This is a genomic window from Halomonas sp. A11-A (genome assembly GCF_003182195.1).
In the GTDB taxonomy this organism is placed as follows: domain Bacteria; phylum Pseudomonadota; class Gammaproteobacteria; order Pseudomonadales; family Halomonadaceae; genus Halomonas; species Halomonas alkalicola.
Genome location: NZ_QGTM01000008.1, coordinates 1 through 111244, shown reverse-complemented (window position 1 = coordinate 111244; position 111244 = coordinate 1). Strand labels below are relative to the sequence as shown.

Annotated in this window: 113 protein-coding genes and 1 tRNA gene (1 of these 114 cut by a window edge); 52 read left to right on the top strand and 62 right to left on the bottom strand. The window is 68.3% G+C overall.

Annotated elements, in window-relative coordinates:
* From DER72_RS08215 to DER72_RS08160, 12 genes are all read right to left on the bottom strand, one after another.
* On the bottom strand, positions 1–266 hold the start of the coding sequence (locus DER72_RS08215) for a cbb3-type cytochrome c oxidase subunit I (protein ID WP_110069507.1). It extends 1081 nt beyond the left edge of the window; the window shows 266 of its 1347 coding nt (coding positions 1–266); it begins with the start codon at positions 264–266; its stop codon lies off the left edge, out of view.
* Positions 267–296: 30 nt separating this feature from the next.
* On the bottom strand, positions 297–743 hold the full coding sequence (locus tag DER72_RS08210) for a c-type cytochrome (RefSeq protein ID WP_086510550.1): 447 nt from the start codon (positions 741–743) through the stop codon (positions 297–299).
* A gap of 231 nt (positions 744–974) precedes the next feature.
* On the bottom strand, positions 975–1298 hold the full coding sequence (locus DER72_RS08205) for a carboxymuconolactone decarboxylase family protein (protein WP_110069506.1): 324 nt from the start codon (positions 1296–1298) through the stop codon (positions 975–977).
* Positions 1299–1376: 78 nt separating this feature from the next.
* On the bottom strand, positions 1377–1769 hold the full coding sequence (locus DER72_RS08200; protein ID WP_181395626.1) for a SirB2 family protein: 393 nt from the start codon (positions 1767–1769) through the stop codon (positions 1377–1379).
* Positions 1770–1813: 44 nt separating this feature from the next.
* On the bottom strand, positions 1814–3016 hold the full coding sequence (locus tag DER72_RS08195; RefSeq protein ID WP_086510552.1) for an NnrS family protein: 1203 nt from the start codon (positions 3014–3016) through the stop codon (positions 1814–1816).
* 246 nt (positions 3017–3262) lie between these two features.
* Positions 3263–4798, bottom strand: coding sequence for a nitrite reductase (locus DER72_RS08190; RefSeq protein ID WP_110069505.1), 1536 nt, complete (start codon positions 4796–4798; stop codon positions 3263–3265).
* Positions 4795–5661, bottom strand: coding sequence for a uroporphyrinogen-III C-methyltransferase (gene cobA / locus DER72_RS08185; protein WP_110069504.1), 867 nt, complete (start codon positions 5659–5661; stop codon positions 4795–4797). Before cobA ends, DER72_RS08190 begins: the two co-directional genes overlap by 4 nt.
* 43 nt (positions 5662–5704) lie before the next feature.
* A complete protein-coding gene (nirJ, locus tag DER72_RS08180; RefSeq protein WP_110069503.1) occupies positions 5705–6907 on the bottom strand; it encodes a heme d1 biosynthesis radical SAM protein NirJ in 1203 nt (400 codons plus the stop codon).
* A 3-nt stretch (positions 6908–6910) separates the two neighbouring features.
* Entirely contained in the window at positions 6911–7465 is a 555-nt protein-coding gene (locus tag DER72_RS08175) for an Lrp/AsnC family transcriptional regulator (protein ID WP_110069502.1), read from the bottom strand.
* Entirely contained in the window at positions 7440–7964 is a 525-nt protein-coding gene (locus tag DER72_RS08170; protein WP_258306244.1) for an AsnC family transcriptional regulator, read from the bottom strand. Before DER72_RS08170 ends, DER72_RS08175 begins: the two co-directional genes overlap by 26 nt.
* The gene (locus DER72_RS08165) at positions 7961–8479 is read right to left on the bottom strand and encodes an Lrp/AsnC family transcriptional regulator (protein ID WP_110069501.1); all 519 of its coding nucleotides are present in this window, start codon (positions 8477–8479) and stop codon (positions 7961–7963) included. The genes DER72_RS08170 and DER72_RS08165 overlap by 4 nt, the downstream gene beginning before the upstream one ends.
* Entirely contained in the window at positions 8476–8949 is a 474-nt protein-coding gene (locus DER72_RS08160) for an Lrp/AsnC family transcriptional regulator (protein ID WP_110069500.1), read from the bottom strand. The genes DER72_RS08165 and DER72_RS08160 overlap by 4 nt, the downstream gene beginning before the upstream one ends.
* A 235-nt stretch (positions 8950–9184) precedes the next feature.
* On the opposite strand from DER72_RS08160, the gene DER72_RS08155 reads away from it, so the two are divergent.
* Positions 9185–9535 (top strand): cytochrome c, encoded by a 351-nt coding sequence (locus tag DER72_RS08155; RefSeq protein WP_110069499.1) that lies wholly within the window; start codon positions 9185–9187, stop codon positions 9533–9535.
* A gap of 18 nt (positions 9536–9553) precedes the next feature.
* A complete protein-coding gene (locus tag DER72_RS08150) occupies positions 9554–10762 on the top strand; it encodes a cytochrome D1 domain-containing protein (RefSeq protein WP_110069498.1) in 1209 nt (402 codons plus the stop codon).
* Positions 10763–10802: 40 nt separating this feature from the next.
* On the opposite strand, the gene DER72_RS08145 is transcribed toward DER72_RS08150, so the two are convergent.
* Positions 10803–11219 (bottom strand): MarR family winged helix-turn-helix transcriptional regulator, encoded by a 417-nt coding sequence (locus DER72_RS08145; protein ID WP_110069497.1) that lies wholly within the window; start codon positions 11217–11219, stop codon positions 10803–10805.
* Positions 11220–11382: 163 nt separating this feature from the next.
* Here DER72_RS08145 and DER72_RS08140 point away from each other — a divergent pair, with 163 nt between their 5' ends.
* Positions 11383–11949 carry a YIP1 family protein gene (locus DER72_RS08140; protein WP_110069496.1) on the top strand — a complete coding sequence of 189 codons (567 nt, stop codon included), beginning with the start codon at positions 11383–11385 and terminating at the stop codon, positions 11947–11949.
* 113 nt (positions 11950–12062) lie between these two features.
* Complete coding sequence (hmpA, locus tag DER72_RS08135) at positions 12063–13232, top strand: NO-inducible flavohemoprotein (protein ID WP_110069495.1); 1170 nt, start codon at positions 12063–12065, stop codon at positions 13230–13232.
* Between the two features lie 86 nt (positions 13233–13318).
* On the opposite strand, the gene DER72_RS08130 is transcribed toward hmpA, so the two are convergent.
* The 3 genes from DER72_RS08130 to DER72_RS16390 are packed head-to-tail and all read right to left on the bottom strand — an operon-like array spanning position 13319 to position 17144.
* Positions 13319–15766 (bottom strand): efflux RND transporter permease subunit, encoded by a 2448-nt coding sequence (locus tag DER72_RS08130; RefSeq protein WP_110069494.1) that lies wholly within the window; start codon positions 15764–15766, stop codon positions 13319–13321.
* Positions 15763–16671: an efflux RND transporter periplasmic adaptor subunit gene (locus tag DER72_RS08125; RefSeq protein ID WP_258306246.1), complete on the bottom strand. Its 909-nt coding sequence runs from the start codon at positions 16669–16671 to the stop codon at positions 15763–15765. Before DER72_RS08125 ends, DER72_RS08130 begins: the two co-directional genes overlap by 4 nt.
* Positions 16584–17144 carry a hypothetical protein gene (locus tag DER72_RS16390; protein WP_258306247.1) on the bottom strand — a complete coding sequence of 187 codons (561 nt, stop codon included), beginning with the start codon at positions 17142–17144 and terminating at the stop codon, positions 16584–16586. Before DER72_RS16390 ends, DER72_RS08125 begins: the two co-directional genes overlap by 88 nt.
* A gap of 364 nt (positions 17145–17508) precedes the next feature.
* On the opposite strand from DER72_RS16390, the gene ytfE reads away from it, so the two are divergent.
* The 6 genes from ytfE to DER72_RS08095 all read left to right on the top strand — a co-directional run bounded on the left by ytfE (position 17509) and on the right by DER72_RS08095 (position 21874).
* Entirely contained in the window at positions 17509–18165 is a 657-nt protein-coding gene (gene ytfE, locus DER72_RS08120) for an iron-sulfur cluster repair protein YtfE (RefSeq protein WP_110069493.1), read from the top strand.
* A gap of 196 nt (positions 18166–18361) precedes the next feature.
* Positions 18362–19357, top strand: a complete 996-nt coding sequence (locus DER72_RS08115) for a peptidase U32 family protein (protein WP_110069492.1) — start codon at positions 18362–18364, stop codon at positions 19355–19357.
* A gap of 11 nt (positions 19358–19368) precedes the next feature.
* Positions 19369–20289 (top strand): U32 family peptidase, encoded by a 921-nt coding sequence (locus DER72_RS08110; protein WP_110069491.1) that lies wholly within the window; start codon positions 19369–19371, stop codon positions 20287–20289.
* Positions 20290–20296: 7 nt separating this feature from the next.
* Entirely contained in the window at positions 20297–21034 is a 738-nt protein-coding gene (locus DER72_RS08105; protein WP_110069490.1) for an anaerobic ribonucleoside-triphosphate reductase activating protein, read from the top strand.
* A 52-nt stretch (positions 21035–21086) separates the two neighbouring features.
* On the top strand, positions 21087–21392 hold the full coding sequence (locus tag DER72_RS08100; RefSeq protein WP_110069489.1) for a nucleotidyltransferase domain-containing protein: 306 nt from the start codon (positions 21087–21089) through the stop codon (positions 21390–21392).
* Positions 21389–21874, top strand: coding sequence for a hypothetical protein (locus tag DER72_RS08095; protein WP_219983238.1), 486 nt, complete (start codon positions 21389–21391; stop codon positions 21872–21874). Before DER72_RS08100 ends, DER72_RS08095 begins: the two co-directional genes overlap by 4 nt.
* Positions 21875–21961: 87 nt before the next feature.
* On the opposite strand, the gene DER72_RS08090 is transcribed toward DER72_RS08095, so the two are convergent.
* The 4 genes from DER72_RS08090 to hemN all read right to left on the bottom strand — a co-directional run bounded on the left by DER72_RS08090 (position 21962) and on the right by hemN (position 27074).
* Complete coding sequence (locus DER72_RS08090) at positions 21962–22714, bottom strand: ribonucleoside-diphosphate reductase (RefSeq protein ID WP_110069488.1); 753 nt, start codon at positions 22712–22714, stop codon at positions 21962–21964.
* A gap of 54 nt (positions 22715–22768) precedes the next feature.
* Positions 22769–24880: an adenosylcobalamin-dependent ribonucleoside-diphosphate reductase gene (locus DER72_RS08085; RefSeq protein WP_110069487.1), complete on the bottom strand. Its 2112-nt coding sequence runs from the start codon at positions 24878–24880 to the stop codon at positions 22769–22771.
* Positions 24881–24918: 38 nt separating this feature from the next.
* The gene (locus tag DER72_RS08080) at positions 24919–25413 is read right to left on the bottom strand and encodes an SCP2 domain-containing protein (RefSeq protein ID WP_110069486.1); all 495 of its coding nucleotides are present in this window, start codon (positions 25411–25413) and stop codon (positions 24919–24921) included.
* Between the two features lie 275 nt (positions 25414–25688).
* The gene (gene hemN / locus DER72_RS08075) at positions 25689–27074 is read right to left on the bottom strand and encodes an oxygen-independent coproporphyrinogen III oxidase (protein ID WP_110069485.1); all 1386 of its coding nucleotides are present in this window, start codon (positions 27072–27074) and stop codon (positions 25689–25691) included.
* A gap of 273 nt (positions 27075–27347) precedes the next feature.
* On the opposite strand from hemN, the gene DER72_RS08070 reads away from it, so the two are divergent.
* The 11 genes from DER72_RS08070 to DER72_RS08020 all read left to right on the top strand — a co-directional run bounded on the left by DER72_RS08070 (position 27348) and on the right by DER72_RS08020 (position 37865).
* Positions 27348–27761: a YbaN family protein gene (locus tag DER72_RS08070; RefSeq protein ID WP_110069484.1), complete on the top strand. Its 414-nt coding sequence runs from the start codon at positions 27348–27350 to the stop codon at positions 27759–27761.
* Between the two features lie 57 nt (positions 27762–27818).
* Positions 27819–28298: an Rrf2 family transcriptional regulator gene (locus DER72_RS08065; protein WP_110069483.1), complete on the top strand. Its 480-nt coding sequence runs from the start codon at positions 27819–27821 to the stop codon at positions 28296–28298.
* 172 nt (positions 28299–28470) lie between these two features.
* The gene (locus DER72_RS08060) at positions 28471–28782 is read left to right on the top strand and encodes a cytochrome c5 family protein (protein WP_110069482.1); all 312 of its coding nucleotides are present in this window, start codon (positions 28471–28473) and stop codon (positions 28780–28782) included.
* A 284-nt stretch (positions 28783–29066) separates the two neighbouring features.
* A complete protein-coding gene (gene nosR, locus DER72_RS08055) occupies positions 29067–31211 on the top strand; it encodes a transcriptional regulator NosR (RefSeq protein WP_110069481.1) in 2145 nt (714 codons plus the stop codon).
* A 3-nt stretch (positions 31212–31214) separates the two neighbouring features.
* Complete coding sequence (gene nosZ / locus DER72_RS08050; protein ID WP_110069480.1) at positions 31215–33110, top strand: TAT-dependent nitrous-oxide reductase; 1896 nt, start codon at positions 31215–31217, stop codon at positions 33108–33110.
* A 53-nt stretch (positions 33111–33163) separates the two neighbouring features.
* Positions 33164–34474: a nitrous oxide reductase family maturation protein NosD gene (locus DER72_RS08045; protein ID WP_258306243.1), complete on the top strand. Its 1311-nt coding sequence runs from the start codon at positions 33164–33166 to the stop codon at positions 34472–34474.
* The gene (locus tag DER72_RS08040) at positions 34471–35403 is read left to right on the top strand and encodes an ABC transporter ATP-binding protein (RefSeq protein WP_110069479.1); all 933 of its coding nucleotides are present in this window, start codon (positions 34471–34473) and stop codon (positions 35401–35403) included. Before DER72_RS08045 ends, DER72_RS08040 begins: the two co-directional genes overlap by 4 nt.
* A complete protein-coding gene (locus DER72_RS08035) occupies positions 35400–36224 on the top strand; it encodes an ABC transporter permease (RefSeq protein WP_110069478.1) in 825 nt (274 codons plus the stop codon). Before DER72_RS08040 ends, DER72_RS08035 begins: the two co-directional genes overlap by 4 nt.
* Positions 36225–36253: 29 nt before the next feature.
* Positions 36254–36829: a nitrous oxide reductase accessory protein NosL gene (locus DER72_RS08030; RefSeq protein ID WP_110069477.1), complete on the top strand. Its 576-nt coding sequence runs from the start codon at positions 36254–36256 to the stop codon at positions 36827–36829.
* Positions 36830–36853: 24 nt separating this feature from the next.
* Complete coding sequence (locus DER72_RS08025) at positions 36854–37222, top strand: c-type cytochrome (protein ID WP_110069476.1); 369 nt, start codon at positions 36854–36856, stop codon at positions 37220–37222.
* A gap of 91 nt (positions 37223–37313) precedes the next feature.
* Positions 37314–37865 carry a hypothetical protein gene (locus DER72_RS08020; RefSeq protein ID WP_258306242.1) on the top strand — a complete coding sequence of 184 codons (552 nt, stop codon included), beginning with the start codon at positions 37314–37316 and terminating at the stop codon, positions 37863–37865.
* 94 nt (positions 37866–37959) lie between these two features.
* Here the strand turns inward: DER72_RS08020 and DER72_RS08015 are convergent, their stop codons facing one another.
* The 8 genes from DER72_RS08015 to DER72_RS07980 form a co-directional block, all read right to left on the bottom strand.
* The gene (locus tag DER72_RS08015; protein WP_110069475.1) at positions 37960–38511 is read right to left on the bottom strand and encodes a hypothetical protein; all 552 of its coding nucleotides are present in this window, start codon (positions 38509–38511) and stop codon (positions 37960–37962) included.
* A 14-nt stretch (positions 38512–38525) separates the two neighbouring features.
* Positions 38526–40193, bottom strand: coding sequence for a NapC/NirT family cytochrome c (locus tag DER72_RS08010; protein WP_258306241.1), 1668 nt, complete (start codon positions 40191–40193; stop codon positions 38526–38528).
* Positions 40194–40368: 175 nt separating this feature from the next.
* Entirely contained in the window at positions 40369–41988 is a 1620-nt protein-coding gene (locus DER72_RS08005; protein WP_181395625.1) for a cytochrome D1 domain-containing protein, read from the bottom strand.
* A gap of 169 nt (positions 41989–42157) precedes the next feature.
* A complete protein-coding gene (locus DER72_RS08000; RefSeq protein WP_110069474.1) occupies positions 42158–42925 on the bottom strand; it encodes a Crp/Fnr family transcriptional regulator in 768 nt (255 codons plus the stop codon).
* Positions 42926–42951: 26 nt separating this feature from the next.
* A complete protein-coding gene (ccmI, locus tag DER72_RS07995) occupies positions 42952–43833 on the bottom strand; it encodes a c-type cytochrome biogenesis protein CcmI (RefSeq protein ID WP_110069473.1) in 882 nt (293 codons plus the stop codon).
* A gap of 18 nt (positions 43834–43851) precedes the next feature.
* A complete protein-coding gene (locus tag DER72_RS07990) occupies positions 43852–44325 on the bottom strand; it encodes a cytochrome c-type biogenesis protein (RefSeq protein ID WP_110069472.1) in 474 nt (157 codons plus the stop codon).
* Positions 44322–44912, bottom strand: coding sequence for a DsbE family thiol:disulfide interchange protein (locus DER72_RS07985; RefSeq protein WP_110069471.1), 591 nt, complete (start codon positions 44910–44912; stop codon positions 44322–44324). Before DER72_RS07985 ends, DER72_RS07990 begins: the two co-directional genes overlap by 4 nt.
* On the bottom strand, positions 44909–46903 hold the full coding sequence (locus DER72_RS07980) for a heme lyase CcmF/NrfE family subunit (RefSeq protein WP_110069470.1): 1995 nt from the start codon (positions 46901–46903) through the stop codon (positions 44909–44911). Before DER72_RS07980 ends, DER72_RS07985 begins: the two co-directional genes overlap by 4 nt.
* A gap of 308 nt (positions 46904–47211) precedes the next feature.
* Between DER72_RS07980 and DER72_RS07975 the strand changes: the two genes are divergently transcribed.
* Positions 47212–47787: a peptidylprolyl isomerase gene (locus DER72_RS07975; protein ID WP_375153269.1), complete on the top strand. Its 576-nt coding sequence runs from the start codon at positions 47212–47214 to the stop codon at positions 47785–47787.
* Positions 47788–47809: 22 nt separating this feature from the next.
* Entirely contained in the window at positions 47810–48178 is a 369-nt protein-coding gene (locus tag DER72_RS07970) for a DUF6164 family protein (protein WP_110069468.1), read from the top strand.
* A 117-nt stretch (positions 48179–48295) separates the two neighbouring features.
* On the opposite strand, the gene ahpF is transcribed toward DER72_RS07970, so the two are convergent.
* The 4 genes from ahpF to DER72_RS07950 all read right to left on the bottom strand — a co-directional run bounded on the left by ahpF (position 48296) and on the right by DER72_RS07950 (position 53328).
* Positions 48296–49852 (bottom strand): alkyl hydroperoxide reductase subunit F, encoded by a 1557-nt coding sequence (gene ahpF / locus DER72_RS07965; RefSeq protein WP_110069467.1) that lies wholly within the window; start codon positions 49850–49852, stop codon positions 48296–48298.
* A gap of 308 nt (positions 49853–50160) precedes the next feature.
* Complete coding sequence (ahpC, locus tag DER72_RS07960; protein ID WP_110069466.1) at positions 50161–50724, bottom strand: alkyl hydroperoxide reductase subunit C; 564 nt, start codon at positions 50722–50724, stop codon at positions 50161–50163.
* 373 nt (positions 50725–51097) lie between these two features.
* Complete coding sequence (locus tag DER72_RS07955) at positions 51098–52138, bottom strand: proline racemase family protein (RefSeq protein ID WP_110069465.1); 1041 nt, start codon at positions 52136–52138, stop codon at positions 51098–51100.
* Complete coding sequence (locus DER72_RS07950; protein ID WP_258306239.1) at positions 52135–53328, bottom strand: zinc-binding dehydrogenase; 1194 nt, start codon at positions 53326–53328, stop codon at positions 52135–52137. Before DER72_RS07950 ends, DER72_RS07955 begins: the two co-directional genes overlap by 4 nt.
* 366 nt (positions 53329–53694) lie before the next feature.
* Between DER72_RS07950 and DER72_RS07945 the strand changes: the two genes are divergently transcribed.
* The gene (locus tag DER72_RS07945) at positions 53695–54036 is read left to right on the top strand and encodes an alpha/beta fold hydrolase (RefSeq protein WP_110069464.1); all 342 of its coding nucleotides are present in this window, start codon (positions 53695–53697) and stop codon (positions 54034–54036) included.
* A 177-nt stretch (positions 54037–54213) separates the two neighbouring features.
* On the opposite strand, the gene DER72_RS07940 is transcribed toward DER72_RS07945, so the two are convergent.
* Positions 54214–54945: a FadR/GntR family transcriptional regulator gene (locus DER72_RS07940; protein ID WP_110069463.1), complete on the bottom strand. Its 732-nt coding sequence runs from the start codon at positions 54943–54945 to the stop codon at positions 54214–54216.
* A gap of 230 nt (positions 54946–55175) precedes the next feature.
* On the opposite strand from DER72_RS07940, the gene DER72_RS07935 reads away from it, so the two are divergent.
* The 9 genes from DER72_RS07935 to DER72_RS07895 all read left to right on the top strand — a co-directional run bounded on the left by DER72_RS07935 (position 55176) and on the right by DER72_RS07895 (position 64619).
* Positions 55176–56153: an asparaginase gene (locus DER72_RS07935; RefSeq protein ID WP_258306238.1), complete on the top strand. Its 978-nt coding sequence runs from the start codon at positions 55176–55178 to the stop codon at positions 56151–56153.
* A gap of 133 nt (positions 56154–56286) precedes the next feature.
* Positions 56287–57288, top strand: a complete 1002-nt coding sequence (locus DER72_RS07930; protein WP_110069461.1) for a TRAP transporter substrate-binding protein — start codon at positions 56287–56289, stop codon at positions 57286–57288.
* 44 nt (positions 57289–57332) lie between these two features.
* On the top strand, positions 57333–57854 hold the full coding sequence (locus tag DER72_RS07925; RefSeq protein ID WP_110069460.1) for a TRAP transporter small permease: 522 nt from the start codon (positions 57333–57335) through the stop codon (positions 57852–57854).
* Positions 57855–57869: 15 nt separating this feature from the next.
* On the top strand, positions 57870–59144 hold the full coding sequence (locus DER72_RS07920; RefSeq protein ID WP_110069459.1) for a TRAP transporter large permease: 1275 nt from the start codon (positions 57870–57872) through the stop codon (positions 59142–59144).
* 11 nt (positions 59145–59155) lie between these two features.
* Positions 59156–60421, top strand: coding sequence for a M20 family metallo-hydrolase (locus DER72_RS07915; protein ID WP_110069458.1), 1266 nt, complete (start codon positions 59156–59158; stop codon positions 60419–60421).
* Position 60422: 1 nt separating this feature from the next.
* Complete coding sequence (locus DER72_RS07910; RefSeq protein WP_110069457.1) at positions 60423–60893, top strand: RidA family protein; 471 nt, start codon at positions 60423–60425, stop codon at positions 60891–60893.
* A 17-nt stretch (positions 60894–60910) separates the two neighbouring features.
* Complete coding sequence (locus tag DER72_RS07905) at positions 60911–62311, top strand: amidase (protein ID WP_110069456.1); 1401 nt, start codon at positions 60911–60913, stop codon at positions 62309–62311.
* 66 nt (positions 62312–62377) lie between these two features.
* Positions 62378–63643, top strand: a complete 1266-nt coding sequence (locus DER72_RS07900) for an amidase (RefSeq protein ID WP_110069455.1) — start codon at positions 62378–62380, stop codon at positions 63641–63643.
* 28 nt (positions 63644–63671) lie between these two features.
* Positions 63672–64619, top strand: a complete 948-nt coding sequence (locus DER72_RS07895; RefSeq protein ID WP_110069454.1) for an acetamidase/formamidase family protein — start codon at positions 63672–63674, stop codon at positions 64617–64619.
* A gap of 71 nt (positions 64620–64690) precedes the next feature.
* Here the strand turns inward: DER72_RS07895 and DER72_RS07890 are convergent.
* Positions 64691–64767: transfer RNA gene (locus tag DER72_RS07890), tRNA-Arg, on the bottom strand.
* A gap of 244 nt (positions 64768–65011) precedes the next feature.
* Here DER72_RS07890 and DER72_RS07885 point away from each other — a divergent pair.
* A complete protein-coding gene (locus DER72_RS07885) occupies positions 65012–65809 on the top strand; it encodes a cytochrome c5 family protein (protein WP_110069453.1) in 798 nt (265 codons plus the stop codon).
* A 170-nt stretch (positions 65810–65979) separates the two neighbouring features.
* Here the strand turns inward: DER72_RS07885 and rep are convergent, their stop codons facing one another.
* From rep to pyrE, 4 genes are all read right to left on the bottom strand, one after another.
* Complete coding sequence (gene rep, locus DER72_RS07880; protein ID WP_110069452.1) at positions 65980–68043, bottom strand: DNA helicase Rep; 2064 nt, start codon at positions 68041–68043, stop codon at positions 65980–65982.
* Entirely contained in the window at positions 68040–68531 is a 492-nt protein-coding gene (gene trmL, locus DER72_RS07875) for a tRNA (uridine(34)/cytosine(34)/5-carboxymethylaminomethyluridine(34)-2'-O)-methyltransferase TrmL (RefSeq protein WP_110069451.1), read from the bottom strand. Before trmL ends, rep begins: the two co-directional genes overlap by 4 nt.
* Positions 68532–68618: 87 nt before the next feature.
* Positions 68619–69173 (bottom strand): YfaZ family outer membrane protein, encoded by a 555-nt coding sequence (locus DER72_RS07870; protein ID WP_110069450.1) that lies wholly within the window; start codon positions 69171–69173, stop codon positions 68619–68621.
* A 66-nt stretch (positions 69174–69239) separates the two neighbouring features.
* Complete coding sequence (gene pyrE / locus DER72_RS07865; protein WP_258306237.1) at positions 69240–69920, bottom strand: orotate phosphoribosyltransferase; 681 nt, start codon at positions 69918–69920, stop codon at positions 69240–69242.
* A 92-nt stretch (positions 69921–70012) separates the two neighbouring features.
* On the opposite strand from pyrE, the gene DER72_RS07860 reads away from it, so the two are divergent.
* Complete coding sequence (locus tag DER72_RS07860) at positions 70013–70780, top strand: exodeoxyribonuclease III (protein WP_110069449.1); 768 nt, start codon at positions 70013–70015, stop codon at positions 70778–70780.
* A gap of 104 nt (positions 70781–70884) precedes the next feature.
* Here the strand turns inward: DER72_RS07860 and rph are convergent, their stop codons facing one another.
* A complete protein-coding gene (gene rph / locus DER72_RS07855; RefSeq protein ID WP_110069448.1) occupies positions 70885–71622 on the bottom strand; it encodes a ribonuclease PH in 738 nt (245 codons plus the stop codon).
* Positions 71623–71769: 147 nt separating this feature from the next.
* Between rph and DER72_RS07850 the strand changes: the two genes are divergently transcribed.
* Positions 71770–72633, top strand: coding sequence for a YicC/YloC family endoribonuclease (locus tag DER72_RS07850; RefSeq protein WP_110069447.1), 864 nt, complete (start codon positions 71770–71772; stop codon positions 72631–72633).
* Positions 72634–72681: 48 nt separating this feature from the next.
* On the opposite strand, the gene DER72_RS07845 is transcribed toward DER72_RS07850, so the two are convergent.
* The 6 genes from DER72_RS07845 to DER72_RS07820 form a co-directional block, all read right to left on the bottom strand.
* On the bottom strand, positions 72682–74289 hold the full coding sequence (locus tag DER72_RS07845; protein ID WP_110069446.1) for a gamma-glutamyltransferase family protein: 1608 nt from the start codon (positions 74287–74289) through the stop codon (positions 72682–72684).
* Between the two features lie 20 nt (positions 74290–74309).
* Positions 74310–75827, bottom strand: a complete 1518-nt coding sequence (locus tag DER72_RS07840) for a tripartite tricarboxylate transporter permease (RefSeq protein ID WP_110069445.1) — start codon at positions 75825–75827, stop codon at positions 74310–74312.
* A 17-nt stretch (positions 75828–75844) separates the two neighbouring features.
* Positions 75845–76315 (bottom strand): tripartite tricarboxylate transporter TctB family protein, encoded by a 471-nt coding sequence (locus DER72_RS07835; RefSeq protein WP_110069444.1) that lies wholly within the window; start codon positions 76313–76315, stop codon positions 75845–75847.
* Positions 76316–76361: 46 nt separating this feature from the next.
* Positions 76362–77249, bottom strand: a complete 888-nt coding sequence (locus tag DER72_RS07830; protein WP_110069443.1) for a tripartite tricarboxylate transporter substrate binding protein — start codon at positions 77247–77249, stop codon at positions 76362–76364.
* 134 nt (positions 77250–77383) lie between these two features.
* Positions 77384–77914: a chromate transporter gene (locus DER72_RS07825; RefSeq protein WP_110069442.1), complete on the bottom strand. Its 531-nt coding sequence runs from the start codon at positions 77912–77914 to the stop codon at positions 77384–77386.
* Positions 77911–78483 carry a chromate transporter gene (locus DER72_RS07820; protein ID WP_110069441.1) on the bottom strand — a complete coding sequence of 191 codons (573 nt, stop codon included), beginning with the start codon at positions 78481–78483 and terminating at the stop codon, positions 77911–77913. The genes DER72_RS07825 and DER72_RS07820 overlap by 4 nt, the downstream gene beginning before the upstream one ends.
* 166 nt (positions 78484–78649) lie before the next feature.
* Between DER72_RS07820 and DER72_RS07815 the strand changes: the two genes are divergently transcribed.
* Complete coding sequence (locus DER72_RS07815) at positions 78650–79309, top strand: GntR family transcriptional regulator (RefSeq protein ID WP_110069440.1); 660 nt, start codon at positions 78650–78652, stop codon at positions 79307–79309.
* A gap of 137 nt (positions 79310–79446) precedes the next feature.
* On the opposite strand, the gene DER72_RS07810 is transcribed toward DER72_RS07815, so the two are convergent.
* Positions 79447–80790, bottom strand: a complete 1344-nt coding sequence (locus DER72_RS07810; RefSeq protein ID WP_110069439.1) for an aspartate aminotransferase family protein — start codon at positions 80788–80790, stop codon at positions 79447–79449.
* A 154-nt stretch (positions 80791–80944) separates the two neighbouring features.
* On the opposite strand from DER72_RS07810, the gene DER72_RS07805 reads away from it, so the two are divergent.
* The 7 genes from DER72_RS07805 (at position 80945) to DER72_RS07780 (ending at position 86380) form a co-directional block, all read left to right on the top strand.
* Positions 80945–81874 (top strand): LysR family transcriptional regulator, encoded by a 930-nt coding sequence (locus DER72_RS07805; RefSeq protein WP_110069438.1) that lies wholly within the window; start codon positions 80945–80947, stop codon positions 81872–81874.
* Between the two features lie 89 nt (positions 81875–81963).
* Complete coding sequence (gmk, locus tag DER72_RS07800) at positions 81964–82578, top strand: guanylate kinase (protein ID WP_110069437.1); 615 nt, start codon at positions 81964–81966, stop codon at positions 82576–82578.
* A 169-nt stretch (positions 82579–82747) separates the two neighbouring features.
* Positions 82748–83008, top strand: a complete 261-nt coding sequence (rpoZ, locus tag DER72_RS07795) for a DNA-directed RNA polymerase subunit omega (protein ID WP_110069436.1) — start codon at positions 82748–82750, stop codon at positions 83006–83008.
* Between the two features lie 66 nt (positions 83009–83074).
* On the top strand, positions 83075–85207 hold the full coding sequence (locus DER72_RS07790) for a bifunctional (p)ppGpp synthetase/guanosine-3',5'-bis(diphosphate) 3'-pyrophosphohydrolase (protein ID WP_110069435.1): 2133 nt from the start codon (positions 83075–83077) through the stop codon (positions 85205–85207).
* Between the two features lie 70 nt (positions 85208–85277).
* Positions 85278–85667 carry a RidA family protein gene (locus tag DER72_RS07785; RefSeq protein ID WP_110069434.1) on the top strand — a complete coding sequence of 130 codons (390 nt, stop codon included), beginning with the start codon at positions 85278–85280 and terminating at the stop codon, positions 85665–85667.
* Between the two features lie 7 nt (positions 85668–85674).
* Positions 85675–85848: a hypothetical protein gene (locus DER72_RS16150; RefSeq protein WP_181395624.1), complete on the top strand. Its 174-nt coding sequence runs from the start codon at positions 85675–85677 to the stop codon at positions 85846–85848.
* Positions 85849–85876: 28 nt separating this feature from the next.
* A complete protein-coding gene (locus DER72_RS07780) occupies positions 85877–86380 on the top strand; it encodes an acyloxyacyl hydrolase (protein WP_110069433.1) in 504 nt (167 codons plus the stop codon).
* Between the two features lie 44 nt (positions 86381–86424).
* On the opposite strand, the gene DER72_RS07775 is transcribed toward DER72_RS07780, so the two are convergent.
* Positions 86425–87297 (bottom strand): SDR family oxidoreductase, encoded by an 873-nt coding sequence (locus DER72_RS07775; RefSeq protein WP_110069432.1) that lies wholly within the window; start codon positions 87295–87297, stop codon positions 86425–86427.
* 67 nt (positions 87298–87364) lie between these two features.
* On the opposite strand from DER72_RS07775, the gene DER72_RS07770 reads away from it, so the two are divergent.
* Entirely contained in the window at positions 87365–88285 is a 921-nt protein-coding gene (locus tag DER72_RS07770; RefSeq protein WP_110069431.1) for a hydrogen peroxide-inducible genes activator, read from the top strand.
* A complete protein-coding gene (recG, locus tag DER72_RS07765) occupies positions 88282–90363 on the top strand; it encodes an ATP-dependent DNA helicase RecG (RefSeq protein WP_110069430.1) in 2082 nt (693 codons plus the stop codon). Before DER72_RS07770 ends, recG begins: the two co-directional genes overlap by 4 nt.
* Before the next feature lie 54 nt (positions 90364–90417).
* Here the strand turns inward: recG and DER72_RS07760 are convergent, their stop codons facing one another.
* From DER72_RS07760 to DER72_RS07750, 3 genes are all read right to left on the bottom strand, one after another.
* The gene (locus DER72_RS07760; RefSeq protein WP_110069429.1) at positions 90418–90774 is read right to left on the bottom strand and encodes a hypothetical protein; all 357 of its coding nucleotides are present in this window, start codon (positions 90772–90774) and stop codon (positions 90418–90420) included.
* An 85-nt stretch (positions 90775–90859) separates the two neighbouring features.
* Entirely contained in the window at positions 90860–91135 is a 276-nt protein-coding gene (locus tag DER72_RS07755; RefSeq protein WP_110069428.1) for an HU family DNA-binding protein, read from the bottom strand.
* Positions 91136–91200: 65 nt separating this feature from the next.
* The gene (locus DER72_RS07750) at positions 91201–92361 is read right to left on the bottom strand and encodes an FAD-dependent oxidoreductase (RefSeq protein ID WP_110069427.1); all 1161 of its coding nucleotides are present in this window, start codon (positions 92359–92361) and stop codon (positions 91201–91203) included.
* A gap of 84 nt (positions 92362–92445) precedes the next feature.
* Here DER72_RS07750 and DER72_RS07745 point away from each other — a divergent pair, with 84 nt between their 5' ends.
* From DER72_RS07745 to phoR, 4 genes are all read left to right on the top strand, one after another.
* Positions 92446–92985: a chorismate--pyruvate lyase family protein gene (locus DER72_RS07745; RefSeq protein WP_375153268.1), complete on the top strand. Its 540-nt coding sequence runs from the start codon at positions 92446–92448 to the stop codon at positions 92983–92985.
* 187 nt (positions 92986–93172) lie between these two features.
* Positions 93173–94066 (top strand): 4-hydroxybenzoate octaprenyltransferase, encoded by an 894-nt coding sequence (ubiA, locus tag DER72_RS07740; protein WP_110069426.1) that lies wholly within the window; start codon positions 93173–93175, stop codon positions 94064–94066.
* A gap of 81 nt (positions 94067–94147) precedes the next feature.
* Positions 94148–94837 (top strand): phosphate regulon transcriptional regulator PhoB, encoded by a 690-nt coding sequence (gene phoB / locus DER72_RS07735; protein WP_110069425.1) that lies wholly within the window; start codon positions 94148–94150, stop codon positions 94835–94837.
* Position 94838: 1 nt separating this feature from the next.
* On the top strand, positions 94839–96155 hold the full coding sequence (gene phoR / locus DER72_RS07730; protein ID WP_110069424.1) for a phosphate regulon sensor histidine kinase PhoR: 1317 nt from the start codon (positions 94839–94841) through the stop codon (positions 96153–96155).
* Here the strand turns inward: phoR and cysZ are convergent.
* From cysZ to DER72_RS07700, 6 genes are all read right to left on the bottom strand, one after another.
* Complete coding sequence (gene cysZ / locus DER72_RS07725; RefSeq protein WP_110069423.1) at positions 96141–96872, bottom strand: sulfate transporter CysZ; 732 nt, start codon at positions 96870–96872, stop codon at positions 96141–96143. The genes phoR and cysZ overlap by 15 nt on opposite strands.
* Positions 96873–97079: 207 nt before the next feature.
* On the bottom strand, positions 97080–97808 hold the full coding sequence (gene phoU, locus DER72_RS07720; RefSeq protein WP_110069422.1) for a phosphate signaling complex protein PhoU: 729 nt from the start codon (positions 97806–97808) through the stop codon (positions 97080–97082).
* A 23-nt stretch (positions 97809–97831) separates the two neighbouring features.
* Positions 97832–98647: a phosphate ABC transporter ATP-binding protein PstB gene (pstB, locus tag DER72_RS07715; protein ID WP_110069421.1), complete on the bottom strand. Its 816-nt coding sequence runs from the start codon at positions 98645–98647 to the stop codon at positions 97832–97834.
* Between the two features lie 28 nt (positions 98648–98675).
* Positions 98676–100214 carry a phosphate ABC transporter permease PstA gene (gene pstA / locus DER72_RS07710; protein ID WP_110069420.1) on the bottom strand — a complete coding sequence of 513 codons (1539 nt, stop codon included), beginning with the start codon at positions 100212–100214 and terminating at the stop codon, positions 98676–98678.
* The gene (locus tag DER72_RS07705; RefSeq protein WP_110069419.1) at positions 100211–101398 is read right to left on the bottom strand and encodes an ABC transporter permease subunit; all 1188 of its coding nucleotides are present in this window, start codon (positions 101396–101398) and stop codon (positions 100211–100213) included. Before DER72_RS07705 ends, pstA begins: the two co-directional genes overlap by 4 nt.
* 75 nt (positions 101399–101473) lie before the next feature.
* Complete coding sequence (locus DER72_RS07700) at positions 101474–102424, bottom strand: PstS family phosphate ABC transporter substrate-binding protein (RefSeq protein WP_258306236.1); 951 nt, start codon at positions 102422–102424, stop codon at positions 101474–101476.
* A 152-nt stretch (positions 102425–102576) separates the two neighbouring features.
* Here DER72_RS07700 and DER72_RS07695 point away from each other — a divergent pair, with 152 nt between their 5' ends.
* Positions 102577–102978 carry an acyl-CoA thioesterase gene (locus DER72_RS07695; protein WP_110069418.1) on the top strand — a complete coding sequence of 134 codons (402 nt, stop codon included), beginning with the start codon at positions 102577–102579 and terminating at the stop codon, positions 102976–102978.
* A gap of 79 nt (positions 102979–103057) precedes the next feature.
* Here the strand turns inward: DER72_RS07695 and DER72_RS07690 are convergent, their stop codons facing one another.
* From DER72_RS07690 to hexR, 3 genes are all read right to left on the bottom strand, one after another.
* Positions 103058–104149, bottom strand: coding sequence for a TRAP transporter substrate-binding protein (locus tag DER72_RS07690; protein ID WP_110069417.1), 1092 nt, complete (start codon positions 104147–104149; stop codon positions 103058–103060).
* 134 nt (positions 104150–104283) lie between these two features.
* Positions 104284–106485, bottom strand: coding sequence for a DNA helicase II (gene uvrD, locus DER72_RS07685; RefSeq protein ID WP_110069416.1), 2202 nt, complete (start codon positions 106483–106485; stop codon positions 104284–104286).
* A 92-nt stretch (positions 106486–106577) separates the two neighbouring features.
* A complete protein-coding gene (hexR, locus tag DER72_RS07680; RefSeq protein WP_110069415.1) occupies positions 106578–107435 on the bottom strand; it encodes a transcriptional regulator HexR in 858 nt (285 codons plus the stop codon).
* Positions 107436–107683: 248 nt separating this feature from the next.
* On the opposite strand from hexR, the gene DER72_RS07675 reads away from it, so the two are divergent.
* Complete coding sequence (locus DER72_RS07675) at positions 107684–107893, top strand: PA3496 family putative envelope integrity protein (RefSeq protein ID WP_110069414.1); 210 nt, start codon at positions 107684–107686, stop codon at positions 107891–107893.
* A gap of 92 nt (positions 107894–107985) precedes the next feature.
* On the opposite strand, the gene DER72_RS07670 is transcribed toward DER72_RS07675, so the two are convergent.
* The 3 genes from DER72_RS07670 to DER72_RS07660 all read right to left on the bottom strand — a co-directional run.
* On the bottom strand, positions 107986–109329 hold the full coding sequence (locus DER72_RS07670; RefSeq protein WP_110069413.1) for a sodium-dependent transporter: 1344 nt from the start codon (positions 109327–109329) through the stop codon (positions 107986–107988).
* 338 nt (positions 109330–109667) lie between these two features.
* Positions 109668–110495: a DUF72 domain-containing protein gene (locus DER72_RS07665; RefSeq protein ID WP_110069412.1), complete on the bottom strand. Its 828-nt coding sequence runs from the start codon at positions 110493–110495 to the stop codon at positions 109668–109670.
* A 191-nt stretch (positions 110496–110686) separates the two neighbouring features.
* On the bottom strand, positions 110687–111244 hold a 558-nt coding region (locus DER72_RS07660), incomplete at its 5' end, for a transposase (RefSeq protein WP_146209041.1).

The window sequence follows — 111244 nt, the reverse complement described above, 5'->3', positions numbered from 1 at the left end:
AGGTAGGCCAGGTTGGGGCTGTAGATCTCGTGCTCTGCCTCTTCAGGCATCAGGTAGTAGGTGCAGCCCATGAAGCCGATCAGCAACCAGACGATCAGCAGGTTGGTGTGGCTGGTCCGGGTAATGTTGAAGGGCATGGCCTCGGACATGAAGTGCGGCCACACGTAGGCTGCCGCTGCCGCCAGTCCGAAGACGATCTGTAGAGCGAATAGTGCCATTGCCAGCATGAAGAACGGCAAGGCCACCTTCTGCGTTTCGTATTTCATGGTGCGACTCCTTGGTTCCTGGAAGGGGGATCAGCCCGCCGGGTGCGGCGGCCAGCCCTGGGTGTCGATGGAATCGGTCCACTCCAGGAAATCGATCAACGCCCGCATCTCTTCGTCGTTGATGTCGTGAGCCGGCATCTGGCGACGTCCCGGGGCACCGGTGGGCTGGGCGTTCATCCATGCCGTCAGCGCCATGCGAGCCCCTTCGGGGTTGTCGCGTCCGCCGAAGCGGGTCCAGACGTTGCCGATCTCAGGCGCGAAATAGGAGCCTTCGCCGAGAATGGTGTGGCAGTTGATGCAGTTGTGCTCTTCCCAAACGTGCTTGCCCAGGCGCACGGAGTCCGACATGGGCTGGGTCGAGGTGTTGACGATGTAGAAATGGCTGTGAGCCGTCAGTGCGGCGAACAGCAGGAAAAAGAATAGCGAGCCGCCGTAGAAGATATTACGGGCCGCCGCCTTGGTGAGGCCTTCGGTCATGGGCCTTTCCCCCTCGCTGGTGACACTTCAGGGACCTGCGACCGAAGTCGGCGAGCCCCACCCCTTAAACAAGCATTTATAATGCATCTTAAGAGTAACGCCACGAGTCAGAGGCAGCATTGACCTTCGTCAAATCGGCGGTGATGAACGGCAGCGGCAGAGAGAGAACGGGGCTTTCAGAGAGCGGTGGAATGTCGCACGGCGGGCCGCTGGGGCCCGCCCGTCAGTCGTTTACCGCCGGTTATCGGTGATGTCCTCGATCCAGGTCAATGCCGCCACCCCCGCCGGCAGCCCCAGAGTGGGAATGGCCAGCATGGCCACCTGCTTCAGGGCCTCTGGCTCGATGCCTTCTTCCATGGCACGCCGCATATGCGAATGCACGGCCCCTTCCGAGCCGCCGCCCACCGCCAGCGCCAGCTTGACCAGGCGCCGCGTGCGGTCGTCCAGCGGCCCCGCCTCGGCACATGCCTTGCCCAGCGAAGCGAAGGCGCGCCACACCTCGGGATAGTCGTCGGCCACCTTGCCGGCACCGGAAGGAAGATCTTGATTGGCCATGTGGTTTTCCTCGTCTTGTCGTGAATGTCTCGGCAGGCTTCAGTATAGAAGCCTGCTCCGTCCGGGAAAGCGCCCGTCTCAGAGAGGGAGGAAGAACCAGGGATCCTTGGTCATGGCCGTGCCCATGATGTAAACGAACACCACGATCGCGGCCAGCGCTGCCAGTCCCCGCGTCATCGGCGTACGCCCGCGCTTGATCGCCACGGTGCCGAGCAGGATGTAGCCGAGCAGCCCCAGCAGCTTGGCGGCCAGCCACGGATGCTGGTGTGGCCACATCGAGAGCATAGTCATCAGCGTGATCCCCAGCAGCAGCAGCAGGGTGTCGTTGACGTGGGGCAGTATCCTCACCCAGCGCCGCTGCAGCAGGGAAACCTCGCGCACCGACCACCAGGCGCGCACGATGAAGAAGGTGATACTGAGCACTGCGGTAGTCATGTGCAGATGCTTGATCAGCGAGTAGTACTCGATCATCGACTGGCTCCGTCCCTAGCTGTTGCCCGTCCGCCTCGGACCGCCTAGCCCGCCTGGCCGTCTGCCCGGGCGCTCAATAGTGGCAGCGTATAGTGAAACAGGAAGATGAGGTAGGCGATACACCAGAAGATGATGCTCAGGTTGTAGGTCCAGTGGGTGATCTGCGGGAACATGGCGAGTATCGGCGAGCGCAGCAGGGCACCGGCGAAGATCAGCGCCAGGCCCACGCCGATACCGGGCAGGGTGCGGATCTCGCGCCCGGTGTGGCCCAGCGACACGCGGGCCATCATTGCCAGCATCATGGCGCCGATGCCGCCGATGGCCAGGGCATGCAGGGCCAGCTCGACGCGGAAGACGCCCAGCAGTGCCATGGCCCACATCGTCAGACCGACCGGCACGAAGGCATAGCTCAGGTGCAGACCCCACAGCAGCGGCTCACGCAGGGTCAGGTGGCCCTCCCAGCGCACCAGACGCACCAGACTGGCTGCTGCCGCCACCAGCATCACGCTGGCCAGCAGCGCAGGCGGCACGGCGGCACCGAGCAGCACCGCGAGTTGCAGCAGCACGATCGCCAGCAGCGAGCCCAGGGTCAGCCTCTCCAGCGCCGGAATCGCCGCCGGCTGCGGCCGCCCCAGCTTGCGCGAGGTGAAGAAGGGAATCACCCGGCCGCCCAGCAGTACCATCAGCACCGCGATCAACAGCACGCCGAGATAGCCGCCTTCGCGAATCAGCGCGAACTTGCCCTGGGCCACCCCCAGGTGCATGGCCAGATTGGCCGTAGCCAATAGCAGCAGTACCGGCACGAACATCAGATTGCGCCACAACCTGGCCGCCACCACCAGACGCCCCATGACCAGCGCCGCCAGCGGCAGAAAGGCCACGTCGAGGGCGATCAACAGCCACACCGGCAACCCCATGGGAAACGCCAGGGTGATCCTCGCCGCCAGCCACAGCGCCACCAGGCCCAGCAGCGGTGCACCGCTAAGGCTCGGCCGGCCGGTCCAGTTCTGCACCGCGGTGAGCAGGAAACCCACCACCACGGCGGCGCCGAAGCCGAAGATCATCTCGTGCTGGTGCCACCACATCAGCCCGCCGTGAGGGCGCAGCAGGATGTCGCCGTGCCAGAAGGCGAACCAGACCACCATGGCCAGCACGCTGAATAGCGACGCCAGCAGGAAGAAGGGGCGAAACGCCAACCGCGCCAAGGGCAGGCGCGGCTGGTGGGGAGCGGGGGAAGCGGTGTTCATGGCGGCATATCCGACTTGAATGCTTGGATGAATCCATTATGGCGATTCGCGTCGGGTGGCTTCATGACGAGTATCAAGAATGCTTCTTTTTAATCGCCACGCAACCAATCATTGAGCGAGCGGGATGAAGCGCGAGGCGCACGATGCACAAGAACCGGAGCATATGGGGTATATGTGAGGATTCTGACCGGGCTGGCGCACCAGCAATCGTGCAACAAAGCGAATCGCCCGCGCAGCCAATGATTACTAATGGCTGGTGCCTTCTTCGTATTGGGTCTTGTTCCACACGTTATACTTGCCTGAAGGCCGCTTCATCGGCATGCGTCCCAGCTCCTCCAGGGTGTTGGCGTCGAGCCACAGCAGGTAGCCGTCGTCGTCCCACACGCTCAGCAGCAGGGTCTCGCCGCGGCGGTCGAACTCGACGTGGGCGGCGGTCTTACCCGGTTCGGGAATCAGCGTCTCGACGATCTCCAGGCTCTGCTTGTCGATCACGTGGATGCGGTCGTGGTTGGGACCGAAGAAGACGTCCACCCAGGCGTAGGGCGAGTTCTCGTGGCTGCGCATGAAGAAGCCGGGACCGTCGGTCTCGATATGGGTGATCAGCGACCAGTCGGTCATGTCGAACACCGAGACCTGCCCCTTGTCGATGTGCGGCATCGCCATCACCCGGCGCCCATCGAGTTCCCAGGTGATGCCGGCGCCCAGGTGCGGCATGCCCTCCAGCGGCAGGTCGGCGACCTTGACCTCCTCGTCCATGTCGAACACCTGGCCGCCCTTGCCGCCGCGGGCGGCGCCGACCAGGTAGCGGTACTCCATGTCGAAGAAGAAGTCGTCGAGGTAGTCCGGCGCTTCCATGCGATGCAGGGCGAAGTCGCCGACCAGCGCCTCGTCCCCTTCGGCCCGCTCCTCGGGCCAGCGGATCTCCCACACCTCGGGAATATCGCGCAGGGCCGCCACAAAGCTGTTGCGCGGTGGCGCGGTATAGACGGCACTGACCCGGGAGGTCTCGCCGTCGAGCCCCTCCACCGGGATCACCGCGATCAGGTCCAGGTCCCGAGCATCCAGCAGCACCAGGCTGTGGGGCAGGTAGTTGCCCGCCAGCACGTAGCGGCCGTCGGCGGAGACGGCGATATTGCGCATGTTGATGCCAGCGCGCACCTCGGCGGTGACCTCCAGGTTGTAGATGTCGTACTTGGTTACCCAGCCGTCCCGGGAGCCGAAGTAGACGTAGCGTCCGTCCGGACTGTACTTGGGCCCGCCGTGCAGGGCATAGCGGCTGGGGAAGCGCGCGATCCGCTCGAAGCGGTCGCCGTCCAGCAGGCTGACGTGGTGGTCGCCGATCTCCACCACCAGAAAGAGGTTCTTGAGATCCTCGACCTCGAACACCGGGGCGTCGGGCAGGCTACCGTAGGGGTGGGAGAGCTCGTGGCTGGCGAGGATATCGGCCTCCTCCCAGCGGGGCTCGTGGTCCGGCGGCGTGAAGATCCACTCGGCCAGGGCCGCGACCTCCTCCTCCGAGAGCAGCTCACGGTAGGCCGGCATCTGGGTGGCCGGGCGGCCGTCCCGGATCACCGAGACCGCCTCGTCGGCCTTGAGCCGCGAGAGGTTGTCGGGCAGCAGCGCCGGCCCGATGCCGCCCAGCCGGCTGACGCCGTGGCAGATCGCGCAGTGATGGTTGTAGAGCACGTTGGCATCGGGCTCCGCGGCCATCAGCGGCAGGGCGGGGGCGGCCAGCAGGCCGCCCAGCAGCAGGGTGCGCAGGGTCGTCACGGCGTGTCTCACAGCGCCACCCTCCCCATCCCGTGCGCCAGGGCGTCGATGGCGTCTTCCGGCGTCCGGGCCAGGCGGGTCATGGCCGGCGCCAGGGTCTCGGCCAGGCTGACCACCTCGCCCACCACGATCAGGGTCGGGGGCCGGAACGCCTCGCGCTCGATCACCTCCACCAGGTCGCCCAGGGTGGCCAGCACGTGGCGCTGCTCCGGCGTGGTGCCGCGCTCCACCAGGGCCACCGGGGTCTTGGCGGGCATGCCGTGGCGCTGCAGCTCACTGCGGATCAGCTCGGCATTGGTCAGCCCCATGTAGAACACCGTGGTGTGGTGGGGCACCGCCAGCGCCGCCCAGTTGAGCGCCAGGTCACCATCGCCCTTGCAGTGGCCGGTGACGAAGGTGACGCTCTGGGCGTGGTCGCGGTGGGTCAGCGGGAAGCCGGCGTAGCTGGAACAACCCGAGGCCGAGGTGATGCCCGGCACCACCCGGAAACCGACGCCGTGCTCGATCAGGTACTCGGCCTCCTCGCCGCCGCGGCCGAAGATGAAGGGGTCGCCGCCCTTGAGGCGCAGCACCCGCTTGCCCTCGCCGGCCAGCCGCACCAGCAGGGCATTGGTCTCCTCCTGGGTCAGGGCATGGCAACGCGAGGCCTTGCCTACGTAGTAGCGGCGGGCATCGGGGCGGCCCATGGCCAGGATCTCCTGGGAGACCAGGCGATCGAACACCAGGCAGTCGGCCTGCTGCAGCATGGAAAGCGCGCGCAGGGTCAGGAGGCCGGGGTCGCCGGGGCCCGCGCCGACGATGGCGACCTCACCCGGCGCCAACGGCGCCTCGTCGAGGCCGAAGTTGAGGGTCTGGGTCTGTCGGAATGCTGTCATGGCTCGCTCTCCCGGAGCATCACGGCCTGAATTCTGGCTCGGCTCAGAGCTCGATGGCCTGGATGGCCTCGTAGGGCGCCGCCACGCGCCGCTCGCCGTCGACACTGGCGCCGATCTCCTCGTTGGTGAGGTAGCAGCCGGGATCCTCTTCCCAGGGGTCCCCGGTCACCTTCCAGGCCCGTACCCGGGTGTTGCCGTTGCAGATGTCGAGGAAGCGACACTCGGCGCAGCGCCCCTTCAGCGGCCGCGGCCGCTGGCGGAAGCCCGCCATCAGGGGGTCTGTGGTGTCGTCGCGCCAGATCGCGGAGAAGGGCCGCTCCCGGACGTTGCCGAGGTCGTGGTCCCACCAGAAGGTATCGGGGTGAACGTTGCCGAGGTTGTCGATGTTGGCGATATGCTCGCCGGAGGCGTTGCCCCCCCAGTGGCGCAGGCGCCGCTCCAGGGCCTCGGCCTGGTCGGGGAAGTGCTCCCGAGCCCACATCAGCAGGAAGGGGCCGTCGGCGTCGTTGTTGCCGGTGACGTACTCGCGCTCCACGCCGCGCTCGAGCTCGGCGCGGCAGTGGTCGAAGAGCCGGGCCATGGCATCGCGGGTCATGCGGTACCAGGCGTCCTGCTTGCTGTGGCGCCGGCCGCGGCCGCCGTAGTTGAGGTGCGAGAGGTAGAACTTATCGACGTCGTGCGCCTCGATCAGCGCCAGGATGTCGCCGAGCTGCTGGTAGTTCTCCCGGGTCAGGGTGAAGCGCAGCCCCACCTTGATGCCGCGCTCCTTGCACAGCTTCACCGCGTGCATGGACTCGCGGAAGGCCCCCTGGCGCTGGCGGATGACGTCGTGGGTGGCCTCCAGGCCGTCGATGCTGATGCCCACGTAGTCGTAGCCGATGGCGGCGATCGCGTCGATGTTGGACTCGTCGATCAGGGTGCCGTTGGTGGAGAGACCGGTATAGATGCCCAGCTCACGGGCGCGCCGCGACAGCTCGAAGATGTCCGGGCGCATCAGCGGCTCGCCGCCGGAGAGGATCAGCGCCGGCACCCGGAAGCCCTTGAGGTCGTCGAGCACGGCGTGGGCCTCGGCGGTGGAGAGCTCGCCGGCGAAGTCGATGTCGGCCGAGGTGGTGTAGCAGTGCTTGCAGGTGAGGTTGCAGCGGCGGATCAGGTTCCAGATCACCACCGGCCCCGGCGGCTTGCGGGCAGTCGGGATCGGGGTCGGCTCCATCAGGCTCTTGATATAGCGGGTGACGCGAAACATGGCTTACCTCCTGGGCTCGGGCTTTCGCCCGGCACCGGGTCGGCCGGCCAGTCGCAGGCCGGTCTTCTTGAGAATGCGGGAGCTGTAGAGGATGCGGTGGTCGCGGCAGGCCTCGCCGAGCAGCGCGCGCAGCGCCTCGGCCTGGCGTTCGACCTCCTCCCGGGTGTGGCCATGCAGCATGGCGAAGAGGTTGTAGGGCCAGTCGGGGAGGTGGCGCGGGCGCCGGTAGCAGTGGCTGACGCCGGGCAGGCGGCCCACCTCGCGCCCCAGGCGCTCGATCCGGGCGTCGTCCACGTCCCACACCGTCATGCCGTTGGCCACATAGCCGAGCCGATAATGGTTGGGTACCGCTGCCACCCGGCGAATGGCACCGCTGGCCTGCATGGCCTGCACCCGGGCCAGCACCTCGGCGCCGCTCATCCCCAGCTGGCGACCCACTGCCGCCCAGGGGTCGGGCACCAGCGGCAGACCCGCCTGGGTGGCCAGCACGATGGCGCGATCCCGCTCATCGGGCGTGGAGACGGCGGGCGACTCAGACGGGCAGGTGGAGACGGACATGGAATTCCTCCTGCTTGGGCATGTTGAAGACGGGCAGGCCGGTGGCGGCCTCGATCTCGGCGATCACCTGGCCGATGCGCTCGGGCGTCTCGGTGGCCAGCACGAACCACATGTTGAGGCGGTGCTCGCGGCGGTAGTTGTGGGCCACCTCGGGGAAGGCGTTGACCGCCTCCACGACCGCCTCGAAGTCCGGCTCCGGGACCGCCAGGGCGGCCAGGGTCAGGCCGCCGCCGAGCCGCTCGGCGTGGTACATGGGGCCGAAGCGGCTGAGCACCCCCGCCTCCAGCAGCCGCTCCAGGCGGTAGAGCAGCTCGCCCTCGGAGAGGTCGAGCTCCGCGGCCACGGCGGCATAGGGCGCCGCCACCAGCGGCAGGCCATCCTGCAGGCGGTTGATCAGGCGCCGATCGGCGGCGTCCAGCTCGGCGGCTGGCCCAGCGGCGGCGGGCTGGCGTGCAGCAGCGGCGGGCGAGCGTGGGGTGGTAGCGGGCATGGCGGTCATGGGCGCTCCTCGGCGGTATAGCGGCCGCCGTGCTGACGGTAGGCCTTGAGGCTGAACAGCACGCGGTGGGGAATGGCCTGCAGCGCCTGGCGCTCGACGATCTCGTCGAGGGCGCTAAGCACGCGCTCACGGCGCGTGCCGTGGATCATGCAGAACAGGTTGTAGGGCCAGTCGGGCAGGCGCCGCGGCCGGCGGTAGCAGAGGGTCACGACGGGCTCGTCGGCCAGGCGTCGGCCCAGGTCGGCCACCTCGGCGTCGGGCACGTCCCACACCACCATGGCGTTGGCGGTGATGCCAAGGGCGCGATGGCGCACCACCAGGCCGAGGCGCTTGACCAGCCCCTCGGACTGCCAGCGCCGCATGCAGGCCATCACCTCCGCCTCCGCCATCCCGCACTGCTTGGCCAGAGCCTCCCAGGGGCGCGGCACCAGCGGCAGCCCCTGCTCCACCAGGGCGCGCAGGCGCCGCTCGGCGAGGGGCTCGGAGCTGACAGGAGCGGGCTGTCTGGCGTTCATGGCGCCTCCAGTTCATGCCAGGGGATCGGGAAGCCGAGGTCGATGTGGAACCCCTCGAGCATGGGCAGGCGCAGGATCTCGCGCTCGAGCTCGGCCTCCAGGGCATCGAGGCGAGCCTCGAGGACGGCCTCGTCGGGCGCGGTCATCACGAACCAGAGGTTGAAGTCGTGCTCGCGCAGGTAGTTGTGGTTGACGCCGGGGGCGCGGTTGATCACCTCCGCCACGGCATCGCGCGCAGGCTCGGGCGCCGCCACCGCGGCCAGCAGGCTGGCGCCGGCACGGGCGTGGTCGAAGACCGGCCCTACCCGGCTGAGCACCTCGAGATCCGCCAGGCGCGCCAGGCGCTCGAGCACCTCCGCCTCGCTGCTGCCCAGGTGCGCCGCCATGGCGGCGAAGGGCCGCTCGCAGACCGGCAGGCCGCGCTGGTAGGCGTCGATCAGTTGGCGGTCCAAGGGGTCGAGTGTGACCATGGGACGCTCCTTGTGGCGCTTTAAGATGCCTTTCTCGAGCATCTTACCTGCAGCCCGAACCCCGCAAGCGGAGAACTCCGCGGTGGTTGACGCAAGTCAAAAGAGGCATGCGGAATGCCCTTTTATGATCCAATCCCCTTCGCAACTGCCCCGCGGCTTGATATTCATCAACGCAGAGCGACGCCCTGACGGCGAGACTCGGGTATCCGTCACCCCACCTCCTGCGAGCCCCGACATGCCCAAGAGAGCCCTTCCCCTGCTGTTAGTCGGCCTGGTCTGGCTGCTGCCTCAGGTGGCCCAGGCGGAGAGCCGGGACACCGGCGCCCCGAACCCCGAGCGCCTGGAGACCCTGCTCTACCAGGACTGCGGCTCCTGTCACGGCATGACCCTGCGCGGCGGCCTGGGCCCCGCCCTGCCCCGCGACCGCATGCAGACCCTGAGCCCCGAGGCGCTGACGCATATCATCCGCCACGGCATCCCCGGCACCGCCATGCCCGGCTGGGAGGCGCTGCTCAGCGAGGAGGAGGCGCGCTGGATCGCCGACCACCTGCAGACCGACAACCGCCTGAAGACCCTGGACGACTGATCCCCCGAGGAGAACGCCATGCCGTTGAACCGCCCCATCAAGACCCTGCTCGCCGCCGGCGCCCTCTCGCTGCTGGCGGCCGGCCCCGCCCTGGCCGAGCCCGCCGTGGAGATTCGCGGCACCGGCGACCTGGGCGTGGTGATCGAGCGCGCCACCGGCAGCGTGGCGCTGGTCGACACCACCCACAAGCGGGTACTCAGGCACATCGAGGGCTTCGGCGACCTCTCCCACGCCTCGGTGAAGTTCACCCGCGATGCCCGCCACGCCTTCGTCTTCGGCCGCGACGGCGGCCTGACCCGGCTCGACCTGCTCACCGGCGAGATCGACGGGCGCATCATCCAGGGCGGCAACAGCATCGGCGGCGCCATCTCCCAGGACGGCCGCTATGTGGCGGTGGGCAACTACGAGCCGGGCGGCGTGAAGGTGTTCGACGTCGAGACCATGGAGCTGGTCGTCGACGTGCCGGCCACCTACGAGAAAGCCGACGGCACCACCGACCAGGCCAAGGTGGTGGGCGTGGTGGACGTGCCGGGCAACATGTTCGTGTTCAGCCTGTTCGAGGCCGGCGAGATCTGGACCCTGGACATGTCCACGCCGGAGCCCGAGGTGACCCGCTATCGCGACGTGGGCAGCATGCCCTACGACGCCCTGATCACCGCCAACGGGCGCTACTACATCGCCGGGCTGTTCGGCGAGGATGGCATGGCGCTGCTCGACCTGTGGCACCCGGAGAAGGGCGTGCAGCGCATCCTGCCCGACTACGGCCGCGGCGAGGAGCGCCTGCCGGTCTACAAGATGCCCCACCTGGAGGGCTGGGCCATGGCCGGCGACCAGGCCTTCTTCCCCGCCGTAGGCCGCAACGAGGTGCTGGTGGCCGACACCCGCGACTGGTCGCTGACCGATCGCATCGAGGTGCACGGCCAGCCGATCTTCGTGATGAGCCGCCCCGACGAGCAGCAGGTGTGGGTCACCTTCGCCCACCCCGACAACGACCGGGTCCAGGTGATCGACACCCGCACCCGGGAGGTGATCGAGACGCTCTCCCCCGGCGAGTCGATCCTGCACAAGGAGTTCACCCCCCGCGGCGAGCACATCTGGATCTCCGCCCGGGACAGCGGCCACGTGGTGGTCTACGACACCCGCACCTTCGAGGAGCTGGCCCGCCTGCCGGCGGAGTCGCCCAGCGGCATCTTCTTCACCCACCGGGCCCACCGCATCGGCCTGTAGCGGCAGCCACCCCGGGGGCGAGCGCCCCCGGTCCAGACGGTCAGGGCAGCCGGGGCCACCCCGGCAGCTGAAACTCCTCCTGAAGATGACGAAGCTCCGGCTGGTGCCTCTCGGCGATCCGTTCGGCCAGCTCGGCGCCTTTCCCCAGCAGGTGGACCTCGATGCGACGCCGGTCGTCGCGTCCCGGGCGCCTCACCACCAGGCCGGACTCCTCGCAGCGGTCGACCAGCGCCACCGTGCCGTGATGCTTGGCCTGGAGCCGCTCCGCCAGTTCGCCCACAGTCGCCCACTGTCGCTGCTCGAAGCCCTTGAGGTGCAGCAGCAGCTGATACTGCAGCGGCGTTACGCCGTGCTCACGGCAGATGTCATCGCTCTGACGCAGGAAGCAGCGCAGTTGATAGCGAAAATGTGATAGCCGCTGGAAATCCTGCTTGGTCAACCGCTCACCCTCGGTCATGAAAGCCCCTTCTCCTGCTTCACGCGCCTTGACAGGTCCCGCGTCGAGCACTAACTGTTAAAGCATAAATATCACAATGTGATATTAAATGCCCCGATGCGGCCCCGCAATCTTCGGCTCGCCACACCGGGGGACCGGCCCGAACCAACAGGGGGAAAGCGCCATGAACCTGATCACCGTCGTCCGCCTGCCCTTCACCCGCAGCGTCGGCTGGAAGGAGCTGCAGCAGCGCCGCCCCTCCATTCCGCTGCTGGCCTGGGCCATCGTCTTCCCGATGTCGCTGCTGCCCCCGCTGATGCTCTACTACGCCGGTACCCACTACGGGGACGCCTTCGTCGCCGGCTTCGCCGACCGGGAGTGGCGCTTCATCACCACCATCCTGTTCCTGGCGGAGCTGCTGACCTTCTTCGTGATGGGCTGGCTGATCCACGCCGTGGTCAATGGCACCCGCGAGCTCTCGATCGACTACCACGACGCCTACCTGCTGGCCGCCCTGGCCCCGCTGCCGCTGTGGTCCTCAGCGATCGTGCTGCTGATCCCCAGCCTGCTGCTCAACGCCCTGGCGGTGCTGGTGGCACTGGGCATCTCCTGCAGCCTGATCTATCACGGCCTTCAGGCCCTCTGCCGCCGAACGGACGAGGACATCGTGGCCATGTCGGCGACCTACACCATCATGGCCGCCGGGGTGCTGGCCTGGGGCCTCTTGATGGCCATCGTCTGGGCCTACTGACCCGGTGCGACATCCTGTACCAGGGCAGGGGGGTAGCGATCGCCACTTTTAAGATGTATTTTATATGCATCTTAAAAAACACACCCCCCGACGAACCCGAAGAGGAGCCAGCCATGCTGACCCCTGCCCAGGAAGCCCTGATCGCAGCCACCGCCCCCACCGTCGCCGAGCATCTCGACGCCATCACCCAACGCTTCTATCCGCTGATGTTCGACCGCTACCCCGAAGTGAAGCCGCTATTCAACGAGGCCCACCAGGCCGACGGCGGGCAGCCGAGGGCCCTGGCCGGTGCCGTGCTGGCCTATGTGCAGCTACGCCATGATCGCGAGAAGGTGCGCGAGACCCTGGCCACGGTGGTCAGCAAGCACGTCTCCCTGGACATCCGCCCCGAGCACTACCCCATCGTCGGCGAGTGCCTGATGACCGCCATCGGCGAGGTGCTCGGTGACGCCGTGACACCGGAGATCGCCGCCGCCTGGAGCGGTGTCTACGAGGAGCTGGCCGGCCTGCTGATCGAGCTGGAGGCCCACCGTTATCGGACGTTCGAGCAGCGACCCGGCGGCTGGCGCGGTACCCGCACCTTCCGCATCGCCGAGACCCGCCAGGAGAGCGCGGTGATCCGCTCCTTCGTGCTGGCGCCCGTGGACGGCGACCCGGTGGCCGAGCATGCCCCGGGCCAGTACATCGGGGTCAGGCTGACCCTCGACGGCGAGCCGCTCTATCGCCACTACAGCCTCTCGGCGCTGCCCAACGGCCGCACCTACCGGATCTCCGTCAAGCGCGAGCCGGAAGGGCGCGCCAGCCGCCACCTGCATGACGCCATGGCGGTGGACGATACCCTGGAGCTGCTGCCACCGGCCGGCGACCTGACCCTGGCCGAGGGTAGCGAGCCGCTGCTGCTGGCCTCCGGCGGGGTCGGCCAGACGCCGATGCTGCCTCTGGCCCGCCAGGCGCTGGCACAGGGCCGCCGCGTGGTCTACCTGCACGCCGCCCTGGATGCCGACCATCACGCCTTCCGCGACGAGGTCGCGGCCCTGGCCGAGGCGCACCCGGAACAGCTGCACACGGTGACCGTCCACGAGCGCGGCGAGGCGGCCGACCATACCGGCCGCATCGACCGCGCACTGCTGGCGCGGCTGCTGCCGAAGGACGCACGCTGCTACACCGTGGGCCCCCAAGGCTTCATGAGCGCCGTCGATCGGGCCCTGGCCGAGCTGGGAGTGCCGGCCGAGCGCCGCCACCACGAGCACTTCGGCCCGTCGCGTCCCCTCGACGCCGCCTGAGGCGGCTCGGCTCCACCACCGACACGAAGCGCCCCGGCACATGCCGGGGCGCTGTCGTACGAGAAGGGTGGATGGGCTATCGGGCGTCAGGAAGCCGTGGCCGGCCTCTCTCCCGCAACGACCCACCCCCAGTCGTCCAGCAGCACATAGAGCGCCGGGATCACCAGCAGCACCAGCACGGTGGCGCTGAGCAGGCCGAAGACCACCGAGATCACCAGCGGCTTGATGGCCGCCGCCTGGGTGCTGGTCTCGGCCAGCAGCGGCAGCAGCCCGGCGATGGTGGTGATGGACGAGATCAGGATGGCGCGCAGCCGGTCGCGGCTGGCCTGGCCGGCGGCCGTCACCGCATCCAGGCCCCGCTCGCGGTGCGTCTTGATGAAATGGATCAGCAGGATGGCGTTGTTGACCACGATGCCGGCCAGGGAGGCCGCGCCGATCAGCGAGGGCATAGAGAGGTAGTAGCCCATCAGCACATGCCCCCAGATGGCGCCGATGAAGGCCAGCGGGATGGAGAGCATGACGATCAGCGGCTCCACGTAGCTGCGGAACTGGAAGGAGAGGATCACGAAGATGCCCACCAGGCCGATCAGCAGGCCGCGGCCGATGGAGCCCCCGGTCTCGGCGGAGCTGGCCACCTGGCCCTCGAAGGAGACCGCCACCTCGGGGTGGCGGGCACCGAAATCCTCCAGCCAGCCGCTGCCGACGAGGTCATCGACGATGGCCTGGCCGCTGGCCCGGCGCGCATCCACGTTGGCCTCCACGGTGACGGTGCGTCGGCCGTCGATGCGGGTGATGCGCGCCCATTCGCGCCGCTCCTCGGCATTGGCCACCACCTCAAGCGGCACCCGGCGCCGCTCGGCGGTGAGCAGGTCGACGATGACGGTAGCCACATGGGGGCCGGCCTCCCGGGCGCTGAGGTTGTGGTTGAAGCGCACCTGGATCGCCTCGACCAGGGCGGCGCCTCCCGGCTGCTGCGGCGAGAGGCGGGCATCGAGCTCGCGCATCGCCGTCTCGATGCGCTCGGCCACCGCCTCGGTGCGCTCGAGCGGTGTACCCTGGGGCATCAGGATGCGTGCCTCCAGCACGTCGCCCTCGATATCCGGCATCGCCTCGCTGCCCAGGTGCCCCCCGGCCATGAAACCGGCCGACCCCAGGATGATGGCGAGCACGAGCCCCAGCACCGCCCCCAGCTCACCGGCCAGGAAGGAGAGCGGCGCAAACACCGCCACCGTGGTCAGGAAGGACGAGAGCACCCCGGGCAGCACCTGGCGGGTGCCCGAGACCACCGCCTCCAGGGGCGTGGCCTCCTCGCCGGCGTGGGCGGCGATGTTGTCGGTGATCACGATGGCATCGTCCATGACGATGCCAATGGCCATCAGCAGCGCCACCAGGGTGATCATGTTCAGCGACAGCCCGGTCAGGGCCATGACGATGAAGGCCCCCATGAAGGCCGCCGGCAGGCCCAGCACCGCCCACAGGGCCAGCCGCGGGCGGAAGAAGAGGCTCATCACCAGCACCACCAGCACCAGGCCCATCAGGCCGTTGCCCACCAGCATCTGCAGGCGGTCGCGGACGATGCTGGTGGCATCCTGGGTCAGCGTCAGCGAGACGCCGCCGTCGAAGCGACGACGCTCGGCCTCGAGCAGCGACTCGAGCCGCTCCTTGACGGTCAGCGCATCGTCCCGCAGCGCCTTGCTCACCTCCAGCACCAGCGCCGGCTCGCCGTTGAAGCGGACCTGCTCCTCGGCACGCTCACCGGCCTCGGTGATGGTGGCCAGCTCGCCCAGGGTCAGCTCACCGCCGCCGGCGTCGGAGACCACCACCAGCTCGGCCAGCTCGGCGGGCGAGCGGCGCTGGTCGGTGAAGCGCAGCAGGAGGTCGCGGTCGGCGGTCTCCAGCGTGCCCAGCGGCAGGTCGAGGCTCTGGCCGGCCACCCGCCGCGCCAGCTCCCAGGCCGAGAGGCCGTGCTGCCCCAGCACCTCGCGGGGTACCTCCACCTGCCACTGGCGCCGGGACATGCCGTGGATCGCCACCCGAGCGACGCCGGGCAGGGTCATGATGCGTTCCTCCAGGCGCAGGGCGTAGTCTTCCAGCTGGCGCCTCGGCATCTCGCCGGACACCGCCACCGCCGCCACCAGGTCGCTGCGGTGTAACTCGCGCACCACCGGGGGGTCGGCGCGGGCCGGCAGCTCGGTGATGGCGCTCACCTCGGTGTCGATCTCGCTGAGGAAGCGGATGGCGTCGCCCCCGGCGGCCATGGTCGCCGTGGCGCTGGCCAGGTTGTCCTGGGCCACGCAGCCGAACTCGTCGAGAAATTCCACGCCCTTGACGGCATCGAACAGGCGTCGGCAGATCGCATCCTCGACGTCGGCGGCGCTGGCCCCGCGGTAGACCACCTCCACGGACACCTCCACCGGACGATAGTCGGGGAAGGTCTCACGCTTGAGGTGGGGGGCGGCGAAGAGTCCGGCGGCCAGCAGCAGGATCAGCAGCAGGTTGGCGGCGGTGGGGTGGGCGGCAAACCAGCGGATCATGGCCGCTCTCCCGTCGACGCTTCGCCCCGGGCCCGGGCGGCCAGGCGCGCCTCGGCGGCCTCGTCCCGACGCACGGCGAGCGCCATGCCCTCGATGGCCGGCTGCAGGTCGTCGAGCACCACGCGCTCCCCCGGGGCCAGGCCCGCCTCGATCACCGCCAGCTCCCCCTGCGCGAAGGCCACGGAGACCGGGCGTCGCACCAGGCGATCCTCCCCATCGGCCAGATAGAGCTCGCCCTGATGGAGCGCCGACGCCGGCACCACCATCCAGGTCTCGGGGCCGGGCGCCGAGAGCCGCACCCGGGTATACATGTCGCGCTGCAGCGGCGGATGATCGGGAGGGCGCGCATCGCGCCAGGGATGGTCGACCCGCACCACCACCCGCACGGCGCGGGTGGCCGGGTCGAGGCCGCTGGCAACCCTGACGACCCTGCCCTCCCAGCCCACGCCGGGCGCCCCGACCAGCGCCAGCTCGGCCTCGATGGCGCCGAGGTCGAGGCGCTCGCCGAGATCCAGGGCGCCGGGTGGCAGCTCGGCCGGCGCCACGCTGCCCAGCAGGCAGCGCATCGCCGTGAACGGGATATGCGCCTCCACCTCGGCGGCGGCCAGGCTGTCCGCCTCGAACAGCCGCTGCCCAGCGCTCACGAACTGGTGGAGTTCCACCGCCACCTCGTCCAGGCGCAGGTCGTAGGGCGCCGTGATGCGCGTATCCGCCAGGTCCCGGCGGGCCTGGGCCAGGCGCACCGCGGCACGTTCGCGCTGGGCCTCGAGCACCTGGCGCCGCGCCGGCAGCAGCGCCAGGTTGTTCTCCAGCGACGTCAGCGCCTGGCGCTGCCCCAGGGTGCTGCGCCGCTGGGCATCGCGCTGGGAGGTCGACACCGAGCCGCTGGCCGCCAGGCGCTCGATGCGCGACAGCTCCTGCTCGGCGAGGGCCAGGGCCTGGCGCTCCAGTGCCAGCAGGCGGCCGGTGTTCTCCTCCTCGGCGGCAAGCTGAGCCAGCTCGCCGGCCAGGCTGGCCAGCTCCGCCTCGGCCTCGGCGATGGCCAGCTCATAGCGGTCGGGTCCAGCGCCAGCAGCAGGGTGCCCTCGCGCAGCAGGGAGCCGCTCTCCAGCCCCGGATGGCGCTCCACCACCCGGCCCGAGACATTGGCCACGGCCTGCCAGGTCTCGGCGGGGCGCGCCACGCCGTGGCCGCGGGCCTCCAGGCGAACCGCCAGGGGACGGGCCTCGATCACCCTCACCGCGACCGGGGTCGGCGGCGTGTCGCTGCGCTCCGGGACCTGGCGATTGACCACGAAGAGCACCAGCAGCGCCACGCCCACCGCCACCCCAGCCAGCACCATGAGCCCCCGGCCCAGCCGATTGATCACAGGCCTCATATGTCACCTCCCTCCGCCGCGCGGTTGACCTGTCAGCAGAGCGTTGGGCCGGGTGTCGCACCGGGTTCGAAGAGCGCCCTGGTACTGAAGCGTTGTCCTTCCACCATGCTTGAGTCTCGCAGGTATCATCGTTCCATCTTGTGTGGGCGCGAAGCCGGCCGCCAGGCGACCTCATGCGACGCTGACCTCGGTCAAGTTAATGGCACCGAATACCGCCCGGCAGCGGCCCCTGGGCCTTGGGCGATGAGGGGCAAGCCCGGGAGCGACAATTCGCCTCATGTTGGCCCCGCCTAAAAGATGTATTAAATATACATCTTAAGGCGCCACCTGCCTGAGCAGCCCATCACCCCAAGAGGACGTCACCATGAGCCTGATCGAACAGACCGTCGGCCGTACCGCCCTGACCCTGCCCGGCGCCACCCGGGTATTCCGCGACCACAACATCGACTTCTGCTGCGGCGGACGCATCAGCCTGCGCGAGGCCGCCGAGCGCATCGGCCTCGCGCCCGAGGCTCTGGTCGCCGAGCTCGAGGCACTGCCCGCCGGCGCGAGCGACGAGCGCGACTGGCAGTCGGCCAGCAACGACGAGCTGATCGACCATATCCTGACCCGCTACCACGACGTCCACCGCCAGCAGCTTCCGGAGCTTGTGCGCATGGCGCGGCGCGTCGAGCAGGTCCACGGCGAGCGCGACACCTGCCCCAACGGCCTGGCCGACCTGCTCACCACCATCCATCAGGAGATGGAGAGCCATATGCAGAAGGAGGAGCAGATCCTCTTCCCGATGCTGCGCCAGGGCATGGGCGCCCAGGCCCAGGGGCCCATCGCGGTGATGCGCCACGAGCATGACGACCACGGCGAGAACCTCGAGCAGGTGCTGGCGCTGACCGACAACATCACCCCGCCCAAGGGCGCCTGCACCACCTGGCGCGCCCTCTACACCGGGCTGCGCGAGTTCCGCGACGACCTGATGCAGCACATCCACCTGGAGAACAACCTGCTCTTCGAACGCGCCGGCTGAACGATGCCACGCTGGCCCGCCCGCCACGGCCCCCGATACCGGGGGCCGTTTGCGTTCAGGAGCGCCTGGTTTCAGGAAAAAGTGCCGACGCCTGGCGCGCCCGCACCCCCAACCCGGGGTCGCCATGACCCGCGTCAAAAGACCACCGGGGATAGTCGACTAGCATGGTCGGGATTCCCACCACAGGAGGCTCACCATGGAGCTCGTCTGCCCCGCCGGCAACCTGCCTGCCTTGAAGCGCGCCGTGGATGAAGGGGCCGATGCCGTCTATTTCGGCTTCCAGAACACCACCAACGCCCGCCAGTTCGCCGGGCTCAACTTCACCGACAAGCGCGCCAGGGAAGGGATCGACTACGCCCACGCCCGCGGCAAGAAGGTGTTCTGCGCCATCAACACCTACCCGCAGCCCGACGGCTGGGCGCTGTGGACCCGCGCCGTGGACCAGGCCGCGGAGCTTGGCGTCGATGCCCTGATCATGGCCGACATGGGGCTGCTCGACTACGCCGCCCGCCGCCACCCCGACCTCGCCCGCCATCTCTCGGTACAGGGCTCGGCCACCAGCCACGAGGCGCTGCGCTTCTATCACGACCAGTTCGGCATCAAGCGCGCCGTGCTGCCCCGGGTGCTCTCCATCACCCAGGTGCGCGACCTGGCCAAGCAGAGCCCCGTGGAGCTGGAGGTATTCGCCTTCGGCAGCCTCTGCATCATGGCCGAGGGGCGCTGCTACCTGTCGTCGTATCTCACCGGTGAATCGCCCAACACCCGCGGCGTCTGCTCGCCGGCGGCCCATGTGCGCTGGGAGGAGACCCCGGAGGGCCTGGAGTCACGCTTGAACGGTGTGCTAATCGACCGCTACGGCGAGGGCGAGAACGCCGGCTACCCCACCCTTTGCAAGGGGCGCTTCGAGGTGGGCGGCGAGACCTACCACGCCATCGAGGAGCCCACCAGCCTCAACACCCTGGAGCTGCTGCCGGAGCTCAAGGAACTGGGCATCGCGGCCGTCAAGATCGAGGGTCGCCAGCGCAGCCCGGCCTATGTATCAAAGGTCGCCGGCATCTGGCGCCAGGCCCTGGATCGCCTCGCGCGGGCCCCCGGCCGCTTCCATGCCGAGCCCGCCTGGATGAGCGGCCTCGGCGAGGTCTCTGAAGGCAGCACCACCACCCTGGGCGCCTACGAGCGCCGCTGGAAATAGGAGAGAGCCCCATGTCCGAGACCCCCACGCTCCAACTGTCGCTGGGCCCGGTGCTCTTCTACTGGACCCGCGAGCGCTACACCGACTTCTACCGCGAGGCCGCCGACTGGCCGGTCGAGATCGTCCACCTGGGCGAGTCGGTCTGCTCGCGACGCCGGGACATGAAGCTCGACGACTGGCTGGGGCTTGGCCGCGAGCTTGCCCAGAGCGGCAAGCAGGTGGTGCTCGCAAGCCAGACGCTGATCGAGTCCGAGGCCGACCTGCGCGACCTGCGCAAGCTGTGCGACAACGGCGAATTCCTGGTGGAAGCCAACGACCAGAGCGCCCTGCAGCGCCTCTCCTCGGCCGGCCTGCCCTTCGTCGCCGGTGCCGCCCTGAACCTCTACAACCCGGCCACGCTTTCCGTGCTGGCCCGGGCCGGCATGCGGCGCTGGCAGGCCCCGGTGGAGATGTCGAGGGACGACCTGACCCGGCTGCTCGCCGACTGTCGCGACGAGGGCCTCGAGGCCCCCTGCGAGGTGTTCGCCTATGGCCACCTGCCGCTCGCCTGGTCATCGCGCTGCTTCACCGCTCGCCGCTACCAGAAGCCCAAGGATCGCTGCCAGTTCGTCTGCCAGAAGCACCCGGAGGGCCTGGCCCTGCGCACCCAGGAGGCCGCCCAGGTCTTCACCCTGAACGGCATCCAGACCCTCTCGGGGGCCTGCCAGGACCTGCGCCAGGAGGTACCCGCCATGGCCGAGATGGGCGTCGGCATCGCCCGCCTCAGCCCGCGCCCCGAGGGCATGGCCGAGGTAGTCGCCGCCTTCGACGCCGCCCGCCGCGGCGAGCTGGCCGCGCCGGACCCGCTCAGCCTGGTGGATGCCGAGATCTGCGACGGCTACTGGCACGGTCGACCCGGCATGGACCACAGCCGGGCTGCCGCCCTCGGGTAAGCGACCCATGATCCCGCTACAGGACGCGCTCGCCGGCGAGATCCGCCTGCCCATCGCCGGCTTCGACGCCCGCCATGACCAGGCCCTGCCAGGCCATCGCGCGGCGGTTGTCTATCTGCAGGGCTGCCCGCTGGCGTGCGGCTACTGCGAGACGGCGGGCAGCATGGGGCCAGCCCGCCGGGCGGCCCCGGGCGAATGGCAGGCCATCGAGACGCTGCTGGCCACTTGGCTGGGCGAGATCGATGCCGTGGTCTTCAGCGGCGGCGAGCCTACCCTGCACCCCGACCTGCCGGCCGCCGCTGACGCCTGCCGGGCCCTGGGCCTGGCGGTGGGGCTGCATACTGCCGGCCCCTACCCGGAGCGGCTCGAGGCGCTGCTGCCGCGGCTCGACTGGGTCGCCCTGGATACCAAGGGGCGCGGCGCCGACTTCGACCGCATCAGCGGCCGACCCGGCATCTGGCGGCGCCACGCGCGCAGCCTCTCGCTGCTGCTGGAGAGCGACACCCCCTTCGAGTGCCGCACCACGGTGCACTGGCGCGACTTCACCCTGGAGGCGCTCGAGCGGCTGGCCATGACCCTGGCCGACTGCGGCGTGCGCCGCTATGCCATCCAGCTGGCGCGGCGGGAGCGCTGCCTCGACCCCGGCTACTGCGAGCCCCTGGCCGAGGCCCCGCCAAGGGAGGCCCTGGAGACCCTGGTGCGTCGTCTCAGGCGCCACTTCGCGTCCGTAGATCTGCGCGGCTGAAGGCCGCGACTGTGCTAAGCTGCTGTAATCAAACAGCGATCAGGAGAGCACGATGCGTCTGTCACCGCATCAGCGGAACGTCATTCGCCGGCTCGCTCGGGAGTGCTTCGGCCCCGCCACGCGCGTGACCCTGTTCGGCTCCCGCGCCGACGACGAGGCACGGGGAGGCGATATCGATCTGCTGATCGAGACCCAAATCTGCGATGTCGAGGAGATCGTTCGGGCCGAGATCGACTTCCAGCTGAGGGTCCAGCAGGCTATCGGTGAGCAGAAGATCGATCTGCTGATCGACTACCCGGGCCGTGGAGAACACCCGCCGATCTTCGAGATCGCCGAGCGCACCGGGGTCAGGTTATGAGCGATGTCACCCAGCATCAGCTGTCCGATGCCTGGCGACAGTGCCAGCGCCACTTTCACCACCTGCAGCATGCGCTGGATTCCATAGCGGACCAGCTGCCCCTGACTGGCCGGCGGCTTGCCTCTCTCGACGACGACGCCATCCAGGCACTCGACCAGTTCGTATTGCGCTTCGGGCGACTACAGGATGCCATGGGGGCTCGACTGCTGCCGGCGACCCTCGCCGTCCTCCAGGAGCCCTACGAGGACAGGCCGATGATCGACAAGCTGAACCGCCTGGAGAAACTGGGGTTCCTCGAGAGCAGCGATCAGTGGCAACAGCTGAGAATCATCCGAAACCGCTTCTCGCATGACTATCCCGATGATCCCGAGAAGAATGCCGCCCTGCTCAACCTGGCCATTCAATCGGTGGACGACGTCGTTGTCATTCTGAAACGCATCGAGGAAAAGCTCTCCCTCCCGTCGCTCCTGCAGAGGCAGTAGCCCCAAACGCCACCGCCCCGGGCCACTCTCGTGACTCGGGGCGGTGGCGTTCGTCGGCTTCTGATCAGCCTGTCAGCCGCACTGCTGTTAACCGCACTTGGACCAGCCGCAGCCGGAGTAGCAGGTGGGGCAGCCGTCCATCATGATCAGCTCGCCGTTGCACTCGGGACAGTGGCCCACCACGGTGGGGCCGTCGGCCTTGGCGTGGGCGGCCTCCTCGGCTTTGCGTTCGGCCTGCTCGATCTCCTCCGGGGTCGGCGGCTGCCACAGGTGGCCGCTGGCCTGGCGCTGGGCGTAGCGGGCCACCAGCTCCTCCACCGGCACCTGGTTGCCGTCCTGGTCGAGGAAGCCGCGGCGGAAGAGGATCTGCTGGATCGACCAGGCGATGGCCGCCACCTCGGAGTCGTGGAACATCGGCTTGCCCCAGCGGTTCATGCCGCAGCGCACCAGGCCCTTGTCCCAGGCCACCTTGCGCAGGTCCGCCACCGCCTGGGTGACGTAGCCGCCGCGGGCGGCCAGCGACAGGCTGCGCATGGTGGCGGTGATCCACTGGTGCTCGCTGGAGAGCTGGCCGGAGGGGAAGAAGAACTCCACCGGGCGCTCGATCACCACCCGCTTGCCGCCCAGCACGCCCTCCACGGGCATGAAGGAGACCAGCAGGTAGACCTTCTTGCGCCCCTCGGCGCCGACGTAGGAGATCTTCTCCGACACGGCCTCCAGGGTACCTTCCGGGCGCGAGGGAATGCGCACCGTGAGCGGGTTCTCCTCGGGCAGCGGCGGTTCTTCCACCGCCTTCTTGACGCTGTAGGAAACGATCTTGGACGTGATCTCGACGGCCATCAGGAGGCTCCTCCGGTAATTGGTTGATTGACGCTCGGCATCAGGCGGTGCGCTTTACCATTTGCCATAGGTGCCTTCCTTCAGCGCATCATAGAGGTTGGCCGCGTTGTGCTCCTCGCCGTCGTAGATGATCTTCTCGTCCCCGGCAAGCTCGATGGTCTCGCCGTTCTCCAGCTCGAACACGTAGGTGGTGTTCTTGAGATCGTCCTCGCGCACCAGCACGCCCTGGAAGGCCTCCGGGTTGAAGCGGAAGGTGGTGCAGCCCTTGAGCTTGCTGGCGTAGGCGTCCAGGTAGAGGTCCTTGAACTCCTCGAAGGGGAACTCGGTGGGCACGTTCACCGTCTTGGAGATCGCCGAGTCGACCCAGGCCTGGGCGGCGGCCTGCACCGCCACGTGCTGCTTGGGGCTCACCGCGTCGGCGGTGATGAAGTAGTCCGGCAGGTCGCTCTCCACGGCATCGGCGGCGATGAAGTGGCGATAGGCCGCCAACTCGAAGGAGACCACCTCCACCTGCTCCTTGGTCTTCTTGCCCGACTGGATCACGTTGCGGAAGTAGCGGTGCGAGAACGACGGCTCGATGCCGTTGGAGGCGTTGTTGCCCAGCGACAGCGAGATGGTGCCGGTCGGGGCGATGGAGCTGTGGTGGGTGAAGCGCGCGCCGTGCTCGGCGAGCTGGGCGACCAGCTCCGGCTCCACCTCGGCGACCTTCTGCATGTAGCGGCTGTAGCGCGCATGCAGGATGCGGCCCGGCACCTTGTCGCCGATCTCGTAGCCGTCCTTCTTGAGCTCCGGGCGCTCGCGCAGCATCTTCGGGGTGATCTCGTAGTCCTCGGCCAGCGCCGGGGCCATGCCCTTCTCCCGGGAGAGCTCCAGCGCCTGCTTCCAGCCCTCGATGGCCAGGTTGCGGCTGACCTCCTCGGTGAAGGCCAGCGACTCGGGCGAGCCGTAGGGGATCTTGAGCATGGTCAGGGTGGAGCCCAGGCCCAAGAAGCCCATGCCGTGGCGGCGCTTGGCCTCGATCTCGCGACGCTGGCCCTCCAGGGGCAGGCCGCTGATCTCCACCACGTTGTCGAGCATGCGGGTGAAGATCGCCACCACCTGGCGGTAGCGCTCCCAGTCGAAGCGCGGCTTCTTGCCGAAGGGGTCGATGACGAAGCGGGTCAGGTTCACCGAGCCCAACAGGCAGGCGCCCTCGGGGGGCAGCGGCTGCTCACCGCAGGGGTTGGTAGCGCGGATCTCCTCGCAGAACCAGTTGTTGTTCATCCGGTTGACCTGGTCGATCAGGATGAAGCCCGGCTCGGCGTAGTCGTAGGTGGAGCGCATGATGGTGTCCCACAGCTCGCGGGCCTTGATCACCTCGACGATGCGGCAGGCCACGCGGCCCTCGGCATCGACGGTGTAGCCCTCCTCGATCACCGGCCAGTCGCGGTAGAGCAGCTCGCTCTCGTCGACGTCGTCCTTCTCGCCGGGGTGCAGCGGGAAGGCCAGCGGCCAGTCGGTGTCGTTCTTGACCGCCTCCATGAACTCGTCGGTGATCAGCAGGCTGAGGTTGAACTGGCGCAGGCGGCCCGCCTCGCGCTTGGCCTCGATGAACTGGCGCACGTCGGGGTGGCCGACGTCGAAGGTGCCCATCTGGGCGCCGCGGCGGCCGCCGGCGGAGGCCACCGTGAAGCACATCTTGTCGTAGATATCCATGAACGCCAGGGGGCCGTTGGTGCCGGCCCCGGCGCCGAACACGAAGGCGCCCTTGTGGCGCAGGGTGGAGAAGTCGTAGCCGATGCCGCAGCCCGCCTTGAGGGTCATGCCGGCATCCACCACGGAGTCGAGAATGTCGTGCATGGAGTCGCGGATGGTGCGCGACACCGTGCAGTTGATCAGGCTCACCGCCGGCTTGTAGGCCTCGGCGCCGGCGTTGGACATGATCCGCCCGGCGGGGATGGCACCGTTCTCCAGCGCCCAGCGGAACTTCGGCAGCCACTCGTCGGCACGCTCACCCTCCACCGCGGCCAGGGCCCGGGCCACCCGCTCCCAGGTGGCGGCCACGTCCTTGTCCACGGGCTTACCGTGGCGATCCTTGAGGCGGTACTTGGAGTCCCAGATGTCGCGGGACGGCCCCTGCAGGGGGACCTCGCTGGATGACTTCACGGCCTTGGTGGAAGTGCTCATGCGGATGGCTCCGGAAGAAGTGCGTTAATCGAAAAAAGTCAGCTCGTACGTCTCGCCAGCCGCTCCAGGCGGACCAGCAGTTCACCGAAGGGCCCCTGGGCCAGCCCCTCCTCGCGACCGTCGAGGAGGTTCTTGACCATCAGGCCGAGCTCGGTGTCGCCCTCGATCAGCAGCCGGCGCTGGAAGAACAGGGCGTCGGGGTCCTCGCGGCGGGTGGCCAGGCAGAGGAACTCGCGCCAGCCGCCGCGGATAGAGGCCTCGCCGGGCTCGGTACAGACCCTGAGGCGCTCGTTCTCGAGGGTCAGGGTCAACGCCACGCCGAGATCCTCGATGGCCAGGGTGATGCGGCGCCCCTCGAGGGCGTCGAACTCCCCCTCGGCCAGGGGCTCGGCGAAGGTGCGGTTGAGCAGCGGTTCCACCAGGCGGCGCTTGACGCCGACCGGCACGCGCGGATCGACGGCGCGAATCAGGCGGGCGGGTGCGGGAAGGCGCGGCAGGGCCTGTAACGGTAAGGGCAACAACGGCAGGGACATGACAGCTCTCCTGAGGATAACCACGCGGCCGAGGCCGCCGAACCGTTCATCCTAGGCCGGTGTTCCCCGGGCTGCACTGACATGCATCATGTCGCCGGACAGCCCTCGATCACCCGCGGCCCGCCTACCATATATAGACCATATCGCCTCGGCAAGCCCCATATCTGGTGCAGGAGAGGCGACATCATGACCCATTTTCATTTGACAGCGGGAGAGCCGCGGCGTGGCGCGGCCAGGGGCGGGAGACGGCGCGCCGGCCGGCTGCGCCGACTCGCTCAGACGGTGCGCGAGTAGCGGTTCTCTTCGGGCTTGAGATAGGCGTCGAAGGCCATGGCGGCATTGCGCATCATCAGCCGTCCGGCGGGCAGCACCTCGATCTCGCCCTCGCGGATCGCCAGCAGGCCGTCGTCGGCCATCTCCTGCAGCTGCGCCAGGGCGTCGGCGAAGTAGTCGCGGAAGACGATGCCGTGGGCGGCCTCGATGGTGGCGAAGTCGATGCGGTTGTGGCACATCAGGGCGTTGATCACGTCGCGGCGCAGGCGGTCATCGGCGTTGAGGCGGTAGCCGCGGAACACCGGCAGGCGCCCTTCCTCCAGGCGATGCTGATACTGGGCGGTCTCCTTGACGTTCTGGCTGTAGGTGTCGCCCACCTTGCCGATGGAGGTGATGCCCAGGGCGATCATGTCGCAGTCGGCATGGGTGGAGTAGCCCTGGAAGTTGCGCTGCAGGGTGCCGTTCTCGCGGGCCAGGGAGAGCTCGTCGTCGGGCAGGGCGAAGTGATCCATGCCGATATAGACGTAGCCGGCGGCGGTGAGGCGGCGGATGGTCAGCTCGAGCAGCTCCAGCTTGCGCTCCGGCGGCGGCATGTCCTCGGGGCGGATCAGGCGCTGGGCCTTGAACAGCTGGGGCAGGTGGGCATAGCTGTAGCTGGCGATGCGGTCCGGCTGCAGGGCGATGATCTTGGTCAGGGTGGCATCGAAGCTGGCCACGGTCTGGCGCGGCAGGCCGTAGATCAGGTCGACGCTCACCGACTGGAAGCCGGCGTCGCGGGCCGCCTGGACCAGTTCCACCACCTGCTCCTCGCTCTGCAGGCGGTTCACCGCCTCCTGGACGTCACGATCGAAGTCCTGCACCCCGAAGCTCAGCCGGTTGAAGCCCAGGTCGTGGAGCTCGTGGATCTGCTCGGGCGTCACGGTGCGCGGGTCCACCTCCAGGGAGAACTCGCGCTCGGCGGGCGGGGCGAAGTGGAAGGCCTCGTCCAGCGCCGCCATCAGCTCGCCGAGCTGGGCGTTGCTCAGGTAGGTCGGGGTGCCACCGCCCAGGTGCAGCTGGGTCATGCGCCGCGACTCGTCGAACAGCGCACCCTGCACGCGGATCTCCTGCTTGAGCCACTCGAGGTACTCGGCGGCCCGCTCGGTGTTGTGGGTGATGATCTTGTTGCAGGCGCAGTAGTAGCAGAGGCTCTTGCAGAACGGGATATGCACGTAGACCGACAGCGACTTGGGCGTCTCGGCCCGGTTGCTGCGCTCGGCGGCGGCGCGGTAGTCGTCCTCGGCGAAGGCCGCATGGAACTGGGGCGCCGTGGGGTAGGAGGTATAGCGCGGCCCCGGGCGGTCATACTTCTCCACCAGGGGGCGATCGAACAGCAGGTCGTCTTGCATCGTGAAACAGCCTCTTCAACCGGGGGCGGCACCGCGGCGCCGCCGTATGGGGCAGAGTATGCCATTCAGGGCCCGGCGCGTCGGTACCCTTCTCGAGGTAGCTGACCTGGATCAAGTACCCTCGCCTGGAGGTCGACGCGAGGCCGATCCCTCGGCAGGCAGGAACGGTGGAAACGGTTCCCCCGGGGCGACTCGAGGAAGGCTTTGCGCCACTCATTAACATGCATGTAAAATACTATTTATTGAGCATCGCCGCCACGGGGGAGGTTCTCCATGACACACCCGGTCTCGCGCCTCGCCTGGAGCGGGCTGGCCTATGGCTGCATCGGCCTGGGCACCGCCGGCCTGGTGGTGCCGCTGCTGCCCACCACGCCCTTCCTGCTGCTGGCGGCCTGGGCCGCCCCCAAGGGCTCGCCGAGGCTGGCCCGGTGGCTGCACGCCCATCCGCGCCTGGGGCCCACCCTGCACGCCTGGCGTGAGCAGCGCGCTGTGCCGCGCCGGGCCAAGCGGCTGGCGCTGGTTCTACTGCTGATCAGCTGGGGGGTGCTGTGGATCGGAGGTGCGGCCACGACCGTGCTGGTAACGACCGGGATGCTGTTCTGCGGCGTGGCAGGCTTCCTGCTGACGCGACCCGATGCCGCAGGCGATGACGCCTTAACGGCAGCGAGCAGAAAAATGATAGAATAGAATGCTCTTATCTAACCATGTTTGACTAATATCAAGCTGAGAGGTGGCAGCCCTCCTATGCACCTGACCCGCTTTACCGACTACTCCATTCGCGTGCTGATCTACCTGGCGGCGAAGGGAGAGGAGCGCTCCACGATCCATGAGATCGCCACCAGCTTCGATGTCTCCCGCAACCACCTGATGAAGGTGGTCCAGGACCTGAGCCACAAGGGCTACATCACCGCCATTCGCGGCAAGAACGGCGGCCTGCTGCTCAAGAAGGCCCCCGAGGAGATTCGCCTGGGCAGGCTGGTGCGCGATACCGAGAACGACCTGGAGCTGGTGGAGTGCTTCGGCGACAGCAACGAGTGCCGCATCACGCCGGCCTGCCAGCTCAAGCCGATCCTGGCCGAGGCGCTGCGCGCCTTTCTCGCCGTCCTCGACAAGTACACCCTGGCCGACATGCTGGGCCCCCAGCAGTCGCAGCTGGTCAAGCTGCTGAGGATCGAGCCGCTGACCGGCAGCAAGGCCGGCTCCGCCCCGCCGCCGGCCCCCTGACGGCCGCCGGCTTGCGCTGCCGGGCGGCGTCGGCGATGCTGGCTAGTGCGTTGTGCCATGACATGGGTCATGGCTACCCATGGGGCCCTGCGCCATCATGGGTCCAGACATCGGAGGCGTCGGCGCCATCCGATTTTTTCACCGCCTTAAGATGCATTCTGGAGACATGTTCATGAAGCGACTGGCTACCCTCACCCTGACCGGCGTCGCCGCCCTGGCCCTCTCGGCCGCCGTCCAGGCCGAGCCCGACGGCGAGGCCATCTACAACCAGGCCTGCATGGCCTGCCACATGACCGGTGCCGCCGGCGCCCCCATCAAGGGCGACGCGGCCGCCTGGGCCCCGCGCCTGGAGCAGGGCATGGAGACCCTCTACGACCACTCCATCAACGGCTTCCAGGCCATGCCGGCCCGCGGCGGCTTCACCAACCTCAGCGACGAGGAGGTGAAGGCCGCGGTGGACTTCATGCTCGAACCGGTGCTCTGAGCCCCCTTCTCCAGCGGCAAGAGCCCTGACCAACGCGAACACAGCGCCCCCGGCAGCCAGGCTGCCGGGGGCGCTTCGCATGGGGGCCCGCCTGGGCCGCTTCCCTACGGTCGGAATCGAACCTGACCCACGTCAAGTCACATGACCGCGCCAGCTGCCATGATGAGCCCATCAGCCCGACCACATCCCTGGTGTCGGGTTTTTCAAAGCAACAAAAGATGCATTTTTAATACCTGTTGATGATCTCGTCCCAGAACGAGCTCCCGGCTTCCAAGGACTGCCCCATGTCGAAACGGCGCTCCCCCCCTGCATCCCACACCCTTAGCTGGCTCCTCGGCCTGCTTCTGCTGCTGGGCTCCCTGTCGGCCCAGGCCATCGAGCTCGAGCAGGTCACTCCCGGCTTCCCGGACGCCACCCGCCTGTCCGAGGTCAAGGGGGAGCATCCCGCCAGGGCGGTCCATGCCGGCGACACCCTGCTGGGCTTCGTCTTCGAGACGGACGATATCGCACCGATCCCGGCCTATTCCGGCAAGCCGATCAACATGCTGGTAGGCATCGACCTGGAGGGCCGGCTCACCCAGGCCACCCTCCTCGGTCACGAGGAGCCGATCATGCTGGTGGGGATTCCCGAGCAGCGCCTCATCGACTACGCCGATGCCCACATCCCCCATCACGTCAGCGAGCGCCTGCGGGTCGGCGAGAACCTCGACGCCATCTCGGGCGCCACCGTCACCGTGATCGTGCTGACCGAGACGATCATGCGCGCCGCACGCCGGGTCGCCGCCGAGCAGGGCCTGATCGACGACCCCCTGGCGACTCCGCCAGCCAGGGTACGCCAGGAGGTGTTCGAGCCGGCCGACTGGGAGACCCTGGTGGGTGACGGCACCCTTCGCCGGCTTCACCTGACCCATGGCCAGGTCAACGAGGCCTTCGCCGGCACGCCCGCCGAGGCATACGCAAGCACTGCGGCGCCCGAGAGCACCTTCATCGATCTCTACCTGACCTACCTGAATGCCCCGACGGCCGGCCGCAACCTGCTCGGCGACGTGGTCTACGACCAGCTCATGGAACGCCTCGACGAGGGCGAGCACGCCATCGGCGTGATGGCCCGGGGCGACTACTCCTTCAAGGGCTCAGGCTATGTGCGCGGCGGCATCTTCGATCGCATCGAGGCGGGCCAGGGCAATACCGCCATCACCTTCCACGACAGCGACCACCGCCGCATCGTGCGACTCGGCATCGAGGGTGCCCCGACGCTGACCGAGCGCGATATCTTCATCATTCGCGAGGAGGCCCAGTTCGATCCCGGCGAGCCCTGGGAGCTAGGCCTGCTGGTACGCCGGGCCACCGGCGCCCTGGATACCGAGTTCGTCCGCTTCAATACCCACTACAGCATTCCGGAAGCCTATGTCGAACGCTTCGCACCGCCCGTCGAGGAGGCTCTGTGGGTACAGGTGTGGCGCGACCGCACCTTCCAGATCGTGATCCTTGGCCTCGGCCTGACCGTTCTCACCGCCATCATGCTGTTCCAGGACGTGCTGGCACGCCATCCGCGCATTCTCGAGCCGCTGCGCATCGGCTTCCTGGTCTATACCGTGACCTTCATCGGCTGGTACTCCCTGGCCCAGCTCTCGGTGGTCAATATCCTGACCTTCGTCCACTCGCTGATGGGCAGCTTCAGCTGGGAGTCGTTCCTGATCGACCCGATGATGTTCATCCTCTGGTCGTTCGTGGCGGTGACGCTGCTGCTGTGGGGGCGCGGCGTCTTCTGCGGCTGGCTGTGTCCCTTCGGCGCCATGCAGGACCTGATCAACAAGGCCGCCCGCAGGCTCAGGGTGCCCCAGTTCGAGGTCCCCTTCGCCCTGCACGAGCGGCTGTGGGCCATCAAGTACATCGTCCTGCTGGGCCTGTTCGCCGTCTCGCTGCACTCCCTGGGGCAGGCCGAGCGCTATGCCGAGGTGGAGCCCTTCAAGACCGCCGTCACCATGCGCTTCCAGCGCGAGTGGGCCTTCCTGCTCTATGCCCTGGGCCTGCTCGCCGTCTCCGCCTTCACCCACAAGGCCTACTGCCGCTATCTCTGCCCACTGGGGGCGGGGCTGGCGATTCCCGCCCGGCTGCGCCTGTTCGACTGGCTCAAGCGCCATCGCGGCAGCTGCGGCACCCCCTGCCAGATCTGCGCCAACGAGTGTGAAGTGGCCGCCATCCACCCCGATGGCCGCATCAATGCCAACGAATGCCACTACTGCCTGGACTGCCAGGTGACCTATCACGACGACCGCCACTGTCCGCCGATGGTCAAGCGCCGCAAGCGCTTCGAGAAGGCCACCAGGGCCTCGTCAAAGGCGGGTGGCGTCGACATCTTCCCGGCCGATGCTGCGCAGGGCAGCGGGGCCAAATTGCAGCGCATTCCCACTCTTCAGGAGGAGTGAACCATGAGCGACAAGAACGACCACATCAAGGACCTCGGCCGCCGGCACTTCCTGCGCAACAGCGCGATCACCGGCGTGGCCGGTGCCAGTCTCGCCGGGGGCTTCGGCGCCGGCGCCATGATGGGCAGCCGACCGGCCGAGGCGGCAGCCAACAACGAGCACCACGTCGGTCCGGGTGAGCTCGATGAGTACTACGGCTTCTGGAGCGGCGGCCATTCCGGTGAGGTGCGTATTCTCGGTATTCCCTCCATGCGGGAGCTGCTGCGTATCCCGGTCTTCAACGTCGACAGCGCCACCGGCTGGGGGATCACCAACGAGTCCAAGCGTGTGCTGGGCGAGAATGCCCCGCGCAACGGCGATACCCACCACCCCAAGGTGAGCTACACCGACGCCCGCTACGATGGCCGCTACTGCTTCATCAACGACAAGCTGAACACCCGGGTGGCGCGGATCCGCCTCGACATCATGCGCGCCGACAAGATCGTCACCATTCCCAACGTTCAGTCCATCCACGGCCTGACCCTGCAGCGGGTGCCCAGGACTGAGCGGGTCTACGCCGCCGGCGAGATGATCATCCCGCTGGGCAACAACGTTCAGCACATGGACGATCCGTCCGAATACTGGACCATGATGACCTGTCTCGACGCCGACACCATGGAGATCAAGTGGCAGGCCATCGTCGACGGCAACCTCGACAACTGCGACACCGACTACTCAGAGAAGTACGTGGCCGCCTCCTGCTACAACTCCAGCCGCGGCATGACCCTGCCGGAGATGATGGGCCCGGAGCGCGACTGGACGGTGATCTTCAACGTGCCGGCCATCGAGCAAGCGATCGCCAACGGCGAGTCCACCACCGTCGGCGACTCCGCCGTCCCGGTGGTCGATGCCCGCGAGCAGGCACACAGCGGCCGCAACCCCTTCGCCCTCTATGTACCGACCCCGCGCAGCCCACACGGCGTCAACACCATGCCTCCGGAAGGCAAGTACTGCGTGGTCAGCGGCAAGCTGTCGCCGACCTGCACCGTGATCGAGTGGTCACGGGTCGACGCCTGGTTCGATGGCAGCCTGGACGATCCGCGTGACACCGTGGTGGCCGAGCCGGAAGTGGGCCTGGGTCCGCTGCACACCACCTTCGACAACCGCGGCAACGCCTACACCTCGCTGTTCCTCGACAGCCAGGTGGTGAAGTGGAACGTGGAGGATGCCATCCGCGCCTATAACGGCGACGAGGTCAACTACATCCGTGACCGTATCGATGTGCACTACAACATTGGCCACATCAAGGCCTCGCTGGCCTGCAGCCGCGACGTCGACGGCAAGTACCTGGCCGCGCTGAGCAAGTTCTCCAAGGACCGCTTCCTGCCGGTAGGCCCGATGCACGCCGAGAACGACCAGCTGATCGACATCTCCGGCCAGCAGATGACGCTGATCCACGACGGTCCGACCTATGCCGAGCCCCACGACGCCCTGATGATCCGCGCCGATCAGCTCAATCCGTCGCAGACCTACACCAGGGACGACCCCTACTTCGCCGAGACCGTGGCCATGGCCCGCGCCGATGGCGTCGATCTGGAGACCGCCAACACGGTGATTCGCGACGGCAACAAGGTGCGGGTCTACATGACCTCGGTGGCCCCCAACTTCGGCCTCACCGAGTTCCGGGTCAAGCAGGGCGACGAGGTCACGGTGGTGGTCACCAACCTCGACAACATCGCCGACGTGAGCCACGGCTTCGCCATGGTCAACCACGGCATCAACTTCGAGATCCACCCGCAGCAGACCTCGTCGGCCACCTTCATCGCCGACAGGCCCGGCGTGCACTGGTACTACTGCAGCTGGTTCTGCCACGCCCTCCACATGGAGATGTCGGGGCGGATGCTGGTGGAGCCTGCGTAAACTCACGGCCGGCCCTTCGGGGCCGGCCTCTGCCACCACCAGAGGTGACCATCTTGCTGCGCATACTTCCTGCCTGGGTGGCTGGCTTCGCCCTGCTGGTGATGACGTCTCTCGCCTTCGGCGAGGTACGCATCGACCCTGGCGATGCCTCGCTCCAGTCCCAGATCGACGCCGCCGCGCCGGGGAGCACCGTGTGGCTGAACCCAGGCGTCCATCGCGGCGGCATCCTGATCGACAAGCCGCTTACCCTGCGCGGTGACGCCGGCGCCATCCTCGACGCCGAGGGCGAAGGCGACGTGATTCGCGTCACCGCCCCCGATGTGCGCATTGAGGGGCTGACCCTGCGCAACTCGGGTGTCAACCTGACCGACATGAACGCGGGCGTTCACGGCGAACGCGGCGCACATCGAATTCATATCCAGGACACCGCAATGGAGAACGTGGCCTTCGGTGTCTGGCTCTGGCACCTGGAAGCCCCGACCCTCGTCGGCAACCGTATCCGCGGCCGCAGCGAGATCCGCTCCCAGGACCGCGGCGATGCCATTCGCCTCTACAACATCGACGGCGGCCTGATTGCCGACAACGACATCCGCGACGCCCGCGATGCGATCTACGTGGATACCAGTCGAGACCTGGAGTTTCGCGGCAACCGCCTGCGCGACTCACGCTTCGGGATCCACTACATGTTCACCCATGGCGCAAGGATCATCGACAACCACACCAGCGGCACCCGGGCCGGCTACGCCCTGATGATGTCTCGCGACCTCGAGGTGCGCGGCAACCACTCCGAGAACGACCACAACTACGGCATCCTGATGAACTACGTGAACTACAGCGTGGTGGCCGGCAACGACATCCGCGGCATCACCGCCTGGCACGGCGCCGCCGGCGGTGACGAACACGGCGTCACCCTCGGGGCCGAAGGCAAGGCGCTGTTCATCTACAACTCCCAGGCCAACGAGATCCACCACAACCGCCTGGCAGACAGCGAACTCGGCATCCACCTCACCGCTGGCTCCGAGAACAACCGCCTCTATCACAACGCCTTCGTCAACAACCGCCAGCAGGTGATGTACGTCTCGACGCGCAGCCAGGAGTGGTCGGTGGACGGCCAAGGCAACTACTGGAGCGACTACCTGGGCTGGGACCTCGCCGGTGACGGCATCGGCGATACTGCCTATGAGCCCAACGACGCCATCGACCGGCTGCTGTGGCGTTACCCCGACGCCCGTCTGCTGATGAGCAGCCCCGCGGTGGTGGCCCTGCGCTGGGTCCAGCGCCAGTTCCCCATCTTCCGCGCCCAGGGCGTGCGCGACAGCGCGCCGCTGATGCGCGAGCCCGACACAGGAGGCCTGCTGCCATGAACCCGGTGATCGAATGCCACGGCCTGACCAAGCGCCACGGCACACTCACGCGCCTCGCCGAGCTCGACCTGCAGGTGCAGGAGGGCGAGGTGCTCGCCCTGCTCGGCCACAACGGCGCCGGCAAGACCACCACCATGAAGCTGATCCTGGGGCTGATCTCGCCCAGCGAGGGCACCCTGTCGGTGCTGGGTGGCGCCCCGGACGGCCCCCACGCGGAGACCCTGCGCCGGCGCCTGGGCTACCTGCCGGAGAACGTCAGCTTCTACGAACAGCTCACCGGCCGCGAGGTGCTGGCCTACTTCGCCCGCCTCAAGCGCATCGAGTCCCGCCAGGTAGGCGAGCTGCTCGAGCGGGTCGGCCTCGCCGAAGCGGCCGACCGGCGGGTCAAGACCTACTCCAAGGGCATGCGCCAGCGCCTCGGCCTGGCCCAGGCCCTGCTCGGCGAGCCGCAGCTGCTGCTGCTCGACGAGCCCACCACCGGGCTCGACCCCGCGGCCACCCGCGACTTCTACGAGACGGTGCGGGAGCTGCGCGAGCGTGGCTGCACGGTGCTGCTCTCTTCCCATGTGCTGCCCGGCGTGGAGCCCTATATCGACCGCGCCCTGATCCTCGGCGGTGGCCGGCGCCTGGCGCTGGGCAGCCTCGACGAGCTGCGGCGGGAAGCGGCACTGCCGCTGACGGTGCGCGCCCGCGGCAGCTGGCCCGGCACCGACTGGTCGCATGGCTGGGAAGCGGACCGCGTGACACCCCGCCACCTCAACGGCCATGCCCTCGAGCTCCAGGTCCACCCCGACGCCAAGATGGCGGTGCTCCGGCGCCTGGCCGACGCCCCGGGGGTCGAGGACATCGAGCTGCTGCCGCCGACCCTCGAGCACCTCTATGCGCATTTCTCCGCCCCACCCCCCCATGCCACCGGAGGCCCCCGATGAACGCGACCCTGACCGTGGCCCACAAGGAGTTCCGCGACGGCCTGCGCAATCGCTGGGTACTGGCCATCGCCCTGATCCTGGCCGCCCTCGCGGTGGGCATCGCCTGGTTCGGCGCCGCCGCCAGCGGCGGCATGGGCTTTACCACGCTGTCGACCACCGTGGTCAGCCTCTCGACCCTCGCCGTCTTCCTGATCCCGCTCATCGCCCTGCTGCTGGCCTATGACGCCATCGTCGGCGAACAGGAGGCCGGCACCCTGCTGCTGCTGCTGACCTATCCGCTGAGCCGCACTTCCCTGCTGCTCGGCAAGTTCCTCGGTCACGGCCTGATCCTGGGCGCCGCCACCGCGCTGGGCTTCGGGGTCGCCGGCGTGGTGATCGCGCTGTTCGCCGATGGCGTCGACCTCGTGCAGCTGACCATCAGCATGGGCGTGCTGATCGCCAGCAGCGTGCTGCTGGGCTGGGTATTCATCGCCTTCGCCTACCTGATCAGCGTCTGGGTAACCGAGAAAGCACGAGCCGCCGGGCTGGCCCTGGGCGTCTGGTTCCTGTTCGTGCTGGTCTTCGACCTGGGCCTGCTCGCCCTGCTGGTAAGCGTGCAGGGCGGCGGCGACTGGCTGCCCTGGCTGCTGCTGCTCAATCCCACCGATGGCTTCCGCCTGATCAACATGGTCGGCTTCGACTCCGCCCAGGCCTTCACCGGCGTGACCGCCATCGCCAGCGAGAGCGCCTTCCAGCGCGGCTGGCTGGCCCTGGTGCTGGTCGGCTGGACCCTGGTGCCGCTGGGACTTGCCATCCTGCGCTTCCGCCACCACTCGGCCTGACCCATCTCCCCCTTACCGGAACCCTTGCCATGACACCTGCTAGCCTCGCCGGATACACCCTGCCCCTGGCCCTGTCGCTGCTGCTGACCGCCTGCGGCGGCAGCGGCGATACCGAGCTGGCGGCTCCCCAGCCCATCACCGATGGCGACAGCTGCCACGTCTGCGGCATGCTGATCCAGGAGCTGCCGGGCCCCAAGGGACAGGCCTACCTGAATCGCGATGCGTCCGCCCGCAAGTTCTGCTCCACCACCGACCTCTTCGCCTTCCTGCTGCAGCCCGAGAACGAGACCCGCCTGAGCCATGCCTGGGTGCATGACGTGGGCGTGACACCCTGGACCACCCCGTCGGATGATGCCTTTATCCTGGCAAGCGAAGCCTACTATGTGGTGGAACACGAGCGCCGCGGCGCCATGGGCCACACCCTGGCGCCCTTCGCCGAGGCCCGCCTGGCCGAGGCCTTCCAGGAGACCTACGGCGGTCGCATCCTCACCTTCGAGGAGATCGACCTGGAGCTGCTGACCGAGCTGGGCCGCCGCGACGCCGTGATGCAGCCCGGCGGCCACCACGGCGAGACTGGGGCCGGAGGCCACATGCACGGGCACTGACCCCCACCACAGGAGGATCCCACCATGTCTGCGACCCCCGCCCCCCATCGCGTCGCCGTCATGTTCCTTGTCCTGATCGCCATCGCCCTCGCCGGCCACCCGGCGATCCTCCTGGCCGGAGGCAAGCCCGCCGACCCGGAGGCCGCCGCGGCGGATGGCGCTGCCAGCCGCGGCGCCGAACTGGCAGCGCTTTGCACCAGCTGCCACGGCCGCGATGGCCGCAGCAACATCTCCCGCTTTCCCAGCATCGCCGGCCTCGAGCCCGAGGTATTCACGGCCCGCATGCAGGCGCTCAAGGCCGGCGAGCGCGGCCACCTGCTGAAGCGCATGACCCGTGACCTGAGCGAACAGGATATCGCCGACCTGGCCGCCCACTTCGCCGAACGGAAGTGACGCGACCTCGGGCCCCGCGGCAGGGCGGATGTCGGTCGGCAGGCAATGGGCGGGGTGCTACCATCGGCAGCTGGTCCCCAGGAGTGCGTCCATGCCCAAGCTGCCCCTTCTCGCCCCCGCCACCCTGCTGGTCACCGGCCTCATGGCCCAGGGCGCCGCGGCCGCCATCTATAACACCGCCGATGCCGAGGCCCACCGCCACTGGCAATCGCTGATCCTGACGCTGGGCGAGGAGCGCCACTATCGCGCCCTGGAGGTCGGCAGCTACAGCGACTCCCTGTTCAGCGTCAACCTCACCCCCGGGGCCTGCGACAGGCCCTGGCTTGAGCTGCGCGTGGACCTGGGCGAGCGTCAGCCGGAGAGCCGGGTGGTCAACCGCGTGCCCGCCGACCTGCGGGTGGACCACGAGACGATCCACGGCGGCGAGGCGGAGTTCATCACCGAGCGCGGCGACAGCGGCTTCTACGTGCAGTTCCTGCTCGAGGAGCAGCCACTGCTGCTGGAGGAGATGCGCCGTGGCGAGACCCTGCGCCTGCGTCTGATGCGCGCCGAGGATGATCCCTGGTTCATGGTGTTCTCCCTGGAGGGCGCAGCCGAGGCCATGGAACGGACCCGGCAGCAGTGCCGAACGGATACCGATTGACGCGAGGATGACCTGACCCGCACCGCACACGGCCATCCACGCCAAGGGCCGCCCCGCAGGGCGGCCCAGGGTCGAACGGAATCACGGCCGGGGACTACTGGCGGCCGGAGAGCAGCCGGGTATCCAGATACTCCACGGTGAGGTACTCCTCGAAGGTCCAGAGACGCACGAAGCGGTTACGCTGCTGCTCGTCGCCGCCCCAGGCGGAGAAGCCCAGCGGGGTGGCCGGCATGCCCTCGGCCAGCTGCTCCAGCCACCACTCGGCCATCTCCTCCTCCCAGGGCTGGCCATACTCGGCCGTCAGCTGTTCCTTCACCGCGGCCTGGTCAGCCACCTCGGGATGGAAGGCCACCACCAGCGCCAGCCGGTCGCTGCCCGCCGGGAAGACATAGCGCAGGTCGGTCTCCACCGCCGGGGCGCCGCCCAGGCGCCCATCGATCAGCAGGTCGCCGTCGGCGGTCTGCTCCTCGGTCACCTCGGTGACACCGTCCGCGGCAAGGCGTTCGCGCACCTCGTCGGGGGACATTCCAAGCTCGACGCTGCCGTAGCCGGTGATGGCCGGGGCGGCCAGGGCCGCCCCGGCGACCAGCAGCAGGGCCGGCGCCAGGGCGCCGATCCAGCCGCGGAGTTGCTTCACTTGTGTCATGCCGTCTCCTTCTGTCAGCGCTCGATACGCGTGGCGTTGATCTCGACCATCTCCTCGTCCACCTCGTCGGCGCCGAACATCAGGCCGTGCTGCCAGGAGACGTGGTGGAAGCGGGATGAGGCATGGTCATCGTGGAGGGCGAAGTTGATGTTGTACTTGCCGTCAAGAGTCAGCGGCTTGTCACCCTGCTGACCGGTGCGCAGGGCGCGGGTCATGTAGGCAGTCCAGACGCCGTCTTCCTTGCTGGCGCTGAAGACCACCGCCTCGCTCTCGTCAAAGTGGCGCTGCTCGAGGATATAGCCGGACTCGGTGCGCTCGCTGCCGCTCTTGTAGCGCGCCATGTCCAGGTAGACCCCGCCGCTGAACAGCTCCTCGATCTCCTCGCTCTCCTTGAGCTTGTCCCAGCCGCCGCGAGCGGCGCCGCGACGACCGCGCACCTCGATCTCGGTCCGGCTCTCGGAGAGATACTTGGTCACGCCGTTCATCAGCGCCAGGCGCTCGCCGAGCTCGCTCTCCTCCAGGGCCTCCTGCTCCGGGGCGTCCGGCATGTAGGTGGAGTCATGGTGGCAGCTGGCCCAGCAGCCGCCGCGGTCGGCCATGTCGACGCGGTCGTCGGCGAAGCTGACGGTCAGCTTGATCTCGTTCTCCGGGTCCATCATGCCGCCATCGACGAAGGGCAGCGGCGCATGCGCGGCGTCCTCCCACTGGAAGCGCATGTAGAGGTAGTCGTCGTCGAAGGCGGTCTGTACGGCCATCGGAATATGGCCGCGCTTGTCGCCCAGGTCATAAGTCTCGATCTTCTCGGCGCTGGTGGCCAGGGCACCGATATCCGCTTCCTCGCCGGCGTGGCACCAGATGCAGCGGTCGCCGAAGCTGAAGGCGCGGCCGCCGCCGTGCTCGCTGCCATCCTGGATCCACTCGATGGAGGCCTGACCGGGCAGGAACAGAGTCACGTCCAGCGCCGGCACGTCGGACCAGTCCAGGGTCGCGGCGATGTCACCCTCGGCTGCCACGGCTTCACCCAGCTCTTCGGCTTCCAGCGGCATGGCCGGCTCGCCGCGCTCCGGCAGATCGGTGACGGGCTCGTCGTGCTCGAAGCGGTAGGCCCACACCGGCGACTCGTCCCAGTCTTCGGGAAGCTCATGGGCGATACCCTGGTGGCATTCGATGCAGGTCTGGCCCTGCTCGAAGGCGCGCGCATGCTCGCGGGCGGCGCGCGGCGCCTGCTGTTCGAGGTCCATGGCCGACCAGTCGTGGCAGTTGCGGCACTCACGCGAGTCGGTGCGCAGCATGGAGCGCCACACATTCTCGGCCAGCTGCAGCCGCTTGCCTTCGAACTTCTCCTTGGTATTGATGGTGCCCAGCATCCAGTGCCACACCTCGCGGCTGGCCTCGATCTTGCGGACCATCTTCGGCCCCCAGGCGTCGGGCACGTGGCAGTCCGCGCAGGTGGCCCCCACCCCGGTGGCGTTCTGGTGGTGAGGCCGCTCCTTGTACTCCTCGTAGACCCAGTTCATCTCGTGACAGGCCGTGCTGCAGAACTTCATGCTGTTGGTGGCCTCCATCACGGTGTTGAAGCCACCCCAGAAGATGATCCCGGCCACGAAGAAGAGCGCGGCGGCCCCCAGCGAGGCTCCCATGATCGTGATCTTGCGCCAGTTGCGCAGTCGCTCCCTCAGCATCGCTACTCTCCCCAAGTCTCATGCCCCTAGTCATGCGTGCCCCGCCCGGCCTCGCGGCCTCGGGGCCGCGAGGGTGTCCGGCCCCTTGCCCCGCCACTCCGGCAGCCCGTTGCCGGAACGGCAGAAACGGCGGGGAAAGGAGCCGGAGCGCCCGCGGGCGCTCCGGCGGGGCGGCCTAGCTGCGCTGCCACTTCGCCTTGCGGTTGTAGACGTTGAACTTGCCGGTCGGCGTGTTCAGGTTCTCGATGACTGCCTTGACCTCGAGGGTCGCGTCGTCGTAGACCACGATGGCGCCGTCATCCTGATGGCCGCGACCGCGGGCCCAGATGGAGACCCACACCTCGCTGCCGGACTGGTCGTACTCGAAGTGCAGGGCCACGGCGTCATGCTCGGCTGGACGATCGGCCACATGGATCGGAGTCAGCTCGCGGGTCTCCTTGTCCATGACCATGACCCACTGGTTGACATCGGCCTCCGGGTGCATCGACTGGTCGATCCAGACGTGGGGAGAGTCCGGGTGGCTACGCAGGAAGAGTCCCGGGCCGTCGGTCTCCACGGTGCCGCAGATCGCCCAGGCATGCTCCGGATGGTTCTCCGGGTCGGTGCCCCAGAAGGTCACCAGGCCCTCGCCCAGGTGGGTGGTGCCGGCCACCGGGCCGCACTCCGGATCGATCCAGTTGGCTCCCGGCCCCGGGTGCGGAATCTGCCCGGTATTGAGCAGGCCGACGAGCTTCCGCTCCACGGTGTCGACGAAGGCCATCTTGTTGCTGAAGTTGGCCGCGATCATGAAGTAGCGGCCGGTGGAATCGAAGAAGCCATCGTGGAGGTACTCCGCCGACTGGATGTGATCGATGCGCAGGTTGTCGATGTCGCTGTAGTCCACCTGCCAGATCTGCCCGGTCTCCTTGACGTTGACCAGGAAGGTGGGCGCATGGGGGGTGTCGTAGAGGGCCGCGACGCGGGCCTCGTGGACGTAATTGCCCTCGGTGTCGTAGCCCCGGGTGGAGACCACCTTGAGGGGTTCCATGGTCTCGGCGTCGGCGATCACGAAGTGCGGAGGCCAGTAGGCGCCGCCGATGACGTACTTGTCCTTCCACTCGCCGTACTTGGAAACCGCCACGTCGCGGGCATCGATGCCGATGAACACCTCGGCGGTCACCTGGGGCGGGTCCATCCACAGGTCGATCTTCGACAGGCGACCGTCACGGCCCTGGACGTACCAGAAGCGGCCGTCGGAGCTCGACTTGGCCACATGCACCGCATAGCCGGTCTCGGCCTCGGTGATGAGCTCCTTGGTGTCGCCATCGATGATCCCCATGGCGCCCCGGTCACGCAGGATGGTGACCATGAAGTTCTGCCAGTTGCGATCGTGCTGGGGGGCGTCCGGCCACTGATCCTGGGGCACCACGATGGTCCAGGTGTCGCGGATATCGGCCAGGGACATCTCCGGCGGCTCCTGGGGGGTCTGCTGGATGTACTTGGCGATCAGCTCGATCTCCTCCTCGTCGAGGATCCCGTCGAAGTTGTTCATCCCGCCTTCGGTGCCGTAGGCGATGATGCTCTCCAGGCGGCGCTGGCCCATGCCGATGGTCGTCTCGGGCAGCAGGTTGGGGCCGGTGGCGCCCTTGCGCAGGGTGCCGTGGCAGCCGGCACAGCGGGAGAAGTAGATATCCCCGGCGCGGTCCATCTCCTCGGCGGTCATCTCCGGTGCGTCAGCCTGCACGCCGCCCGCCAGCATGGCGGCCAGCGGGAAGCTGAGGGCGAAGATTCCCTTGCTCAGTGCTTTCTTGTGCATAACGTGCCTCGCTCTGTTTCCCCGTGGGGTAGGGTCTGGAGAGAGCCTCGCGTGGCCCGGGTCAGCGATCCAACTGCCCGGGGAGACACTCTCCACCTGCGTATAAGTAGTAGCAGCTTTACTTCTTTGCTCACTTGACAGTGGTCAAGTGGCACACCGCAGCGTTGACTTATGTCATGGGTCGCGGCGAAAGGACCCTGGAGGTCCCCGTGCCATTGAGGCCGGGGCAGGCCGACAGGGGGCGCGCCTCGCCGCCGCGGGCAAACAGGCGCAGCGCGGAAAGGTCCTCGAGATGCACACAGTTACGCTCGCAGCGCACGCCGAATGCTCGCAGGCGTGCCATGGCCCGGGAGAAGCTCTCCGGTTTCATGCCCAGGCGCCCGGCGATCAGCATCTTGTCGCAGGGCAGGCTGACGGTGGCACGGCGGGCATCGTTCGGACACAGCGAGAGCAGGAAGGCCGCCAGCCGCTGGTGGGTCGACTGGTTGGTGAGCTGGTCGAGCTGCAGCACCAGCGCCCGCAGCATGCCGGTCAGGTTGGCCAGCAGGTTGAGCGTCAGGCCGTGGTGCTCGTGCAGCGTCGCCAGGAAGGGCTCGGCCGGAAAGACCAGCAGTCGAGCGTCCTCGGCCACGCCGGCGTTCACCGGGAAGCCCTGGCGGTCGAACATCGCCGCCTCGGCGAAGGAGTCGCCGCGGGTGAAGAGCCCCACCATGCATTCGCTGCCATCGGGGCTGTCGCGGTAGAGCTTCACCCAGCCGTCGAGCACCACGAAGAAGCGATCGGCGGGCTCGCCCTGGGCGAACAGCCGGGTGCCGCGGGGGCAGCAGCGCTCATGGGCACCCCGCGCCAGCAGCGCCAGGGTCTCCTCGGTGAGGCCGGTGAACAGCGGCACCTGATGCAGGATGCGCAGGGTCTCCCGGGTGAAGCGGACTGTCATCTTGGCCTCCTTGACCCTTTCCCGGGCTAGCGCAGCGTCATTTCCGCCAGGTTGCCGCGGATCACCTCGGCCTCGGCCGACTCCGCGGGCAGCACCGCCAGCAGGCGCTCCCAGTAGGCGCGGGCCTCGTCGAAGGCCTCGTCCTGGTAGGCGCGGGTGCCGGCAAGCCACAGCCCCTGGGCGTGCTCGGGGTCGATGGCCAGCGCCTGCTCGATCAGCGCCGCCGGCTCACCCGCAAGCCCCCCCTCGAGCTCGGCCAGCACATCGGCGTAGCGCACCAGCACCTCGGGGTCACGGTCGCCACCGTGGCGCAGCGCCTCGCCGAAGGCGCGGCCGGCGGCCTCGAACTCGTCGAGGAAGGTCAGCGTCCGGCCCAGCAGCACCCAGCCCTGGAGGTCGGCCGGGTCCTGGGCCAGGCGCACCTGCAGCCCCTCCACCAGCCGGGTGAACTCGCGGGTCATCTCCTCGTCGCTGGGCTCGACCTGCTCGGGCGGCATCGTCACCTGGCCGGCCGGAGCGCGGGCGGCGAACACCTCCTCGCTGTAGCCCACCGAGAGGTAGGTGCCGATGGCCAGGAAGGGCAGCAGCGCCATGCTGGCCACGGCGGCGACCTGGGCCAGGCGGCGCTGGCCGCGGCCCTCACTGCCGGCGCCGGCATCGGCCTCCAGCACACCGCTGTCGAGCAGCTCGCGCTCCAGGTCGGCCAGGGCGCGGGCGTGGCGCTCGGCGGTCAGGGTGCCGGCCGCCAGGTCCTGGTCGAGCTCGGCGACGCGGTCGCGGTGCACCGCCAGCAGCACCTCGCGGCGATCGGGGCCGGCCGCGCGGGGTTCACGCAGCAGCGGTATCAGCACGAAGGCCAGGGCCAGCAGGCAGAGGCCCAGGGCCAGCAGCAGGAAGACGCCATTCATCTCGTCGTACCTCCGGGGTCAGTCGCCACGGCGCAGGCGCTCCAGCGCCGCACGCTCCTGGTCGGTGAAGTGGGGCTCGTCATCGGGCCGGGCGCGCCGGCGCATCACCTGCCACCAGACCAGCAGGCCGCCGCCGAAGAGCAGGAAGGGGCTGGCCCACAGCAGGGCAGTGTTGGCCTGCAGCGGCGGCCGGTAGCGGACGTAGTCGCCGTAGCGGGCCACCATGAAGTCGACGATGGCGTCGGCGGACATGCCGTCCCGGGTCATCTGGTAGACCCGCCGGCGCATGTCGGCGGCGAGCTCGGCGTTGGACTCGTGGATCGTCTCGCTCTGGCACACCGTGCAGCGCAGCTCCCGGGTCAGCGCTTCGTACTGCTGGCGCTGGGCCTCGCTGTCGAAGGCAAGCGGCTCGCCGATGGCCGTGGCCAGGGCGATGCCGGGCGAGAGCGCCAGCGCCAGCAGCATGAGCAGGCCTGCCAGCCAGCGGTTCATGACGCCCTCCCCGCCGACTCGGCGCCCAGTTTCTCCGTCGTCCGCTGTTCGGCTCTCAGCTTCTCGGCTCTCAGTTTTTCAATCAGGGGCAGCACCTCGTCGAGGAGCAGCTGGCGGCTGAGCGGGCCGATGCGCTTGTAGCGGATGATGCCCTCGGCATCGAGCACATAGGTCTCGGGGGTGGCGTAGACGCCCCAGTCGATGCCGGCATCCCCCGCGGGGTCATAGGCGATGGTGCGGTAGGGGCTGTCGGTCATCTCCAGGTAGCGCAGCGCGGCATCGCGCTCGTCCCGGTAGTTGAAGGCGTGGATGGGGATGCCGCCGCGGGCAAGCTCCATCAGCAGCGGCTTCTCAGCGCGGCAGGTGCTGCACCAGGTGGCCCAGACGTTGACCAGCGCCACCTCGCCGATGAAGTCCTGCTCCGTCAGCAGCACCTCGGGATCCTCCAGGGCCTCCAGGGTGAAGGCCGGCGCCGGCTTGCCCACCAGGGGCGAGGGCAGGTCCCGGGAGTTGAGCCCCAGGCCGAGCAGCAGCAGGCCGAGCAGCGCCATCACCGCTACCAGCGGAATCAGCAGCTTGAGCTTCATGAGGCGGTCACCTCCCGACCGACGCCCGGCGTGGCCGCTGGCTCGCGCTCGCGGCGCCGGGCCAGCCGATAGCGCTTGTCACAGGCCGCCAGCAGGCCGCCCAGGGAGAGCAGGATGGCACCGCTCCACATCCAGGCCATGTAGGGCTTGTAGTAGAGACGGAAGCTCCAGGCATCCCCCACCAGCCGCTCGCCCAGGGAGACATAGACGTCCCGGGTCGCCGCGCGATGCAGCGAGGCCTGGTGCATGGGGTTCTGGGGCTGGGTGTCGTAGTAGCGGCGCTGGGGCAGCAGGGTGGCCACCGGGCGGCCGTCGCGGGTCACCGCGACCACCGCCTGGTCGGCGTCGTAGTTGGGCCCGCGCACCTCCTCCATGCGCAGCAGGGTGAAGTCGAAGCCCGCCGCCGAGGTGGTCTGGCCGGGCTCCATGCGCACGTCGCGCTCCACCTCGTAGGTGTTGACCATGGCGATGGCGACCACCACCAGCGCCAGGCCCACGTGGGCCAGATGCATGCCCACGAAGCTCGGGCGCATGACCCGGCGCAGGCGCCTTGTCAGCGGCTGGCGGGAGCTGCCCAGGCGCTTGTGGATATCGAGCAGCGCGGTAAGGATGATCCAGCTGCCCAGCATCAGCGAGAGCGCGGTCAGCGGGCGCCAGGCGCCCATGGTCAGCGGCCAGAGGCCACCGGCCACGACGCTGGCCAGCAGCACCCAGCGCAGCTGGCGCACCACCTCGGCGGGGCTGGACTGCTTCCACATCACCGTAGGGCCGAGGCCCACCAGCAGCAGCAGCGGCAGCATCAGCGGCGCAAACACCGCATCGAAGTAGGGGGGGCCCACCGAGATCTTGCCCAGGCCGAAGGCGTCGAGCACCAGGGGGTAGAGGGTGCCGATAAAGACCGCTACGCAGGCCACGGTAAGCAGCACGTTGTTGGCCAGCAGCAGCGACTCCCTGGAGAACCAGTGGAAGCCGCCGCCGAGGCCGACCCGGGGCGCCCGCCAGGCGTAGAGGGTCAGCGAGCCCAGCAGGGTGGCCGCCAGCATGGCCAGCAGGAAGACGCCGCGATCCGGGTCGGTGGCGAAGGCGTGCACCGAGGTGATCACCCCGGAGCGCACGATGAAGGCCGCCAGCACCACCAGCGCGAAGGTGATGATGGCCAGCATCAGGGTCCACACCTTGAAGCCGCCGCGCTTCTCGGTCACCGCCAGGGAGTGGAGCAGCGCCGTGGCGGTGAGCCAGGGCAGGAAGGAGGCGTTCTCCACCGGATCCCAGAACCACCAGCCGCCCCAGCCCAGCTCGTAGTAGGCCCACCAGGAGCCCATGGCGATCCCCAGGGTGAGAAAGACCCAGGCGACGATGGTCCAGGGGCGCGACCAGCGCGCCCAGGCGGCGTCCAGCCGCCCCCCCATCAGCGCCGCCATGGCCAGGGCGAAGACCACCGCAGTGCCCACGTAGCCCATGTAGAGCAGCGGCGGGTGCAGGATCATGCCCGGGTCCTGAAGCAGCGGGTTCATGCCGCGGCCATCCAGGGGACCGGGCACGATGCGGTCGAAGGGATTGGAGGTGAAGACCGTGAAGGCGATGAAGGCCACCGAGATCATGCCCATCACCGCCAGCACCCGTGCCAGCATCTCGCGGGGCAGCGCGCGGCTGAAGCGCGCCACCGCCACGCCCCAGAGGCCGAGGATCAGCACCCACAGCAGCAGCGATCCCTCGTGGCCTCCCCACACCGCGGTGATCTTGTACATCAGCGGCTGGCTCAGCGCCGAGTGGCTGGCCACGTAGCGCACACTGAAGTCATTGGCCAGGAAGGCCCAGGTCAGCACGCCGTAGGCGATCGCCAGGAAGACGAACTGGCCGCTGGCCAGGAAGGCCCCCGTGCGCATCAGCCGCAGGCTGCCGGTCTGGGCACCCACCAGCGGCAGCACGCTCTGGATCAGCGCCAGGCAGAGCGCCAGGATCAGCGCAAAGTTACCGAGTTCCGCCACCATCTGCTGTTCCCTCCCGCCACCGCTGAGGCCCGGCCGACCGGGCTGGATTCACCGGGCCGGCGGCTGGCGCCGACCCCCATGCAGGGAATGGTCGGGGAATCCCCCCTTAAGATCCATACTCGATACCTCTTTTCGGGCGGGGCCGTGACCCATGTCAAACATTGCCGAACGCTGCCTCAACGCAGGTGAAAGACGGACGCTGACAGGGCCTCGGCGGGGCCTTATGCTGGGAACCCTGTTTTCCTGACCCTCGATTTTCACAACCCTCGATCTTCAACAACATGGTGACCCGCCCCGTGAAACGTCCGCTGATTCCCGCCCTGCTGCTCGCCGCCGCCCTGCCCCTCGGCCTCGCCGTCACCACGGCCCAGGCCGAACAGGCCGCACCCGATGTCATCCTGCACACCAGCCACGGTGCCATCGGCATCGCGCTGTTCCAGGCCGAGGCCCCGGAGAGCGTCAACAACTTCCTCACCTATGTGCAGGAGGGCCACTATGACGGCACCATCTTCCACCGGGTGATCGACGGCTTCATGATCCAGGGCGGCGGCTTCGACGAGGAGATGCGCCAGAAGGCGACCCGCGACCCGATCACCAACGAGGCCGACAACGGCCTGAAGAACCGCCGCGGCACCCTGGCCATGGCGCGCACCGGTGACCCCCACTCCGCCACCGCCCAGTTCTTCATCAACGTCGCCGACAACGGCTTCCTCGACCACGCCAGCCCGCAGTCGGGCCAGACCTGGGGCTATGCGGTATTCGGCCAGGTGGTGGAGGGCATGGAGGTGGTCGACGCCATCCGCCGCGTGCCCACCGGCAGCCGCGGCCCCTTCCAGGACGTGCCCCGCGAGCCCGTGGTGATCGAGCGCGCCGAGCTGCCCTGAGCCGGCCCGACAGGAGAGCATCGTGGCAAGACTGCTGTTCCGGCTGGGCAACGTGCCCGACGCCGAGGCCGAGGAGGTGCGGGCGCTGCTCGAGGCGCACGGCTTCGACACCTACGAGACCCGGGCCGGCTTCTGGGGCCTCGGCGTGGCGGCCATCTGGCTGCGCGACGAGGGCCAGTTCGAAGCGGCCCGGGAGGCCCTCGACGCCTACCAGCAGGGCCTCACCGAGCGGGTTCGCCAGGAGCGCGACGACCTGGCCGAGCGCGGCGAGGCGCCGACCCTGTGGACGCGCCTGCGCCATCACCCCATCCGCATGCTGCTGGTGGCCATGGCGGTGGCGGGGATCCTGGCCCTCACCCTGCTGCCCTTCCTCTGGCTGATCTCTCGCTGATCGGCCAACACCTGGCAACACGCCAAACCATGCAAACGACGACGCCCCCGCAGGCCAGGCCTGCGGGGGCGTCGCTGTGACGGGCGGGGGCCGGGAAGAAGAGCCCGGCCCCGCCGATCAGCTGCGGATCAGGTGGTCGAAGGCGCCCAGCGCCGCCTTGGACCCCTCGCCCATGGCGATGATGATCTGCTTGTAGGGCACGGTGGTCACGTCGCCGGCGGCGAAGATGCCGGGCACGCTGGTGGTGCCGTGGGCGTCGGTGATGATCTCGCCGCGCTCGGAGAGCTCCACCGGGGAACCCTTGAGCCACTCGGTGTTGGGCACCAGGCCGATCTGCACGAAGATGCCTTCCAGGTCGAGGCGCTTGATCTCGCCGCTGGCGCGCTCCTCATAGGTGAGGCCGTTGACGCGGGCACCGTCGCCGTTCACCTCGGTGGTGCGGGCGCCGAGGATGATGTCGACGTTGGGCAGGCTCTTGAGCTTCTTCTGGAGCACGGCATCGGCGCGCATCTCGTCCATGAACTCGATCAGGGTCACATGGCCGACGATGCCGGCCAGGTCGATGGCCGCCTCGACGCCGGAGTTACCGCCGCCGATCACCGCCACGCGCTTGCCCTTGAACAGCGGGCCGTCGCAGTGGGGGCAGTAGGCCACGCCCTTGTTGCGGTAGTCGGCCTCGCCGGGCACGTTCATCTCGCGCCAGCGGGCGCCGGTGGCCAGGATCAGGGTCTTGCTCTTGAGGCTCGCCCCGGACTCGAACTGCACCTCGTGCTCGCCGCCCGGCTGGGCCGCCGGCACCAGCTTGACTGCACGCTGCAGGTTCATGATGTCGACCTCATACTCCTTGACGTGCTCCTCCAGCGCCGCGGCCAGCTTGGGGCCCTCGGTGTGGGAGACGGAGATGAAGTTCTCGATGGCCATGGTGTCGAGCACCTGGCCGCCGAAGCGCTCGGCGGCAACGCCGGTGCGGATACCCTTGCGCGCGGCATAGACCGCCGCCGCGGCGCCGGCCGGGCCACCGCCCACCACCAGCACGTCGAAGGCGGCCTTGTCGTTGAGCTTGGCGGCCTCGCGCTTGGCGGCGCCGGTATCCACCTTGGCCAGGATCTGCTCCAGGCTCATGCGCCCCTGATCGAAGGGCTCGCCGTTGAGGTAGATGCTGGGCACCGACATCACCTGGCGCTGCTCCACCTCGTCCTGGAACAGGGCGCCGTCGATGGCCACGTGGCTGACGCCCGGGTTGAGCACCGCCATGAGGTTCAGCGCCTGGACCACGTCCGGGCAGTTCTGGCAGGAGAGCGAGTAGTAGGTCTCGAAGTGAAGCGGACCCTCGAGTCCCTTGATCTGCTCGATCACATCAAAGCTGACCTTGGGCGGATGGCCGCCCACCTGCAGCAGCGCCAGCACCAGGGAGGTGAACTCGTGGCCCATGGGGATGCCGGCGAAGACCACACCGGTCGCCTCCCCGCCACGGTTGAGCGCGAAGGAAGGACGGCGCGCGTCCTGGCCATCGAGCTCGAGGGAAATCTTGTCGCTCAGGCCGGCAATATCGGTCAGCAGACCGTGCAGCTCCTGAGACTTGGCGCCGTCATCGAGGGAAGCGACGATCTCGAACGGCTGGGTGACCTTCTCCAGATAGGCTTTGAGCTGGCTTTTCAGATTGTCGTCCAACATGACAGCGGTTTCCTTCATGTTCGCGAAACAGGGTCACAAGGGGGCCGTACGAGCGCCGCGGGGCGTCGCGAGGGCGATCTTGTGAGGGAGTAGGAACACCCGGGCAGGACTGCCCGGGTGGGGAGCAGCGAGGCCCGGGGCAGGGCCTTGGGACAACACCGCTCAGGAAACAGGGGATTCATGTCGCGAGCGAAGAGAGGTTGGCCACCGCCGGAGCACAGAAACCGGAGCCTATGCGTTACTAGGTGAGGATTTCGAGCACCGCCGGTGGTCAAGATATCGAGCGCAGCAATGAATCAGCGTTTCCTTTAGATCTTGCCGACCAGGTCCAGGGAAGGAGCCAGGGTCGCTTCGCCTTCCTTCCACTTGGCCGGGCAGACTTCGTTCGGGTTGTTGCGAACGTACTGGGCGGCCTTCAGCTTGCGCAGGCTCTCGGTGACGTCGCGGGCGATGGCGTTGTCGTGGACCTCCATGGTCTTGATCACGCCGTCCGGGTCGATCACGAAGGTGCCGCGCAGGGCCAGGCCGGCTTCTTCGATGTGCACACCGAAGGCGCGGGTCAGCTGGTGGGTCGGGTCGCCGACCAGCGGGAACTTGGCCTTGCCCACCGCCGGGGAGGTCTCGTGCCACACCTTGTGGGAGAAGTGGGTGTCGGTGGTGACGATGTAGACCTCGGCACCGGCCTTCTGGAACTCCTCGTAGTGGTCGGCAGCGTCCTCGACCTCGGTCGGGCAGTTGAAGGTGAAGGCGGCCGGCATGAAGATCACGACGGACCACTTGCCCTTCATGTTCTCTTCGGAGATCTCGACGAACTCACCGTTGTGGAAGGCGGTGGCATTGAACGGCTTGACTTCGGTGTTGATCAGGGACATTCGAGAATGATCCTTTCGACTTTGGTATGAGGGGTGATCGGAATACGGGAGAGATGGTAGCCCGCATCCGCCGATAGCGTAAATTGAATGGTGGCATCGAGCTGATAATTCAACCCTATGGGTGATGACACCCCGATGTCAGCCGATCTGGACGGCCTCGGGCTGCAGGCGAGCCTCGCCGAGCAGATCGGCAAAGTTGGTGATGGCCATGGAAGCCTCCGGGGCGAAAGCGTGAGGGATGAGCGCCAGCCTGCCCCCTTTCGCGCGGGGGCTCAAGGGGCTGGCGGGCCTACCGACCGAGTCTAGGTGGCGGGGTCAAGGATTGCTCGGGGCTTGTCCCCGGCACCCCCTGGCTTGGCGGCTTGCGTGCGCCTCAGCCGTGGCGGGCAGTCAGGATATGGTGAAGGCCGTCGCAGGCCACCAGGGGGTCGTCGCAGTTGACCACCACCTCGGTATGGCCCAGCACAAAAGCCTTCCCGGTGATGGTGTTCTCCACCACGGTGTGCGCCCCCTCCTGGTGAGTGCCGGTGAAGGTGCCGATGAAGCCGGTCTCGCGCAGGGAGACGGTCTCCAGGCGGTCGCCGGGGCGGATGCGCCCCTCGTGGTGCATCAGCGCCAGGCGCGCCGAGGTGCCGGTGCCGGTGGTACTGCGGCAGATCACCCCCGGGTGCACATAGGTGGTGGAGCGGGAGCGGTAGTAACCCTCCGCCACCTGCTCCACCGGCCCCATGAAGTGCAGGAAGGGCAGGGGCCCCACGTCGCCCAGGGTGTAGTGGGAGAAGCCTCGCTCGGCCTGGATCGCCTCGACGATCTTGTGGGCGCACTCGGCCAGGGCGCGCTCCTCCTCCCGCACCAGCGAGAAGCCGAGCTCGGTGGCGTCCACCAGGGCGTAGAAGCCGCCGCTGTAGGCCACGCTGTAGGTGACCTCGCCCAGCCCCGGCACCTGGAGAGAGGCGCGGTAGGTGTCGATGTAGCTGGGCAGCCCCTCGCAGGTGATCGCCTCCACCACGCCGTTCTCCACCCGGGCCTCGATCTGGACCCGGCCCGCCGGGGCCTCGAGGGTGAAGTGCTGCACTCCCTCCCGCTTGGGCACGATGCCGGCCTCCAGCACCGCGGTAGCGGTGCAGATGGTGTTGGAGCCCGAATAGATGGGGTAGCCCATCACCTCCATGATGATGTAGCCGGCGGCGGCCTCGGGGTCGGTGGCCGGCACGATCAGGTCCACCGACATCTCGGGGATGCCGTAGGGCTCGAAGAGCAGCAGCTTGCGCAGGCCGTCGGCATCGTCACGCAGGTAGTGCATCTGGTCGCGCACGGTATCGCCGGGCAGCGGTGCGATGCCGCCGAGGACGATGCGGCTGACGTCGCCGCCGGCGTGGGTGTCCATCATCTGGAAGGTCAGCGGGCGGCTCATGGGCGCGGCTCCTGGCGGGCGGAGGGGGAAGCCAGGGCGAAGGGAGCACCGTGCTCCTCCCACTGGCTGTCGGGGACGATGACGATCTTGCCCAGGAAGTTGCTGCCGCGGTTGACGAAGTAGCGTTCGGCCTCGTGCAGCGCGGAAAGCGGGAAGGCGGCATGCAGCACCGGCCTGAGCTCGCCGGAGCGGATCCAGGCGATCAACTGCTCGGCCTCCTCCCGGGTGCCGTGGGAGACGCCGAAGATCTGCACCTGGTAGAGGTAGATGCGTGTCCACATGATCTCGGAGAGGTTGCCGCCGCTGGCCCCGGCAATGGAGAGCCGCGGGTAGCTGGTCCGGGTCTTCATGTCGTGGATCATGGTGTCGATGAACAGATCGGTCATCTCGCCGCCGACGAGGTCCATCACCGCATCGATGGGGGCGCCGCCGGTAGCGGCGAGTACCCGCTCGACGAAGCTCTCCAGGTCGCCGCGGTCGATCACCGCCTCGGCACCCAGCGCCTTGAGCGCCTCGGCCTTCTCCGGCTGGCTCACCGCATAGGGAATCGCCCCGACGATGCGGCAGAGCTGGATCAGCGCCGTGCCCACCCCGCCGCTGGCGCCGGTCACCAGCACCCGCTCGCCGGCGGCGACCTTCGCCGAGGTCATCATATGGTAGGCGGTCTGGTAGGAGCACATGCCCATGGCGGCGAGCTCGGCGTCACGCAGTTCCGGGTTGGGCACGTGGTGGAACTGGTCCGCGGGCACCGCCACATACTCGGCGAAGCCGCCGTCGGCGCCGTGGCCGTAGTAGTCCGGGGTCAAGTTGATGTCGCGGCGGGCGTCGGCATAGAGGTTGAAGTCGAGCAGGCCGCGCTCGCCGATCCGGGCCGGATCGACCCCCTCACCCACCGCCGCCACGCGCCCGGCGATATCGGCGCCCTGGATACGCGGGAAGGTCAGGGTCGGCTCGCCGCCCATGGCGAACGACGTCACCTGACCCTTCTTCACCGGGTAGAGTCCCTCCCGGGCCTTGCGGTCGGTGTTGTTCTTGGCGGTGGCGGTGACCCGCACCAGCACCTCGCCCGGCCCCGGCCGGGGCACCGGCACATCATCGCGGTAGACCAGCCGGTCGACGTCGCCGTGTCCGGTCAGCAGCATGGCCGACATGGTGGCGGGAAGGGATGCATCGGGGGTGTTGCCTGCCATCTGCGGCCTCCTCGTGTTGGGGTCACTTGCAGGGCTTCCGGCCGGATGCCGGAAGCGTCGATATGCAACGAGACGATAACAGAGGCGCCCCGGGCTGACCGAGGGGGCCACCCGGCATTTCGGCCACCCATTCTTTCTGTTCTTGCCGCCCGGAAGTTGCAATTCTTTCGGCGCGCCACGGCTGGCGCCGGGCCGAGGAGAAGTCAACGCTGCCGATGCGCTACCCTGAGAGCGAGAGCCACGCCACCAGACCCGAGCATGACCTGCAACCTGACCCAGCGACTCAATGTGACCCGGCATGGGCGCGGTGCCATCCCGGTGGTGATGCTCCACGGCTTCGGCTGTGACCAGACGGTGTAGAGCCGCCTGCTGCCGCGCCTGGAGCCCGACTACCAGCTGATCCTGCTCGACCTGCCCGGCTTCGGCGCCGCCGACCCCGCCGCCTTCGATCCTCACCGCCACGGCACCCCCGCGGGCCATGCCGAGGACGTGCCCGCCCTGTGCGAGGAGCTCCAGCTCGAGAGGGCGATGATGGTGGGGCACTCCATCGGCGGCACCATCAGCTTGATGGCTTCCTTGCTGCGCCCCGGCACCTTCGACAAGCTGTGCCTGATCTGCAGCTCGGCTCGCTACCTGGATGAGCCACCCCACTATCGCGGCGGCCCGCAGCGCCATGCAGCGGCTGCTCGAGGCAATCCGGACCCATGACTGGGTGGGGCTGAGGGTCACCGCCAGCAGCGGACTGACCGACTTCCGGCCCGGTGCCCCCCTCAGGCGATGCTGGAACGCGCCGACCGGGCGCTCTATGCGGCCAAGACCGCGGGACGGGATCGCATCGCCGACGGTTAGCCGGGCGGGCGTGGCGCGGGGCAGCCGGCTCTCAGATCAGTCGACGTAGGTCAGGTTGGTCTCCCAGCTCTCGCTGCTGACAGTGATGGCCGCCTTCACCGCCTCTTCGTCGCCCGCCTGGAAGGCGGCGTAGATCGCTCGGTGATCCTTAAGGGCGACCTCGGGCAGGGTTTGCATGGAGGTTTCCAAGGCCGCCTCCGTCAGCTGAATCAGAGTCTCACCCACACGGATAGTCATGGGGTTGTGGGTCGCATGGAGGATGGCCCTGTGGAAGGCGGCATCGTGGCGCGCCGTCTGCTCCCCGTTGGCAATTGCCGAGGCCATGTCCTCGATGGTCCGCTGGATGCGGGCATGGTCCTCTGGACGCGCATTATGCATGGCCTGCAGGGTATAAGCGGGCTCGAACATCTTGCGAAACTCGAGCACGTCGCGCGTCATGCCCCGCGCCAGGATCATCCCAAAGGCCATCGGGTCCACCAGGGGGGCGCCCGGCTCGCGGCAGATCATGGTGCCCTGCCCCCGCTTGACCTCCACGATGCCGATGGCCTGGAGCATCTTGATGGCCTCGCGGACGCTCGACTTGCCGATCCCCAGGGTCTGGGTCAGCTCGGTCTCCGACGGCAGGTAATCGCCCGGCTGGAGTTCACCGCGGATCAGAGCCTCCTTGATACGCTCCAGTAGCTGCAGGGCGACGGAGCTGCGGTCGATGGAGCTGCCGAAGCTCTCCATGGACGTGAGCGGCAGTGTGGGCTGGCGTTTCAGGCTCATGCTGGCGTCTCGTGTTGGCGTGGCGTGCCGCATCGAAGCGAAATATTCTTTGTCGATGCCGAAAAATTTGGACGTCCTGTCATTTCCCGCTTGCAGGCGGCTCGAAATCGAGTCTAGCATGGGTTCAGACAACAGACATCTGATGCCTGACCACTGAAACGGCATCACGGGCCCAAGCCCCCATGCCCGACACGGTGACAACAATGACAAGAGTCAGGACAAGCACTCGGGTGGTGGTTATCACCACCGGCGGCACCATCGCCAGCAGCCTGGATGATTCCGGCCGGAATCGGTCGGGTGCACTGCAGGGTGACGTGCTGATGAGCCAGGTTTCGCTGCCGGAGGGCGCGGCCATCGACGTCGAGGTCCGCTCCCTGCTCCAGAAGCCCAGTAATGCCATTACCCGCGACGACCTGATGAGCCTGCGCCGGGAGTGCCTGACCCTGGCCGAGTGCTCCGACGTGGCGGGCGTCGTCATCACCCATGGCACCGACACCCTCGAGGAGACCGCCTACTTCCTCGACATCACCCTGTCGGCCTCCCCCGCTGTCGTGCTGACCGGCTCGCAGCGCGCCCCCCATGAACCCGGGACGGATGCCTTTCGCAATATCGCCGACGCCGTGATGGTCGCCGCGAGCGACAAGGCCCGCGGCCTCGGCCCTCTGGTGGTGTTCAACCAGTCGATCTTCTCTGCCCGGCAGGTGCGCAAGGTCAGCAGCTTTCAGGTGAACGGCTTTGCCGCGCCCGAGGCCGGTCCGCTCGGCTATGTCGACGGGGCGAGAGTGACCATCGCGATGCATCCCACTCGCTCCGTGGGCCTGGAGCTTCCCGCCGACGCCACGCTGCCGAGGGTCGACATCCTGCCTGCTTATCTGGATGCCTCGCCCACCCTGCTGGAGGCTGCCGTTGCCGGGGGCGCCGCCGGCCTGGTGATCGACGGCCTGGGGCGCGGCCACGTTCCTCCAGACTGGCTGGACGTCATCACGCGCATTACCGCGCAAGGCACCCCGGTGGCGATCGTCAGCAGCTGCCCCAGCGGGCCGGTCCACGCCAGCTACGAGTTCGTGGGCAGCCTGGCGAGCCTGGAGGAGACCGGCGTCATCGCCGTACACGACCTGAGCGCCCGCAAGGCCAGGCTTGCCCTGTCGGCCCTCCTCGCCTCAGCGAACGGCGAGGTCGGCGCGCAACTACGAACCCTGACGGCCTGAGCATGGCCGGCAACATGCTCCGCCTGTCCGCGTCAGGCTGAAAGGGCCCGTACCGAGTGCGGGTGACGCCGGGCTCCCCCGGTGTCGATCGTCACGCGAAGATGCACACCAACAACCCAACAAGGTGCTGACAATGAAGAGCAAACTGACCAAGGTGTCACTGGTGGCGGCGATTGCCGCCGCGTCCTTCGGCATGAGCCAGGCCCAGGCCGCCGAGTACACCTTCAGCTTCGCCCACGTCCTGATCGAGGATACGCCCAACGGACAGGCAGCACTTCGCTTCAAGGAGGAGGTCGAGGAGAAGTCCGAGGGACGCATCCAGATCAACGTGCTGCCCGCGGCCCAGGTCGGCGGCGACGTGGAGATCATCGAGCAGATCCAGATGGGCCTGGTCGATATCGGCATCCCGCCCACCGCAACACTCGGCAACTTCGAGCCGCGCATGCAGATCCTCGACCTGCCCTTCCTGATCGCCGACTACGACACCATGGTGTCGACCCTGGATGGCGACGTGGGGCGCGAGATTCTGGACACCCTCAGCGGACATAACATGTATGGCGTGAACTTCTGGGGCGCCGGCTTCCGCCACATGACCAACAACATCAGGCCCATCCATGGCCCCGAGGACCTCGATGGCATTCGCATGCGCACCATGCAGGCACCGATCATCATTTCCACCTATCAGAACTTCGGCGCCAACGCCACCCCCATGGCCTTCTCCGAGGTCTACAACGGCCTGCAGCAGGGCGTCGTCGACGGCCAGGAGAACCCGCTGGCCAATATCTACACCATGCGCTTCCACGAAGTGCAGGACTACCTGTCGCTGACCAACCACGCCTACCACGCCTACGCGGCGGTGATCAATCAGGACTCCTGGGACTCCCTGCCCGAGGATCTGCAGGCGGTAATGCTGGAAGCCTTCGACAACGGGCGCACCGCCTCACGCGAGCTGACCCTGCAGGACGAAGAGACGATCTTGGCCGCCATCCAGGACGAGATTGCGATCAACGAGATCACCCCCGAGGCGCGCGAGGCCTTCATCGAGGCCAGCATGCCGGTGCATGAGGAGTACGAGAGCGTGGTCACCACCGAGCTCCTGCACAAGGTCTATGACGCGGTGGGTATCGAGTACTGATCCTGCCACCCTCTTCGATGTCACTCTAACCCGGTGCACTCACCATGTTTGAAGCACTCAACAAGGTGATTGATTTCCTGGAGAGTGTGGCGATGGTCGCGTTCATGTCGATCGCGACCATCATCACCACCATCCAGGTCGTCTATCGCTACGGCTTCAATGGCTCGCTGTTCTGGGCCGAGGAAGTCGTCATCTACTCCATCATCTGCATGAGCTTCGTGGGGGCCAGCATGGGGGTCAGGCACGGCGTGCATATCTCCGTCGACGTGCTGAACGCCTTTGTGCCCCCCGCCATCAACCGCTGGCTGCATATCATCGCCGCCGTGCTGGGCATCGCCTTCGCCGGCTTCCTGGCCTACTACGGTTTCCAGCTCTACTTCAACACGCTGGGGCGCGGACAGCTTACGGCCGCCCTGCGTCTGCCCATGGCCTGGTTCTACCTGCCAATCGGTGTGTCGGGCATATTGCTGATCCTGCGTTACCTGTGGGTCATCCATGAGGCCTGGACCAAGCCGCCGGTCACTCTCGCCGAAGAGCTCGCCGCCGAGAAAGACAAGCTCGTCTAACGACTGGAGACCCTCATGATCACGGCACTTCTTCCCATCTTCTTCGCGGTGCTGCTGCTGGGGCTGCCGATCTTCGCGGCGCTGGCCTTCTCCGTCATCCTGGCCATCGAGTTCTTCGGCACCACCAACCCGGTGATCGTGCCGATGCGCATGTTCACCGGGATGAACAACTTCTCTCTGATGGCCATCCCCTTCTTCATCCTGGCCGCCGAGCTGATGCGCATCGGCGGACTGTCGGACCGGCTCATCAACCTGGCCAAGGCGCTGGTGGGCTGGGTACCGGGAGGCTTGGCGGCGGCCACCGTGCTCTCCTGCCTGTTCTTCGGGGCAATTTCCGGATCCAGCCCCGCCACGGTAGTGGCCATCGGCACGATCATGTTCCCTGCCCTGGTGGCGGCCGGCTACGACAAGCGCTTCGCCATCGGCCTGATTGCCACCGCGGGCACCCTGGGGCCCATCGTGCCGCCCAGCATCGCACTGATCATCTATGGGTCGGTGACCGGCACCTCGGTCGGCCGGCTGTTCGCAGCCGGCCTGCTGCCGGCCATCCTGATCGGCTCGCTGCTGATCGCCTACTGCATTGTCTACGCCTCGTTCAAGGGCTATCAGCGTTCGCCATTCCCGTCCCACCGCGAAATCGGCACGGCATTCAAGTCAGCCGCCTGGGGCCTGGGCCTGCCGTTCATCCTCCTTGGCGGGATCTACAGCGGCATCTTCACCCCGACCGAATCGGCGGCGGTGGCCTGCATGTACGGGCTGTTCGTCGGCATGGTGGTCTATCGCAGCATCGATTTCCGGGACCTGCTCGGCACCCTGCGCAGCTCCGGCCTGATCTCGGCCACGCTGCTGCTGATCACCGCCGGGGCCTCGGCCTTCTCATGGCTGCTGGCCATTACCGGCACCCCAACCCAGCTGGCGGGGCAGGTGTTCTCTCTTACCGACGACCCCTTATTGGTGATGGCGCTGTTCAACGTGGTGATGATCGTTGCCGGCTTCTTCCTCGACAGCGCCTCGGCCATCATCGTCCTGTCGCCGCTGCTGCAGCCGATTGCCGCCCAGGTCGGCGTGGATCCCGTCCACTTCGGCGTCATCACCCTGGTCAACTTCTCCGTCGGCATGATCACCCCGCCCGTCGGCCTGAACCTGTTCGTGGCCATGGCGATCTCGAAGATGTCGCTGCAGGAGGTCTTCAAGGCCTGCCTGCCGCTGATCCTGATCATGCTGATCGCCCTGATGGTCATCACCTACGTGCCCTGGATCAGCACCTGGCTACCATCGCTGCTCTACTGAGGAGACCGACCATGCAAGCGAGTGCATTCCTGGCCAGCGCGGTCGATGGCGACCGCTTCTGGAAGGATGTCGAGGCCCAGGCCCGGATCGGCGCCCTCTCCCCTCGCGGCATCCGCCGCCTGGCACTGGGCGATCAGGACAACCACGCCCGGCGGTGGCTGATGGCGCAAGGCGAGGCGCTGGGGTGCAGCGCCCACTACGACGCCATGGGCAATGTCTTCCTGCGCCGAGAGGGGCAGGATCCGACCCTCGCCCCGCTGCTGATCGGCAGCCATCTCGATAGCCAGCCCAACGCCGGGGCCTATGACGGCACCCTGGGCGTGGTGGCCGGCCTTGCCATACTGCGCGCCCTAGCCGAGCAAGAGGTCACCCATGCTCGACCGGTCGAGGTGGTCTCCTGGACCAACGAGGAGGGGGCACGCTTCACCCCTGGCGCCTCCGGCTCATCCTGGTTCGCCGGCCGGCGCGACGCCGAGACGATCCTCGCCGCACAGGACGATGAGGGGGTCACCTTCCAGGCGGCGCTGGCCGACTGCCTGGCGCTGCTGGAGGCCCGCGGCGCTCACTTTCGCTCCGCGCCGGTCGTGCCCCATGCCTTCCTTGAGCTGCATATCGAGCAGGGCCCCGTGCTGGAGGAACAGGGCGCGCCGGTGTGTGTCGTCACCGGCATCCAGGGCGTCCACTGGTACGAAGTCGAGGTCGACGGTCAGGCCAACCATGCGGGCACCACGCCGGAGGCGTCGCGTCGCGATGCCTTCATGGGCGCCCACGCCCTGGTCGGCGCCCTGAAGGCAGCCGTGGCGGCCCACGACGATCAGGTGCGCTTCACCATCGGCAAGTTCGCGCTGTCGCCCAACTCGGTGAACACCATCCCCCAGCGGGCCCGCTTCACCATCGACCTTCGCCACCCCGACCCGAAGGTGCTGGAGGCGCTGGACACGGCCTTCCGACAGCTGGCGCAGCGGCAGTGGTCCGGCTGCATAGCCAGCCTGCAGGCCACCTCGCGGGTGGCCCCGGTAGCCTTCGATGACGCTCTGGTCGCCGTGCTTGACGAGGCCGTCGAGGCGCACTGGCCAAAGGCCCCGCGACTGGTGTCCGGAGCCTTTCACGACGCCATCCATCTCGCCCACCTCTGCCCCACGGCAATGCTCTTCACTCCCTGCCGCGCGGGCATCAGCCACCACCCCGATGAACAGATCGAGCGCGCCGACGCCGTGGTTGCCGTCCGCACCCTGGCTCATGCCGTCGAGCAGCTGCTCAAGACAAGGAATGATTGATATGACCCAGACCATTGAAGCGGCCGTGGCCGCACAAGGCCTCACCCTGCCCGCCATCCCGCGCCCCCGAGGCGCCTTCCTGCCCTGGTCACGGCTGGGCAACCAGCTGTTCCTTGCTGGCCAGATCTGCGAGCAGGGCGGCGAGGTCCTCTACCCCGGCAAGGTGGGTGCCGAGTTCGACCTCGAGACCGGCAAGCTGGCCGCGCAGGCCTGTGCCCTCAACCTGCTGGCCTCGCTCAGCGATGCGGTGGGCGGCGACATGAGCCGGGTCGTGCGCTGCGTGCGCATGAACGGCTTCGTCAACGTGGCACCCGGGTTCCACGACGTGCCGCTGGTGATCAACGGCGCCTCGGAGCTGTTCATCACGCTGTTCGGCGAGAACGGGCGCCATGCCCGCACCGCCATCGGGGTTGCCACCCTGCCCGGCAACGCCGCCGTCGAAGTCGAAGCGATCTTCGAGATCCGCGACTGATCAAAAGGAAGTCAGCCATGACCGACTCCCCCCTGAAGCGTCCGCTCCGCGAACTTTACGCCGGACTGCGCAGCGGCTCGCTCACTGCCACCCGCCTGGCCGAGGCCTCCTTGGCGGCCCACCAGGCCCGCGGCGAACATGACCATGCCTACCTGACCTGGACCGGCAAGGCCGCGCTGGCCTTCGCCCGGGCCACCGATGCGGTGATCCACCAGGGCGGGGATACCGGTGCCCTGATGGGCATTCCCGTCTCCATCAAGGACATCTATGCGGTACCGGGACTGCCGACCTACGCCGGCTCGTCGCGGCGGCTGCCCCGGGCGTGGGAACAGCCCGGCCCCATGGTCGCAACTCTGCTTGCCCAGCTGCCGAGCGTGATGGGCAAGACCCACACGGTGGAGTTCGCCTTCGGCGGTCTCGGCACTAATGCCCATTGGGGCGCGCCTCGCAACCCCTGGGACCGCCAGCACCACCGGACGCCGGGTGGCTCCAGCGCCGGCGCCGGGGTGTCACTGGTGGGAGGCACCGCCAGTCTTGCCCTCGGCACCGATACCGCCGGTTCGGTGCGTATTCCCGCCTCCATGACCGGGGTCGCGGGACTCAAGACCACCGCCGGCCGCTGGTCGACGCAGCAGATCGTGCCCCTTTCCAGCACCCTGGACACCCCGGGGCTGCTGGCTCACCGAGTGGACGACCTGGCTTTCACCTTCGATGCGCTAGACGGCGCCCTGACGGGCCGGGCCACCCGCGTTCCGGCGCCGCCCGCGCTGGCCGATCTGACCTTCGGCGTGCCCAGCACCTTCTTCTGGGAAGACTGCAGCCCGGGGATTGCCGAAGCCGTCGAGGCGGCCATCCGCCGGCTCGAGGCGGCCGGAGCCCGCGTGGTAACCCTCGACCTGCCCCATACCGACGAGGCGTACACCCTGTTCCAGCAAGGGGGGCTGGCCGCAGCCGAACTGGCGGCCTTCCTCAAGACCGAGCTGCCCGAGATGATCGAGACCCTGGACCCCAATGTCGCTGCACGAGTCAAGGCCGCGGACGACATGCCGGCCTGGGAGTACGTCCGCCGCCGCGCCATCATCGACAAGCTGACTGTCGCCGCCGCGACGCGCCTGGCCGACGTGGACGCCCTGCTCACTCCCACCGTAGCGATCACGCCCCCCACCCTGGAGAGTCTGCTCCCCGAGGGCGCCTACGCCCGTGCCAACATGCAGGCGCTGCGCAACACGGTGATCGCCAACTTCATGGGGCTCTGCGGATTGACCCTGCCGGTCGGCAAGGACAGTGCCGGCATGCCGGTCGGACTGCAGGTGCTGGCCGGCCCCTGGCAGGACGCCCGGCTGCTGGCCATCGGCCAGGCCATCGAGGAGCAGCTGGGGACCGGCCTCGACCTTCTCGGGGAACCGCCGGCCCCCTGATCCCACTTCGGGCCAGCACGCTCACGTCCCCCCTCACGCAGCAGGTCAGTCAGGAGTGGAAGGCACATGACCGATTGGACCCGGATGACCCTGGCAGGCTTTCAGCGCGGACTCGCCCGCGGCGAGTTCTCGCCTCTCGACTGGTGGCGGGCCTGCCGGGAGCGCATCGAAGCCCAGGATCCCACCATCCAGGCCTGGGAGTGCCTGGCCTCCGAGCCCGCCATAGCCGTGCATGATGGCGGCCCCCCTCACGCGCCCCTTGGCGGCGTCCCGGTGGGCATCAAGGACATCATCAACACAACCCAACTGCCCACCACATGGGGGACCCGAGACTATCACCGGGTCGACCGCGCTGATATGGACGCGGCCATCGTCACCCAGCTGACGCGCCTCGGCGCCCTGCCCATGGGCAAGACGGTGTCGACCGAGTATGCCTACTTCCAGCCCAGCAAGACCCGCAACCCCCACGATCCGACACGCACCCCGGGCGGCTCCTCGAGCGGCTCGGCGGCCGCCGTCGCCGCCGGCATGGTGCCCGTGGCGCTGGGCACCCAGACCGTGGGCAGCATCATCCGCCCGGCCAGCTACTGTGGCGTTGTCGGCTTCAAGCCCACCCACGGCACGCTGAGCGTCGCCGGGGTGAAGGCACTCGCCCCATCACTGGACACTCTGGGCTGGTTCACGAGGCACCTGGAGGACAGCCGCACGCTGTTCAGGGCTCTCACCGGCAGTCCCCCGATCCGCACCCTGACGCGGCTCGACGGGGTCCGCGTCGGCCTCTGCCAGGTGCCCAGCACACATTCGCCGTCGCCGGAGACCGCCACCGCCCTGAAAGGCGCCGGTGAGAAGATGGCCGCCCTTGGCGCCGATATCGGTACCGCCGAGCTGGGCGCGTCATTCGATGAGCTCGTGGCCCACCAGCAGGTCATCCTGGCCTACGAGGCCGCAGACGCCCTGGCCAGTGAGCGTGAGCGCTTCGAAGCATCGATGAGCCCGGCCCTGATCGCACTGCTGGACGAGGGGCTGCGCTTGTCTCTGGCGGATTGCTGGACGTCTCGGCAGGCCGTCGACCGGGCCAGGCTCACGCTGTCGCAACAGCTTGCCATGCGCTTCGACGTGCTGCTTGCCCCCAGCGCCCCGGGCGTGGCCCCGGAAGGCCTCGCCAGCACCGGCGACCCGATCTACTCGCGAGTCTGGACCCTGCTGGGGGTGCCCTGCGTGAACCTGCCACTTCACTGGACGCCTCAGGGGCTGCCTGTCGGTGTGCAGCTGATCGCCGACCGCTATCAGGATCAGCGGCTGCTGAGTATCGCCAGCGCCCTGATGCCCTGAGTCATTCCCACAGAAAGGAGATGCCACCATGGCCCATCCGACGCCCATCAAGACGATCCATGGCCAGCACTGCCATCACGGCTGGAATCCTGCCTACGCCCCCGTCGAGACGGTGGCACCCGGAACCACCCTCTCCTTCGAGTGCCAGGATGCCTCCGGCGGTTACTTCACCCGAGAGTCGAAGGCGGCGGACGTGGCGACCATGCCGTTCGAGCACCTCAACCCGGTGACCGGCCCCATCTTTGTCGATGGTGCGCAACCGGGCGACATCCTCAAGGTGACGATCAACGAGTTCCGCCCCTCCGGGTTCGGCTGGACCGCCATCATCCCCGGATTCGGACTGCTGCACGATCAGTTCACGTCCCCGGCGCTCTTCCTCTGGGACTACGACACCACCACTCGGACACCTGCCGCCTACGCAAGCCAGGCACGAATCCCCATGAAACCATTCGCCGGCACCATCGGGCTGGCCCCCGCCGCCGCGGGCACCCACTCCATCGTGCCGCCGAGGCGCGTCGGCGGAAATCTCGACATTCGCGACCTAAGCGCCGGCAGCACGCTCTATCTGCCCGTGGAAGTCGTCGGGGGGCTGTTCTCGATCGGGGATACGCATGCCGCCCAGGGCGACGGCGAAGTCTGCGGCACCGCCATCGAAAGCGCGATGACGGCCAGCGTCACCCTGGACCTGATCAAGGACACGCCCCTGGCCATGCCCCGCTTCAGCACACCCGGGCCCGTGACGCGCCATCTGGACGGCGCCGGCTATGAGGTGTTCACGGGCATCGGGCCCGACCTGATGACAGGGGCACGCCAGGCGGTGGAAGGGGCCATCGACTGGCTGGGCAAGTCTCGGAACATGCCGGCCGAACAGGCCTACATGCTCTGCTCGGTGTGCGGCGACCTGCGCATCAGCGAGATCGTGGATGCGCCCAACTGGGTGGTCTCCTTCTATCTGCCACGGATCGTCTTCGAGTAGGGATCGGCATCAACAGCCCGGCCCCGGAAAAGCGAAAGGGCCTGCGACGATGTCGCAGGCCCTTGAATTCGTGGCGCGCCCGACAGGATTCGAACCTGTGACCCCTGCCTTCGGAGGGCAGTACTCTATCCAGCTGAGCTACGGGCGCGCAGTGCCCGGTGCCGACACCAGGCGGTCGTCATCCTAACCGCCTCGCCGGCGCCTGTCCAGCGCGGGCCGGCCGCGTCGCCGGGGCCTCTCATGCGAATGGCGGGGGGGCAGCATTTTCCAGCCGCCGGGGATGCCGGTATACTGAACCGCACTAAAATACGCGTCATGGCGTCTTCCGGCCGCATCGGCAACCGGGCCTGCGCCGCGAACAACTTCTACAGGACCGTCAAGAGGTGGTGAGAGTGAAATCCAGCAAACTTATCATGGGGTGCCTGGCCACCCTGGGCCTGTCCGCCGGCATGGCTACCGCCCAGGCCAACGTCGACCGTGACGCCATCGCCGAGCGTCTCAAGCCGGCGGGCCAGCTCTGCCTGCAGGGCGAGGACTGCGGTACCGCGGCCTCTGCGGACGCTGCCCCGGCGGCCAACGGCAACGGCGCCGACAGCATCGACGGCGGCGCCATCTACAACCGCGTCTGCATGGCCTGTCACGAGACCGGTGCCGCCGGTGCCCCGGTACGCGGCGACGAAGGCGCCTGGAGCGCACGCATCGACCAGGGCTGGGATACGCTGCTCGACCACTCCATCAACGGCTTCAATGCCATGCCGGCCCGTGGCGGCAACCCCAACCTCTCCGATGACGAGGTCGCCGCGGCCACCGCCTACCTGCTCGAGCCGGTGATGGACGTGCCGGAACTGGGCGGCGCGGCGGAAGAAGCGCCCGCCAAGGAAGCCCCGGCCGAAGAGGCTGCCGAGGCCACCGAGGAGGATGCCAATGGCAACGCTCCCTCCCATGCCGGCATCGACGGCGAGGCGATCTACAACCAGGCCTGCATGGCGTGCCACATGACCGGTGCCGCCGGCGCTCCGCGCCGTGGCGAGGCTGGTGAGTGGGAGGGCCGCATCGATCAGGATATCGAGACCCTGTACGACCACGCCATCAACGGCATCGGCGCCATGCCGCCCAAGGGCGGGCACACCAACCTGTCCGACGACGAGGTGCGTGCCGCCGTGGACTTCCTGGTCGAGCCCGTCAAGTAAGCCGCACTTGCAGGAAAATGAAGTGACGACGGGGCGCCAGATGGCGCCCCGTTTGTGCTGGTGGACAAGAGCCTTCAGCTGTGTAGAGAGTCTTCAGCTTAACAGTAGAGCCCTCGGCCCAGCAGAGAGCCCTCGGCCCAGCAGAGAGCCCTCTGCCGAGTAAAGAGCCCTCAGCCCAGTAGAGAGCGCAGCCCGGCGATGGCGTCCTGGCCGCGGGCCTGCTTCTTCTCCGGATCCTCGCGGTCCGGCCGCCCCTCCCACTCCAGGTCACCTGCCGGCAGCTCGTCCAGGAAGCGGCTCGGCGCGCAGTCCATCAGCTCGCCGAAGGCCTTGCGCTGGCGAGCCAAGGTCAGGGTCAGGGTGCGCCGCGCCCGGGTGATGCCCACATAGGCCAGGCGGCGCTCCTCCTCCACGGTGCCCGCCTCGATGGCGTTGCGGTGGGGCAGCAGCTCCTCCTCGAGCCCCATCAGGTAGACGTGGGGAAACTCCAGCCCCTTGGAGGCGTGCATGGTGAGCAGCTGGACGCGATCGGAGTCGTCCTCCTCCGCCTGCTGCTCGAGAATGTCGCGCAGCACCAGCCGGGAGATGGCCGCCTCCACGCTGTCGGTCTCGGTCTCCTCGGAGGCCATGCTCTCCTCGGGGTCCGACTGCATCGACTTCTCGAGCTGGTCGATCAGGATCCAGACGTTGGCCATGCGCCGCTCGGCGATGGTGGGGGCGCTGGCGTTCTGGTAGAGCCACGCCTCGTAGTCCATCTCGCGCAGCATGTCGCGGATGGCGGCGATGGCGTCGCCCTGGTCCATGCGCCGTCGCACCCCGTCGATGAAGTGGGTGAAGCGCCCCAGCCGCTCCACCGCCCGTGTCGGAAGCACCTGTTCCAAACCCAGCTCATGGCAGGCGGCAAACAGCGAGATGCCGCGTTCGTTGGCATAGTTGGCCAGCTTCTCCAGGGTGCCGGGGCCGATCTCCCGGCGCGGCACGTTGACGATGCGCAGGAAGGCGTTGTCGTCCGCCGGGTTGATCAGCAGTCGCAGGTAGGCCATGGCGTCCTTGATCTCGTTGCGCGAGAAAAAGGAGGTGCCGCCGGAGAGCTTGTAGGGCACCTGGTAGTGCTGCAGCTTGAGCTCCAGCAGGCGGGCCTGGAAGTTGCCGCGGTAGAGCACCGCGAAGTCGCGCCACTCGGCCTTCTCCTTGATGCGCCGGGTGAGGATCTCGCTGGCCACCCGCTCCGCCTCGGCCTCCTCGTGGCGATTGACCACCACGCGGATCGGCGCGCCCTCGCCCATCTCCGACCAGAGGGTCTTCTCGTAGACATGGGGGTTGTGACTGATCAGGGTATTGGCGGCGCGCAGGATGGTACCGGTGGAGCGGTAGTTCTGCTCCAGCTTGACCACCTGCAGGCGCGGGAAGTCCTCGCCCAGGGTCACCAGGTTCTCAGGGCGCGCGCCGCGCCAGGCGTAGATCGACTGGTCGTCGTCGCCCACCACGGTGAAGGTCTGGCGCTCCCCCATCAGCAGCTGCACCAGCTGGTACTGGCTGACGTTGGTGTCCTGGTACTCGTCCACCAGCATGTAATGAATGCGCTTGCGCCAGCGGGCCAGGACCTCGGGGTCGTCGCGCAGCAGCACCACCGGCAGCAGGATCAGGTCGTCGAAGTCCACCGCGTTGTAGGCCTTGAGGTGGCGGTTGTAGGCCTCATAGACCCGGGCGGCGAAGAGCTCGTCGTCGTCCGCGGCGTGGGACATCGCCTGGCCAGGCAGCACCAGGTCGTTCTTCCAGGCCGAGATCTGATGCTGCACCGAGTTGATCGCCTCGGCGTCCACCTGAGCATCCTTCTGCATCAGGTCACGCAAGAGCGCCTTGGCGTCCTCGGGGTCGAACAGCGAGAAGCCTGCCTTGTAGCCCAGCGCCTTGAGCTCGCGGCGGATGATGTTGAGCCCCAGAGTATGGAAGGTGGAGACGGTGAGCCCGTGCCCCTCGCGCCCCTTGAGCATCTGGCCCACCCGTTCCTTCATCTCCCGGGCGGCCTTGTTGGTGAAGGTCACCGCGGCGATGCGCCGGGCGCTCATCCCGCAGGCCTGCACCAGGTAGGCGATCTTGGTGGTGATCACGCTGGTCTTGCCGGAGCCGGCGCCGGCCAGCACCAGGCAGGGGCCATCGATATAGCGTACTGCCTCCTGCTGGCGGGGGTTGAGCCGGGCCAGGCGCTGCTGGATGGTGACGGGGGCATTCATCGCACGGGCCTCACAGAGTCCACCGCGGCAGCGCCGGGAAAGCCCAGCTGTCGCCAGGCCTCGTAGACCAGCACCGCGCAAGCGTTGGAGAGATTCAGGCTGCGGCTCTCCTCGCGCATGGGGATGCGCAGCCGCTGGGGCTCGGGCAGGGCATCGAGCATCGCCTGGGGCAGGCCGCGGGTCTCGGGGCCGAACACCAGGGCATCGCCCTCGCCATAGGCGGGCTCATGATAGCCGGTGCGGCCCCGGGTCGACACGGCGAATACCCGCGCCGGTGCGGCCGCCTCGAGGTAGGCCTCCCAGTCGGGGTGCACCCGCACCGCTGCCCACTCGTGGTAGTCGAGCCCGGCGCGGCGCAGGCGCTTGTCGTCCAGCACGAAGCCCAGCGGCTCGATCAGGTGCAGGCGAAAGCCGGTGTTGGCACAGAGCCGGATCAGGTTGCCGGTGTTGGGCGGGATCTCGGGCTGGTAGAGGACGACATCGAGCATGGTGGTTCCGGTAGGGGCCCCGGTGGAACGCAGGCGGGCCCCGTGACGGGGCCCGCGATCATCGGCGGCGGCAGGCGGCGGGAGCGGTCAGAAGCGCAGGCGCACGCCAACCTGGGCACCGCGATCCAGGGTGCGGGTGCCGGCGTCGTTGTCGAAGTCGGCGCCCAGCTGGCGCAGGCCCAGGTAGCCATCCACGTTGGGGGTGAAGGCGTAGCGGGCGCGCACGCCGATCTCGTAGCCGTCTTCCAGGTCGCGGCTGGATACCACGCCGGGGGTATAGAAGCCGTAGCCGCCCAGGGAGACCTCGGGCAGGTTGGGCAGGTAGACATAGCCGTAGCCGCCCAGCCCCAGGCCACCGCCCTTGCCGTAGTCGGTGTCGTACTGGGTCCAGCGCGCGCCCACGCCCACCTCGTGGTCACGGGTATGGTTGGCGCCCATCAGCTGGGCGTGGAACACCGTGGCGTCCTCGCGATACTCGCTGTGGACCACGCCGCCACCCAGGCTGATGCCGTCCACCACCTCACCGGCGGCCTCGAACTGCACCGCATCGGGCCCCAGGTTGAGATCCAAGCTGGCCGCCTGGGCGATCCCCGCGGTGCCCAGCAGGGCCAGGCCGGTCAGCAGCGTCAGTGTCTTTTTCATCTCGCTCTCCTTGTCAGTGGCCCGCTCTATGGCGAGCTTCACCCTTGCCTGCTGGTGCGGTCGCTTTCAGTCGGCCGAGACGCCGTAGCGTGCCCGGTAGTCGCGAATGGCGGCGGCATGGCCGCGCAGCGCATCGCCAGCCTGCTCTTCAAGATAGGCCAGGACCATGTCCAGCGTCACGATGCTGACCACCGGCATGCCGTAGGTCTGCTCGACCTCCTGGATGGCGCTTTGCTCGCCCGTGCCGCGCTCCTGGCGGTCGAGCGCGATGATCACGCCGGCGGCCTCGGCACCGGCCGCCTCGATCAACGTCATCACCTCGCGGATGGCGGTGCCGGCGGTGATCACGTCATCGATGATCAGGATATTACCGGAAAGCTCGGCGCCGACGATATTGCCACCTTCGCCGTGAGCCTTGGCCTCCTTGCGGTTGAAGGCGTAGGGCAGGTCGCGGCCGTGATGGTCGGCCAGGGCGACGGCCGCGGTGGCGGCCAGCGGAATGCCCTTGTAGGCGGGGCCGAAGAGCACGTCGAAGGCCGGGGCACGGTCGACGATGGCGCGGGCATAGAAGCGCCCCAGCCTCGCCAGGGCACCGCCAGTGCGGAACAGCCCGGCGTTGAAGAAGTAGGGGCTGACCCGACCCGACTTCAGGGTGAACTCGCCGAAGCGCAACACCCCCTGCTCGATGGCGAACTCGATGAATTCACGCTGGTAGTCCTGCAGCGCAGGCGTGCCGGAATGCTCCACCGCTGGCTCCTATCACCTTTATTGGCCGTAGCCATTTACCCAAACGTCGAAACGTCGGGTATCATACACGCGCGACGGTAAAGGGACCACGTATGAAAATAGCAACAGTCAATGTCAACGGCATCCGCGAGGCCGTCGGTCGAGGCTTTCTCGACTGGCTGGCCAGCCAGGATGCCGATGTCGTCTGCGTCCAGAACCTCAAGGCCAAGAGCTTCGAGCTGGACGACAGCATCCTCTACCCGGAAGGCTACGAGGGCTACTTCCTCGACGCCGAGCAGGACGGCTTCTCCGGGGTGGGGATCTACTGCCGGAAGATTCCCAAGGCCATCATGTACGGGCTGGGCTTCCCCCAGTGCGACCATGAGGCGCGCTTCCTGCAGGCCGACTACGACCGCTTCAGCATCGCCAGCTTCCTGATGCCCGACGGCAGCGATTTCGCCGCCAAGGAGGCCTTCATGGCCCAGTATCAGGAGTACCTGAGCAAGATGGCTCGCAAGCGCCGCGAGTACATCATCTGCGGCACCTGGCATATCGCCCACAAGACCATCGACCTGGAGAACTGGGCCGACAACCAGGACACCCCCGGCTTCAAGCCCGAGGAGCGCGCCTGGATGGATCAGGTCTTCGGCCCCACCGGCTTCATCGACTGCTTCCGCGAGATCAACCGCGACGCCGGCGAATACACCTGGTGGCCCAAGCTCGACCAGGAGGTGCCGCGCTCCCGCCAGGAGGGCTGGCGCATCGATTACCAGGTGGTGGGCCCCAACTTCCGCCGCCATGTGGTGGACGCCTGGGTCGACTACGACGCCACCTTCTCGGAGTTCGCCCCGCTGATCGTCGAGTACGACCTGCCGATCTGACGCCCTTCCCCGTCGCCGTTCCGGTTCACCGGAACGCAGCACGCCGGCCACCATGGCCGGCGTGATGCGTTGGGGGACCTTGCCCGGCGCCCTTCGCTTCCTGCTTACCGCGGAATGCCCAGCGCCTCGCGCTGGTGGTCGAAGAGCTGGTTACCCGCGTTCTCGGCCAGCTCCAGCATGGCGTTGAGTTCGGCGCGGCTGAAGGTGCCCTTCTCGGCGGTGCCCTGCACCTCGATCAGGCTGCCGTCCTCGGCCATCACCACGTTCATGTCGGTATCCGCCCCGCTGTCCTCGGGGTAGTCCAGATCCACCACCGGCACCCCCTTGAAGAGCCCCACGGAGACCGAGCTCACCAGCTGCACGAAGGGGTCGCTCTTGATCAGCTTCTTGCGCTGCAGGTAGCGGATGGCGTCCACCAGCGCCACGCAGCCACCGGTGATGGAGGCGGTGCGGGTGCCGCCATCGGCCTGGATGACGTCGCAGTCCACGGTGATGGTGAACTCGCCGAGCTTCTTGAGGTTGAGCGACGCCCGCAGCGAGCGGCCGATCAGGCGCTGGATTTCCAGGGTGCGGCCGCCCTGCTTGCCGCGGACCGCCTCGCGACCGCCGCGGGTGTGGGTGGCGCGGGGCAGCATGCCGTACTCGGCGGTCACCCAGCCCTGGCCCTTGCCGCGCAGCCAGCGCGGCACGCCGGGCTCGACGCTGGCGTTGCACAGCACCTTGGTGTCGCCGAACTCCACCAGCACCGACCCCTCGGCGTGGCGGGTGTAGTCGCGGGTCAGGCGGATCTCGCGGGGCTGCTCGGGCGCACGGCCGCTGGGGCGTCGAAACGGAGTGGACATATCACCTCTTTGGGTCGGGTCTGAAACGCACGGGAATCATGGCTGGCGGCCATTCTACACCCTTGGGCAGCCGCATCGGCGAATCGGGTACACTCGGCCTATCCGACACTTCTGTCCGTTCATCCGCGTCACCCCGGAGTCCTCGCCATGGTCCACAGCATGACCGCCTTCGCCCGCCAGGAGCACACCGCCGACTGGGGCAGCCTGCAGCTCGAGCTGCGCTCGGTGAACCAGCGCTACCTGGAGCCCCACTTCCGCCTGCCGGAGAGCCTGCGCGACCTGGAGCCGGCCTTCCGCGAGGCGCTGCGCGGCCGGCTGGCCCGCGGCAAGGTGGAGGTGAGCCTGCGCTTCGAGGCCGCCGGGGCGGCCGAGGGCCTCAGCGTGAACGCGACGCGGCTGGCGGAGCTCGCCCGCGTCCTGGGCGAGGTGCGCCAGGCCGTGGCCGATGCCACCCCGCCCGATGCCCTGGCGCTGCTCGACTACCCCGGCGTGCTGGAGAGCCGCGGCCCCGACCCCGAGAGCGTCAAGGCCGCGGCGCTGGCCCTGTTTCAGGCCGCCCTGGATGACCTGGTGGCCGGTCGCGCCCGAGAGGGCGAGAAGCTCGCCGCCCTGATCCGCGAGCGGCTCGTCGCCATCGAGGCCCTGGTGGCCGAAGTGCGCAGCCTGCTGCCGCAGATACGGGAGCGCCAGCGCAGCCTGCTGCTGGAGCGCCTGGAGGCGGTGAAGAGCGAGCTCGACCCCCAGCGCCTGGAGGCCGAACTGACCCTGCTGGCCCAGAAGGCCGACGTGGACGAGGAGCTCGACCGCCTGGCCACCCATGTGGCCGAGGTGGAGCGCCAGCTCAAGCAGAAGGGCCCGGTGGGCCGGCGCCTGGACTTCCTGATGCAGGAGCTCAACCGCGAGGCCAACACCCTCTCCTCGAAGTCGGTGGTGGCCAGCACCACCCGCTGCGCGGTGGAGCTCAAGGTGCTGATCGAGCAGATGAGGGAGCAGATCCAGAACATCGAGTGAGGCCTGGCCTCGGCCGGCTCTCCCCGTCAGGAGAGCCGGCCGGTCCCGCTACCAGGGCAGCACGGCGCCGTCGGTGCGCGGTTCGGTGCCGCCGCTCAGCACGCCGGTGTCGTGGTCGCGCAGGATGATCTGGCCGCGGCCGAAGCTGATGGTGTCGGCCACCTTGACGATGTGGTGGCCGCGCCGGGCCAGCGCCTGGGCGAGGTGGTCGGGGAAGTGGGGCTCGACCTCCACGGTGCGGCCCTTGGTCCACTTCCAGCGCGGCATGTCGAGGGCCGCCTGGGGGTTGAGGTGGTCCTGCAGCATGCTGGTCACCACCTGCACGTGCCCCTGGGGCTGCATGTAGCCGCCCATCACCCCGAAGGGGCCCACCGCCTCGCCGTCCTTGGTGATGAAGCCTGGGATGATGGTGTGGTAGGTGCGCTTGCCCGGGGCCAGGGCGTTGGGGTGCTCGGGGTCCAGCGAGAAGGACCAGCCGCGGTTCTGCAGGCTGATGCCGGTGCCGGGGACCACGATGCCCGAGCCAAAGCCTTTGAAGTTGCTCTGGATGAACGACACCATGTTGCCCTCGCCGTCGGCGGTGGCGAGATACACGGTGCCGCCGCTGAGCGGGTTGCCGTGGACCGGGTCGAGGGCATCAAAGCCGATCAGCCCGGCGCGGGCCTTGAGGTAGTCGTCGGCGAGCATCTGCTCGACGCTCGGGCGCATGGCCCCCTGCTCGGTGATATGGGCGAAGCCGTCCACGTAGGCCAGCTTGGTGGCCTCGATGCGCCGGTGCAGGGTCTCCACCGGGTCGCGTCCCTCCGGCCCCAGCCGCTCCAGCATGCCCAGCGCCTGCAGCACGATCAGGCCGCTGCCGTTGGGCGGAATCTCCCAGATGTCATGACCCTGGTAGCGCACGCTGATCGGGTCGACCCACTCCGGTGCGAAGCTCGCCAGGTCTTCCTTGCGCAAGAGCCCGCCGTGCTCGCGGGAGAAGGCATCGATGCGCTCGGCCAGCTCGCCCTCGTAGAAGTCCCGCGCCTGGGTCTCGGCGATGCGGCGCAGGGTCAGGGCGTGGTCCGGCGCCGCCCAGCGCTCGCCCGGCCGCGGGGCGCGCCCCTCGGGGGCGAAGGTATCGAACCAGGGCGCGAAGCTGGCATCGCCATAGGCGGCGTAGGTGTGGAAGGCCTCCTCCCACATCTGGTGGATCACCGGGGTGACCGCATACCCCTCCTCGGCCAGGGCGATGGCCGGTGCCAGCAGCTCGGCGAAGGGTAGCCGGCCGAAGCGCTCGGAGAGCGCCGCCCAGGCGGCCGGGGCGCCGGGCACGGTGACCGGCAGCAGGCCGTGGTTGGGCATGCTTTCATGCCCCAGGGCCTGCATGGCCTCGATGGTGGCCGCCTGGGGCGCCGGACCGCTGGCGTTGAGGCCGTGCAGCTTGCCGTCCAGCCAGACGATCGCGAAGACATCGCTGCCGATGCCGTTGGAGGTGGGCTCCGCCACGGTCAGCGCCGCGGCCGAGGCGATGGCGGCATCCACGGCGTTGCCACCCCGCTGGAGGATGCTCATGCCCACCTGGGCGGCCACCGGCTGGGAGGTGGCGACCATGCCGCGGGTGCCGAAGGCGGCCATGCGGCGCGAGGGGCTGGGGTAGTAAAGCGCATCGTGTTGCATCGAAAGCTCCTTGAGTCGGGTCAGGCGTCGCCCTGCTGGGCCTTGAGTCGGTTGCGTTGGATCTTGCGGTCCTGGTAGAGCGAGAAGACGATCGACGCCACGGCCAGGGCCAGGAACAGCGCCGAGAGCGGTCGCGTCAGGAAGGTCATCCAGCTGTCGTCGAGCTCGAGGGCCCGGAACAGCTGGCGCTCGAGGTTGTTGCCCAGCACCACGCCGAGGATCAGCGGCGTCAGCGGCACCTCGGCCTTCCACAGCAGGTAGCCGAGCAGGCCGAAAATGAACAGCACCCAGATGTCGAAGAGGTTGTTGTTCAGCGCGTAGGCGCCGATGGCGCAGAGCATCAGCACCACCGGCACCAGGACCTGCTGAGGGATCAGCGAGATCTTGGCGAACCAGCGCACCAGCATCAGCTGGCAGAGCACCATCACCACCGCGCCGATCAGCAGGCTGGCGTAGATGGCACCCACCAGCACCGGGTTCTGCTCGAACATCAGCGGCCCCGGGGTGATGCCGTGCAGGATCAGCACGCCCATCATGATCGCCATGGGCAGGTCGCCGGGAATCCCCAGCGCCAGAGTGGGCACGAAGGCGCCGCCGGCCACCGCGCTGTTGGAGGCCTCCGAGGCCACGATGCCGTCCGGGGTGCCCTTGCCGAAGCGCTCCGGGTGGCGCGAGAACTTCTTGGCCTGGTCGTAGCTGATGAAGTTGGCCACGGTGCCGCCGGTGCCGGGCAGGGCGCCCACCAGGCTGCCGATCAGCGAGGAGCGCAGGGTGTTGAGCTTCTGTCCCGCCATGTCCTTGAGGATGGTGCCGTAGGGGATAGCCACGTTGGTGTCGACGTTTCGGCCCGCCCCCTGGGGGTCGTCGCGCAGCTTCTCGAGATTTCCCAGCAGTTGGGAGAAGGCGAAGATGCCGATCATCACCGGTAGGATCTCGAAGCCGGAGCTCAGCGCCGGGATGCCGAAGTCGAAGCGCAGGTTGCTGTTGCGGTCATAGCCCACCGTGGTGATCAGGAGCCCCAGGGCCGCCGCCAGCAGCCCCTTGAGCAGGGCGCCGTTGGAGAGCCCCGCCACCAGGGTGAGGGCGAAGATGATCAGCGCGGTGATCTCCCAGGGGCGGAAGTTCATGCTGAAACTGGCGATCAGCGGGCCGAAGAAGACCAGCACCGCCACGCTGATCAGGGTGCCGAGAAACGAGGCCGCGACCCCGATGCCGAGCGCCCGACCGGGCTGGCCGTTCTGGGCCATCGGGTAGCCGTCGTAGACGGTGGTGATCGAGGAGGGGGTGCCGGGGATGCCGAGCATCACCCCCGAGACAATCCCGCCCGAGTAGCCGCCGACGAAGACGCCGACCATCAGCGAGACACCGCTCACCGGGTCCATGGCGAAGGTGAAGGGGAAGACCACCAGGATGGCCATGGTGACGGTGAAGCCGGGGATGCTTCCGCCGATGATGCCGAAGAGCACGCCGACCAGGATCAGCAGCAGCACCGAGGGGCTGCTGACCTGGCCGAGCGCTTGAAGAAAGAAGTCCGCCATGGGTCACTCCAGATCGTTCAGGGCAGCCAGACCCGCAGGCCGTAACGGAAGATCACGTAGACGAGGGGCACCAGGGTGAAGCTCACCCCGAGATTGAGGGCCCACTTGCGCCAGTGGTCTACGCCCAGCAGCAGCGCCAGGGCGCTGACCATGAAGGCCAGGGTGCTGATGATGTAGCCCAGCAGCGGCAGCAACAGCGCATAGGCACCGAACAGGGCGAACAGCGACAGCACGATGCGATGGTGGGCGAGCCACTCCCGGAAGGAGCGTCTCGGCGCCTCGCGCGGGGGGGCGCCCTGGAACAGCGAGCGGATCAGGATCAGCAGGGCCAGCAGGCCGATCACCACCAGCAGGATGCGGGGGAACAGCGCCGAGCCGTAGGGCTGCCAGCTGGTCGGCGGACGGATGTGGCGCGTCTCCGCCAGCATGATGCCAGCGATCACCAGCATCACCAGGGCCAGGGCGCGGTCCTTGGTCAGGGTCAACATGGGCGTCTCTCCGGTGGCGCCGCCGGACGACGGCACCACCACGGGCTCAGTTCTGGAAGTCGATGTTCTCGGCCGCGGCACTCAGGGCGGCCTCGTTCTCGTCCAGGAAGGCCTGGTAGGCCTCGGCGAGGGTGTCGAGGATCTCCTGAGGCGTCCCCTTGGGGGCGAAGATGCCGCGGCTGGTGGAGTGATCCATCTCGATGCCGAGCTCGCGCAGGGTCGCCACCTCCGGCAGGCCGTCGAGGCGCTCGGGATGCGCCACGCCCAGCGGGCGGAAGATGCCGTCCTCGAAGAAGGCGCCGCCGGAGGGCAGGTTGAACATGGCGAAGTCGATCTCCTCGGCCAGCAGCGCCGAGACCTGCTCGCCGGTGTCCGGGTAGCCCACCAGGCGCACGTCGGCCATGTCGATGCCGGCGGCGTCGAAGAACTGCACCCAGAAGAAGTGGTCCGTGGAGCTCGGGATCATGCTGATCCGCACCCGGCCGGGGTTCTCACGGATGTAGTCGGCGATCTCGTCGGCGGACTGCACCGGGTGGTTGGCGTGGGCCGCCGGGATGTTGATCGTCTGGGTCAGCAGGGCGACGGGCTCGAAGGCGTCGTAGGAGTAGTCGACGGTGCCCGCCAGCTTGGAGAGGGCGATGGTGTCGTGGCTGCCCAGCAGCGTGTAGCCGTCTGGGCGGGCATCCTTGACGTTCCGGGAGCCCAGGGTAGCCCCGGCGCCGGCCATGTTGACCGGCACGATCGAGGTGCCGAGGTGGCCCTCGGCCTCCTGGGAGATGAGGCGGAAGATGATGTCGGTGGCGCCGCCCGGGCCGTAGGGGATGACCAGGCGGATGTCCTGTTCGGGGTAGTCGGCCTGGGCCGTACCGGTGAGGGCGAGGCCGGCAGCGAGGCCAATGGCGGCGAAGGTCTGGGTCAGTCTGGAACGCGTCATGTCGGACACCTTTGCTGTTGTGGTCTGGTGCAGTCGCCGCTCGAGGCGGCGCTGGTGCGAGCGCGTGCTCCCGCTTGGGGTCTTGTTATGGGCCCGGCGTACCGGGCGGGTCGTTCGGGTCGGGGCCGAGGTCATCAGCCGAGGAAGAGTCCTCCATAGACGAGCGCCCCCAGCACCACGAAGGCGGGGTGGGCGCGGAAGCGAAGCAGGGCAACGGCGGCGGCGATGCCGATCACCAGGGTGTGGAGCAGGCCGGCGCCGTCGACGCCCTCCAGGAAGAAGCCGAGGGTCAGCCAGCCCATCATCAGGGCGATGACCGGACGGACCCACTGGCTCATGCGCTTGACCCGGGGCGACTCCCGGTGGCGATAGAGCAGGCCCAGGGCGCCCAGCATCAGCAGCAGCGACGGCACCACCGTGGCGAGCACGGCCACCAGGGCGCCCCCCGCCCCGGCCACTTCGTAGCCGACCTGGCCGGCCATCTTGGTGGCGATGGGGCTCGGCAGGGCGTTGCCCAGGGCCAGGGTCTCGGCGAATGCCTGGGCGCTCATCCAGCCGTAGCGTCCGACCACCTCCGCCTCGATCAGCGGAATGATCGCCGGCCCGCCGCCGTAGCCGATGATGTTGGGGATGAAGAAGGCGAGAAACAGCTCCCAGTAGATCATGAGCTCGCCTCCGTGGCCTTCTGGCCCGGCCGCAGCAGGGCCGTGATCAGCAGGGCACCGATCACCCAGCCGGGGTGCAGGCCCAGGCCGTAGATCAGGCCGCCGGCGACGGCCGCCATGGCCAGGCTGATGGCCCAGCCCAGCGCCAGGCGCGACTTGTTCCAGAAGTCCAGGGTCAGCTGGGCCAGCATCACCATCACCACCGGCACCACCGCCTGTCCCATGCCATGGATCCAGGCCACGTCGCGATAGCGGCTGAAGACCCCGAGCAGCAGGATCATGGCCAGGATCATGGGCACGATCACCGCACCGACCGCGATGATGCAGCCGGCCAGGCCGGCGACGCGGTAGCCGATATAGCCCGGCATCTTGGTGGCGATGGGGCCGGGCAGGGTGTTGCCGATGGCCAGCACATCGGCGAACTCCTCGTCCGTCATCCAGGCGTGGCGCTTGACCACCTCCTGCTGCACCAGGGGTATCATGGCGGGACCACCGCCGAAGCCGAGCAGGCCGATGCGGGTGAAGGACCAGAAGAGGGCGCCCAGCGGCGCCTTGCGCTGGGCGGTCATGGGTGTCGAATCTCCAGATCGGTGCCGGTACCAACCATAGATTAAATTCTCTTGAATCGTGCTGAATTTAAAAAATCGATTATAGTTTCGACTATAGGTCGGCGTCCGAAGCGGCGTCAACCCGTGATGACGCAGGCCATTCACGGAGCGAAAAACGGGAGGGGGTATGGGAGCACCCAAGCGCAAGGGCGGGACGACAAGGTCCAGCCTCATCTATGACACCCTGCGCCAGGACCTCGTCAACGGGCGCTTCAAGGCCGGGGAGAAGGTCGCGATCAGCGCCCTGAAGGAGCACTACGAGGTGGGGCTCAGCCCGCTGCGCGAGGCCCTCAACCGCCTGGCGGCCTATGGGCTGCTGATCCAGGAGAACCAGCGCGGGTTTCGCGTGCCGGGCCTGAACCGGGACGAGCTGGACGATATCGCCGAGATGCGTCGCGAACTGGAGGTGATGGCGCTGAAGCGGGCCATCGAGCGCGGCAATGCGGAGTGGGAGTCGGAACTGCTGGCCGCCGCGCATCGGCTCAGGCGAGCCGATGAGACCGCGCAGCCGGTCGAGGAGTGGGAGCGGCTGCACGGCAAGTTCCATCGCACCCTGCTGGCCCCCTGCGGCTCGGCCTGGCTGCTGCGCTTCATCGAGCAGCTGCATGACCAGTTCGATCGCTACCGGCGCCTGGCCCCGCCGGCCCCACAGGTGCGCGATCAGCTCAACCAGCAGCATGACCAGCTGGTGGAGCTGGCACTGGCGGGGAAAGTGGCCGCTGCCCAGGCGCTGATGGAGGATCATATCCAGCGCTCCTACCAGGTGGCGCTGGGAGCCTGCCAGTAGGGCGGTGGGGGGCGGCCAGTGCCGCGCCACCGGCTACTCCGGCCATCTCGACACACCCCGCCACGCCTGCTAGTCAGGCGAGGCGGGGTGGCGAAGGGGTCTGGCGGGAAGGGGTCTGCCTGGAGGGGCGGCCCGGTTCAGTCCAGCTCGCCTATCGCCTCACCCAGGGCATTGACCAGGCGATCGATCTCCTCGCGCTCGACGATGAACGGCAGGCCGAGCTGGATGGTGTCGCCGCCGTAGCGCACGTAGAAGCCCTTCTCCCAGCACTTCATGGCGATCTCGAAGGGGCGCCGCGCCGGCTCGCCGGGGTAGGCCTCGATCTGCAGGGCACCGGCCAGCCCGTAGTTGCGAATATCGCTGATATAGCGGGTGCCCTTGAGACCGTGCAGGGCCTCCTCGAAGACCGGGCTGATCTGCCTGACCCGCTCGACCAGGCGGTCATTCTCCAGCACGTCGAGGGACGCCAGGGCCGCGGCACAGGCCACCGGGTGGCCGGAGTAGGTGTAGCCATGGGGCAGCTCGAGCATGTAGTCGGGGCCGCCCTGCTCCATGAAGGTGTGGTAGATCTCGCCCTGGACGATGACCCCGCCCATGGGCACCGCGCCGTTGGTGAGCTGCTTGGCCACGTTCAGGATATCGGGCGTGACGCCGAACTCCTCGGCGCCGGTCATGGCGCCCATGCGCCCCAGGCCGGTGATCACCTCGTCGAAGATCAGCAGGATCTCATGCTGATCGCAGATCTCCCGCAGGCGCTTGAGGTAGCCCTTCGGGGGAGGAATCACCCCGGCGGAGCCGGCCAGGGGTTCGACAATCACCGCGGCGATATTGGAGGCGTCGTGCAGGGCGATCAGCTCGAGCAGCTCTTCGGCCTTCTCTGCGCCGCGCTCGGGCATGCCGCGGGTGAAGGCGTTCTCGGCCATCAGGGTATGGGGCAGATGGTCGGCGTCGATGCCCTGGCCGAACGGGGCGCGGTTGGGCCCGATCCCGCCCACGCTGATGCCGCCGAAGTTGACCCCGTGGTAGCCCTTGGCGCGGCCGATCAGCTTGGTCTTGGTCGGCTTGCCCTTCTTGCGCCAGTAGGCGCGAGCGATCTTGAGCGCCGTATCGGCGCTCTCCGAGCCGGAGCCGGTGAAGAAGACGTGATCCAGCCCCTGCGGGGTCAGCTCGCGGAGGCGGTGGGCGAGCTCGAAGGCCTTCGGGTGGCCAAACTGGAAGGCCGGGGCGTAGTCGAGCTGGCGCAGCTGCCGGCTGACGGCCTCGGTGATCTCCGGGCGGCCGTGGCCTGCGCCGCAGGTCCAGAGCCCCGAGAGTCCATCGAAGATGCGCCGCCCCTGGTCATCGGTGAAGTAGCTGCCGTCGGCGCCGACGATGATGCGCGGGTCGCGTTTGAACTGGCGGTTACCCGTGTAGGGCATCCAGTAGGCGTCGAGCTGCTCGGTGGAGAGCCCGGCGGCATAGGGAAAGGCTTGTGCGGTCATGACGTTGCCTCGCGGAACCTTGTCGTTGTAGATCTCGTTGTGGATCGAGCCGTGAGTCCTGCCTTCAGACTAGGCAACGCCATGCGTCAGTTAAATTCATGATTGATTGAATTCATGTAACCTTCCAGTTGACAGAAACCCGCCGGAGAGAGCCATGAGCAAGCATGCCCCCATGGGCCTGCCGGGGGATGCCGAGCTGCGCCTGATCCGCATCTACCGCAAGGTGGTGGAGTGCGGGGGCTTTTCCGCCGCTGAGGTGGAGTTGGGCATCAGCCGGGCGGCGATCAGCATGGCCATGAAGGATCTCGAGACGCGGCTGGGGCTGCGGCTCTGCCAGCGCGGGCGCGGAGGCTTCGCGCTGACCGACGAGGGCGCCGAGGTGTACCAGGCGAGCCTGCAGCTGCTCGCCGCGATGGAGGGCTTTCGCACCCGGGTCAATGGGCTGCACGCCTGGCTGAAGGGAGAGCTCAATATCGGCATCACCGACAACCTGGTGAGCATGCCGGAGATGCACATCACCCATGCGCTGAGCGCCCTCAAGGACCGAGGCCCGGAGGTGCGGATCAACATCCGCATGATCCCGCCCAGCGAGATCGAACGGGGGGTGCTCGACGGTCGCCTGCATGCCGGGGTGGTGCCCGCGCTGAAGACGCTGCCGGGGCTCACCTATCTGCCGCTGTACGAGGAGACCTCGCGGCTGTACTGCGCGGCAGGCCACCCGCTCTTCTTGGCCGACCCCATCACCGCCGAGCAGCTGGCAGAACACGACGCCGTGGTGCCGGCCTACGCCCAGTCGCCGACGATCAAGGCACAGCATGAGTGGCTCAACCCCACCGCCTCGGCCACCGACCGAGAAGGGGTCGCCTTCCTGATCCTCTCTCGGCGCTTTATCGGTTATCTGCCGACGCACTATGCCGAACGCTGGGTCCTCAGCCGCCAGATGAAGGCCCTGAACCCGGAGGCGTGGCACTATGTCACCCGCTACAGCGCCATCACTCGCAAGAGCGGGCCGCCCAACCTGGTTCTGGAGGCCTACCTGGAAGAGCTGAATCATCTGATTTCCGGGCATTCGAGGGCCCGGTAGGCCTGCAGCGCGCCGCCGATTCATGCGATACTGCGCGCTTTCCTTCGGCCCATGCCGCTTCATCCAGCTGTCACACAGGGATGCCGACCATGCCCCAGGGTACCCTCTTCATCGTTTCCGCCCCCTCAGGCGCCGGCAAGACCAGCCTGGTGCGCGAGCTGATCGAGAGCCTCGACGGCATCCAGGTGTCGGTGTCGCACACCACCCGCGAGCGCCGCAACGGCGAGGTGGACGGGGTCAACTACCACTTCGTGGACGTGGCGACCTTCGAGGCGATGATCGAGCGCGGCGAGTTCTTCGAACACGCCCGGGTCTTCGACAACTACTATGGCACCTCGCGCCCGGCGGTGCAGGCCGCCCTGGCCGCCGGCCAGGACGTGATCCTGGAGATCGACTGGCAGGGCGCCCGCCAGGTGCGCCAGCAGATGCCCGATGCGGTCTCCATCTTCATCCTTCCCCCCTCCCGGGAGGAACTGGAGCGCCGCCTGGCCAGCCGCGGCACCGACGAGCACGCGGTGATCCAGCGGCGCATGCGCGACGCGGTCAGCGAGATGTCCCACCACGACGAGTACGACTACCTGGTGATCAACGACGACTTCACCTCCGCCCTGCGCGAACTCCAGGCGCTGGTGATCGCCCAGCGGCTGCGCCACGAGCGAGCCAGCCAGGCCCATGCCCCGCTGCTGCAGGCGCTGCTCTGCTGAGCCTGACAGGCGCTGCACTGCTGAGCCTGACAGGCGCTGCACTGCAGCGCTTGTCAGGGTAACCGGCAGTCGAGTAACCTATCCGGTCTACCCATAGGTGGAATCCGTCCACACGCCCACCGCGTGTGCAGCGCCGGGTTCCCGCAGGCTTTACAGGAAGGCACCCCCCATGGCGCGAGTCACAGTCGAAGATTGTCTGGAACATGTCGAGAACCGCTTCAAGCTGGTGATGATCGCCGCCCAGCGCGCACGTCAGCTGGCACGCGGCTCCCGCGATGCCCTGCTGCCCTGGGAGAACGACAAGCCCACCGTGGTCGCCCTGCGCGAGATCGCCGCCGGCCTGGTTGACGAAAGCGTCCTCGACGAGCCGGTCGAGCCCGCCGTGCGTCCGGTGCGCGAGCCCTACTTCGGCGGCGCCGGCGAGGAGTGATCCAAGACGGCGCCGCGGCGCCGTCATCCTTGTCAGGACACTCACGCAGGAATCAGGGCGCGCCGCATGTTCACCATCGATGACCTGGCCGACCGTCTCGGCGGCTACCTTCCCCAGAGCGAGATCCAGCAGGTCAAGCGCGCCTTCTACTATGCCGAGCAGGCCCACGACGGCCAGCGCCGGCGCTCCGGCGAGCCCTATGTCACCCACCCCCTCGCCGTCGCCAATATCCTCGCCAACATGCACATGGACCATCAGAGCCTAATGGCGGCCATGCTGCACGACGTCATCGAGGATACCGGGGTCGGCAAGGAGGCGCTGGCCGAGCAGTTCGGCAAGCCGGTGGCGGAGCTCGTCGACGGGGTCTCCAAGCTGACCCAGATCGCCTTCGAGGACAAGGCGGTTGCCCAGGCCGAGAACTTCCAGAAGATGGTGCTGGCGATGTCCCGGGACATCCGGGTCATCATCGTCAAGCTGGCCGACCGCCTGCACAACATGCGTACCCTGGGGGCGCTGCGCCCGGAGAAGAAGCGCCGCATCGCCCGCGAGACCCTGGAGATCTACGCCCGCATCGCCAGCCGCCTGGGCATCAACACCATCCGCGTGGAGCTGGAGGACCTCTCCTTCCAGGCGCTGCACCCCATGCGCGCCGAGCGCATCAAGCGCGCCGTCTCCAGCGCCCGGGGGAACCGCCGCTCGGCGATCCGCCAGATCCAGAACACCCTGCAGCAGAGCCTCGATGACGAGGGGCTGGCCGGTACCGTGGTCGGCCGCCAGAAGCACCTGCTGTCGATCTACAAGAAGATGCGCGACCAGCGCAAGTCGTTCAACGAGATCATGGACGTCTTCGGCTTCCGCATCATCACCGAGGACGTCGACAGCTGCTATCGCATCCTGGGCGTGGTGCACAACCTCTACAAGCCGGTGCCGGGGCGCTTCAAGGACTACATCGCCATCCCCAAGGCCAACGGCTACCAGAGCCTGCACACCACCCTGTTCGGCGCCAATGGCATGCCCATCGAGGTGCAGATCCGCACCCGCGAGATGGAGGCCATGGCCAACAACGGCATCGCCGCCCACTGGCTCTACAAGGCCGGCCAGACCCAGCACCCCATCGCCGAGGGCAGCCACGCCCGGGCCCGCTCCTGGATCAAGGGGCTGCTGGAGATGCAGCGCCATGCCGGCGACTCCCTGGAGTTCATCGAGCACGTCAAGAACGACCTCTTCCCGGACGATATCTACGTGTTCACGCCCAAGGGCGACATCATGGAGCTGCCCCAGGGCGCCACGGTGATCGACTTCGCCTATTCGGTGCATACCGATATCGGCAACAGCACCATCGCCTGTCGCATCGACCGCCACCTGGCCCCGCTCTCCACCCGGCTGGAGAGCGGCCAGACACTGGAGATCATCACCGCTCCGGGGGCGCGTCCCAACCTCAGCTGGCTCAACTTCGTGGCCACCGCCAAGGCGCGCTCGGCGATCCGCCACGCCCTCAAGCACCAGCAGCATACCGAGGCGGTGCAGCTGGGCCGGCGGCTGCTCAACAAGTCCCTGGCGGAGTTCGAGACCAGCCTTGAGGAGCTCCCCGAGGGGCCGCTGGCCGCGCTGCTGGGCGAGCTCGGCCTGAAGAACGAGGATGTCCTACTGGAATCCATCGGCCTGGGCACCCGGGTCGCCCATGTGGTGGCGCGCCGCCTGCTCGACCTGCAGCACGGCGAGCGCCCCGCGGACAAAGGCGAGCCGCGTGCCCATGGCCCCATCCTGATCAGCGGCGCCGAAGGCATGGTGATCAAATTCGCCCGCTGCTGCCACCCGTTGCCCGGCGATACCGTCATCGGCCATCTCTCGGTGGGCAAGGGCATCGTGGTGCATCGCGCCGAGTGCCGTAACCTGGGCGAACTCAGGAACGACCCGGACAAGCTGTTTGCCCTGGAGTGGTCCGACGACATCGCCGAGGACTTCCCCGTGGCGCTGCGCCTGGAGGTGGAGAGCCGTCGCGGCCTGGTGGCTGAGCTGGCCGGCGTGGTCACCGACGCCGATGCCAACATCGAGCGCATCGGCATCGAGGAGCGCGACGCGCGCCTGGCCACGGTCAACCTGACCCTGGCGGTCCGCAACCGCGTGCACCTGGCGCGCATCATCAAGCGGCTGCGCAACCTCTCCCACGTCGGGCGCATCACCCGACTCGGCAACTGAGCTTTCCCGGCCGGGGCGGGCCGGGCCATTTTCGATTATCCCGAGCAGCAACCAACCGACGGAGCACACCATGAGCAACAAGGCCGTGATCAACACCGACCAGGCCCCCGCCGCCATCGGCCCCTACTCCCAGGCCATCAAGGCCGGCAACACCATCTACCTCTCCGGCCAGATTCCCCTGGACCCGGCCACCATGGAGCTCGTCTCCGACGACTTCGAGGCCCAGGCCCGCCAGGTCTTCACCAACCTCAAGGCCGTCTGCGAGGAGGCCGCGGGCTCCCTGGGCGAGATCGTCAAGCTCAACCTCTACCTGGTCGACCTGGACAACTTCGCCGTGGTCAACAAGGTGATGGAGGAGTTCTTCGCCAAGCCCTACCCGGCCCGCGCCGCGGTGGGCGTGAAGGCGCTGCCCAAGGGCGCGCAGTTCGAGGCGGAAGCCGTGATGGTCATCGGCGACTGAAAGCCCCATGCGGCTCTTCCTGGCGCAGATGCCGCCGCCGGGGCTGCGCGAGCGGCTCCAGGCCGACGACCTGCCGGACGTGGAGCTCGAGTGGGCCTATAATCAGGTGACGCTGATTCATTCGATCAACGACGGCCAGGGGGTGCGCTACGCGTCTATGGCGCACACTCGGGCCAGCTGAGCCATCCGGGTCATGGAGGGGGAAGGGAATGTCTCTCGTGTCGCATCGGGCGGCCTGCGCCGCCCTAACGCTGCTGCTGGCCGGCAGCCCGGCCATGGCCGATCTTCAAGTCGCCGTTGGCGCCACCAGTGAATCCACGATCGCCCTCAAGATGGAGGTCGACCGCCTCGTTCCGCTGACCAGCCTGCACCCCAGGCTGGACCTGCGACTGGCCACCGGCCTGCTGCTGCTCTCCGGCGAACAGCAGGACGACAACGCCGCCCTGCTGCTGTCGCCGGCGCTGCGCTGGACCTTCCCCGGCGAGCGCGAGCTCTTCGTGGAGGGGGGCATCGGTGGCGCCCTCTTCCTCAAGACCCGGGTGGAGGCGCGCAACCTCTCCACCGCCTTCCAGTTCGAGGACCGCCTGGCGGTGGGGATGCCCTGGGCCGGCGGGGAGCTCTCCCTGGCGCTGACCCACTACTCCAACGGCGGGATCAAGCGGCCGAATGACGGCTTCGAGACCCTGACGCTGGGCTACCGCTTCCCACTGTAACCCCAGCCCGCCAGGGATCAAGCGACCGCGTGGCCCCATGGCGATCAGGCCTTTTCGGGCAGGAAGCCACCCTCCCTGAGCACCTGGGCATAGCCCTCGCGGTAGCTGGGGTAGCGGAACTCGTAGCCGCTCTCCAGCAGCCGAGAGTTGTCGCAGCGCTTGCTGGCGCGGCGGCGCAGCGGCGACTGGATGGTCTCGGTGGCCTCCACCTTGAGCTGCTTCGCCAGCCAGGTCATCACCTCGTGGAGCGGCGCCGGCTCACAGTCGCTGGCCAGGTAGAGGTCGTCGACGGGCTCGTCAGCCAGGCTGCGCTCGATCAGATGGGCCAGTACCCCGACGCAGTCGTCGCGGTGGATGCGGTTGGTGTACATCGCGGGGCTTTCCGGGGCGATGCGCCCCTCGCTCACCTGGCGGATCAGCCGATCGCGGCCGGGGCCATAGATGCCCGAGAAGCGCACCGCGGTGCCGGGCAGGGGATGGTCGAGCAGCGCCTGCTCGGCCTCGCGCATCAGGGCGCCGGCGAAGCCGGTGGGCTCGGCCGGGCTCGCCTCGTCCACCTCCTCACCGGCCTGCTGGGGGTAGACGCTGGTGGAGGAGACGAAGAAGACCCGCTTCGGCGTCTTCTTGCGGGCGCCGAACTCCTCCAGCACCGCCTTGAGCCCCGCGGGGTAGGCGGCGCGGTAGGCCTCCTCCTCGAAGTGGTCGGCGCTGGCCACGTAGACCAGCACGTCGGCATCGGGCAGGGCGGCGAGACTGGTGGGATCGGTGAGGTCCGCACCGGCGGCCTCGAGGCCGCTGCCCTCCAGCGCGGCCACGTTGCGGCGCACGCCTACTACCCGCTGGCCGGCCGCCTTGAGCCGCTGGCCAAGCCCGATCCCGATATCCCCACAGCCTAGAATCAGCGTTGTTGTCTTCACCTTTTCCCTGCCCCCTGATAAAAAGTCCCTATTGGAATTTCAAGAGGATGCCTGCAAGGCAACCACGATGACTCTAACAGAACTCCGCTACATCGTGACACTCGCCCAGGAGCGCCACTTCGGACGCGCCGCCGAGCGCTGCTTCGTTTCCCAGCCGACCCTCTCCGTGGCGGTGAAGAAGCTCGAGGAGGAGCTGGGCGTGGCCCTCTTCGAGCGCTCCAAGTCCACCGTCCAGGTGACGCCGCTGGGCGAGAAGATCGTCGAGCAGGCCCAGCGGGTGCTGGAGCAGACCAGCGTGATCAAGGAGCTGGCCAACGCCGGCAAGGACCAGCTGGCCAGTCCCCTGCGGCTCGGCGCCATCTACACCATCGGCCCCTACCTCTTCCCGCACCTGGTGCCCGAGCTGCGCCGCGGCGCGCCGCAGATGCCGCTCTACATCGAGGAAGGCTTCACCGGCAACCTGCGCCGCAAGCTGAGAAGCGGCGAGCTGGACGCCATCATCGTGGCGCTGCCCTTCACCGAGACCGACGTGCTGACCAAGGCGCTCTACGAGGAGGCCTTCGAGGTGCTGCTGCCCGCCGACCACCCCTGGGCCGAGCGCGAGGTCGTCCACAAGGAGGAGCTGCTCAAGGAGCGGCTGCTGCTGCTCGGCGAGGGGCACTGCTTCCGCGACCAGATCCTCGAGGCCTGCCCGGCCATCAGCCAGAAGCTGGCCAGCCCCAACAACACCCTCACCGCCGAAGGGGGGTCGCTGGAGACCATCCGCCACATGGTGGCCTCCAAGCTGGGCATCACCGTGCTGCCCCGCTCGGCCATCGGCACCGTCCACTACGAGAGCGGCCTGCTGGTCAGCCGCCCCTTCGCTCCCCCCGCACCCTCGCGCACCGTGGCCATCGCCTGGCGGGCCAGCTTCCCGCGGCCCAAGGCGATCGACGCCGTGACCGAGGCCATCGCCCGCTGCCGCGAGGCCGACCCCATGCCGGCATGAATGCACTCGACGCGCCGGTCACATCGCTCAAGGGGGTTGGCGAGGCGCTGGCCCTGAAGCTGGCCCGGCTGCGCCTCGAGAGCGTGGCCGACCTGCTCTTCCACCTGCCGCTGCGCTACCAGGACCGCACCCGCATCACCCCCATCGGCACCCTGCGCGCCGGCCACGAGGCGGTGGTGGAGGGCGAGGTGGTCGCCGCCGAGGTGGTGCGCGGGCGCCGCCGCAGCCTGCTGGTGCGGCTGCGCGACGGCTCGGGACTGCTCAGCCTGCGCTTCTTCCACTTCTCGCCGGCCCAGCAGCAGCAGTTCCAGCCCGGCAGCTGGCTGCGCTGCTTCGGCGAGGCCCGCGCCGGGGCTACCGGGCTCGAGCTCTACCACCCCGAGTATCGCCTGCTCAAGGCCGACGCCCCGCCTGTGGAGGATCACCTGACCCCCATCTACCCAGCCACCGAGGGGCTCCACCAGACCCGCCTGCGGGCGCTGATCGAGCAGGCCCTGGCCCTGCTCGAGGCCCATCCCGAGGCGCTGCCGGACTGGATCACCGAGGACCTGCGCGCCCGCTTCCGCCTGCCCGAGCTGCACCACTGCCTGCACGTGCTGCACCAGCCGACGCCGGAGGTGGATGCCGAGGCCCTGGCCAGCGGCCGCCACCCCGCCAGCCGCCGCCTGGCCCTGGAGGAGCTGCTGGCCCACCGCCTGAGCCTGCAGGCGGTGCGCCTGCGCATCCAGGAGGATGGCGCCCCGGCGCTGCCCTCCGGGCGCGGCCTGCAGGCGCGCTTCCTGACCCAGCTGCCCTTCTCGCTGACCGGCGCCCAGCGCCGGGTGCTCGACGAGATCGGCGCTGACCTGGCCCGGGAGGTGCCCATGCTGCGCCTGGTGCAGGGCGACGTGGGCTCCGGCAAGACGGTGGTGGCCGCCATGGCCGCGCTCTCCGCCATCGCCGGCGACTGCCAGGCGGCGATGATGGCGCCCACCGAGATCCTCGCCGAGCAGCACTACCGTGCCTTCCGGGCCTGGTTCGAACCGCTGGGCATCGAGGTGGCCTGGCTCTCCGGCAAGCTCAAGGGCAAGGCGCGCCTGGACACCAAGGCGGCCATCCAGGACGGCCGCGCGCGCATGGTGGTGGGCACCCATGCCCTCTTCCAGGGCGACGTGCACTTCCAGCGCCTGGGCCTGGCCATCGTCGACGAGCAGCATCGCTTCGGGGTGCACCAGCGCCTGGCCCTGCGGGAGAAGGGCGAGGCCGGGGGCCTGACGCCCCACCAGCTGGTGATGACCGCGACCCCCATTCCCCGCACCCTGGCGATGAGCGCCTACGCCGACCTCGACGTCTCGATCATCGACGAGCTGCCCCCCGGGCGCACCCCGGTGAAGACGGTGGCGATGCCCGACGAGCGGCGCCCCGAGGTGGTGGCACGCATCCGCCACGCCTGCGCCGAGGGGCGACAGGCCTACTGGGTCTGCACCCTGATCGAGGAGTCCGAGGTGCTGGAGTGCCAGGCCGCCGAGGCGACCCGGGACGAGCTCACCGAGGCTCTGCCGGAACTGGCCATCGGCCTGGTGCACGGGCGCATGAAGGCCGCCGAGAAGGCCACGGTGATGGACGCCTTCAAGGCCGGCGAGCTGGACCTGCTGGTGGCCACCACGGTGATCGAGGTGGGGGTCGACGTGCCCAACGCCAGCCTGATGATCATCGAGAACCCCGAGAGGCTTGGGCTCTCCCAGCTGCACCAGCTGCGCGGCCGGGTGGGGCGCGGCTCCACCGCGAGCTTCTGCGTGCTGCTCTATCACCCGCCGCTCTCCGCCCACTCCAAGGAGCGCCTGGCGGTGATGCGCGAGACCAACGACGGCTTTCGCATCGCCGAGAAGGACCTCGAGCTGCGCGGCCCCGGCGAGGTGCTGGGCACCCGCCAGACGGGCCTGGCCCAGATGAAGATCGCCGACCTGGAGCGCGACGCCGACCTGCTGGAGCGCGTCGCTCCGCTGGCCGAGGCGCTGCTGGCCATCCACCCGGAGGCGAGCCGGCCGCTGGTCAGGCGCTGGCTGGGCGAGGAGGCGGGCCGCTACGGGCAGGTGTAACCCTCACGACCCAGGAGCCGGGCAGCGAGGCGAGGGTGAGAGGTCAGAGGTGGATCAGAGGTGCCGGAGGAGCTTCTGGAGCTTCTGCAGATCGGCGGAATCACCGACCAGACGCACGGTGCCTGCCATCATGCCATCGAGGAAGGCCTGCTGGGTGGGTTTCCTGAGCACCTGGAGCGCGGTGGCCTCGTCCTCGAAGCGCAGCTCCAGGTCGAGGTCCACCGGCAGGCCGCGCCCGGACTGGATACCGCGGGGGGTCATCCGGTAGTGGCGGGCGATGGCGAGGTCTTCGGTGGCGATGCCCCAATCGAGGCCGCGCATCTCGGTCAGCAGCTCGCGGAAGCGGGCCTTGCGGCGCAGGGCGCGCTTGAGCAGGAAGGCCAGCAGCCAGAGCATCAGTCGCAGCTTCATTTCGATCTCGCCACCGAATCCGAATCCATGGAGGGGAAGGCCGCCGCGGCCCACCGCAGCGGGCCGCCTGGCGCCTTGCTGTGTCTTACTTGGCCACCGCGTCCTTGAGGCCCTTGCCCGGCTTGAAGGCCACCGTCTTGCTGGCCGGGATGGTCAGCGGCTGGCCGGTCTGGGGGTTCTTGCCGGTGCGCGCCGCACGCTCACGCACGGTGAAGGTGCCGAAGCCGATCAGCGACACATCCTGTCCCTGGGCCACGCTACCGGTGATCTCGTCGAGGATCACGTTGAGCACCTGGCTCGCCTTGTCCTTGGAAAGATCGGCACGCTCGGCAATCGCCGCGGCGAGTTCTGGCTTACGCATACTGCCCTCCTGGTATTGGCATACTCCCCGGGCGCCTGTCGCCGGGGTCTTGTTCTGTCGAAGATCTAGCCTAGCAACGGCGGCGCAACCCGCGCCAGTTCAACTTTCCGACGGACACAGGCCCCTGTCAACGCAAATCCGATCAAACGACCGTCTTCCGATTCCGCCAGGGCGGTGAAATCCCCCGCCTCCCCCTCGATGCGCCAGCGCGCCGGCGGGCGGGTCGGCGGCAGGGCCACCACCGGCAGCAGCGGCGTCTTGACCACCACCGGCCAGGGGCCGTAGGCGACCGGGGTGGGCATGCCGGTCAGGGTCCTCGCCAGCGCCTTGGCGCTCGCCTGCAAGGGCTGCACGTACATGGCATTCACCCCGTCGACGCAGGCCACGTCGCCCAGGGCGTGGATGCCGGGCACCGAGGTGGCCAGGCAGCGGTCGGTGTGGATGCCGGCGGCGCTGACCGCGAGGCCCGCCGCCTCGGCCAGGGCGGTGCGGGGCCTGAGACCGGTGGCCACCAGCACCAGGTCGGCCTCCAGGCGGCTGCCGTCGTCCAGGCTGACCCCCACGGCCGCCCCGACCTCCGCCAGGCCCGTCAGGCCGGTGCCCAGCGCCAGTACCATGCCGGCCTCCTCGAAGGCCTCCCCCAGGGCCCGCCCGAGGGGCACCGGCAGCAGCCGCGGCAGGGGCGCGGCCTCGGGGGCCACCAGGCTCACCTCGTGGCCGCCCGCCAGCAGGTCGTTGGCGAACTCGCAGCCCACCAGCCCGGCACCGATGATCGCCACCCGCGCCGGCCGACCCAGCGCCTCGAGCGCCCCGTGGAAGACCCGATAGTCGTCCAGATCGTTGACGCTGAAGACCCGCCCGGCCACGGCCTCGGGCACCGTAAAGGGCACGGCCGGCGCCGCCCCGGTGGCCAGCACCAGCTCGCCCCAGGGCAGCCGCTCGGCGCCGATCCGCAGGGTGCGCGCTGCCGTATCGATGGCCTCGACCCGGGTATGGGTGCGCACCACGGCGCACAGCTCGTCGGCGACCCGCAGGGCGCTGCGCGCTGCCAGGCGATCCGGCGGCAGTCGCTTGGCGAAGCCGGTGGAGAGCAGCGGCTTGGCGTAGTCATCGCCGCCGTCAGCGGTGATCAGGGTCACGGGGCGTTCGGCGTCCAGGGCCCGCAGCTGGCGGAGCAGGCCGATGCCGGCCATGCCGGAGCCGATGATGGTCAGGGGAGCGCTCATGGGCCTCCTCGCTCAGGGGTGGGGATGGCACCGCATGTTACACTAGCCGCCCCTGAAGCGACGCGGAGCCCGACGGTGTCCGACCTGCCACCTGCCGACATCTGCGCCCTGGCGCACTGGATCCCCCTGGCCGCCTCCCGGCCGGCCATGAGCCCCGCCTGGCACCGCTGGGTCGGCTCCCGGGACTCCCTGACCCTGCGCCTCACCGAGGCCGGTGCCCCGCGCCCCTTCCGCGTCCGGCTGCTCGACCAGCGCCTCGGCACGCCCCGCCGCGACGAGGCCAGGGCGCTGGGCATCGCCCCCGGCCAGCGCGCCTGGCTGCGCGAGGTGGCGCTCTGCCTGGGGGAGCACCCCTGGGTGGTGGCGCGCTCGGTGGCGCCGCTCTCGGGCCTGCCGGAACACGAGTTGGCCCACCTGGGCGAGCGCTCGCTGGGCTCCTGGCTGTTCCGCCAGCCGGGCCTCGAGCGCGGCGAGATCGAGGTGACCTCCGCCCCCGCCGGCTTCCACGCCGCCACGGGGCCCTGGGGGCGCCGCTCGGTGTTTCGCCGCGGCGACTTCCGGGTGCTGGTGCAGGAGTGGTTCCTGGATGCCATGGCGGATGACCTCGGTCTCCCTTCGCGCTAGGCTCTGGGCCAGTCTCCGATGCCGACGGGCGGGGCGCCGGGGACAAGCCGAAGAGGAGGTCCTACGCCAGGGATGGCGTCGGTAGCGTACAAGGAAGTATTCACAGCGCCTCCTCGCAGGCTTGTCGCCGGAACAGTCCCGCCGCTTAACACCGTCTGCCAATAAAGAACATTCTTACGAGGTAGAGATGGACCGTTCCCTGATGCGCCCCACGGGCCTCGCCCGGGTGCCCGACTTCCTGCAGCTGATGCGCCTGAACCGCCCCATCGGCACCTGGCTGGTGATGTGGCCCACCCTGTGGGCGCTGTGGGTGGCCGCCGAGGGCACCCCCGGCCGCCGCGTGCTGCTGATCTTCATCGCCGGGGTCTACCTGATGCGCGCTGCCGGCTGCGTGGTCAACGACTACGCCGACCGCCACTTCGACGGCCACGTCAAGCGCACCCGGCTGCGCCCCCTGGCCACCGGGCGGATCAGCGAGGGCGAGGCCCAGGCGCTGTTCCTGATCCTGGTGATGGCCGCCTTCGTGCTGGTGCTCTTCACCAACCTCTTCACCGTGATGCTCTCCTTGGTGGGGGTGGCGCTGGCCTTCATCTACCCCTTCATGAAGCGTTACACCCACCTGCCCCAGCTCTTCCTGGGCGCCGCCTTCTCCTGGGCCATCCCCATGGCCTTCGGCGCGGTGCTGGGCCATGTGCCCTTCGAGGCCTGGCTGCTGTTCGCCGCCAACGTCGCCTGGACCGTGGCCTACGATACCCAGTACGCCATGGTCGACCGCGACGACGACCTCAAGATCGGCATCAAGTCCACCGCCGTGCTCTTCGGCCGCGCCGACCGGCTGATGATCGGCCTGCTGCAGGGCCTGACCCTGCTGCTGCTGGCCTGGGCGGGGCTGCGTCTGGGCTTCGGCGGCTTCTTCTGGCTGGGCCTGGCCGGCATGGCGGCCACCTTCGTGCACCAGCAGTTCCTGATCCGCGAGCGCGAGCGCGATCCCTGCTTCCAGGCCTTCCTCAACAACCACTGGTCGGGCCTGCTGGTGTTCGCCGGCATCGCCCTCAGCCTGTGGCCGGCCGCCGGCGCATGACAGGCGGGCGGTCCTGTCATGCGAGTGTCATACTGGCATGGTGAGATCGTCATCGATCCGTCACTGTGCCGAGGCTTCCGGATGACCGCCAAGACCGTTCTGATCGTCGATGATGAGGCGCCGATCCGCGAGATGATCGCGGTGGCGCTGGAGATGGCCGACTACCGCGTCCTCGAGGCGGACAACGCCCAGGCCGCCCATGCCATGGTGGTCGACCACCAGCCCGACCTGGTGCTGCTGGACTGGATGATGCCCGGCACCAGCGGCATCGAGCTGGCCCGCCGCCTCAAGCGCGAGCCGACCACCGCCGAACTGCCGATCATCATGCTCACCGCCAAGGGCGAGGAGGACAACAAGATCCAGGGGCTGGAGGCCGGCGCCGACGACTACATCACCAAGCCCTTCTCTCCCCGCGAGCTGGTGGCCCGCCTCAAGGCGGTGCTGCGTCGCGCCACGCCCCAGGGCGTCGAGGAGGCCGTGGAGGTCGACGGCCTGCTGCTCGATCCGGTGAGCCACCGGGTCAGCGCCAGCGGCAGGCCCGTGGAGATGGGCCCCACCGAGTATCGCCTGCTGCAGTTCTTCATGACCCACCAGGAGCGCGCCTACACCCGCAGCCAGCTGCTGGACCAGGTGTGGGGCGGCAACGTCTACGTGGAGGAGCGCACCGTGGACGTGCATATCCGCCGCCTGCGCAAGGCGCTGGGCGAGCGCCACCAGCACCTGGTGCAGACGGTGCGCGGCACCGGCTACCGGTTCTCCGCCAAGGGCTGACGTGGGCCTCTGGAGGCGGGAGCTATGGCGACTTCTGCTGCTGGCCGGCATCGGCCTGCTGGTGGGATGGCTGCTGTCTCATGCCTGGGCGGGCCTGGCCCTCGGCCTCGCGGCCTGCCTGGGCTTTCATCTGCGCCAGCTCTACCGCCTCCACCGCTGGCTGACCCTCACCCCCCAGGCCGAGCCTCCCGCCACCACGGGCGTGTGGGGCGAGCTGTTCGACCGTCTCTACCGCTACCAGAAGGGGCAGCGCCACACCCAGGAGCGGCTGCTCGGGATCATCAAGCGCATCCAGGAGTCCTCCGAGGCGATGCGCGACAGCGTGGTGATGCTCGACCGCCACGGCGACATGGAGTGGTGGAACAGCGCCGCCGAGCGCATGCTGGGGCTCAACGCCGCCCATGACCGCGGCCACCACATCACCAACCTGCTGCGCGATCCGCGCTTCATCGACTACTTCCATGCCCGCGACTACCGCGAGCCGCTGACGCTGCCCTCGCCCATCGACGAGCAGATGGTGCTGCAGTTCCAGATCACCCTCTACGGCGATGACGAGCGGCTGCTGATGGCCCGCGACATCACCCGCCTGCACCGCCTGGAGGAGATGCGCCGCGACTTCGTGGCCAATGTCTCCCACGAGCTGCGTACCCCGCTCACCGTGCTGGCCGGCTACCTGGAGACCTACGCCACCTACGCCGACCAGCTGCCGCCGCGCTTCGCCCGGGGGCTGCCCAGTATGCAGGAGCAGACCAGCCGCATGCAGAACCTGGTCAGCGACCTGCTGCTGCTGTCGCGCCTTGAGATCGACCGCGGCGGCGAGGACCACACCCCGCTGGGCATGGACGCCCTGCTGGGCAGCGTGCAGCGCGACGCGACGGCCCTCTCCGCCGGCCGCCACACCGTCGAGGTGGAGCTGGTGGAACCCAGGTCACTGCTCGGCAGCGAGCAGGAGATCCACAGCGCCCTCTCCAACCTGGCCTTCAACGCGGTGCGCTACACCCCCGAGGGCAGCCGCATCGTGCTGCGCTGGCGGCCCCACGGCGACGGCGCCTGCCTGGAGGTGGAGGACAACGGCGAGGGCATCGATCCGGTGCACCTGCCGCGGCTGACCGAGCGCTTCTACCGGGTCGACAAGGGGCGCAGCGCCGCCACCGGCGGCACCGGGCTTGGCCTCGCCATCGTCAAGCATGTGCTGCTGCGCCACGACGCCCGCCTGGAGATCGACTCCCGCCCGGGCCAGGGCGCCCGCTTCCGCTGCCTGTTCCCCGCCGAGCGACTCGCGGCTGAGGCCGCCGAGAAGTCCTCAGCGAGCCTCTGAGACCGCCGGCTCCCGGTAGTGGCGGTCCCACATCAGCACCGCGCCGGACACCGCGCCGGGCAGCAGGAAGAGGTTGGCCAGGGGAATCCAGGTTACCAGGGTCACGCAGCCGCCGTAGCTGAGGCTCGGCCACCAGCGTGCCGCCAGCCGCCGTCGCATCTCGGCGAAGCTCACCTTGTTGTTGTCCATGGGGTAGTCCAGGTAGGCGATCGCCATCACCCAGGCCGAGAAGAGCGCCCAGAGCAGCGGGGCGGCGAGGTTCACGCCGGGAACCCAGCTGATCAGCAGGAGCAGCAGGGCCCGCGGCGCGATGTAGGCCAGCTTGACCAGTTCCCGCCCCAGGGCATCCACGGCGGTCTTCGCCAGGCCGCGGTCGTCCAGCGGCGGCCGGCCGGTGGCCACCCGCTCCACCTTCGCCGCCAGGAAGCCATAGAAGGGGGCCGCGATCAGGTGGGTCACCAGGGTGAAGGTGAAGAAGACGATCACCACCAGGCTGATCACGAACAGCGGCCAGATCAGCCACTCCAGCCAGGCCAGCCACCCCGGCACCTGCGCCATCCAGCCCTCCAGCCAGCCGCCGAAGTTGGCCAGCACGTAGCGCAGCATGGCGGCGTAGACCAGCAGGTTGATGACAATGGGCACGAAGACATAGCGGCGCAGGCCGCGGGAGTAGGCCAGGCGGGTGCCCCGGGCCAGGGCGGTGATAGCATCGAGCATGGTGGGCGCTGAGGCAGTCTCGTCGAAAGGGATCTTCGGGGCTGATCCGGCGACAGGTCTGCGAGGAGGCGCCATGAACCCCTCCCTGGGGGCTACCTAGACCATCCCTGGTCCACGGACCTCCTCTTCGACCTGCCCCCGGCGCCCCTCATCGCGGCTCCAATAGAGCGTTGGCCTGCGACATTGACTACCAAAGGTGGGGTGGGGTCAACCCTTGCGGGTGATTGCCTGCTCGTCGAGGTCCTCGGGGTCGGTGTGGCGGATATCCAGCCCCTTGACCAGATACACCACATATTCGGCCAGGTTGTTGGCGTGGTCGCCGATGCGCTCCAGGGCGCGCAGGATCCACATCAGGCTGAGGATCGGCGAGATCGAGCGGGCATCCTCCATCATGAAGGTCATCAGCGAGCGCATGGCGCTGCGGTACTCCTCGTCCACCTCCTCGTCCTCATGCACCAGCTTCAGCGCCAGCTCGGTATCGAAGCGGGCGAAGGAGGTCAGGGCATCGCGCACCATGCGCCGCACGTGCTCGCTGATCATGCGCACCTCGACGAAGCCGCGGGTGCCGTTATCGGCGGCGATCAGGTCGGCGGCGTTGCGGGCGATCTTGCTCGCCTCGTCGCCGATGCGCTCCAGATCGGAGGCGGCGCGGATCACCGCCAGCACCAGGCGTAGGTCCGAGGCCGCCGGCTGGCGGCGCGCCAGCACCTGGGTGCACTCCTCGTCGATCTTGATCTGCATGTCGTTGACCGCGCGATCGTTCTCCACCACCCGGCGGGCCAGGTCGGAGTCCCCCTCGAGCAGTGCGGCCACCGCCTCCTGGAGCTGCTTCTCCACCAGGCCGCCCATGGCCATCAGGTGGGTCTTGAGCTCCTCGAGCTCCTGGTTGAACTGCCGCGAGATGTGGCGGCTGTGGATATCGCTGGTGATGTCCATGGGACTCTCCTTGGGGCCGGCCGTCAGGCCATGCGCCCGGTGATGTAGTTCTCGGTGCGCACGAGGCGCGGATTGGTGAAGAGCCTGTCGGTGGGGCCGTACTCCACCAGCTCGCCCTCCTGCAGGAAGGCGGTGTAGTCGGAGACCCGCGCCGCCTGCTGCATGTTGTGGGTGACCAGCACCAGGGTCAGCTGTGACTTCAGGTTGCGGATCAGCTCCTCGATCTTCAGCGTCGAGATCGGATCCAGCGCCGAGGCCGGCTCGTCGAGCAGCAGCACCTCGGGGCGCACCGCCAGGGTGCGGGCGATCACCAGGCGCTGCTGCTGGCCGCCGGAGAGCGCCCAGGCCGAACTCCTCAGGCGATCCTTCACCTCATCCCACAGCGCCGCCGATTGCAGCGCCCACTCGACGATGTCGTCCAGCTGGCGTTTGCGGATCCCCCCCTGCAGCCGCAGCCCGAAGGCGACGTTGTCGTAGATCGACATCGGGAAGGGGTTGGGCGCCTGGAACACCATGCCGACCCGCCGGCGCAGCTCCGCCACCTCCACCTCGGGGGCGTGAATATCCTGCCCCTCGAGGCGAATCCGCCCGGCGAGCCGCACCTCGTCGTTGAGGTCGTGGAGCCGGTTGAGGGCCCGCAGCAGCGTCGACTTCCCGCACCCCGAGGGCCCGATGAAGGCGGTGACCCGCTGGCGCGGCACGCGCAGCGAGAGCTCGCGCAGCGCCGGCGTCTCCCCGTAGGCCAGGCTCAGCCCCTCGATCTCCAGGCAGCAGGCGGCCGGGTCGAAGTCGATGATCGGGCCGCCGGCAGCGGACCGTGGCGACGGGAAGACGGACATCGGGTTCCTCACTCCTCGGGCGCTGCCGCTAGCGGCGCGGCAGGGCCCCGTGACGCGCTCTTAGATGATGGCGCAGGAATATTGCAGTCAGGTTAAGCACCAGGATCACCAGCACCAGCAGCAGCGCGGTGGCGTAGACCAGCGGCAGCGCCGCCTGGACATCGCCGCCGTGGAAGGCCACGTCGTAGATGTGGTAGCCCAGATGCATGAACTTCCGCTCAAGATGCAGGAAGGGAAACTCACCGTCCACCGGCACCTGGGGCGCCAGCTTGGCGACCCCCACCAGCATCAGCGGCGCCACCTCGCCGGCGGCCCGTGCCACGGCCAGGATCACCCCGGTGAGCATGGCCGGCGCGGTCATCGGCAGCACCACTCGGGTCAGCATCTCCACCCGGGTGGCGCCCAGCGCCAGGGCCCCCTCGCGCTGGTGGTCCGGCACCCGCGCCAGCCCCTCCTCGGTGGCCACGATCACCACCGGCAGGGTCAGCAGCGCCAGTGTCAGGGAGGCCCACAGCAGCCCGCCGGTGCCGAAGGTGGGCGAGGGCAGCTGATCGGCGAAGAACCACTCGTCGAGGGTGCCGCCGATGCCGTAGACGAAGACCCCCAGCCCGAACACCCCGTAGACGATGGAGGGCACCCCGGCCAGGTTACGCACCGCGATGCGCACCAGCCGGGTGAAGCGCCCCTGATGGGCCACCTCATTGAGGTAGATGGCCGCCAGCACGCCGAAGGGGGTCACCACCACCGACATCAGCAGCACCATCAGCACGGTACCGAAGATCGCCGGCCAGACGCCGCCGGCGCTGTTGGCTGCCCGGGGCCCCTCGGAGAGGAAGCGCCACACCCCCTGCCCCCATGCCGCCAGCTTCTGGGGCGTCGACATGGCGTTGGGCCGCCAGGCGCGCAGCACCTGGGCCAGGGGCTGTTCGAGGCGGCGGCCATCCACGCTCTCGAGCCACAGGGTATCGCCCTCCATGCGCGCCTGGAGCTCGCGGATCCGCGCATTGGCCCGGGCCAGCTCCCCCCGGACCTCCGGCTCCCGCTCCAGGCGCCGCACCAGCGGCACCACCGTCTCGTCGCGCAGCCGCTCCCGCTCCGACCGCAAGGCGGCGAGCTCCTCGAGGCGCGCCTGCAGGGCGGACCAGGCGGCCTCTCCCTCGACGCGTCCCTCGGCACTCTCCAGTGCCAGCAGGCGCCCCTGAAAGCTGCCCCAGCGGGTGCGCTCCAGCACCACCAGATCGTGAGGACGGCTCTCCGCGACGATCTCCTCCACCGCCACCCAGGTCCAGATCGCGCCGTCCAGGTCGCGGTTGGCGGTCAGGTAGAGCCGTTCGCGTCCCTCGGCGTGGGCGAGACGCTCCTCACGCACCGCCTGGCCGACCAGCTGGCGGCCATCCTCCAGGGTCACCAGGGTGAGGGGAGACGGCCAGAAGTGCCCCATGCCCCGCGCCGCCAGCAGGGTCAACAGCCCCACCAGCAGCAGCAGCGAGAGGGCCACGCTCCCGGCGGCGAGCCAGGGCCAGGGCCCCTCGCCGCGGGGCAGGCGAGCGCGCCCGGGGCCGATCATGACAACCCTTCCAGTCGCCGGTAGCGGCGGCGCAGCCGGGCGCGCACCAGCTCCGCCAGGGTGTTGACCAGGAAGGTGAACACGAACAGCGCCAGCGCCGCCAGGAACAGCAGCCGGTAGTGGACCCCGCCCGGCACCGCCTCGGGCAGCTCGATGGCGATGGTGGCGGCCAGGGAACGCATCCCCTCCAGGGGGCTCAGGGTCATCAGCGCGGTGTTGCCGCTGGCCATCAGCACGATCATGGTCTCGCCCACGGCGCGGCCGGCGCCGATCATCACCGCGCTGAACACCCCGGGGGCCGCCGCAGGCAGCACCACCTTCCACAGGCTCTGCCAGCGGGTCGCGCCCAGCGCCTGGGCGCCCTCGCCCAGGCTCGCCGGCACCCCGGAGAGTGCATCCTCGGCCAGGGCATAGATGCCGGGAATGACCGCGAAGCCCATGGCCAGGCCGACGATCAGCGCGTTGCGCGAGGCATAGCCGAGCCCGAAGTGCGCCTCCAGCCAGCCGCGCAGGTCACCGCCGAACAGCAGCGACTCGAGCCAGGGCGAGAGCCACAGCGCCAGACCCGCCAGCAGCGCCAGCCAGGGGATCAGCCACAGCCCGGCCCAGCCCTGGGGAAGCCGACGCCGCCAGGGCGCCGGCAGGCGTGTCCAGGCCAGGCCGGCGAGCAGCAGCCCCCCCGGCAGCACCGCCACCAGCGCCAGGGCGCCGGCCAGGTGGCGCTCCACCCAGGGGGCCAGTACCAGGCCGGCAACGAAGCCGACCACCACGCCGGGCATCGCCTCCATCAACTCCAGGGTCGGCTTGAGGCGGCTGCGCAGCCGCGGCGGCATGTAGAGGGCCGAGTGGATGGCCGCGCCCAGCGCCAGCGGCACGGCGAACAGCAGCGCCCAGAAGGCCGCCTTGAGGGTGCCCCAGGCCAGCGGCTGCAGGCCAAACAGGGGGGGCTCCCCGGGCAGGGTGCCGGGCTGCCAGCGGGGCTGCCACAGCTCGCGCCAGCCGACGCCCGAGTCCGCCTCGAGAAACAGCGGCGCCACCTCCAGGGCCAGGAAGAGGCCGATGGCGAGCACCGCCGCCACCACGCCGATGCCGCCGGCCGTGATCAGCAGGGTCGCCAGGCGGTCCCGCAGGCGCCGCCACCACTGGTGGCGCGGCTGGGCCCTGGGCGGCAAAGGGTCGATCATGGCCGCTCCCGGTCGATCATCGGCAAGGGTGATGACAACACTTTACGACATCCTGATGACAGTTGGGTGACAGCCTCAGCGGCCTCCATGGCCCTCGAGACGGCGCCTCTGGCGCTCACGCTCGGCCGGGGTCAGGGGCACGAAGCCGAGCTCTTTCACTACCGCCTGGCCGGCGTCGGAGAGCACCAGCTCGAGGAAGGCGCGCTCGGGCCCGGGCAGGGTCGCCCCCGGCGGCCGGTTGACATAGACATAGAGGCTGCGCGACAGCGGATAGTCGCCGCGGCTCACCATCATGGCGCTGGGCGGGTGGAGCTCGCCGCTCTCGCTGTCGCGCCGGGCAACGGCGCGCACCGCCGGCGTCAGGTGGTTGAGCCCGGCATAGCCGATGGCGCCGGGCTCCGCCGCTACCGCCGCCACCACCGCGGCCGAGCCGGGATGCTCGTTGACGTCGAGCCGAAAGCGCCCCCCGCACAGGCCGCGCAGGCGAAAGAGGTCATGGGTGCCGGAGGCCACGTTGCGGCCATGCAGCCGCACGCGCCCTTCGGGCAGGCCGCTGCCGAGCTGTGACCAGCGCTCGATGGGGGCCTCGCCACCGCAGCGCAGGGTGTCCGAAAAGAGCGCATCCAGCTCGGCCAGGGTCAGGCTCTCCAGCGGATTGTGGCGATGCACCACCACCGCCAGGGCATCCCGGGCCACCTCGAGCTCCAGCGGCGGATAGCCGTGGCGCGCCACGAAGGCCGCCCGCTCGGCCTCGCTCATGGGGCGCGACATGGGGCCCAGGCGGGTGGTACCGGCGATCAGCGCCGTGGGAGCGCTGGACGAACCGCTGGCCTGCAGCTGCAGGCGTACCGCCGGGTACTGCTCGGCCAGGGCCTCCCCCCAGTGCAGCATCAGCCCTGCCAGGGTATCGGAGCCCACGGCCCCCAGGGTGCCGGCCACCTCGTCGGCGTCCGCCTGGGCCAGACCCGGCGCCCACAGCAGCAGCAGCGCCAGCCAGCCCATCGCCGCCCGCTGCCGCCAGGTCATCCGCCTGCCGCCGTCTCTACCGCCCCTCTGGCGGGCCACGGGGCCACGCTGGTGGGCGGCGGCCACTGCATATACCATGACCCCCGATTCAGACATCCGTATGCCTCTTGTCGCCTACGGCCACAATAACAAGCCAGGATGATGACATTTTCATGACAGACCTCGACGATATCCCCGCTCCCAGGGGCGATCTCACCCTGAAACTGCTGGCCAGCCGCCAGGACACCAATCTGCATGGCGACATCGCCGGCGGCTGGCTGGTGGCCCACATGGACCAGGCCGCCGAGCTGGCCGCCGGTCGCGAGGCCCATGGCCGCACCGCCACCGTGGCCATCGAGGCCATGGACTTCCTCTGCCCGGTGCGCGTGGGCTCCATGGTCAACATCTACACCACCGTGTGCGAGATCGGCCACAGCTCGATCCGCATCGACGTGGAGGTGTGGATCCGCCAGCCCCAGGAGCGTGACTCCAAGGAGCTGCACAAGGTGACCGAGGCGACCTTCGTGATGGTGGCCCTGGACGACAAGGGCCGCATCCGCGCCGTGCACCAGTAGGCCGTCTCTCTCGCCGGTCAGCCGCAACGCATCGGGGGCGCCAAGTGGCGCCCCCGATAGCGATTCCGCACGCGCGGTATCAGGCGCCGACGGCCTCGCGCCCCTTCAGGTAGGAGTACTCGCCGACGTCGCTGAACGGCCGTACCAGCTGCTGGAAGGCCACGTAGGAGTCGTAGACCTTCTTCGAATCCGGATCGCTGTCGACCTGGGCCTGGACCACCTCCATGGAGGCATCATAGAGCGCCTGCATGACGTCCTCCGGGAAGGTGCGCAGCTGGACACCGTGCTCCTCGACCAGGGTCTCCAGGGCCTGGGCGTTGCGGTAGGCAAACTCGCTGATCATGGAGAGGTTGGAGGCCTTGGCCGCCTCGCGCACCACCGCCTTGAGGTCGTCGGGCAGGGCGTTCCAGGCATCCAGGTTGACGGTGCCCTCGAGCACCGCGCTGGGCTCGTTCCACACCGAGGTGTAGTAGTAGTCGGTCACCTGATGCAGGCCCAGGGCCATGTCGTTGTAGGGGCCCACCCAGTCGGCGGCGTCCAGCACCCCGGTCTGCAGGGAGGTGAAGATCTCGGAGGCGGGCATGGTCACCGTGGTGACGCCGATGCGATTCATCGCCTCCCCGGCCAGGCCCGGCAGGCGCAGGCGGATGCCCTGCATGTCCGAGAGGGAGTTGATCTCCTTCTTGAACCAGCCCGCCATCTGGGTACCGGTGTTGCCCACCGCGAAGGGCTTGAGGTTGTGCTTGGCGTAGATCTCGTCCCACAGCTCCTGGCCGCCACCGTGGTAGAGCCAGGCGTTGGTCTCGGTGGTGTTCATGCCGAAGGGGACCGCGGTAAAGAACTGGGAGGCCGCCACCTTGCCGCGCCAGTAGTAGGCGGTGGAGTGACCCATCTCGGCGGTGCCGGCGGCCACGGCGTCGAAGACCTCCATGGCCGGTACCAGCTCGCCAGCACCGTGAACGCGGATGCGCATGCGCCCGCCGGAGAGCGCCTCGACGCGCTGGGCGAACTCGTTGGCTCCGGTGCCGAGCGCCGGAAAGTTGCGCGGCCAGGAGGTGACCATGTCCCAGGTGATGGTCTCCTGGGCCTTGGCGGTGGTGGCCACGAAGGGGGCGGCGGCGACGCCGGCGGCGCCGGCACCGAGGGTCTTCAGGAAGTTGCGGCGTTGCATGAGGGCATGACTCCGAAAGGCTTGTTATATCGGGCCGCGCGGCGTGATGACGCGCGGTGGTGTCCGCCAGCGAGTATGCGCCAAGGCCGAATTGGGCCACAAGACCGCGACGTTGACGTTATCGTCAACGACCCTCAGAGCGGCGTCAGCTTGGCGAAGCCCAGCACCAGCCACTTGTCGCCCTCGCCCTCGAAGCTGACATGCACCCGGGCGCGCTCGCCCTGCCCCTCGGCGTTGAGGATCACCCCCTCACCGAACACCGGGTGGTGGACCCGCTGGCCCAGCGAGAGACTCGGCAGGTCGGCGCCGCCATTCACCTCGGTCTGGCGCAGCCCCGAGGGGCGCGAGGTGGTCACCGGCCGGCTGATCTGGCCGCGCAGGCGCACCTCCTCCAGGTACTGCTCGGGGAGCTCGCGCAGGAAGCGCGAGGCCCGCTGGAAGGTCTCCTTGCCGTGCAGGCGGCGGATCTCGGCGTGGGTCAGGTAGAGCTTCTTCATGGCGCGGGTCAGGCCCACGTAGCAGAGCCGGCGCTCCTCCTCCAGGCGCCCCGGCTCCTCCGCCGACATGCGGTGGGGGAAGAGCCCCTCCTCCACGCCGGCCATGAAGACCACCGGGAACTCCAGCCCCTTGGCGGAGTGCAGAGTCATCAGCTGGACGCTGTCCTCGAACTCGTCCGCCTCGTGCTCGCCGGCATTCAGCGCCGCCTCGGAGAGGAAGGCCTCCAGCGCCACGGCTCCCTCGCCGGCCTCGGGGGGATCGAAGGACTCGCCCTGGGTGAAGGCGCGGGCGGCGTTGACCAGCTCCTCCAGGTTCTCGACCCGGGCCTGGCCCTTCTCGCCCTTCTCGCTGCGGTGGTGCTCCACCAGCCCCGAGCGCTCGATGACGTGATCGATGATCTCGTGCAGCGCCAGCCCCGCGGTCTCGTCGTCGAGCCGCTCGATCAGCTCGGCGAAGGCCTGCACGACGCTGCCGGCGCGCCCCTTGAGGGTGCCGTCGCTCACGCCGTCATGCAGCGCCTGCCACAGCGAGACGCCGCTCTCCCGGGCCCGGGTACGCAGAAGCTCCACGGTGCGGGTGCCGATGCCCCGGGCCGGCACGTTGATCACCCGCTCCAGGGAGGCGTCGTCGTCGCGGTTGAGCAGCAGGCGCAGGTAGGCCAGGGCGTTCTTGATCTCCAGGCGCTCGTAGAAGCGGTGCCCGCCGTAGATGCGGTAGGGCACGCCCTGGCGGATCAGGGTCTCCTCGATCACCCGGGACTGGGCGTTGGAGCGGTAGAGGATGGCGATCTCGCGGCGATGGAAGCCCTCGTCGACCTTCTCGCGGATGGTGTCGACGATGAAGCGGGACTCGTCCAGGTCGTTGAAGCCCGCATAGACGGAGATGGGCTCGCCGCGGGCGCCGTCGGTCCACAGCTCCTTGCCCATGCGCTCGGTGTTGTGGCTGATCAGGGCGTTGGCGGCCTCGAGGATGGCGCTGGTGGAGCGGTAGTTCTGCTCCAGGCGCACCGTCTTCGTCTCCGGGAACTCCTGCTCGAAGCGGCGGATGTTCTCCACCCGGGCGCCGCGCCAGCCGTAGATGGACTGGTCGTCGTCGCCCACCACGGTCATCGGCGTGCGCATGCCGGTGAGCAGCTTCAGCCAGGCGTACTGCAGGGTGTTGGTGTCCTGGAACTCATCCACCAGCACGTGGGCGAAGCGCTCCTGGTAGTGGGTCAGCAGGGCGGGGTTGTCGCGCAGGAGTTCGAGGCTGCGCAGCAGGAGCTCGCCGAAGTCCACCAGGCCGCCGCGCTCGCAGGTGAGCTGGTAACGCTCGTAGAGCTCCACCATCTGCCCCAGGTAGGCGTCGCCATGGACGTCGACCTGGTGGGGGCGCAGCCCTTCCTCCTTGCAGCCCGAGATGAAGCTCTGCACCTGGCGCGGCGGGAAGCGCTCGTCATCGATCTCGTGCTCCTTGATCAGCCGCTTGATCAGGCGCAGCTGGTCATCGGAATCGATGATCTGGAAGTGCTGGGGCAGCCGGGCATCCTGCCAGTGGGTGCGCAGCAGGCGGTGGGCCGTGGAGTGGAAGGTGCCCACCCAGACGTGGCGCAGGGAGAGCCCGAGCAGCGCCTCCAGGCGGGTGCGCATCTCGCGGGCCGCCTTGTTGGTGAAGGTCACGGCGAGCACGGCATAGGGGGAGAGCCCCTCGGCCTGCATCAGCCAGGCGATGCGGTGGACCAGCACCCGGGTCTTGCCGGAGCCGGCACCGGCCAGCACCAGCATGTTGCCCTGGGGGGCACTGACCGCCTCGCGCTGGGCGGTGTTGAGGTGGTCGAGGATCGCCGTGACGTCGTCCATGGAGAGGGCATCGCTGCTCGGAAAATGGGCGATCAGCTTAGCATATTGCCCGCCTCTCCTCCTCGGCCTGCCCTCGCCGCGCCTGGTTTTGCCTAGGCCTCTTCCTCGGGGTAGCGCAGCGGAATCAGGCTTTTCTTCACCGACTTGAGCTGCTCGGCCAGCTTGGGACCGCGGGTCTTGGCCACGCCCACCGCCAGCACGTCGACCAGCACCAGGTGGGCGATGCGCGAGCTCATGGGAGTGTAGATCTCGGTGTCCTCGTGGACGTCGATATAGAGCGGCAGGGTGACCTCCTCGGCCAGCGGCGAGCCGCTGGGGCAGAGCCCGATCACCGTGGCGCCGGCCTCCCTGGCCAGGCGCACGCTGGCCACCAGCGCCCGGGTACGGCCGGTCTGGGAGATCGCCACCACCACGTCGCCCTCCTTGAGGGTCACCGCCGACATGTTCTGCATGTGCGGGTCGGCATAGGCCGCGGTGGAGATCTGCAGGCGGAAGAACTTGTGCTGGGCGTCGAAGGCCACCGCGCCGGAGGCGCCGAAGCCGTAGAACTCCACCCGGTTGGCCATGGCCAGGGCGTTGATCGCCTGGCTCAGCGCCTCGTTGTCGAGGCGGTCGCGCACCGACAGCAGGGTGCCCACGGTGGAATCGAAGATGCTCTGGGAGAATTCCGCCACCGAGTCGCTGTCGTTCATGGAGAACTGGGCGAACTGGCTGCCGGTGGCCAGCATCTGGGCCAGCTTGAGCTTGAAGTCCTGGAAGCCGTTGCAGCCCAGGGCGCGGCAGAAGCGCACCACCGTGGGCTCGCTGACCTTGGCCTCGGTGGCCAGGTCGACGATGCGCATGTGGATCACTTCCTCGGGGTTGCGCAGCACGAAGCGCGCCACCTTCTGCTCGGAGCGGCGGAAGTGCTCCATGCGGCGTCTCATCTCATCGAAAAGGGCGCTGCTCACTGGAAGCTCCTCGAATGGGGGTATCGCCCCGGGCAGTGACGATACGGGTAACGGGTTTGACACAGTATGCCCAAGGAGCCGGCATTGTGCAGCGCAAGATGTCGGTGCCGCCCCGGCCGCCAGCGGTGACCCCGTCCGAACGCCAGCGTTTACCCTTCGTTGTGGCGTAAAACCCTGATCGTCATCATTCTGTCAAGTGAGATATAGTAAGACTTGCAGTGCCGCGTAGTGTCCAAGGAGAGTCGATCATGCGCAATGTCGAACGGTTAACCTCCCTGAAGAGCGAACTCCTCGACATCTTCATGAGCATGGAAGTCGTCGAGCACGAGCAGCGCAGCCGCACCGCCGCCCAGCGCAACCTGCGGGCCCGGCGGGGCATCGAGCTCCATGAGGAGTTCAAGCAGCTGTCCCGTGACATCGCCGAGCTGCCGGAAGACGAGCTCGACGAGATGCACTGACCCCGGCCCAACGGCCAGGGCACCCCCACAACGACGCGAGCCCCGCCGGGGCGGGGCTCGCAGGGCTTTCTGCCCTCTTCGGATCGTCCCGCCTAGAGCAGGCCGGTGACGAAGACCACGATCACCCCGATGGGCGCCACATAGCGGGCCACCAGGTGCCACAGCCGCTCCGTGCCGCCGGCCAGGCCGAGCTCGCTGGCCACGCTCTGGCGCTCCAGGCACCAGGCCACGAAGAGGATCGCCCCGAGGCCGGTCAGGGGCAGCAGCACCTTGCTGGTGAAGGTATCCAGCAGGTCGAAGATGTTCAGGCCGAAGATCAGGAAGTCTCCCCAGACGTTGAACGACATCAGCGCCGCGATGCCCAGCGCCCATACCGCCACGCCGCTCGTCAGGGTCGCCGCCACACGGGAGAGCGGGGTGCGCTCCTCCACCAGCTCCACCACCGGCTCCAGCAGCGAGATCGCCGAGGTCAGCGCCGCGAAGGTGAGCAGCAGGAAGAACATCAGGCCGAGGATGGCACCGCCGGTCATGTTGCCGAAGGCCACCGGCAGGTTGACGAAGATCAGCCCGGGCCCATCGGCGGGGCTCATGCCGTTGGCGAAGACGATGGGGAAGATCGCCATGCCCGCCAGCAGCGCGATCACGGTGTCGAGGATGATCACCGTACGGGCGGTGCCGATCAGGTTGACGTCCTCGCCCAGGTAGGAGCCGTAGGCCATCATGATGCCCATGCCCAGGGAGAGGGTGAAGAAGGCCTGCCCCATGGCGGCCAGCACCACGCCCCCGGTCACCGCGCTCCAGTCGGGGCGGAACATGAAGGCCAGCGCCTCGCCGAAGTGACCGGTGGTCATGCCGTAGCCGACCAGCACGATCAGCAGCAGCACCAGCCCCGGCATCATGGTGCGCACGGCGCCCTCGAGCCCCTTGGTCACACCGCGGGCGACGATGAAGATCACCAGTGCCATGAAGGCGGTGTGCCACAGGGTCAGCGTGCCTGGGCTGCCCAACAGGCCGCCGAAGAGGGCGCCGATGGCATCGGCATCCTGCCCGGAGAAGGCGCCGGTAACCGAACTCAGGGTATAGGAGAGCGACCAGCCGCCGATCACGCTATAGAAGGAGAGGATCAGGAAGGCGGCGAGCACACCGCTCGCGCCGACCAGCGCCCAGGCCGGCAGGCGACCGCTCTGGCGGGCCAGGTCCAGCATGGAGTTGATCGGGTTCTCCTGGCCACGGCGGCCGATCAGCCACTCGGCGACCAGGATCGGCAGGCCCACCAGGGCCACGCAGGCGAGGTAGACGAGCACGAAGGCCGCGCCCCCGCTGTCACCTACCATGTAGGAGAAGCGCCAGATATTGCCCAGCCCTACCGCCGAACCGGTGGCTGCCAGGATGAAGGCCATCTTCGATGACCACTGAGCGTGGGAGAGTTTCGACATGTGTCACCCTGTCTTGGTCGTGTCGCCAGCGGCCGGTCCGGCGCAATGGCGGCTTGTGCTTGTCATTGCCACGTCCAGGACGCCATGGGTCGCAGGGCGCCATCCAGAGCATGACAGGATCCGGGCAGGATCGCTGCCGCTACACCCCGCGACCGCCGGCGGGTAGACGTCGAGCGCAGGGTGCGGGAACGCAGGATCATCGCAAGATCGACGCGGGTTCGGCGTCAAATCCAGTCAGAATCCAGGGTAAGGGCGCTCCGGCCCATAAAACTATCCGATCAAACGTCTGATGGCCAGTCCGATCTCGTTGACCTGGCTCAGCGATGGGGCGAACCCCCTCAGCCTCCGAACAGGCTGGCCTGGGCCTCGCCGGGGAAAGGCGGCAAGGCAGGCAGCGCCAGCCGCTCCACCAGCCGCCCATGCAGGCGTCGCGCCAACTCCGGGGCCCGCCGGTTGTCGGGCGTATGCACCATCAGGTAAGGGGTTTTCCCCTGTTTTATCCACAGGGAGAGACGCTCGATCCAGGGGGCGAAGCAGCGAGCGTTGATCTCACCATCCAGGTGACCGATGAAACGGACCACCGGCCGATCCGCCGTGGAAAGCACGTGTAATGGGCGTCTTGGCTTCTCGCGCTGGGCCTGGCGCAGGCTGGGATGGTCGCCGGCGGGGGTGGCGAAGAGCGGCCGCACGTCGAGCATCACGCGATCCACGCCATGAGTTATCAACAACCTGTTGAGATCGCGCTCCGCCGTCCCCTTGTGGAAAAATTCGCTGTGGCGCACCTCCACCGCGCAGGGAATCTCTGCCGGCCAGCGACCCAGCAGCGCTTCCAACCGGGGCAGCTCCTCGGCACCGAAGTCCCGGGGCAGCTGCACCATCAGCGGCCCCAGGCGATCGTGCAGTGGGGCGAGCGCCGCGAGGAAGGCGTCGAGCTCGGCCTCGATGCCGGCCAGTCGCTTGTCGTGGGTCAGGGCGGCGGGCAGCTTGAAACAGAAGCGAAAGCCCGGCGGCGCCTGGCACGCCCAGGCCGCCACGCTCTCGGCCCGCGGCGCCCCACTGTAGAAGGTGGTGTTGCCCTCCACGGCGGAGAACACCTGGGCGTACTCCTCGAGGCCGCCGCCGTGCGGCGGATAGAGGCCGCCGCGCCAGTCGGGGTTGGCCCACATCGGCAGCCCCAGGTGGAACTGTGGTAATCAAATAAAGTTAGAAACTTACTGCTCTCCGAAGCCTATTAATCAATAAGATAATAGTCTTTGTAAATTAATAAAGTTGGTAATAGATTGCCCGTAAAACCCTAAAGCTATTTTTATAAAAATAATAAAGATAGTAACATTCAGAAAAATGGTTCTTCGTCGTTTCATGTGGATTTGGCCTGATCGAGCAGGAGGCCCACCGGGCTGCCAATCAGGTAGATCATGGCGATGAAGTTGGCCTCGTTCCGGTAGCCGCGAGCGCGTGACCTTGCCGCCTGGAACAGGCCGTTCATCCCTTCCAGTCGTGCGTTCGTCAGTCCCGAGATCCAGCGCCTAGCCACTGCATCGGCATGGCGCTCCAGCGTTGCCAGGGCCTTACCCATCGGCTTCAGCAGTGGCTTCGCCGAGACGGCCGCCTTCATGACCTTGAGGTAGTGCGTGATGCGCCACCGAGCCGCTCGCGGCGTCGGGGCCTTCTGGATCCAGCGCAGCTTTTCCTTGATCACCCAGGCATCGGCGGTAGCGCTCTGATCGGCCACCAGCTCCTCGAGCGCCGCCAGCTGCTTGGGTGTCAGGTTCTCGTTGTCCAGGCTCTTCAGCAGGGCCCAGCGCAGCGACTTGGGGTGTCCCTGCTCCCGGCGCTCCTTCTTGCGCACTTCGTCCAGCCGCTTGGTGAAGGTCTGCACGATATGGAACCAGTCGACCGTAACCTCGGCCTTGGG

Excerpts from the sequence above, each read along its gene's own strand:
- DER72_RS08210 (WP_086510550.1), bottom strand. The coding sequence starts at position 743 with ATGACCGAAGGCCTCACCAAGGCGGCGGCCCGTAATATCTTCTACGGC.
- DER72_RS08205 (WP_110069506.1), bottom strand. The coding sequence starts at position 1,298 with ATGGCCAATCAAGATCTTCCTTCCGGTGCCGGCAAGGTGGCCGACGAC.
- DER72_RS08200 (WP_181395626.1), bottom strand. The coding sequence starts at position 1,769 with ATGATCGAGTACTACTCGCTGATCAAGCATCTGCACATGACTACCGCA.
- DER72_RS08195 (WP_086510552.1), bottom strand. The coding sequence starts at position 3,016 with ATGAACACCGCTTCCCCCGCTCCCCACCAGCCGCGCCTGCCCTTGGCG.
- cobA (WP_110069504.1), bottom strand. The coding sequence starts at position 5,661 with ATGACAGCATTCCGACAGACCCAGACCCTCAACTTCGGCCTCGACGAG.
- nirJ (WP_110069503.1), bottom strand. The coding sequence starts at position 6,907 with ATGTTTCGCGTCACCCGCTATATCAAGAGCCTGATGGAGCCGACCCCG.
- DER72_RS08175 (WP_110069502.1), bottom strand. The coding sequence starts at position 7,465 with ATGTCCGTCTCCACCTGCCCGTCTGAGTCGCCCGCCGTCTCCACGCCC.
- DER72_RS08170 (WP_258306244.1), bottom strand. The coding sequence starts at position 7,964 with ATGACCGCCATGCCCGCTACCACCCCACGCTCGCCCGCCGCTGCTGCA.
- DER72_RS08165 (WP_110069501.1), bottom strand. The coding sequence starts at position 8,479 with ATGAACGCCAGACAGCCCGCTCCTGTCAGCTCCGAGCCCCTCGCCGAG.
- DER72_RS08160 (WP_110069500.1), bottom strand. The coding sequence starts at position 8,949 with ATGGTCACACTCGACCCCTTGGACCGCCAACTGATCGACGCCTACCAG.
- DER72_RS08155 (WP_110069499.1), top strand. The coding sequence starts at position 9,185 with ATGCCCAAGAGAGCCCTTCCCCTGCTGTTAGTCGGCCTGGTCTGGCTG.
- DER72_RS08150 (WP_110069498.1), top strand. The coding sequence starts at position 9,554 with ATGCCGTTGAACCGCCCCATCAAGACCCTGCTCGCCGCCGGCGCCCTC.
- DER72_RS08145 (WP_110069497.1), bottom strand. The coding sequence starts at position 11,219 with ATGACCGAGGGTGAGCGGTTGACCAAGCAGGATTTCCAGCGGCTATCA.
- DER72_RS08140 (WP_110069496.1), top strand. The coding sequence starts at position 11,383 with ATGAACCTGATCACCGTCGTCCGCCTGCCCTTCACCCGCAGCGTCGGC.
- hmpA (WP_110069495.1), top strand. The coding sequence starts at position 12,063 with ATGCTGACCCCTGCCCAGGAAGCCCTGATCGCAGCCACCGCCCCCACC.
- DER72_RS08130 (WP_110069494.1), bottom strand. The coding sequence starts at position 15,766 with ATGATCCGCTGGTTTGCCGCCCACCCCACCGCCGCCAACCTGCTGCTG.
- DER72_RS16390 (WP_258306247.1), bottom strand. The coding sequence starts at position 17,144 with ATGAGGCCTGTGATCAATCGGCTGGGCCGGGGGCTCATGGTGCTGGCT.
- ytfE (WP_110069493.1), top strand. The coding sequence starts at position 17,509 with ATGAGCCTGATCGAACAGACCGTCGGCCGTACCGCCCTGACCCTGCCC.
- DER72_RS08115 (WP_110069492.1), top strand. The coding sequence starts at position 18,362 with ATGGAGCTCGTCTGCCCCGCCGGCAACCTGCCTGCCTTGAAGCGCGCC.
- DER72_RS08110 (WP_110069491.1), top strand. The coding sequence starts at position 19,369 with ATGTCCGAGACCCCCACGCTCCAACTGTCGCTGGGCCCGGTGCTCTTC.
- DER72_RS08105 (WP_110069490.1), top strand. The coding sequence starts at position 20,297 with ATGATCCCGCTACAGGACGCGCTCGCCGGCGAGATCCGCCTGCCCATC.
- DER72_RS08100 (WP_110069489.1), top strand. The coding sequence starts at position 21,087 with ATGCGTCTGTCACCGCATCAGCGGAACGTCATTCGCCGGCTCGCTCGG.
- DER72_RS08095 (WP_219983238.1), top strand. The coding sequence starts at position 21,389 with ATGAGCGATGTCACCCAGCATCAGCTGTCCGATGCCTGGCGACAGTGC.
- DER72_RS08090 (WP_110069488.1), bottom strand. The coding sequence starts at position 22,714 with ATGGCCGTCGAGATCACGTCCAAGATCGTTTCCTACAGCGTCAAGAAG.
- DER72_RS08085 (WP_110069487.1), bottom strand. The coding sequence starts at position 24,880 with ATGAGCACTTCCACCAAGGCCGTGAAGTCATCCAGCGAGGTCCCCCTG.
- DER72_RS08080 (WP_110069486.1), bottom strand. The coding sequence starts at position 25,413 with ATGTCCCTGCCGTTGTTGCCCTTACCGTTACAGGCCCTGCCGCGCCTT.
- hemN (WP_110069485.1), bottom strand. The coding sequence starts at position 27,074 with ATGCAAGACGACCTGCTGTTCGATCGCCCCCTGGTGGAGAAGTATGAC.
- DER72_RS08070 (WP_110069484.1), top strand. The coding sequence starts at position 27,348 with ATGACACACCCGGTCTCGCGCCTCGCCTGGAGCGGGCTGGCCTATGGC.
- DER72_RS08065 (WP_110069483.1), top strand. The coding sequence starts at position 27,819 with ATGCACCTGACCCGCTTTACCGACTACTCCATTCGCGTGCTGATCTAC.
- DER72_RS08060 (WP_110069482.1), top strand. The coding sequence starts at position 28,471 with ATGAAGCGACTGGCTACCCTCACCCTGACCGGCGTCGCCGCCCTGGCC.
- nosR (WP_110069481.1), top strand. The coding sequence starts at position 29,067 with ATGTCGAAACGGCGCTCCCCCCCTGCATCCCACACCCTTAGCTGGCTC.
- nosZ (WP_110069480.1), top strand. The coding sequence starts at position 31,215 with ATGAGCGACAAGAACGACCACATCAAGGACCTCGGCCGCCGGCACTTC.
- DER72_RS08040 (WP_110069479.1), top strand. The coding sequence starts at position 34,471 with ATGAACCCGGTGATCGAATGCCACGGCCTGACCAAGCGCCACGGCACA.
- DER72_RS08035 (WP_110069478.1), top strand. The coding sequence starts at position 35,400 with ATGAACGCGACCCTGACCGTGGCCCACAAGGAGTTCCGCGACGGCCTG.
- DER72_RS08030 (WP_110069477.1), top strand. The coding sequence starts at position 36,254 with ATGACACCTGCTAGCCTCGCCGGATACACCCTGCCCCTGGCCCTGTCG.
- DER72_RS08025 (WP_110069476.1), top strand. The coding sequence starts at position 36,854 with ATGTCTGCGACCCCCGCCCCCCATCGCGTCGCCGTCATGTTCCTTGTC.
- DER72_RS08020 (WP_258306242.1), top strand. The coding sequence starts at position 37,314 with ATGCCCAAGCTGCCCCTTCTCGCCCCCGCCACCCTGCTGGTCACCGGC.
- DER72_RS08015 (WP_110069475.1), bottom strand. The coding sequence starts at position 38,511 with ATGACACAAGTGAAGCAACTCCGCGGCTGGATCGGCGCCCTGGCGCCG.
- DER72_RS08010 (WP_258306241.1), bottom strand. The coding sequence starts at position 40,193 with ATGCTGAGGGAGCGACTGCGCAACTGGCGCAAGATCACGATCATGGGA.
- DER72_RS08005 (WP_181395625.1), bottom strand. The coding sequence starts at position 41,988 with ATGCACAAGAAAGCACTGAGCAAGGGAATCTTCGCCCTCAGCTTCCCG.
- DER72_RS08000 (WP_110069474.1), bottom strand. The coding sequence starts at position 42,925 with ATGACAGTCCGCTTCACCCGGGAGACCCTGCGCATCCTGCATCAGGTG.
- ccmI (WP_110069473.1), bottom strand. The coding sequence starts at position 43,833 with ATGAATGGCGTCTTCCTGCTGCTGGCCCTGGGCCTCTGCCTGCTGGCC.
- DER72_RS07990 (WP_110069472.1), bottom strand. The coding sequence starts at position 44,325 with ATGAACCGCTGGCTGGCAGGCCTGCTCATGCTGCTGGCGCTGGCGCTC.
- DER72_RS07985 (WP_110069471.1), bottom strand. The coding sequence starts at position 44,912 with ATGAAGCTCAAGCTGCTGATTCCGCTGGTAGCGGTGATGGCGCTGCTC.
- DER72_RS07980 (WP_110069470.1), bottom strand. The coding sequence starts at position 46,903 with ATGGTGGCGGAACTCGGTAACTTTGCGCTGATCCTGGCGCTCTGCCTG.
- ahpF (WP_110069467.1), bottom strand. The coding sequence starts at position 49,852 with ATGTTGGACGACAATCTGAAAAGCCAGCTCAAAGCCTATCTGGAGAAG.
- ahpC (WP_110069466.1), bottom strand. The coding sequence starts at position 50,724 with ATGTCCCTGATCAACACCGAAGTCAAGCCGTTCAATGCCACCGCCTTC.
- DER72_RS07955 (WP_110069465.1), bottom strand. The coding sequence starts at position 52,138 with ATGAGCCGCCCGCTGACCTTCCAGATGATGGACACCCACGCCGGCGGC.
- DER72_RS07950 (WP_258306239.1), bottom strand. The coding sequence starts at position 53,328 with ATGGCAGGCAACACCCCCGATGCATCCCTTCCCGCCACCATGTCGGCC.
- DER72_RS07940 (WP_110069463.1), bottom strand. The coding sequence starts at position 54,945 with ATGAGCCTGAAACGCCAGCCCACACTGCCGCTCACGTCCATGGAGAGC.
- DER72_RS07930 (WP_110069461.1), top strand. The coding sequence starts at position 56,287 with ATGAAGAGCAAACTGACCAAGGTGTCACTGGTGGCGGCGATTGCCGCC.
- DER72_RS07925 (WP_110069460.1), top strand. The coding sequence starts at position 57,333 with ATGTTTGAAGCACTCAACAAGGTGATTGATTTCCTGGAGAGTGTGGCG.
- DER72_RS07920 (WP_110069459.1), top strand. The coding sequence starts at position 57,870 with ATGATCACGGCACTTCTTCCCATCTTCTTCGCGGTGCTGCTGCTGGGG.
- DER72_RS07915 (WP_110069458.1), top strand. The coding sequence starts at position 59,156 with ATGCAAGCGAGTGCATTCCTGGCCAGCGCGGTCGATGGCGACCGCTTC.
- DER72_RS07910 (WP_110069457.1), top strand. The coding sequence starts at position 60,423 with ATGACCCAGACCATTGAAGCGGCCGTGGCCGCACAAGGCCTCACCCTG.
- DER72_RS07905 (WP_110069456.1), top strand. The coding sequence starts at position 60,911 with ATGACCGACTCCCCCCTGAAGCGTCCGCTCCGCGAACTTTACGCCGGA.
- DER72_RS07900 (WP_110069455.1), top strand. The coding sequence starts at position 62,378 with ATGACCGATTGGACCCGGATGACCCTGGCAGGCTTTCAGCGCGGACTC.
- DER72_RS07895 (WP_110069454.1), top strand. The coding sequence starts at position 63,672 with ATGGCCCATCCGACGCCCATCAAGACGATCCATGGCCAGCACTGCCAT.
- rep (WP_110069452.1), bottom strand. The coding sequence starts at position 68,043 with ATGAATGCCCCCGTCACCATCCAGCAGCGCCTGGCCCGGCTCAACCCC.
- trmL (WP_110069451.1), bottom strand. The coding sequence starts at position 68,531 with ATGCTCGATGTCGTCCTCTACCAGCCCGAGATCCCGCCCAACACCGGC.
- DER72_RS07870 (WP_110069450.1), bottom strand. The coding sequence starts at position 69,173 with ATGAAAAAGACACTGACGCTGCTGACCGGCCTGGCCCTGCTGGGCACC.
- DER72_RS07860 (WP_110069449.1), top strand. The coding sequence starts at position 70,013 with ATGAAAATAGCAACAGTCAATGTCAACGGCATCCGCGAGGCCGTCGGT.
- rph (WP_110069448.1), bottom strand. The coding sequence starts at position 71,622 with ATGTCCACTCCGTTTCGACGCCCCAGCGGCCGTGCGCCCGAGCAGCCC.
- DER72_RS07850 (WP_110069447.1), top strand. The coding sequence starts at position 71,770 with ATGGTCCACAGCATGACCGCCTTCGCCCGCCAGGAGCACACCGCCGAC.
- DER72_RS07845 (WP_110069446.1), bottom strand. The coding sequence starts at position 74,289 with ATGCAACACGATGCGCTTTACTACCCCAGCCCCTCGCGCCGCATGGCC.
- DER72_RS07840 (WP_110069445.1), bottom strand. The coding sequence starts at position 75,827 with ATGGCGGACTTCTTTCTTCAAGCGCTCGGCCAGGTCAGCAGCCCCTCG.
- DER72_RS07835 (WP_110069444.1), bottom strand. The coding sequence starts at position 76,315 with ATGTTGACCCTGACCAAGGACCGCGCCCTGGCCCTGGTGATGCTGGTG.
- DER72_RS07830 (WP_110069443.1), bottom strand. The coding sequence starts at position 77,249 with ATGACGCGTTCCAGACTGACCCAGACCTTCGCCGCCATTGGCCTCGCT.
- DER72_RS07825 (WP_110069442.1), bottom strand. The coding sequence starts at position 77,914 with ATGATCTACTGGGAGCTGTTTCTCGCCTTCTTCATCCCCAACATCATC.
- DER72_RS07820 (WP_110069441.1), bottom strand. The coding sequence starts at position 78,483 with ATGACCGCCCAGCGCAAGGCGCCGCTGGGCGCCCTCTTCTGGTCCTTC.
- DER72_RS07815 (WP_110069440.1), top strand. The coding sequence starts at position 78,650 with ATGGGAGCACCCAAGCGCAAGGGCGGGACGACAAGGTCCAGCCTCATC.
- DER72_RS07810 (WP_110069439.1), bottom strand. The coding sequence starts at position 80,790 with ATGACCGCACAAGCCTTTCCCTATGCCGCCGGGCTCTCCACCGAGCAG.
- DER72_RS07805 (WP_110069438.1), top strand. The coding sequence starts at position 80,945 with ATGAGCAAGCATGCCCCCATGGGCCTGCCGGGGGATGCCGAGCTGCGC.
- gmk (WP_110069437.1), top strand. The coding sequence starts at position 81,964 with ATGCCCCAGGGTACCCTCTTCATCGTTTCCGCCCCCTCAGGCGCCGGC.
- rpoZ (WP_110069436.1), top strand. The coding sequence starts at position 82,748 with ATGGCGCGAGTCACAGTCGAAGATTGTCTGGAACATGTCGAGAACCGC.
- DER72_RS07790 (WP_110069435.1), top strand. The coding sequence starts at position 83,075 with ATGTTCACCATCGATGACCTGGCCGACCGTCTCGGCGGCTACCTTCCC.
- DER72_RS07785 (WP_110069434.1), top strand. The coding sequence starts at position 85,278 with ATGAGCAACAAGGCCGTGATCAACACCGACCAGGCCCCCGCCGCCATC.
- DER72_RS16150 (WP_181395624.1), top strand. The coding sequence starts at position 85,675 with ATGCGGCTCTTCCTGGCGCAGATGCCGCCGCCGGGGCTGCGCGAGCGG.
- DER72_RS07780 (WP_110069433.1), top strand. The coding sequence starts at position 85,877 with ATGTCTCTCGTGTCGCATCGGGCGGCCTGCGCCGCCCTAACGCTGCTG.
- DER72_RS07770 (WP_110069431.1), top strand. The coding sequence starts at position 87,365 with ATGACTCTAACAGAACTCCGCTACATCGTGACACTCGCCCAGGAGCGC.
- recG (WP_110069430.1), top strand. The coding sequence starts at position 88,282 with ATGAATGCACTCGACGCGCCGGTCACATCGCTCAAGGGGGTTGGCGAG.
- DER72_RS07760 (WP_110069429.1), bottom strand. The coding sequence starts at position 90,774 with ATGAAGCTGCGACTGATGCTCTGGCTGCTGGCCTTCCTGCTCAAGCGC.
- DER72_RS07755 (WP_110069428.1), bottom strand. The coding sequence starts at position 91,135 with ATGCGTAAGCCAGAACTCGCCGCGGCGATTGCCGAGCGTGCCGATCTT.
- DER72_RS07750 (WP_110069427.1), bottom strand. The coding sequence starts at position 92,361 with ATGAGCGCTCCCCTGACCATCATCGGCTCCGGCATGGCCGGCATCGGC.
- ubiA (WP_110069426.1), top strand. The coding sequence starts at position 93,173 with ATGGACCGTTCCCTGATGCGCCCCACGGGCCTCGCCCGGGTGCCCGAC.
- phoB (WP_110069425.1), top strand. The coding sequence starts at position 94,148 with ATGACCGCCAAGACCGTTCTGATCGTCGATGATGAGGCGCCGATCCGC.
- cysZ (WP_110069423.1), bottom strand. The coding sequence starts at position 96,872 with ATGCTCGATGCTATCACCGCCCTGGCCCGGGGCACCCGCCTGGCCTAC.
- phoU (WP_110069422.1), bottom strand. The coding sequence starts at position 97,808 with ATGGACATCACCAGCGATATCCACAGCCGCCACATCTCGCGGCAGTTC.
- pstB (WP_110069421.1), bottom strand. The coding sequence starts at position 98,647 with ATGTCCGTCTTCCCGTCGCCACGGTCCGCTGCCGGCGGCCCGATCATC.
- pstA (WP_110069420.1), bottom strand. The coding sequence starts at position 100,214 with ATGATCGGCCCCGGGCGCGCTCGCCTGCCCCGCGGCGAGGGGCCCTGG.
- DER72_RS07705 (WP_110069419.1), bottom strand. The coding sequence starts at position 101,398 with ATGATCGACCCTTTGCCGCCCAGGGCCCAGCCGCGCCACCAGTGGTGG.
- DER72_RS07700 (WP_258306236.1), bottom strand. The coding sequence starts at position 102,424 with ATGACCTGGCGGCAGCGGGCGGCGATGGGCTGGCTGGCGCTGCTGCTG.
- DER72_RS07695 (WP_110069418.1), top strand. The coding sequence starts at position 102,577 with ATGACAGACCTCGACGATATCCCCGCTCCCAGGGGCGATCTCACCCTG.
- DER72_RS07690 (WP_110069417.1), bottom strand. The coding sequence starts at position 104,149 with ATGCAACGCCGCAACTTCCTGAAGACCCTCGGTGCCGGCGCCGCCGGC.
- uvrD (WP_110069416.1), bottom strand. The coding sequence starts at position 106,485 with ATGGACGACGTCACGGCGATCCTCGACCACCTCAACACCGCCCAGCGC.
- DER72_RS07675 (WP_110069414.1), top strand. The coding sequence starts at position 107,684 with ATGCGCAATGTCGAACGGTTAACCTCCCTGAAGAGCGAACTCCTCGAC.
- DER72_RS07670 (WP_110069413.1), bottom strand. The coding sequence starts at position 109,329 with ATGTCGAAACTCTCCCACGCTCAGTGGTCATCGAAGATGGCCTTCATC.
- DER72_RS07665 (WP_110069412.1), bottom strand. The coding sequence starts at position 110,495 with ATGTGGGCCAACCCCGACTGGCGCGGCGGCCTCTATCCGCCGCACGGC.